General features: G+C 63.2%; 119 protein-coding genes and 1 other RNA gene (2 of these 120 cut by a window edge). 75 read left to right on the forward strand and 45 right to left on the reverse strand.

The genetic code is table 11. The features are described from left to right. From V3C85_RS13980 to folK, 5 genes are all read right to left on the reverse strand, one after another. On the reverse strand, positions 1-398 hold the 5' portion of the coding sequence (locus tag V3C85_RS13980) for a pyridoxine 5'-phosphate synthase (RefSeq protein ID WP_331796038.1). Its footprint begins 343 nt before the window's first position; only the first 398 of its 741 coding nucleotides appear in the window; its start codon is at positions 396-398; the stop codon falls past the left edge of the window. A 130-nt stretch (positions 399-528) separates the two neighbouring features. Then, positions 529-1,209 carry a DUF2062 domain-containing protein gene (locus V3C85_RS13985; RefSeq protein ID WP_331795770.1) on the reverse strand — a complete coding sequence of 227 codons (681 nt, stop codon included), beginning with the start codon at positions 1,207-1,209 and terminating at the stop codon, positions 529-531. Between the two features lie 41 nt (positions 1,210-1,250). After that, entirely contained in the window at positions 1,251-3,368 is a 2,118-nt protein-coding gene (locus tag V3C85_RS13990; protein ID WP_331795771.1) for a RelA/SpoT family protein, read from the reverse strand. Positions 3,369-3,393: 25 nt separating this feature from the next. Beyond that, complete coding sequence (rpoZ, locus tag V3C85_RS13995) at positions 3,394-3,747, reverse strand: DNA-directed RNA polymerase subunit omega (RefSeq protein ID WP_331795772.1); 354 nt, start codon at positions 3,745-3,747, stop codon at positions 3,394-3,396. 75 nt (positions 3,748-3,822) lie between these two features. Next, positions 3,823-4,401, reverse strand: a complete 579-nt coding sequence (folK, locus tag V3C85_RS14000; RefSeq protein ID WP_331795773.1) for a 2-amino-4-hydroxy-6-hydroxymethyldihydropteridine diphosphokinase — start codon at positions 4,399-4,401, stop codon at positions 3,823-3,825. Positions 4,402-4,547: 146 nt separating this feature from the next. Between folK and V3C85_RS14005 the strand changes: the two genes are divergently transcribed. The 4 genes from V3C85_RS14005 to V3C85_RS14020 all read left to right on the forward strand — a co-directional run bounded on the left by V3C85_RS14005 (position 4,548) and on the right by V3C85_RS14020 (position 7,257). Further along, positions 4,548-5,123 (forward strand): LabA-like NYN domain-containing protein, encoded by a 576-nt coding sequence (locus V3C85_RS14005; RefSeq protein WP_331795774.1) that lies wholly within the window; start codon positions 4,548-4,550, stop codon positions 5,121-5,123. 84 nt (positions 5,124-5,207) lie between these two features. Then, on the forward strand, positions 5,208-5,666 hold the full coding sequence (locus V3C85_RS14010) for a YqaA family protein (protein WP_331795775.1): 459 nt from the start codon (positions 5,208-5,210) through the stop codon (positions 5,664-5,666). Between the two features lie 62 nt (positions 5,667-5,728). Further along, positions 5,729-6,682 (forward strand): 4-hydroxy-3-methylbut-2-enyl diphosphate reductase, encoded by a 954-nt coding sequence (gene ispH / locus V3C85_RS14015; RefSeq protein ID WP_331795776.1) that lies wholly within the window; start codon positions 5,729-5,731, stop codon positions 6,680-6,682. A 116-nt stretch (positions 6,683-6,798) separates the two neighbouring features. Further along, positions 6,799-7,257, forward strand: a complete 459-nt coding sequence (locus tag V3C85_RS14020) for a DUF3429 domain-containing protein (protein WP_331795777.1) — start codon at positions 6,799-6,801, stop codon at positions 7,255-7,257. A 30-nt stretch (positions 7,258-7,287) separates the two neighbouring features. Here V3C85_RS14020 and V3C85_RS14025 read toward each other — a convergent pair whose 3' ends face one another. Then, complete coding sequence (locus V3C85_RS14025) at positions 7,288-8,460, reverse strand: MalY/PatB family protein (RefSeq protein ID WP_331795779.1); 1,173 nt, start codon at positions 8,458-8,460, stop codon at positions 7,288-7,290. 177 nt (positions 8,461-8,637) lie between these two features. Here V3C85_RS14025 and def (V3C85_RS14030) point away from each other — a divergent pair, with 177 nt between their 5' ends. The 6 genes from def (V3C85_RS14030) to V3C85_RS14055 all read left to right on the forward strand — a co-directional run bounded on the left by def (V3C85_RS14030) (position 8,638) and on the right by V3C85_RS14055 (position 11,797). Then, positions 8,638-9,159 (forward strand): peptide deformylase, encoded by a 522-nt coding sequence (gene def / locus V3C85_RS14030; protein WP_331795781.1) that lies wholly within the window; start codon positions 8,638-8,640, stop codon positions 9,157-9,159. A gap of 1 nt (position 9,160) precedes the next feature. Next, positions 9,161-9,667, forward strand: coding sequence for a peptide deformylase (gene def / locus V3C85_RS14035; protein WP_331795782.1), 507 nt, complete (start codon positions 9,161-9,163; stop codon positions 9,665-9,667). Then, on the forward strand, positions 9,664-10,167 hold the full coding sequence (def, locus tag V3C85_RS14040) for a peptide deformylase (RefSeq protein ID WP_331795784.1): 504 nt from the start codon (positions 9,664-9,666) through the stop codon (positions 10,165-10,167). Before def (V3C85_RS14035) ends, def (V3C85_RS14040) begins: the two co-directional genes overlap by 4 nt. Continuing rightward, positions 10,164-11,060 carry a methionyl-tRNA formyltransferase gene (gene fmt / locus V3C85_RS14045; protein WP_331795785.1) on the forward strand — a complete coding sequence of 299 codons (897 nt, stop codon included), beginning with the start codon at positions 10,164-10,166 and terminating at the stop codon, positions 11,058-11,060. Before def (V3C85_RS14040) ends, fmt begins: the two co-directional genes overlap by 4 nt. 85 nt (positions 11,061-11,145) lie before the next feature. After that, positions 11,146-11,514 carry a hypothetical protein gene (locus V3C85_RS14050; RefSeq protein ID WP_331795786.1) on the forward strand — a complete coding sequence of 123 codons (369 nt, stop codon included), beginning with the start codon at positions 11,146-11,148 and terminating at the stop codon, positions 11,512-11,514. A 49-nt stretch (positions 11,515-11,563) separates the two neighbouring features. Then, on the forward strand, positions 11,564-11,797 hold the full coding sequence (locus tag V3C85_RS14055; protein ID WP_331795787.1) for a GlsB/YeaQ/YmgE family stress response membrane protein: 234 nt from the start codon (positions 11,564-11,566) through the stop codon (positions 11,795-11,797). 12 nt (positions 11,798-11,809) lie between these two features. Here V3C85_RS14055 and V3C85_RS14060 read toward each other — a convergent pair whose 3' ends face one another. The 3 genes from V3C85_RS14060 to V3C85_RS14070 all read right to left on the reverse strand — a co-directional run bounded on the left by V3C85_RS14060 (position 11,810) and on the right by V3C85_RS14070 (position 13,380). Further along, on the reverse strand, positions 11,810-12,466 hold the full coding sequence (locus tag V3C85_RS14060) for a trimeric intracellular cation channel family protein (RefSeq protein WP_331795789.1): 657 nt from the start codon (positions 12,464-12,466) through the stop codon (positions 11,810-11,812). Then, on the reverse strand, positions 12,463-12,945 hold the full coding sequence (gene rnhA, locus V3C85_RS14065; protein ID WP_331795790.1) for a ribonuclease HI: 483 nt from the start codon (positions 12,943-12,945) through the stop codon (positions 12,463-12,465). The genes V3C85_RS14060 and rnhA overlap by 4 nt, the downstream gene beginning before the upstream one ends. Before the next feature lie 84 nt (positions 12,946-13,029). Then, positions 13,030-13,380, reverse strand: coding sequence for a hypothetical protein (locus tag V3C85_RS14070; RefSeq protein ID WP_331796040.1), 351 nt, complete (start codon positions 13,378-13,380; stop codon positions 13,030-13,032). A gap of 212 nt (positions 13,381-13,592) precedes the next feature. Between V3C85_RS14070 and cobD the strand changes: the two genes are divergently transcribed. From cobD to V3C85_RS14090, 4 genes are read left to right on the forward strand one after another with little or no spacing between them, the layout of a single operon-like run. After that, positions 13,593-14,561, forward strand: coding sequence for a threonine-phosphate decarboxylase CobD (cobD, locus tag V3C85_RS14075; protein WP_331795791.1), 969 nt, complete (start codon positions 13,593-13,595; stop codon positions 14,559-14,561). Then, the gene (cbiB, locus tag V3C85_RS14080) at positions 14,558-15,457 is read left to right on the forward strand and encodes an adenosylcobinamide-phosphate synthase CbiB (RefSeq protein ID WP_331795792.1); all 900 of its coding nucleotides are present in this window, start codon (positions 14,558-14,560) and stop codon (positions 15,455-15,457) included. Before cobD ends, cbiB begins: the two co-directional genes overlap by 4 nt. A gap of 10 nt (positions 15,458-15,467) precedes the next feature. Beyond that, on the forward strand, positions 15,468-16,619 hold the full coding sequence (locus V3C85_RS14085) for a lytic murein transglycosylase (RefSeq protein WP_331795793.1): 1,152 nt from the start codon (positions 15,468-15,470) through the stop codon (positions 16,617-16,619). Continuing rightward, a complete protein-coding gene (locus tag V3C85_RS14090; protein WP_331795794.1) occupies positions 16,609-17,163 on the forward strand; it encodes an MOSC domain-containing protein in 555 nt (184 codons plus the stop codon). The genes V3C85_RS14085 and V3C85_RS14090 overlap by 11 nt, the downstream gene beginning before the upstream one ends. Positions 17,164-17,248: 85 nt before the next feature. Here V3C85_RS14090 and V3C85_RS14095 read toward each other — a convergent pair whose 3' ends face one another. After that, positions 17,249-17,599, reverse strand: coding sequence for a hypothetical protein (locus V3C85_RS14095; protein ID WP_331795795.1), 351 nt, complete (start codon positions 17,597-17,599; stop codon positions 17,249-17,251). Continuing rightward, positions 17,596-21,051, reverse strand: a complete 3,456-nt coding sequence (gene smc, locus V3C85_RS14100) for a chromosome segregation protein SMC (protein WP_331795796.1) — start codon at positions 21,049-21,051, stop codon at positions 17,596-17,598. The genes V3C85_RS14095 and smc overlap by 4 nt, the downstream gene beginning before the upstream one ends. 236 nt (positions 21,052-21,287) lie before the next feature. On the opposite strand from smc, the gene V3C85_RS14105 reads away from it, so the two are divergent. Genes V3C85_RS14105 through V3C85_RS14120 form a run of 4 tightly spaced genes read left to right on the forward strand, consistent with a single transcriptional unit; the run spans position 21,288 to position 23,516 of the window. Next, positions 21,288-21,764: a GNAT family N-acetyltransferase gene (locus tag V3C85_RS14105; RefSeq protein WP_331795797.1), complete on the forward strand. Its 477-nt coding sequence runs from the start codon at positions 21,288-21,290 to the stop codon at positions 21,762-21,764. A gap of 56 nt (positions 21,765-21,820) precedes the next feature. Continuing rightward, positions 21,821-22,198 (forward strand): CidA/LrgA family protein, encoded by a 378-nt coding sequence (locus V3C85_RS14110; protein WP_331795798.1) that lies wholly within the window; start codon positions 21,821-21,823, stop codon positions 22,196-22,198. Further along, complete coding sequence (locus tag V3C85_RS14115) at positions 22,191-22,907, forward strand: LrgB family protein (protein ID WP_331795799.1); 717 nt, start codon at positions 22,191-22,193, stop codon at positions 22,905-22,907. Before V3C85_RS14110 ends, V3C85_RS14115 begins: the two co-directional genes overlap by 8 nt. Positions 22,908-22,967: 60 nt before the next feature. After that, on the forward strand, positions 22,968-23,516 hold the full coding sequence (locus V3C85_RS14120; RefSeq protein ID WP_331795800.1) for an NADPH-dependent FMN reductase: 549 nt from the start codon (positions 22,968-22,970) through the stop codon (positions 23,514-23,516). 4 nt (positions 23,517-23,520) lie between these two features. Here V3C85_RS14120 and V3C85_RS14125 read toward each other — a convergent pair whose 3' ends face one another. Then, a complete protein-coding gene (locus V3C85_RS14125) occupies positions 23,521-24,561 on the reverse strand; it encodes an NAD(P)/FAD-dependent oxidoreductase (RefSeq protein WP_331795801.1) in 1,041 nt (346 codons plus the stop codon). A 44-nt stretch (positions 24,562-24,605) separates the two neighbouring features. On the opposite strand from V3C85_RS14125, the gene mnmD reads away from it, so the two are divergent. Together mnmD and V3C85_RS14135 are read left to right on the forward strand one after the other, a co-directional pair. Then, complete coding sequence (mnmD, locus tag V3C85_RS14130) at positions 24,606-25,322, forward strand: tRNA (5-methylaminomethyl-2-thiouridine)(34)-methyltransferase MnmD (RefSeq protein WP_331796041.1); 717 nt, start codon at positions 24,606-24,608, stop codon at positions 25,320-25,322. Further along, entirely contained in the window at positions 25,312-26,187 is an 876-nt protein-coding gene (locus V3C85_RS14135) for a DMT family transporter (RefSeq protein ID WP_331795802.1), read from the forward strand. Before mnmD ends, V3C85_RS14135 begins: the two co-directional genes overlap by 11 nt. Positions 26,188-26,194: 7 nt before the next feature. On the opposite strand, the gene V3C85_RS14140 is transcribed toward V3C85_RS14135, so the two are convergent. After that, positions 26,195-28,141, reverse strand: coding sequence for a lytic transglycosylase domain-containing protein (locus tag V3C85_RS14140; RefSeq protein ID WP_331795804.1), 1,947 nt, complete (start codon positions 28,139-28,141; stop codon positions 26,195-26,197). A 171-nt stretch (positions 28,142-28,312) separates the two neighbouring features. Between V3C85_RS14140 and dapA the strand changes: the two genes are divergently transcribed. Both dapA and V3C85_RS14150 read left to right on the forward strand, forming a co-directional pair. After that, entirely contained in the window at positions 28,313-29,188 is an 876-nt protein-coding gene (gene dapA / locus V3C85_RS14145; RefSeq protein ID WP_331795806.1) for a 4-hydroxy-tetrahydrodipicolinate synthase, read from the forward strand. 139 nt (positions 29,189-29,327) lie between these two features. After that, positions 29,328-30,197 (forward strand): DMT family transporter, encoded by an 870-nt coding sequence (locus V3C85_RS14150; protein ID WP_331795808.1) that lies wholly within the window; start codon positions 29,328-29,330, stop codon positions 30,195-30,197. Here the strand turns inward: V3C85_RS14150 and V3C85_RS14155 are convergent. Further along, a complete protein-coding gene (locus V3C85_RS14155; protein WP_331795809.1) occupies positions 30,194-30,637 on the reverse strand; it encodes an ion channel in 444 nt (147 codons plus the stop codon). The two genes, V3C85_RS14150 and V3C85_RS14155, sit on opposite strands and share 4 nt — an antisense overlap. 52 nt (positions 30,638-30,689) lie before the next feature. On the opposite strand from V3C85_RS14155, the gene smpB reads away from it, so the two are divergent. The 3 genes from smpB to V3C85_RS14170 all read left to right on the forward strand — a co-directional run bounded on the left by smpB (position 30,690) and on the right by V3C85_RS14170 (position 33,312). Continuing rightward, on the forward strand, positions 30,690-31,169 hold the full coding sequence (gene smpB, locus V3C85_RS14160; protein ID WP_331795810.1) for an SsrA-binding protein SmpB: 480 nt from the start codon (positions 30,690-30,692) through the stop codon (positions 31,167-31,169). Positions 31,170-31,255: 86 nt separating this feature from the next. Next, positions 31,256-32,128, forward strand: coding sequence for a 3-mercaptopyruvate sulfurtransferase (sseA, locus tag V3C85_RS14165; RefSeq protein ID WP_331795811.1), 873 nt, complete (start codon positions 31,256-31,258; stop codon positions 32,126-32,128). A 5-nt stretch (positions 32,129-32,133) separates the two neighbouring features. Further along, a complete protein-coding gene (locus tag V3C85_RS14170; protein ID WP_331795812.1) occupies positions 32,134-33,312 on the forward strand; it encodes an amino acid aminotransferase in 1,179 nt (392 codons plus the stop codon). A 101-nt stretch (positions 33,313-33,413) separates the two neighbouring features. Here V3C85_RS14170 and gshB read toward each other — a convergent pair whose 3' ends face one another. Genes gshB through rsmI form a run of 3 tightly spaced genes read right to left on the reverse strand, consistent with a single transcriptional unit; the run spans position 33,414 to position 35,664 of the window. Further along, entirely contained in the window at positions 33,414-34,358 is a 945-nt protein-coding gene (gene gshB, locus V3C85_RS14175; protein WP_331795814.1) for a glutathione synthase, read from the reverse strand. A gap of 59 nt (positions 34,359-34,417) precedes the next feature. Next, entirely contained in the window at positions 34,418-34,771 is a 354-nt protein-coding gene (locus tag V3C85_RS14180; RefSeq protein ID WP_331795815.1) for a YraN family protein, read from the reverse strand. After that, positions 34,768-35,664, reverse strand: coding sequence for a 16S rRNA (cytidine(1402)-2'-O)-methyltransferase (rsmI, locus tag V3C85_RS14185; protein WP_331795817.1), 897 nt, complete (start codon positions 35,662-35,664; stop codon positions 34,768-34,770). Before rsmI ends, V3C85_RS14180 begins: the two co-directional genes overlap by 4 nt. Positions 35,665-35,751: 87 nt before the next feature. On the opposite strand from rsmI, the gene V3C85_RS14190 reads away from it, so the two are divergent. Genes V3C85_RS14190 through murJ form a run of 3 tightly spaced genes read left to right on the forward strand, consistent with a single transcriptional unit; the run spans position 35,752 to position 41,291 of the window. Further along, a complete protein-coding gene (locus tag V3C85_RS14190; protein WP_331795819.1) occupies positions 35,752-36,927 on the forward strand; it encodes a penicillin-binding protein activator in 1,176 nt (391 codons plus the stop codon). A 7-nt stretch (positions 36,928-36,934) separates the two neighbouring features. Then, complete coding sequence (locus tag V3C85_RS14195; protein WP_331795821.1) at positions 36,935-39,730, forward strand: [protein-PII] uridylyltransferase; 2,796 nt, start codon at positions 36,935-36,937, stop codon at positions 39,728-39,730. Between the two features lie 10 nt (positions 39,731-39,740). Further along, positions 39,741-41,291, forward strand: a complete 1,551-nt coding sequence (gene murJ / locus V3C85_RS14200) for a murein biosynthesis integral membrane protein MurJ (protein WP_331795822.1) — start codon at positions 39,741-39,743, stop codon at positions 41,289-41,291. 135 nt (positions 41,292-41,426) lie between these two features. Here the strand turns inward: murJ and V3C85_RS14205 are convergent, their stop codons facing one another. Continuing rightward, positions 41,427-42,113, reverse strand: a complete 687-nt coding sequence (locus V3C85_RS14205; protein WP_331795824.1) for a rhomboid family intramembrane serine protease — start codon at positions 42,111-42,113, stop codon at positions 41,427-41,429. A 115-nt stretch (positions 42,114-42,228) separates the two neighbouring features. Here V3C85_RS14205 and trpS point away from each other — a divergent pair, with 115 nt between their 5' ends. The 15 genes from trpS to V3C85_RS14280 all read left to right on the forward strand — a co-directional run bounded on the left by trpS (position 42,229) and on the right by V3C85_RS14280 (position 55,583). Further along, positions 42,229-43,293: a tryptophan--tRNA ligase gene (gene trpS / locus V3C85_RS14210; protein ID WP_331795826.1), complete on the forward strand. Its 1,065-nt coding sequence runs from the start codon at positions 42,229-42,231 to the stop codon at positions 43,291-43,293. Positions 43,294-43,299: 6 nt separating this feature from the next. Beyond that, positions 43,300-44,367: a hypothetical protein gene (locus tag V3C85_RS14215; RefSeq protein ID WP_331795827.1), complete on the forward strand. Its 1,068-nt coding sequence runs from the start codon at positions 43,300-43,302 to the stop codon at positions 44,365-44,367. A 248-nt stretch (positions 44,368-44,615) separates the two neighbouring features. Then, positions 44,616-45,479, forward strand: coding sequence for a branched-chain amino acid aminotransferase (locus V3C85_RS14220; protein ID WP_331795828.1), 864 nt, complete (start codon positions 44,616-44,618; stop codon positions 45,477-45,479). Positions 45,480-45,542: 63 nt separating this feature from the next. Next, entirely contained in the window at positions 45,543-45,998 is a 456-nt protein-coding gene (locus V3C85_RS14225) for a universal stress protein (protein WP_331795830.1), read from the forward strand. Between the two features lie 117 nt (positions 45,999-46,115). After that, positions 46,116-46,496, forward strand: coding sequence for a diacylglycerol kinase (locus V3C85_RS14230; protein WP_331795832.1), 381 nt, complete (start codon positions 46,116-46,118; stop codon positions 46,494-46,496). Positions 46,497-46,570: 74 nt separating this feature from the next. Further along, complete coding sequence (locus V3C85_RS14235; protein ID WP_331795834.1) at positions 46,571-47,134, forward strand: NifU family protein; 564 nt, start codon at positions 46,571-46,573, stop codon at positions 47,132-47,134. After that, positions 47,124-47,762, forward strand: a complete 639-nt coding sequence (tsaB, locus tag V3C85_RS14240; RefSeq protein ID WP_331795835.1) for a tRNA (adenosine(37)-N6)-threonylcarbamoyltransferase complex dimerization subunit type 1 TsaB — start codon at positions 47,124-47,126, stop codon at positions 47,760-47,762. Before V3C85_RS14235 ends, tsaB begins: the two co-directional genes overlap by 11 nt. Further along, positions 47,755-48,180: a ribosomal protein S18-alanine N-acetyltransferase gene (gene rimI, locus V3C85_RS14245; RefSeq protein WP_331795836.1), complete on the forward strand. Its 426-nt coding sequence runs from the start codon at positions 47,755-47,757 to the stop codon at positions 48,178-48,180. The genes tsaB and rimI overlap by 8 nt, the downstream gene beginning before the upstream one ends. A 205-nt stretch (positions 48,181-48,385) precedes the next feature. Continuing rightward, positions 48,386-49,381 (forward strand): BMP family lipoprotein, encoded by a 996-nt coding sequence (locus V3C85_RS14250; RefSeq protein ID WP_331795838.1) that lies wholly within the window; start codon positions 48,386-48,388, stop codon positions 49,379-49,381. Beyond that, positions 49,381-50,958, forward strand: coding sequence for an ABC transporter ATP-binding protein (locus V3C85_RS14255; RefSeq protein ID WP_331795840.1), 1,578 nt, complete (start codon positions 49,381-49,383; stop codon positions 50,956-50,958). Before V3C85_RS14250 ends, V3C85_RS14255 begins: the two co-directional genes overlap by 1 nt. Continuing rightward, positions 50,958-52,073, forward strand: coding sequence for an ABC transporter permease (locus V3C85_RS14260; protein ID WP_331795842.1), 1,116 nt, complete (start codon positions 50,958-50,960; stop codon positions 52,071-52,073). Before V3C85_RS14255 ends, V3C85_RS14260 begins: the two co-directional genes overlap by 1 nt. Continuing rightward, positions 52,073-53,041: an ABC transporter permease gene (locus V3C85_RS14265; protein ID WP_331795844.1), complete on the forward strand. Its 969-nt coding sequence runs from the start codon at positions 52,073-52,075 to the stop codon at positions 53,039-53,041. The genes V3C85_RS14260 and V3C85_RS14265 overlap by 1 nt, the downstream gene beginning before the upstream one ends. Continuing rightward, a complete protein-coding gene (locus tag V3C85_RS14270; protein WP_331795845.1) occupies positions 53,025-53,828 on the forward strand; it encodes a purine-nucleoside phosphorylase in 804 nt (267 codons plus the stop codon). Before V3C85_RS14265 ends, V3C85_RS14270 begins: the two co-directional genes overlap by 17 nt. 79 nt (positions 53,829-53,907) lie before the next feature. After that, positions 53,908-54,828, forward strand: coding sequence for a sulfite exporter TauE/SafE family protein (locus tag V3C85_RS14275; protein WP_331795846.1), 921 nt, complete (start codon positions 53,908-53,910; stop codon positions 54,826-54,828). Beyond that, entirely contained in the window at positions 54,825-55,583 is a 759-nt protein-coding gene (locus V3C85_RS14280) for a TIGR02186 family protein (protein WP_331795847.1), read from the forward strand. Before V3C85_RS14275 ends, V3C85_RS14280 begins: the two co-directional genes overlap by 4 nt. On the opposite strand, the gene V3C85_RS14285 is transcribed toward V3C85_RS14280, so the two are convergent. The 3 genes from V3C85_RS14285 to V3C85_RS14295 are packed head-to-tail and all read right to left on the reverse strand — an operon-like array spanning position 55,573 to position 57,820. Beyond that, complete coding sequence (locus V3C85_RS14285) at positions 55,573-56,880, reverse strand: MATE family efflux transporter (protein ID WP_331795848.1); 1,308 nt, start codon at positions 56,878-56,880, stop codon at positions 55,573-55,575. The two genes, V3C85_RS14280 and V3C85_RS14285, sit on opposite strands and share 11 nt — an antisense overlap. Beyond that, entirely contained in the window at positions 56,877-57,389 is a 513-nt protein-coding gene (locus tag V3C85_RS14290) for a PaaI family thioesterase (RefSeq protein ID WP_331795849.1), read from the reverse strand. The genes V3C85_RS14285 and V3C85_RS14290 overlap by 4 nt, the downstream gene beginning before the upstream one ends. Then, complete coding sequence (locus tag V3C85_RS14295; RefSeq protein WP_331795850.1) at positions 57,386-57,820, reverse strand: PaaI family thioesterase; 435 nt, start codon at positions 57,818-57,820, stop codon at positions 57,386-57,388. The genes V3C85_RS14290 and V3C85_RS14295 overlap by 4 nt, the downstream gene beginning before the upstream one ends. 106 nt (positions 57,821-57,926) lie before the next feature. Between V3C85_RS14295 and V3C85_RS14300 the strand changes: the two genes are divergently transcribed. The 8 genes from V3C85_RS14300 (at position 57,927) to V3C85_RS14335 (ending at position 65,758) form a co-directional block, all read left to right on the forward strand. Continuing rightward, the gene (locus V3C85_RS14300; RefSeq protein ID WP_331795851.1) at positions 57,927-58,307 is read left to right on the forward strand and encodes a MerR family transcriptional regulator; all 381 of its coding nucleotides are present in this window, start codon (positions 57,927-57,929) and stop codon (positions 58,305-58,307) included. Between the two features lie 128 nt (positions 58,308-58,435). Beyond that, complete coding sequence (locus V3C85_RS14305) at positions 58,436-58,828, forward strand: MerR family transcriptional regulator (protein ID WP_331795853.1); 393 nt, start codon at positions 58,436-58,438, stop codon at positions 58,826-58,828. Positions 58,829-58,853: 25 nt separating this feature from the next. Further along, on the forward strand, positions 58,854-60,629 hold the full coding sequence (locus tag V3C85_RS14310; RefSeq protein ID WP_331795854.1) for an acyl-CoA dehydrogenase C-terminal domain-containing protein: 1,776 nt from the start codon (positions 58,854-58,856) through the stop codon (positions 60,627-60,629). 62 nt (positions 60,630-60,691) lie between these two features. After that, complete coding sequence (locus V3C85_RS14315) at positions 60,692-60,904, forward strand: hypothetical protein (protein ID WP_331796042.1); 213 nt, start codon at positions 60,692-60,694, stop codon at positions 60,902-60,904. Between the two features lie 280 nt (positions 60,905-61,184). Continuing rightward, on the forward strand, positions 61,185-61,820 hold the full coding sequence (locus V3C85_RS14320; RefSeq protein ID WP_331795855.1) for a glutathione S-transferase family protein: 636 nt from the start codon (positions 61,185-61,187) through the stop codon (positions 61,818-61,820). An 11-nt stretch (positions 61,821-61,831) separates the two neighbouring features. After that, positions 61,832-63,043, forward strand: a complete 1,212-nt coding sequence (locus V3C85_RS14325) for an acetyl-CoA C-acetyltransferase (protein ID WP_331795856.1) — start codon at positions 61,832-61,834, stop codon at positions 63,041-63,043. A gap of 1 nt (position 63,044) precedes the next feature. After that, positions 63,045-63,524 carry a hypothetical protein gene (locus V3C85_RS14330; RefSeq protein WP_331795857.1) on the forward strand — a complete coding sequence of 160 codons (480 nt, stop codon included), beginning with the start codon at positions 63,045-63,047 and terminating at the stop codon, positions 63,522-63,524. A 35-nt stretch (positions 63,525-63,559) separates the two neighbouring features. Continuing rightward, the gene (locus V3C85_RS14335) at positions 63,560-65,758 is read left to right on the forward strand and encodes a 3-hydroxyacyl-CoA dehydrogenase NAD-binding domain-containing protein (RefSeq protein ID WP_331795859.1); all 2,199 of its coding nucleotides are present in this window, start codon (positions 63,560-63,562) and stop codon (positions 65,756-65,758) included. On the opposite strand, the gene V3C85_RS14340 is transcribed toward V3C85_RS14335, so the two are convergent. The 7 genes from V3C85_RS14340 to V3C85_RS14370 all read right to left on the reverse strand — a co-directional run bounded on the left by V3C85_RS14340 (position 65,755) and on the right by V3C85_RS14370 (position 70,332). Next, positions 65,755-66,363: a Hint domain-containing protein gene (locus V3C85_RS14340; RefSeq protein ID WP_331795860.1), complete on the reverse strand. Its 609-nt coding sequence runs from the start codon at positions 66,361-66,363 to the stop codon at positions 65,755-65,757. The genes V3C85_RS14335 and V3C85_RS14340 overlap by 4 nt on opposite strands. Positions 66,364-66,471: 108 nt before the next feature. Continuing rightward, positions 66,472-67,128 carry a sulfotransferase family 2 domain-containing protein gene (locus V3C85_RS14345; RefSeq protein WP_331795861.1) on the reverse strand — a complete coding sequence of 219 codons (657 nt, stop codon included), beginning with the start codon at positions 67,126-67,128 and terminating at the stop codon, positions 66,472-66,474. A gap of 93 nt (positions 67,129-67,221) precedes the next feature. Continuing rightward, positions 67,222-68,169 (reverse strand): 2-hydroxyacid dehydrogenase, encoded by a 948-nt coding sequence (locus tag V3C85_RS14350; RefSeq protein WP_331795862.1) that lies wholly within the window; start codon positions 68,167-68,169, stop codon positions 67,222-67,224. Next, complete coding sequence (locus V3C85_RS14355; RefSeq protein ID WP_331795863.1) at positions 68,169-68,504, reverse strand: tRNA-binding protein; 336 nt, start codon at positions 68,502-68,504, stop codon at positions 68,169-68,171. Before V3C85_RS14355 ends, V3C85_RS14350 begins: the two co-directional genes overlap by 1 nt. After that, positions 68,501-69,322, reverse strand: coding sequence for a pyrroline-5-carboxylate reductase (proC, locus tag V3C85_RS14360; RefSeq protein ID WP_331795865.1), 822 nt, complete (start codon positions 69,320-69,322; stop codon positions 68,501-68,503). The genes V3C85_RS14355 and proC overlap by 4 nt, the downstream gene beginning before the upstream one ends. A 28-nt stretch (positions 69,323-69,350) precedes the next feature. Continuing rightward, the gene (locus V3C85_RS14365; protein WP_331795867.1) at positions 69,351-69,854 is read right to left on the reverse strand and encodes a YbjN domain-containing protein; all 504 of its coding nucleotides are present in this window, start codon (positions 69,852-69,854) and stop codon (positions 69,351-69,353) included. Positions 69,855-70,077: 223 nt separating this feature from the next. Continuing rightward, entirely contained in the window at positions 70,078-70,332 is a 255-nt protein-coding gene (locus V3C85_RS14370) for an accessory factor UbiK family protein (protein ID WP_331795869.1), read from the reverse strand. Positions 70,333-70,457: 125 nt separating this feature from the next. On the opposite strand from V3C85_RS14370, the gene lgt reads away from it, so the two are divergent. The 4 genes from lgt to V3C85_RS14390 all read left to right on the forward strand — a co-directional run bounded on the left by lgt (position 70,458) and on the right by V3C85_RS14390 (position 73,566). Further along, entirely contained in the window at positions 70,458-71,333 is an 876-nt protein-coding gene (gene lgt, locus V3C85_RS14375; RefSeq protein ID WP_331795870.1) for a prolipoprotein diacylglyceryl transferase, read from the forward strand. Continuing rightward, a complete protein-coding gene (locus tag V3C85_RS14380) occupies positions 71,330-72,385 on the forward strand; it encodes a class I SAM-dependent methyltransferase (RefSeq protein WP_331795871.1) in 1,056 nt (351 codons plus the stop codon). Before lgt ends, V3C85_RS14380 begins: the two co-directional genes overlap by 4 nt. Further along, positions 72,385-73,143 carry a peptidoglycan editing factor PgeF gene (gene pgeF / locus V3C85_RS14385; RefSeq protein ID WP_331795873.1) on the forward strand — a complete coding sequence of 253 codons (759 nt, stop codon included), beginning with the start codon at positions 72,385-72,387 and terminating at the stop codon, positions 73,141-73,143. Before V3C85_RS14380 ends, pgeF begins: the two co-directional genes overlap by 1 nt. Positions 73,144-73,413: 270 nt before the next feature. Then, a complete protein-coding gene (locus V3C85_RS14390; RefSeq protein ID WP_331795874.1) occupies positions 73,414-73,566 on the forward strand; it encodes a hypothetical protein in 153 nt (50 codons plus the stop codon). Positions 73,567-73,965: 399 nt separating this feature from the next. On the opposite strand, the gene V3C85_RS14395 is transcribed toward V3C85_RS14390, so the two are convergent. Next, a complete protein-coding gene (locus V3C85_RS14395) occupies positions 73,966-74,466 on the reverse strand; it encodes an Lrp/AsnC family transcriptional regulator (protein ID WP_331795876.1) in 501 nt (166 codons plus the stop codon). 194 nt (positions 74,467-74,660) lie between these two features. Between V3C85_RS14395 and trxB the strand changes: the two genes are divergently transcribed. Then, a complete protein-coding gene (gene trxB / locus V3C85_RS14400) occupies positions 74,661-75,599 on the forward strand; it encodes a thioredoxin-disulfide reductase (RefSeq protein WP_331795878.1) in 939 nt (312 codons plus the stop codon). A 73-nt stretch (positions 75,600-75,672) separates the two neighbouring features. Here trxB and V3C85_RS14405 read toward each other — a convergent pair whose 3' ends face one another. Then, a complete protein-coding gene (locus tag V3C85_RS14405) occupies positions 75,673-75,900 on the reverse strand; it encodes a DUF1150 family protein (RefSeq protein WP_331795880.1) in 228 nt (75 codons plus the stop codon). 10 nt (positions 75,901-75,910) lie between these two features. Next, positions 75,911-76,321, reverse strand: coding sequence for an Hsp20 family protein (locus tag V3C85_RS14410; protein ID WP_331795882.1), 411 nt, complete (start codon positions 76,319-76,321; stop codon positions 75,911-75,913). A 224-nt stretch (positions 76,322-76,545) separates the two neighbouring features. On the opposite strand from V3C85_RS14410, the gene V3C85_RS14415 reads away from it, so the two are divergent. From V3C85_RS14415 to V3C85_RS14425, 3 genes are all read left to right on the forward strand, one after another. Next, a complete protein-coding gene (locus tag V3C85_RS14415) occupies positions 76,546-76,764 on the forward strand; it encodes a YdcH family protein (protein ID WP_331795884.1) in 219 nt (72 codons plus the stop codon). A gap of 69 nt (positions 76,765-76,833) precedes the next feature. Continuing rightward, complete coding sequence (purE, locus tag V3C85_RS14420; protein ID WP_331795886.1) at positions 76,834-77,319, forward strand: 5-(carboxyamino)imidazole ribonucleotide mutase; 486 nt, start codon at positions 76,834-76,836, stop codon at positions 77,317-77,319. Further along, entirely contained in the window at positions 77,312-78,388 is a 1,077-nt protein-coding gene (locus tag V3C85_RS14425) for a 5-(carboxyamino)imidazole ribonucleotide synthase (protein WP_331795887.1), read from the forward strand. Before purE ends, V3C85_RS14425 begins: the two co-directional genes overlap by 8 nt. Before the next feature lie 24 nt (positions 78,389-78,412). Here V3C85_RS14425 and V3C85_RS14430 read toward each other — a convergent pair whose 3' ends face one another. Both V3C85_RS14430 and V3C85_RS14435 read right to left on the reverse strand, forming a co-directional pair. Continuing rightward, entirely contained in the window at positions 78,413-78,808 is a 396-nt protein-coding gene (locus V3C85_RS14430; RefSeq protein WP_331795888.1) for a DUF4864 domain-containing protein, read from the reverse strand. An 87-nt stretch (positions 78,809-78,895) separates the two neighbouring features. Further along, a complete protein-coding gene (locus tag V3C85_RS14435) occupies positions 78,896-80,476 on the reverse strand; it encodes a lysine--tRNA ligase (protein ID WP_331795890.1) in 1,581 nt (526 codons plus the stop codon). 181 nt (positions 80,477-80,657) lie between these two features. Here V3C85_RS14435 and V3C85_RS14440 point away from each other — a divergent pair, with 181 nt between their 5' ends. Then, on the forward strand, positions 80,658-81,080 hold the full coding sequence (locus tag V3C85_RS14440) for a tellurite resistance TerB family protein (protein WP_331795892.1): 423 nt from the start codon (positions 80,658-80,660) through the stop codon (positions 81,078-81,080). A 72-nt stretch (positions 81,081-81,152) separates the two neighbouring features. Further along, positions 81,153-81,353: a YgaP family membrane protein gene (locus V3C85_RS14445; protein ID WP_331795894.1), complete on the forward strand. Its 201-nt coding sequence runs from the start codon at positions 81,153-81,155 to the stop codon at positions 81,351-81,353. Between the two features lie 54 nt (positions 81,354-81,407). Here V3C85_RS14445 and dacB read toward each other — a convergent pair whose 3' ends face one another. Together dacB and V3C85_RS14455 are read right to left on the reverse strand one after the other, a co-directional pair. Continuing rightward, complete coding sequence (gene dacB, locus V3C85_RS14450) at positions 81,408-82,856, reverse strand: D-alanyl-D-alanine carboxypeptidase/D-alanyl-D-alanine endopeptidase (protein ID WP_331795896.1); 1,449 nt, start codon at positions 82,854-82,856, stop codon at positions 81,408-81,410. Between the two features lie 54 nt (positions 82,857-82,910). Further along, positions 82,911-83,507, reverse strand: coding sequence for a nicotinate-nucleotide adenylyltransferase (locus tag V3C85_RS14455; protein ID WP_331795898.1), 597 nt, complete (start codon positions 83,505-83,507; stop codon positions 82,911-82,913). Between the two features lie 207 nt (positions 83,508-83,714). Between V3C85_RS14455 and ettA the strand changes: the two genes are divergently transcribed. Next, positions 83,715-85,370: an energy-dependent translational throttle protein EttA gene (gene ettA / locus V3C85_RS14460; protein WP_331795900.1), complete on the forward strand. Its 1,656-nt coding sequence runs from the start codon at positions 83,715-83,717 to the stop codon at positions 85,368-85,370. Between the two features lie 347 nt (positions 85,371-85,717). On the opposite strand, the gene V3C85_RS14465 is transcribed toward ettA, so the two are convergent. The 6 genes from V3C85_RS14465 to V3C85_RS14490 form a co-directional block, all read right to left on the reverse strand. Continuing rightward, positions 85,718-86,950, reverse strand: coding sequence for a glycosyltransferase family 4 protein (locus V3C85_RS14465; protein WP_331795901.1), 1,233 nt, complete (start codon positions 86,948-86,950; stop codon positions 85,718-85,720). Then, positions 86,947-88,551, reverse strand: a complete 1,605-nt coding sequence (locus tag V3C85_RS14470; RefSeq protein WP_331795902.1) for an ABC transporter ATP-binding protein — start codon at positions 88,549-88,551, stop codon at positions 86,947-86,949. The genes V3C85_RS14465 and V3C85_RS14470 overlap by 4 nt, the downstream gene beginning before the upstream one ends. Beyond that, the gene (locus V3C85_RS14475; protein ID WP_331795903.1) at positions 88,548-89,660 is read right to left on the reverse strand and encodes an ABC transporter permease; all 1,113 of its coding nucleotides are present in this window, start codon (positions 89,658-89,660) and stop codon (positions 88,548-88,550) included. Before V3C85_RS14475 ends, V3C85_RS14470 begins: the two co-directional genes overlap by 4 nt. Before the next feature lies 1 nt (position 89,661). Then, the gene (locus V3C85_RS14480) at positions 89,662-90,810 is read right to left on the reverse strand and encodes a microcin C ABC transporter permease YejB (RefSeq protein WP_331795905.1); all 1,149 of its coding nucleotides are present in this window, start codon (positions 90,808-90,810) and stop codon (positions 89,662-89,664) included. A 25-nt stretch (positions 90,811-90,835) separates the two neighbouring features. Next, positions 90,836-92,692 (reverse strand): extracellular solute-binding protein, encoded by a 1,857-nt coding sequence (locus tag V3C85_RS14485; RefSeq protein WP_331795907.1) that lies wholly within the window; start codon positions 92,690-92,692, stop codon positions 90,836-90,838. Positions 92,693-92,852: 160 nt separating this feature from the next. Beyond that, positions 92,853-93,377 (reverse strand): c-type cytochrome, encoded by a 525-nt coding sequence (locus tag V3C85_RS14490; RefSeq protein WP_331795909.1) that lies wholly within the window; start codon positions 93,375-93,377, stop codon positions 92,853-92,855. Between the two features lie 123 nt (positions 93,378-93,500). Between V3C85_RS14490 and V3C85_RS14495 the strand changes: the two genes are divergently transcribed. Further along, the gene (locus tag V3C85_RS14495) at positions 93,501-94,331 is read left to right on the forward strand and encodes a prephenate dehydratase (protein WP_331795910.1); all 831 of its coding nucleotides are present in this window, start codon (positions 93,501-93,503) and stop codon (positions 94,329-94,331) included. Positions 94,332-94,340: 9 nt separating this feature from the next. On the opposite strand, the gene V3C85_RS14500 is transcribed toward V3C85_RS14495, so the two are convergent. Continuing rightward, positions 94,341-94,814, reverse strand: a complete 474-nt coding sequence (locus tag V3C85_RS14500) for an SRPBCC family protein (protein ID WP_331795912.1) — start codon at positions 94,812-94,814, stop codon at positions 94,341-94,343. A 57-nt stretch (positions 94,815-94,871) separates the two neighbouring features. Then, positions 94,872-95,825 carry an NAD(+) diphosphatase gene (gene nudC / locus V3C85_RS14505; RefSeq protein ID WP_331795913.1) on the reverse strand — a complete coding sequence of 318 codons (954 nt, stop codon included), beginning with the start codon at positions 95,823-95,825 and terminating at the stop codon, positions 94,872-94,874. A gap of 130 nt (positions 95,826-95,955) precedes the next feature. On the opposite strand from nudC, the gene V3C85_RS14510 reads away from it, so the two are divergent. The 7 genes from V3C85_RS14510 to V3C85_RS14540 all read left to right on the forward strand — a co-directional run bounded on the left by V3C85_RS14510 (position 95,956) and on the right by V3C85_RS14540 (position 101,678). Further along, positions 95,956-96,591, forward strand: a complete 636-nt coding sequence (locus tag V3C85_RS14510; protein WP_331795914.1) for an HAD family hydrolase — start codon at positions 95,956-95,958, stop codon at positions 96,589-96,591. A 51-nt stretch (positions 96,592-96,642) separates the two neighbouring features. Continuing rightward, an RNA gene (ffs, locus tag V3C85_RS14515) (signal recognition particle sRNA small type) lies at positions 96,643-96,739 on the forward strand. Positions 96,740-96,995: 256 nt separating this feature from the next. Further along, complete coding sequence (locus V3C85_RS14520) at positions 96,996-97,775, forward strand: MipA/OmpV family protein (RefSeq protein WP_331795915.1); 780 nt, start codon at positions 96,996-96,998, stop codon at positions 97,773-97,775. Positions 97,776-97,875: 100 nt separating this feature from the next. Beyond that, positions 97,876-98,433 carry a paraquat-inducible protein A gene (locus tag V3C85_RS14525; RefSeq protein ID WP_331795916.1) on the forward strand — a complete coding sequence of 186 codons (558 nt, stop codon included), beginning with the start codon at positions 97,876-97,878 and terminating at the stop codon, positions 98,431-98,433. Next, a complete protein-coding gene (locus V3C85_RS14530) occupies positions 98,406-99,041 on the forward strand; it encodes a paraquat-inducible protein A (protein ID WP_331795917.1) in 636 nt (211 codons plus the stop codon). The genes V3C85_RS14525 and V3C85_RS14530 overlap by 28 nt, the downstream gene beginning before the upstream one ends. Next, positions 99,038-101,125 carry a PqiB family protein gene (locus tag V3C85_RS14535; RefSeq protein WP_331795918.1) on the forward strand — a complete coding sequence of 696 codons (2,088 nt, stop codon included), beginning with the start codon at positions 99,038-99,040 and terminating at the stop codon, positions 101,123-101,125. Before V3C85_RS14530 ends, V3C85_RS14535 begins: the two co-directional genes overlap by 4 nt. Position 101,126: 1 nt before the next feature. Next, positions 101,127-101,678 carry a PqiC family protein gene (locus V3C85_RS14540; RefSeq protein WP_331795919.1) on the forward strand — a complete coding sequence of 184 codons (552 nt, stop codon included), beginning with the start codon at positions 101,127-101,129 and terminating at the stop codon, positions 101,676-101,678. 28 nt (positions 101,679-101,706) lie between these two features. Here V3C85_RS14540 and V3C85_RS14545 read toward each other — a convergent pair whose 3' ends face one another. Beyond that, the gene (locus tag V3C85_RS14545; RefSeq protein WP_331795920.1) at positions 101,707-103,521 is read right to left on the reverse strand and encodes a cation:proton antiporter; all 1,815 of its coding nucleotides are present in this window, start codon (positions 103,519-103,521) and stop codon (positions 101,707-101,709) included. Positions 103,522-103,684: 163 nt separating this feature from the next. Between V3C85_RS14545 and gpmI the strand changes: the two genes are divergently transcribed. From gpmI to V3C85_RS14565, 4 genes are read left to right on the forward strand one after another with little or no spacing between them, the layout of a single operon-like run. Beyond that, complete coding sequence (gene gpmI / locus V3C85_RS14550) at positions 103,685-105,208, forward strand: 2,3-bisphosphoglycerate-independent phosphoglycerate mutase (protein ID WP_331795922.1); 1,524 nt, start codon at positions 103,685-103,687, stop codon at positions 105,206-105,208. After that, positions 105,205-106,317, forward strand: coding sequence for a murein hydrolase activator EnvC family protein (locus V3C85_RS14555; protein WP_331795923.1), 1,113 nt, complete (start codon positions 105,205-105,207; stop codon positions 106,315-106,317). Before gpmI ends, V3C85_RS14555 begins: the two co-directional genes overlap by 4 nt. A 9-nt stretch (positions 106,318-106,326) precedes the next feature. Further along, positions 106,327-107,673 carry a S41 family peptidase gene (locus V3C85_RS14560; RefSeq protein WP_331795924.1) on the forward strand — a complete coding sequence of 449 codons (1,347 nt, stop codon included), beginning with the start codon at positions 106,327-106,329 and terminating at the stop codon, positions 107,671-107,673. A gap of 44 nt (positions 107,674-107,717) precedes the next feature. Next, the gene (locus tag V3C85_RS14565) at positions 107,718-108,203 is read left to right on the forward strand and encodes an RNA pyrophosphohydrolase (RefSeq protein WP_331795925.1); all 486 of its coding nucleotides are present in this window, start codon (positions 107,718-107,720) and stop codon (positions 108,201-108,203) included. 102 nt (positions 108,204-108,305) lie between these two features. Here V3C85_RS14565 and V3C85_RS14570 read toward each other — a convergent pair whose 3' ends face one another. After that, positions 108,306-109,535: an FAD-dependent monooxygenase gene (locus tag V3C85_RS14570; RefSeq protein ID WP_331795926.1), complete on the reverse strand. Its 1,230-nt coding sequence runs from the start codon at positions 109,533-109,535 to the stop codon at positions 108,306-108,308. An 81-nt stretch (positions 109,536-109,616) separates the two neighbouring features. Between V3C85_RS14570 and V3C85_RS14575 the strand changes: the two genes are divergently transcribed. Beyond that, a protein-coding gene (locus tag V3C85_RS14575; protein ID WP_331796043.1) for an amidase crosses the window boundary here: on the forward strand, positions 109,617-110,256 show its 5' end (the start). 692 nt of this gene lie beyond the right edge of the window; only the first 640 of its 1,332 coding nucleotides appear in the window; the start codon lies at positions 109,617-109,619; its stop codon lies beyond the right edge, outside the window.

Genomic DNA, 110,256 nt, shown 5'->3' on the forward strand with positions numbered 1-110,256 from the left:
AACATGCTGACCCGACAGCCCGCATCGCGCAGCGGTTTCAGATATTCGGTCAGCCGGGCCTGATCGCCCGCCACATCCAGCCCGCCTTCGGTGGTGCGCTCCTCGCGGCGTTCGGGCACAAGGCAAACCGCATGGGGCCGGGTTTGCAGCGCAATGGCCTGCATTTCATCGGTGGCGGCGCATTCAAAGTTCAACGGAATGCCGATCCCGGCCCGAAGCGCCACGATATCGGCATCGCGGATATGGCGGCGGTCTTCGCGCAGATGGGCGGTGATGCCATCGGCCCCCGCCGCCTCGGCCAGAAGGGCCGCGCGCAGCGGATCAGGCCAGGCGCTGCCCCGCGCGTTGCGCAAGGTGGCCACATGGTCGATGTTGACGCCCAACCGCAGCTTGCCCATGGTCATCTCAATTCCCCCAAGTTTTCTCTTGGCCCCCAAGTTTTGCCTTGTGCCAAACTTTAGGACAAATGACGCGGCGCACCAGCCCAGATTTGTGCCCGATACAGCCCGCGCCTCGCTTTGCCCGGCCCTAGGTTTCCCCGGCCCTGTCGTCATCTGCCCTGTCATCATCAGCCGCCGCCTTGGCCCGCAGGCGTTGTGCGGCAAGGCTGCGCAGCTTTTCGGCCCGCGCCCGGCGGCGCTTTTGCCGCAGGGCCTGATAGGCCGCGATCATCGGCAGGCTGATGTAATAGCACAGCGTCGCCGCAACGATGCCGGGCAAGAGGCCGCCCACCAGATAGGGTTTGAACAGGCCATAGTAGAAATGCGCAAGATGCGACCACTTGGCGACATCGCTGGTGAAAATGGCAAGGATGTTGTTCCAGACCTCGCCCCCGGCAAAGGCAAAGGCAGACAGGATTTCGCTGGGGGGCACGGCCTCGCGCCCGGTGCCCAAAAGCAGGTGGCCCAGCTTGACCGAGCCAAAGGCGATCAGCGGAAAGGTGATCGGGTTGCCAAAGAAGGTGGCAAGGATGGCGGCCAGAAAATTCCCCCGCATGATCCAGGCCAACAGGGCCGCGCCAAAGAAATGAAAGCCGAACAAAGGGGTGAACGAGATGAAGACCCCCGCCCAGACGCCCCGCGCGATGCGGTGCGGCGGGTCTGGCAGCCGGGTCAGGCGGTGCCAAATGTAACTTCCGGCGCGGAACCAGCCGCCGCGCGGATAAAGCCATTCAAGGATCGTGCGCTTTTTGCGCCGCCTGAAGACCACTTTGGCCCCTCCCCCCGGTTCCCTGCGGTCTTGTGACCTTGTCAGGGTTTGCGTGTCATGTCGCGGTGGCGCGACACCTGCGCGACGTCGGTCTCGGCCTCAAGCGCCGTCATGACCATGTGCAGGTGTTCGACATCCCGCAGGTCAACGTCAATGTAAAGCCGATAGAAGTCAGGCTTGCGATCAACAAAGGTCAGATCCGAGATATTGGCCTTTTGTTCGCCGATCAGGGTGCAGATCCGCCCCAAGACCCCGGCATCATTGGCGATGGTCAGTTCCACCGTTACCGTATTCACCGCCGCATGTCGGCCCGCATGCCAGGACAGATCGACCCAGCGTTCGGTCTGATCCTCAAATTCGGCCAAAGCCGGGCAATCAATGGAATGGGCCACGATGCCCTTGCCGCGATAGGTGATGCCGACGATGCGTTCACCCGGCAACGGCTGGCAGCACGGGGCGCGGCGGAACACCTGATCGTCCGACAGGCCCAGAACCGGGCGGGCGCTGTCCACCTCGGGCAGGTCGGCGCGGGCAAGTTCGGGATACAGCGTCTCGACCACCCGCCGCGCCGTCAGTTCGGCAGAGCCAAGCCGGGCCAGCAGATCCATCTCGTCGTTCAGGCCCAGCATCTTGGCGGCGGTGCGAAGGGCCTTGTCGCTGGCCTTTTTGCCGATGTGGTCAAAGGCCGCGCGGGCCAGTTCATTGCCCAGCTTGATAAACCGGCCGCGATCTTCGTCGCGCAGCGATTTGCGGATGGCCGCCTTGGCGCGGCCCGTCGTTACGATGTCGATCCAGCTGGATTGCGGCAATTGGCCTTCGGCGGTGATGATCTCGATCGACTGGCCGTTTTTCAGCCGCGTCCACAGCGGCACGCGGATGCCATCCACCTTGGCCGAAACCGTGGAATTGCCGATGCGGGTGTGGATGGCATAGGCGAAATCAAGGGGTGTCGCACCGCGCGGAAGCTGGATCACATCGCCCTTGGGGGTAAAGCAAAAGACCTGATCGGAATACATCTCAAGCTTGACGTGCTCAAGAAACTCGTCGTGGTCGCCTTCGTCGAACCGTTCGGTCAGACCCGCGATCCAGCGGGCGGGATCGACGGCAAAGGGGTTTTGCGCGCGCACGCCTTCGCGATAGGACCAATGCGCCGCCACACCGGCCTCGGCCACTTCGTGCATCTGGCGGGTGCGGATCTGCACCTCGACCCGCTTGCCATCGCGGCCCGACACAGTGGTGTGAATCGACCGATAGCCGTTCGATTTGGGCTGGCTGATGTAATCCTTGAACCGGCCCGGCACAGCGCGCCAGCGTTGGTGGATCACGCCCAGAATGCGGTAACAATCGGCCACGGATTCGCAGATCACGCGAAACCCGTAAATGTCGGACAGACGCGAAAAGGCCAGATCCTTTTCCTGCATCTTGCGCCAGATCGAATAGGGCTTTTTCGCGCGGCCATAGACGGTGGCATCAATATCGACCCGATCCAGTTCAGACCGGATGTCGGCGGTGATCTTGTGCACCACATCGCCCGATTCGCGCTGCAAGGTCAGAAACCGGCGGATGATCGAATTGCGCGCATCGGCGTTCAGAACCTTGAAGGCAAGGTCTTCCAGTTCTTCGCGCATCCACTGCATACCCATGCGCCCGGCTAGCGGGGCATAGATTTCCATCGTCTCACGCGCCTTTTGCGCCTGCTTTTCCAGACGCATCGACTTGATCGTGCGCATGTTGTGCAGGCGGTCGGCCAGCTTGACCAGAATCACCCGCAGATCCTTGGACATGGCCATGAACAGCTTGCGGAAATTCTCGGCCTGCTGGCTTTCGGTGCTGGAAAGTTGCAGGTTGGTCAGCTTGGTGACGCCATCGACCAGTTCCGCCACCTCGGTGCCGAATTTATCGACAATATCGGTATAGGTGGATCGGGTGTCTTCGATCGTGTCATGCAACAGGGCGGTGATGATGGTCGCATCATCCAACCGCTGTTCTGTCAGGATCGCGGCCACGGCGACCGGATGGGTGAAATAGGGTTCACCCGATTTGCGCATCTGGCCTTCGTGCATGGCCATGCCATAGGCATAGGCCTTGCGAATCAGATCGGCATTGCTGCGCGGATTGTAGTTGTGGACAAGGGCGACCAGGTCTTCGACGTCGATCATATTCGCGCTTGGCCGACCTCTGTTCTCAGTTCTCGCCTTGCGCTTCCATCAGGGCGCGCAACAGCTTTTCTTCCGACATGTCATCCTGCATCGGGCGGTCGATCTCACCCGACATCAACAAAGCCATCTGATCGTCTTCAGGCTCATCAACCTCAATCTGGGTTTGATAGCTTTCGATCATGCGCTCGCGCAGAACCTCGGCCGATTGGGTTTCGTCGGCGATTTCGCGCAGGGCGACAACGGGGTTCTTGTCATTGTCACGTTCGATCGTCAGCGGCGAGCCGGACTGAATCTCACGCGCCCGATGGGCGGCAAGCATCACCAGTTCGAACCGGTTCGGAACCTTGTCAACGCAATCTTCAACCGTCACGCGGGCCATGATCTGCTCCAGTCGCTTTTGGGGGCATGTAAAGGGCTTTACTACGCGTGATGGCGGGGCTTGACAACCCCGCTGTCAGCGAAAAAGCCGCACATCTGCGCGATCTTGCTGCGAAAGGGCCGCCAGCATCTGCCGAACCGACAGGCCCAGCGCCGGATGCACCCAGTCGGGCGCGATATCGGCCAAGGGCACTAGAACAAAGGCACGATCTTGCAGACGGGGGTGCGGCAGGATCAGCCGGTCAGGCGCAAGACGGGCCTGATCAGCAGCGGAAAGGCCGCGCCACCGCGCCTGTTCGGCCGCGTCAGGCAGCACCAGATCCGCCATTGCCAGAAGATCGATGTCCAGGGTGCGCTGCCCCCAGCGCAAGCTGCGCACACGGCCAAAGGCGGCCTCAACCCGGTGCAGCGCGGCCAGCACATGATCGGGTGTCATGCCATCGGGAACCGACACGGCGGCGGCGGCGTTCACATAGTCAGGCCCCGCGCCCGCCGGAAAACAGGGCGTGCGGTACAGCGGGCTTTGCTGCACAACGGGCAGGCCCTCATCCGTCAGACGCAAAAGCGCCTGCTGGATCACCTGATCGGGCGACAACTCGCCCAAAGGTGTATTGGCCCCAAGGGCAACGAAACTGTGTATGGTCCGTAACGTCAACTTTATTACTCTTATGTATAGACTGGCTTGTGGCTACACTGGGCGCACCCTAAGACACGCAGGCCTGTTTGGCCGGCTTGTCGAAATAACACCACCGTTTTCGCAGGCCATCGCCTTTTGGGCAGCATTTTTGAGGGGAAATTTAGATGTTTTACAAGGACGAACGGCTTGCCCTGTTCATAGACGGATCAAACCTTTATGCGGCAGCCAAGTCGCTTGGGTTTGACATCGACTACAAACTTCTTCGGCAGGAATTCATGCGCCGCGGCAAGTTGCTGCGCGCCTTCTACTACACCGCCTTGCTGGAGAATGACGAATATTCCCCGATTCGACCTCTGGTTGATTGGCTGCACTACAACGGCTTTAACATGGTGACGAAGCCCGCCAAGGAATATACCGACAGCCAAGGCCGCCGGAAGGTGAAGGGGAACATGGACATCGAACTGACCGTCGATGCCATGGAACTTGCCCCCCGCGTCGATCACATCGTGTTGTTCTCGGGCGATGGGGATTTCCGCCCGCTGGTCGAAAGCCTGCAACGGCAGGGCGTGCGCGTTTCGGTCGTCTCGACCATCCGCAGCCAGCCGCCGATGATCGCCGATGAACTGCGCCGCCAGGCCGACAATTTCATCGAACTGGATGAATTGCGCGATGTGATCGGGCGTCCACCGCGTGATCCGCGCCCCGCCGACAGCGAAGAGCGGATGGTTGACGTAAAGTGATCAGAAAGGGGCGCCGTTGGTGCCCCTTTTCATTGCAGCACCCGTTGGGGGCAGCTATGGCCGGGCGATCAGATCGGGGTCACTATGGTTGCTGCATCGCTGTTCGGGCTGTTCATGGCGGCGTTTCTGGCCGCCACCCCCCTGCCCTTTCAATCTGAAATCGTGTTTCTGGGCCTGATGGCGGGCGGCAGCATTGCCGTCTGGCTGTTGGTGATCGTGGCCTCGGTCGGCAATACGCTGGGGTCATGCGTCACCTATGCGGCGGGCCGGGGCCTTGGCGGGGCACGGGGGGCCAGATGGTTTCCGGTGCGCCCCGATCAACTGGGCCGGGCCGAGCGGTGGTTTCAACGCTGGGGCCTGTGGGCGCTGTTGGTCAGTTGGGCACCCGGCGGGGATCTGATCGTGGCGCTGGCGGGGGTGCTGCGCGTGCCCTTTGGCCGCTTTCTGGCGCTGGTGGCCCTGGCCAAGACGCTGCGTTACATCGCCGTGGCGCTGCTGGGCGATGGGGCGGCCACCCTGCTGGCACGGCTGTGGATCTGGTAAAGCGCTTTGCCGTGGCCATCAGAATGCGCTAACTGATGCCCATCAGACGACGGAGACATGCCATGCCGCCCCGCCCCCCGCTGACCCTGTATCTGGCCGCGCCCCGTGGCTTTTGCGCAGGCGTTGACCGCGCCATCCGCATCGTGGAACTGGCGATCGAGAAATGGGGCGCGCCCGTCTACGTGCGCCATGAAATCGTGCACAACAAATTCGTGGTCGATGGTCTGCGCGCCAAAGGGGCGGTTTTTGTCGAGGAGCTGGACGATTGCCCACCAGACCGCCCGGTGGTGTTTTCGGCCCATGGCGTGCCCAAGGCCGTGCCCGCCGAGGCCGCGCGGCGCGAGATGATTGCTGTGGATGCGACCTGCCCGCTGGTCACCAAGGTGCATAACGAGGCCGCGCGGCACCATGAAAACGGCCTGCAACTGATCATGATCGGGCACGAAGGCCACCCCGAAACCGTGGGCACCATGGGCCAGCTGCCCCCCGGCGAGGTTTTGCTGGTGGAAACGGTGCAGGATGTGGCGCGGTTGCAGGTGCGCGATCCGCAAAAGCTGGCCTATATCACGCAAACCACGCTGTCGGTGGATGACACGGCAGATATTGCGGCGGCGCTGGTGGCGCGGTTCCCGGCCATTCTGGTGCCTGCACATGACGATATCTGCTATGCCACCACCAATCGGCAGATGGCGGTCAAGGCGATGGCCCCCCGGATTGACGCGCTGCTGGTGATCGGGGCGCCGAATTCGTCCAACTCGAAACGTCTGGTCGAGGTCGGGCGCACGGCCGGGTGCACTTATGCCCAGCTGATCCAACGGGCCGCCGAGATCGACTGGCGCGCGCTGGATGGCATCACCGCGATCGGCATCACGGCCGGGGCCAGCGCGCCCGAAGTGCTGGTGAATGAGGTGATCGACGCCTTTGCCCAACGATTTGACCTGCAGGTCGAGCGGGTGGAAACCGCGGTCGAGAACGTGGAATTCAAGGTGCCCCGCATCTTGCGCGAACCGGCCTAGGCACGGCCTGCACGCGGCAGGGGCGCAACACCGGCACTGATTTGCCGCTCGGCACTGGACCAAGGCTCGCCCAAGGCTAATGTCGCCCCCAGAGGCAGCAACTCGGGGGAGATGCGTTGGAACCCATTCCGAAATCGGCGCTGGCCCTTGGGTTGGCAGGGCTGATCCCGTTTGTCTGGGGCGCGCTTTCGGTGTTGTCACCGGCTTTGGCGGGCTTTGGCGCCAATCAGTTCGGCCCGCTGTTCACCGGCACTTACCTTAGCCTGACATACGGCACGGTGATCTTGTCGTTCATGTCGGGCGTGCTGTGGGGGTTTGCCACCAAGGCCGAAGACGAGGATGCCGCGATCAGCTATGTGCTGTCGGTGATCCCGGCGCTGTGGGCGTTTTTCATGGTGAACGGCGACCCCGCCGATGCCGCTGTCAACCTTGCTGCGGGCTTTGCCGGGCTGTTGCTGCTGGATTGGCATTTCTGGAAGCAGGGCACCGCCCCTAACTGGTGGCTGCGGATGCGCGCCGGGCTGACGGCGGTGGTGCTGATCTGCCTTGCCGTGCCAATCTTAACCGGGCGGTAGGAACGGGGCGCTTGACGCACCCCGATGTGCCTATTGCAGATCAGCAAAGGCCTTTTGCAACCGCGCCACGGCCTGTTCCACATTGGCGCGCGGCGTGGCGATGTTGAACCGCAGATAGCTTTCCCCGCCCGAGCCAAAGGTTTCGCCATGGTTGGCGGCGATCATCGCGCCCTGTTCAACCCGTGCCTTGAATTCCGCCGGGGCCATGCCGGTATCGGCAAAATTCACCCATGACAGATAGGTGGCCTCAAGCGGCATGGATTTCAGGCCCGGAATGGCGGCAATGCCGGCGTCAAAGATCTTGCGGTTGCCATCCAGATACTGGGTCAAATCATCAACCCAGGCCGCACCTTCGGGCGAATAGGCGGCCTCGACCATGTTCAGCCCAAAAGAGTTCGGCGAAATGCCAAGCGCCATCATCGTGGCGGCAAAGCGCGCCCGCAAGGCATCATCCGCGATGATGACATTGCCCGTGTGGCTGCCTGCGATGTTGAAGGTTTTGGTGGCTGCCGTCATCATCACCAGACGATCGGCAATATCGGGCGCAACATTGGGCATGACGTGGTGCTGATGGCCCGGCATCAGCAGATCATGGTGAATCTCATCCGACACCAGGATCAGGTCATGGCGCTTGCAGAAATCGGCCGTGGCGCGCAACTCCTCTTGTGTCCAGACCCGACCACCGGGGTTATGGGGTGAACACAGGATCAGCATCTTTTCGGCCCCGGTCATTTGGGCATCCCAAGCCGCGAAATCCATCTGATAACGCCCATCGACCAGCGCCAGGTTACATTCCACCACCCGACGGCCCGCCGCTTTGATCGTGCGGGCAAAGGCGTGATAAACAGGCGTCATCAGCACCACACCGTCACCCGGCTGGGTAAAGCTTTGCACCACAAGGCCCGTGCCGTTCACCAACCCATGGGTGGTGAAGATATGCTTGGGGTCAACCGCCCAACCGTGGCGCGTGTCCATCCACCAGCGGATCGCATCCAGATAGCTGGCATCGTCGCCGTAATAGCCGTAAACGCCATGCGCGGCCATTTTCTCGACCGCGGCCTGCACCGCATGGGGGGGGCGAAAGTCCATATCGGCCACCCACATCGCCAGCCCCTTGTCGGCGGGCACGCTGTAGAGGCGGCTCATCATGTCCCATTTTACGGAATGGGTTCCAAAACGGTCGATCTGGTCGTCAAAGCTCATGCTGGGCCCCAAGGCGGTAAGAGTTTATATTTCCAAGTTTTGCAAATTAATCGGAACAGACTTCCATTTCAACCAATTTTTACGGTATAATATTCCAAATATATCAAAAATATGCGAACAAATTTCCCAACCCGCTGCACTCTTGCGAAACCGGGGGCTGCGCCGTATTTCTGGCGCATGATCCGCCCCATCTTGATCCATCCCGACTCGCGCCTCAAGAAGCCCTGTGATCCAGTGGCCGAATTCACCCCGGATTTGGCCGAATTGGCGCAGGATATGCTGGAAACCATGTATGATGCGCCGGGCATTGGCCTTGCCGCGCCGCAGATCGGCGTGATGAAGCGCGTTCTGGTGATGGATTGCATCAAGGACGGCCCGCCGCGCCCGATGGTTCTGATCAACCCGCAGATCGTCTGGTCGTCAGAAGACCAGTCCGTCTATGAGGAAGGATGCCTGTCGATCCCCGATCAATATGCCGAGGTCAAGCGCCCCGAGACTGTGCGCGTGACATGGCAGGATGCCACCGGGGCCCCGCAGGAAGAACAGTTCGACGGCCTGTGGGCCACATGCGTGCAGCACGAGATCGACCATTTGGATGGCAAGCTGTTCATCGACTATCTGGGCCCGCTGAAGCGGCAGATGATCACCCGCAAGATGGAAAAGCTAAAGCGCGAACGGGCGCGTCAGGCCTCGGTCTGATATGGCCGTTCTGCCCCTTGTGCTGTGGCCCGACGCCCGCCTTGCCAGCGTTTGCACCGCGATCAAGGCGATTGATGCGCAGGTGCAGCAGTTGGCGCAGGATATGCTGGACACCATGTATGCCGCCCCCGGCCGTGGCCTTGCCGCGCCTCAGGTGGGGGTTTTGCGGCGCCTGTTCGTGATGGACACCACATGGAAAGAGGGCACCCGCGCACCCCTTGTCTGCATCAACCCAGACATCTTGTGGCGGTCTGATACGCTGCAACCCGGCCCCGAGGGGTGTCTTTCCATTCCCGGTGTCACCACCGAGGTGGCCCGCGCCACCGAGATCCGGCTGGGCTGGACAGGGCTGGACGGGCAGCGCCATGATCAGCATCTGACCGGCTTTGCCGCGATCTGCGCCCAACATGAATATGACCATCTTCAGGGCATCGTCACCTTTGACCGCCTGTCCCCCGCGGCGCGGCGCGTGGCCGAAGCCGTTTATGCCGATCGGACCCAAGCATGACCGCCCGCCCCTGCCTGCCCTGGCCCCATCCGGTGCTGAAAACCCCAGCCAGCGATGTTGACGCCATCACCGATGATGTGCGCGCCATCTGGGCCGATATGATCGACACAATGGAGGCGATGCCGGGCTATGGTCTGGCGGCGGTGCAGATCGGGGTGCCGCTGCGCCTTGCCGTTGTCGATTGCTCGACCCAGCGGGGGCAAGCGGTGCGCATGGCCAACCCGATTGTGCTGCATGCCAGCGGGCAATTGCGCGAACATGAGGAAGCCAGCCCCAACCTGCCCGGCGTCTCGGCCGTGATCCGGCGGCCCCGCGCCGTGACGGTGCAGTTCCTGAACGCGGCCGGAGAGGTGGAGGAGCGCGATTTTGTCGGCCTGTGGGCCACCAGCGTGCAGCATCAGATCGACCATCTGGCGGGCAAGATGTATTTTGACCATCTGTCGCCGCTGAAACGCAAGATGCTGGTGGCGCGGGCCGAAAAATACAGGAAGCGCGGATGAAAATCGTTTTCATGGGAACGCCCGAGTTTTCGGTGCCGGTGCTTGAGGCGCTGGCGGCCCAGCATGATGTGGTGGCGGTTTACACCCAGCCCCCCCGCCCCGCCGGGCGCGGCAAGGCCGACCGCCCGACTGCGGTTCATGCCCGCGCGCTGGCCTTGGGCCTGCCGGTGCGCCACCCGCAGCGGCTGACCTCGGCCCAGGATCAGGCCGACTTTGCCGCCCTGGGGGCCGATGTGGCGGTGGTGGTGGCCTATGGGCTGATCCTGCCACAGGCGGTGCTGGATGCGCCGCGCCATGGCTGCCTGAACATTCACGCCAGCCTGCTGCCGCGCTGGCGCGGGGCGGCGCCCATTCACCGCGCGATCATGGCGGGGGATGCGGAAACCGGCATCTGCATCATGCAGATGGAGGCAGGGCTGGACACTGGCCCGGTGCTGCTGCGCGCGGCCACGGCCATCGGCCCCGAGGAAACCACCGCCGATCTGCATGACCGTTTGTCGGCGATGGGGGCCGGGCTGATCGTGCAAGCGCTGGCGCAGTTGCCTGATTTGCAGCCCGTGCCCCAGCCTGATCAGGGCGTGACCTATGCCGCCAAGATCGACAAGGCCGAGGCGCGGGTCGATTTCACCCAATCTGCCGAAACGGTTGATCGGCTGATCCGGGGCCTGTCGCCCTTTCCCGGCGCATGGGTCGAGGTGCAGGGCGAACGGATCAAACTGCTGCGCTCGCGTCTGGCCAGTGGCGCGGGGCTGCCCGGCACGGTGTTGCGCGGCTTTACCATCGCCTGCGGCACAGGCGCGATCGAGGTGACCGAGGCGCAGCGGCAGGGCAAGCGCCCCATGCCCGCCGCCGAGGTGTTGAAGGGCCTGTCGCTGCCCGACTGCATCGGGTGACAAATCCCGTCATGCGGGCCCTTATGGTTGACGGTTTGCAGTTTGGGCGCGAACATCACCGGGCAATCCAGCCTTGGGAGATACCATGAAATCCTTTTTCCTGACCGCCACCCTTGCCCTGGCAACAGCTTTCCCCAGCTTTGCCGAAGATGCCGCCCCCACCGCCGCCGTTCTGGAACAGATCGTGCTCAGCGAACAGTTGATCGCCGCCGGTATCGCGCGCAAAGACCCGGTTCTGATCCTTGCCGCCATCCGCCTGCGGGCCGATCTGGGGGGCGATATGGGAACACCGGGGGGCGAGGTCACGTCGAAAGAGGCGGCTTTGGCCGCTGCGCGCGATGCCGCGGGCGATGATGCCGCCCTGCTGGCACTGGTCGAAGATGCCGCCACCGAAGGCACGCGGCGGATGCAGATCTGTTCGAACTATACCTATGGCGGCAATTACTGCTATTGAGAACCAAGCGCCGGGGGCACAGGCCCCCGGCCCAGCGAAAGGCCGTGCCATGCCGATCCTTGCTCTGATCATCATCGGGGCCGCTGCCGGGTTTCTGGCGACGCGGATCATGAAGGTGACCACCGATGTGCCCACCACGATTGCCATCGGCATCGGCGGGGCGCTGATCGGCGGCATGACGTTGCGCTTTGTGATGATGCTGACAGGCTGGGCCGCGGGTTTTATCGGGGCCGTCCTGGGGGCGATGATCCTGATCTGGCTGTGGCGCAGCTATTTCAGATAGGCCCCCGTGGCCTTATCGCTTGGGCGGATTGGTGCGCGGCGGGTGCGATTTATAGACCGGCAGCTTCCAGCCCAGGGCCAGACTGCCCGCCCGCAGACACAGCGTCACCGCCGCACAGGCCAGCAGCGCCGTGCCCCCCTGCACCCCAATCAGGGCCAGCAGCACAACAGCCAAGGCCCCGGCAAAGGCACAGGTTACATAAAGCTCTCCCTGCTTCAGCACCAGGGGCACTTCGTTGCAAACGACATCGCGCATCAGCCCGCCCATGCAACCGGTGATCATGCCCATCACCAGAATGACCGGCCAGCCCGCCCCTTGGGCCAGTGCCGCCGCCACACCGGCCGGCACCGCCACGGCCAGCGCAAAGGCATCCAGCCACAGAATGGCGCGATAGCGGCTTTCCAGCCGATGCGCCGTCAGAAACACGATCACCGCCGCCGCACTGGCCACGGCCAGCATCACCGGATCAACGATCCAGAACACCGGGCGGTCCAGCATCACATCGCGCAAGGTGCCGCCCCCCGTCGCCGTCAGGCAGGCAATGAAGATAAAGCCCACCACATCCAACTGCGCCCGACTGGCCACCAAGGCCCCCGTCAGGGCAAAGATCGCCACACTGGCATAATCCAGAAAGGGCAACAGGGCGCGCAGCCCCTCGGCGGCCGTCATGGGGCGGCCTTTGCGGGCTTGAACGGCGCCATCCCGGCGCGGGCCAGCGCATCGGCACGTTCGTTTTCCTCATGGCCGGCATGGCCCTTGATCCAGCGCCACTCCACCTTGTGGCGGGCCTGTGCCTCATCCAGCCGCTGCCACAATTCGACATTCTTGACCGGTTTCTTGTCTGCCGTGCGCCAGCCATTGCGCTTCCAGCCATGAATCCAGCCCGTCACACCGTTTTTCACATAGGCGCTGTCCGTGACCACGGTGATTTCGCTGGCGCGCGACAAGGATTCCAGCGCCGAGATCGCAGCCATCAATTCCATCCGGTTGTTGGTGGTATCGGCCTCACCGCCCGAAAGCTCACGCTCTTTCAGAACCCGGTCGCCATCCCGTGCAATCAGCAAGGCCCCCCAGCCACCCGGGCCGGGGTTTCCGGAACAGGCACCATCGGTATAGGCGAAAAGTTTGGGCGCAAGGTTTTGGGTCATTGTCTCTCCTGTCGCCTGAGGGCTTAGAAAGCGCAGACGCAAAGGTCAATCACCCCTTGGGGCCAATGGCTGGCCCGCGCCAGATCAGGCCTTGGGCAACAGGGCGATGGGCGCGTTTTCTTCACGCCAGAAATCCAGCGGGGCCTTGTCCAGGACCGCGGTCGAGCGTTTGAAGTCGCAGACCAATTCGCCGTTTTCCACCGCCGAGGCCACGATCAGGCATTCCAGCACATGGCGGCTGCCATCATAGACATCGACCAGCCCACGCAGATGCGGTGTCAGATCAGCATCAAGGGCAAGGCCATTCTGCCACAGGCGCAGCACTGGAAAAACCGCCTCGCCCACCTGGACCCGCAGGCGCGATTTGCGTTTGGCCTGGGCCTTGCGGGCCTTGTCCAGCCCCTCGCTGATTTCGCTTGGCAGAAATTCCAACATCTTCGCCTCCAGCCGCTCCCATCGTAACTCTGCGCCAGCATTGGTTAAAATCAAGTCAACCATGTAACAGCCCCTGCGGGTAGCCCGTTTCTGCACGGTTCGTGCCGAATTTGTCGCATTCAGGCCGCCGTTGGCCGGTGCGAAGGCGTTGTATCGGCCTGAAAAATCAGATCAATCGGCACCGCAAGGGGCAAAGGCACAGGGTGAGTCGCGTGGCACAGGCCAATCAGCAGCCAGATCATGGCGGGGGCGTCGATGCCGCTGCGGCGCGCTGGGGTGGCCCGCGCGCCTCGTGGATCGACCTGTCAACCGGCATCAACCCGCTGCCCTATCCGGTGCTGGCCCTGCCCGCGCAGGCCTGGGCGGCCCTGCCAGATCAGGCCGCGCAAACGGCGCTGGTGACAGCGGCCCGCCAGTTCTGGCAGGTGCCTGCGGATGCGGCGGTTCTGGCGGCGCCGGGCTGTTCGGCGCTGATCGCGCGCATTCCCGCCCTGGCCCCGGCCGCGCGGGTCAGCATTGCGGGGCCCACCTATAACGAACATGGCCGCGCCTTTGCCGCAGCCGGCTGGCAGGCGGTTTCCGGCCCGGCCAAGGTGGCAGGGGCGGCGGCCATCGAGGCGGCCGTGATCGTGCACCCCAACAATCCCGACGGGCGGTTCTTTGACGCCCCCCAAGCCGCCCTGACCGTGATCGACGAAAGCTTTTGTGATGTCGCCCCGGAGGCCAGCCTGATCAGCCATGCCACCCGCCCCGGTGTGATCGTTCTGAAAAGCTTTGGCAAATTCTGGGGCCTTGCCGGGCTGCGGCTTGGTTTTGCCATTGGCGACCCTGCCCTGATCGGCCCCTTGGCGCAGATGATGGGGCCTTGGCCCGTGTCCGGCCCCGCGCTGCACATCGGCGCACAGGCGCTGAATGACACGGCCTGGGCTGCGGCCACCCGGTCGCGGCTGGCGGCGGATGCCGCGCGGCTGGATGCGCTGATGGCCGGGGCGGGCGTGTCGCTGGTGGGCGGCACAACGCTGTTCCGCCTGTATGACACCGAAGATGCCGCACAGTGGCAAGACCGTCTGGCCCGCCACCAGATCTGGACCCGCATTTTCCCCTATTCGTCGCGTTGGCTGCGGCTGGGCCTGCCCGGCCCGCAGGCCGACTGGGCACGGCTGACGGCGGCCCTCGCATGACGCTGATCCTGGCCATGCTGCTGGACGCGCTGCTGGGGGAACCCAAGGCGCTGTGGAACCGCTGGCCGCATCCGGCGGTTCTGATGGGCCGCGCCGTGGGCTATATGGACAAGCGGTTCAACGCAGGCCCCTACCGCCGGGCCAAGGGTGCGGCGGCGATGGGGGCGCTGGGGCTGGCCGCGCTGGCCTTGGGCCAACTGATCGCGCTGGTGCCTGATTTCGGGGTGCTAGAGGTGATCGTGACAGCCATCCTGCTGGCGCAGAAATCCTTGGTGCAGCATGTGCGCGCCGTCGCCGATGCGCTGCGGCTGTCGTTGCCGGGGGGCCGGTTTGCCGTGTCGATGATCGTGGGCCGCGATACGGCGGCACTGGATCAGGCCGCCGTGTCGCGCGCCGCGATCGAAAGCGCGGCTGAAAACCTGTCAGACGGGGTGATTGCCCCCGCCTTCTGGTTTCTGATCGCGGGCCTGCCGGGGCTGATGCTGTATAAGATCACCAATACCGCCGACAGCATGATCGGCCACCGCACCCCACGGCACGAGGAGTTCGGCTGGGCCGCCGCGCGGTTTGACGATCTGTTGAACCTGATCCCGGCGCGGCTGACCGCTGCCCTGATCGCGCTGTCGCATGGTCATACCGACCCGGCCCCCATTCTGCGCGACGCCCCCCTGCACCGCAGCCCCAATGCCGGCTGGCCCGAGGCGGCCATGGCCGTGGTGCTGGATGTGGCTTTGTCCGGACCACGCGCGTATCACGGAAAAACCACGGATTTCCCATGGGTCCACCCCGAAGGCAACCGACAGCCCGGCCCCGACCAGATTGATGCGGCCTGCGCCGCACTTTGGCGGGCCTGGGCGATGATGCTGGGGATTGTGGCGATCACGGCACTTGTCTAACGTCGGGCCCATGCGCTTGATCATTCCCCTGTTGCTGCTGGCCAGCCCCGCCCTTGCCGCCCCCTGTGGTGGCCCCCTGTCTGATTTCACCGCCGCCATCACGGCCGAGGCCGTGGCCCAAGGCCTGCCCGAAGAGGCCGCCCGCAGTTACCTGCGCGGCGCGCGGATCGACGACCGGGTGTTGGCCCGCGACCGCAGCCAAGGCGTGTTTCGGATGAATTTCATCGACTTTTCGCGCCGCCTGATCAGCCAGAACCGCATCGACACGGGCCGCGCATTGGCCCAGCGTCATGCTGCGATCTTTGACCGGGCCGAGGCCGAATTTGGCGTGCCACGCGGCATTCTGCTGGCCTTTTGGGCCTTTGAGACGGATTACGGGCAGGTGCAGGGCGATTTCAACACCCGTGACGCGCTGGTCACCCTGGGCCATGATTGCCGCCGCCCCGAGTTGTTTCAGCCGCAAATTCTGGCGGCCATCGCCCTGCATGCACGCGGCGATTTTCCAACCGATACCACCGGGGCCTGGGCTGGCGAAATCGGCATGGTGCAGATGCTGCCCTATGACATTCTGGAACGCGGCGTCGATGGCGATGGTGACGGGCATGTCACGTTGAAAACCTCGGTTGCTGATGCGCTGATGTCGGGCGCGCGGTTGTTGCAGCACCACGGCTGGCAGGCCGGGCAACCCTGGCTGGCCGAAGTTACCGTTCCCGCCCGGATGGATTGGGCGCAGACCGGGCTGGATGTGCAAAAGCCGCTGTCTGACTGGCAGGCCATGGGGGTGACAGGCAAGGCAGACCTGCCACAAGGCAATGCCAGCCTGATCTTGCCGCAGGGTCGCAATGGGCCTGCCTTTCTGGCCTATCAGAATTTCCGCACGTTGTTCGACTGGAACCAAAGCTTTACCTATGTGCTGACCGGGGCCTATTTCGCCACGCGCCTGCAAGGGGCCAGCCCCTATGATGCGGGCAACCCAGACCCCGGGCTGGATGACCAGCAGATGATGCGCCTGCAAGAAAAGCTGGCAGCCCTGGGCCATGACGTTGGCAAGATCGACGGGATTTTGGGGGCCGGCACGCGGGCGGCCGTGCAAAAGGAACAGATCAGGCTGGGCCTTCCCGCTGATGCCTGGCCAACCGTGGAGTTGTTGAATGCCCTCTGATCCCGTGACCATGGCCGAACTGATGGCGGCGCTGCCACAGGTGCTGGCGGCGCCCAAGACCGATGCCCGGATTGACGGCCTGTGCTTTCGCCCGGCCTTTAATCAGCGCCAGTTTCCAGACAGCCTGACCCTGACCCGTGATCAGGGCGTGCCCGGAGAGCGGTGGCTGACCGCCCCATGGATGAAGCTGCCTGATGGCAGCCCGGACCCACGCATTCAGGTGTCGATCCTGCCGTTGCGGGTGATGGATCTGGTCTGGCGCGACCGCGAGGGGCAGCCCCATCCGGGCGATACGATCGTGGCCGATCTGGACATGTCCGAGGCCAACCTGCCTGCGGGCACGCTGTTGCAGGCCGGAACGGCGGTGGTGCGGGTGTCAGATGCCTTTAACGACGCTTGCGTGAAATGGAAGGTCCGCTACGGCAAAGATGCCAAAGACTGGGTCAAGGCCCCCGGCCATCCACCGCTTCGATTGCGCGGCGTGCTGTGTTCGGTCGAGCAAGACGGCATCGTCCGTCTGGGGGATCGCCTGCGCAAATTGTAAGCGGCCCCTGGCGATCCAAACCGGTCGATTCAAAAGGCCAGCCTCATGGGTTCCGACATCTGGGGCGCCTTGGCTGACGGGGGCTTTACATCCCTTCGCCCGGTGCGCGCTGATTGCGGCGCCAGCCGATCAGCGTGGCCACTGCGGCTTCGGCCACCGCCGCCCAGTGCTGCACCGCAGCCGCATCACCCTCTGCCAGCCACATCGAAACCCGCGTCTCGCCCTGATGCACATCCATCCGGGCCGTCGGGTTCGCAGCGTTCCATCCGTCGACCTGCGCGGCGCTGGCCCTGACCGGCCATTGCACAGCCAGCCGCCAGCCCCCCGCTTCGGGCGTTGCGGAAAATTCGACCGAAGCAGACCAGAGCCGGGCGTGGATCACTTCGCCCTCGGCCTCGACCCCAGGAAAGCCCGCCGCTTGCAACGCCGCGATCATGCCACCAGCGCCTCGGCCTTTTTCAGATCGACGCTGACCAACTGGCTGACGCCCTGTTCGGCCATGGTCACACCAAACAGCCGGTCCATCCGTGCCATGGTCACGGCATGGTGGGTGATGATCAGGAACCGCGTCTCGGTGCGGCGGGTCATTTCATCCAGCAGGTCACAAAACCGCGTCACATTGGCGTCATCCAGGGGCGCGTCCACCTCATCCAGCACGCAAATCGGGGCGGGATTGGCCAGAAACACCCCAAAGATCAGTGCCAGCGCCGTCAGCGTCTGCTCGCCCCCCGACAACAGCGACAAAACGGCCAGTTTCTTGCCCGGCGGCTGGCACATGATTTCCAGACCAGCCTCAAGCGGATCATCGCTTTCGACCAGCACCAAACGCGCTTCGCCCCCACCAAACAGGTGGGTGAACAGCGTGGCGAAATTGGCGTTCACCTGTTCAAAGGCGGTCAGCAGGCGTTCGCGCCCCTCTTTGTTCAGGCCCGAGATTCCAGCGCGCAGTTTCTTGATCGCCTCTTCCAGATCGGTCTTTTCCTGCAACAGCGTGCCATGTTCTTCGCCCACCGTTTTCAGGTCTTCCTCGGCGCGCAGGTTCACCGCCCCCAACGAGTCACGCTGGCGCTTGAGCCGTTGCACTTCGATATCCAGCGCCTCGGCATCGGGCATGGCATCGGGGTCAACGGCCAGCTTGGCCAGCAGTTCGGCGGGCTTGCACTCGGCCTCTTCGGCGATGCGCTCGGCGGCATAGGCAACGGTTTCGCGGGCTGCATCATTGCGCGCCTCGGCCCGCGCTCGCGCTTCGCGCGCCTCGCCTGACAGACGCTCGGCCTCCCGCTCGGCCAGTTGCGCATCGCGCAGGGCGGCTTCAGCCTCGGCCAGCGCATCGGCGGCCTTGCGGCGGCGCGCTTCGGCCGCGTCGATGGCCTCGCCCAGTTCTTCGCGCTTGGCGGCGATTTCTTCGGGGGCGGCGCTGGCCTCTTCCAGTTCCTCCTCTGTCTCGGCCCGACGTTCGGCCAGTTCGGCCGTGCGCTTTTCCGCCGTTTCCAGACGGTGCCGCCAACCCGACAACTCTTTTTGCGCCTCTTGGCGGCGGCGCACCCGCGCCTCGCCCTCCCGCTTCAATTCATCATGCGCAGACCGGCGGGTCAGCATGGTCAGGCGCGCTGCCTCGACCACCACTTTCGCGGCTTCAACCTTGTCGCGCGCGGCCTCCAGATCGGGCAGTTCGGCACGGCTGGCCTCGGCTTCGCGCATCCGCAACCGCGCCGACATCGCCTCTTCTTCGAACCGCGCCACGGCAAGACGGGCAGATTCCAGCTTGCCCCCGGCAATCGACATTTCCGCCTCGGCCCGGCTGCTGGCACGGTTGGCATCGGCCACCCGCTGATCAGCGGCGCGGCGCGCATCGCGGGCCATCTGATCGGCCCGGCCCAGATCGGCCAGACGGGCCTGCAAGGCCTCATGCGCGCGTTTTGCGCCTTCGGCACGGGCGGCCACCTCTTCCAGATCGCGCTTCAGCTGCACCAGCCGGTTCAACTGTTGCAAGCGGGCGGCGGCGGCGCTGGGGGCATCTTCGGCACTGGCGCGAAAACCATCCCAGCGCCACAAATCGCCCTCAAGGCTGACCAGACGCTGACCGGGGCGCAAATCCGCCTGCAAGGCAGCGCCCTGATCACGCGCCACCAGCCCGATCTGCGACAACCGCCGCGCCAAAACCGCCGGGGCGCCGACATGGCTGGCCAGGGGTGCTGCCCCCGCAGGCAGGGCGGCCGCCTGATCATAGCCGGGCAGCAAGGCCCAGCCTGAGCCTGCGTCATCGCCCACCTCTGGCGCGCGCAGATCATCCGACAGCGCCGCCCCCAGTGCCTTTTCATAGCCCGACTCGACCGTCAGGCGGTCAAGCAACTGGTTTCCGGCCTGGGATTCGCGCGCCACCAGCCGTGCCAGTGCCGCCACTTCCGCCCGCAGGGCATTGGCCTCGCCCTCGGCCTCGCCGCGCGCGGCCCGTGCCTCGGCCTCGCGGCCCTGCACCTCGGCGCGGGCCTCTTCGGCCGCCTCCAGCGCCTCTTCGGCGGCTTCGGCCAGCGCCATCGCTTCATCCTGCGCCTCGCGCGCGGCCTCATGCGCCTCGGTGGCAAGGGCCAAAGCCTCGCCCGCCGTTTCCACCGTATCGCGGGCCTTGATGGCCTCGCCTTCGGCCCGGTCCAGCACGGCGCGGGTGTCCGACAGCAAGCGCTGCGCCGATTGGTGCCGCGCCGCCAGACGCGCCGCATCCTCGGTGGCTTCGCTCAGCATCGCCTCACGGTCCGACAGCAGCGCCCCGGCCTCGCGCGCGGCCTCGGCGGCTTCGGTCAGCCGGTCCTCATGGCCGTCATGCGCGCGCTGAAGCTGTGCAATTTCCCAGTCAAGCCGACTGATGGTTTCGCCTGCATCGCGGTTCAGACCGGCCTCGCGCTCCATATCGCGGCCCAGTTGCGCGATGCGCCCCCGCAGCGTCTCGATCAACTGCATGGCGCGGGCCTCTTGATCACCCAAGGCATCACGCTGCAAGACCAGACGTTGCAGAATGGCCGAGGCCACCGCCTCTTCTTCGCGCCGCGGGGGCAGCGCGTCTTCGCGCCCCTCGCGCACCTTGGCTGCGGCGCGGGCGGCGGCATCGGCTTTGCCCGCCGCAATCAGGCGGTCGCGCAGGGAGGCCTCTGCCTCCATCCGCGCCAGTTCAGCCTCGCGCCAACGGCGAAACAGCAACATACCTTCCGACCGGCGCAACTCCTCGCCGATCTCGCGATAGCGCGCGGCCTGTCGGGCCTGCCGTGTCAGCGTTGCAAGTTGCGCGGCCAGACCTTCCAGCACATCATCAACGCGCAACAGGTTCTGCTCGGCCCCGTTCAGCTTCAACTCGGCCTCGTGCCGCCGCGCATAAAGGCCCGAGATCCCGGCCGCCTCTTCCAGAATGCGCCGCCGCGCCTTGGGCTTGGCGTTGATCAGTTCCGAAATCTGCCCCTGCCGCACCAGCGCCGGAGAGGCCGAGCCGGTCGAGGCATCGGCAAACAGCATCTGCACATCGCGGGCGCGCACATCCTTGGAATTCGCCTTGTAGGCGCTGCCCGCATCGCGGGTGATGCGCCGCGTGATCTCGATCTGATCGGCGTCGTTAAACCCGCTGGGGGCCAGCCGGTCCTGATTGTCGATGATCAGGCTGACTTCGGCGAAATGCCGCGCGCCCCGGCTGCCAGAGCCGGCAAAGATCACATCTTCCATCCCGCCGCCGCGCATCGCCGTGGGGCGGTTTTCGCCCATCACCCAGCGCATCGCCTCCAGCAGGTTCGATTTGCCGCAGCCATTCGGACCGACCACGCCTGTCAGCCCCTCATGGATCACCAGATCCGTGGGGTCGACAAAGCTTTTGAAGCCGTTCAGCCGAAGCTTGGAAAAACGCAACCTGTCCCTCATGAGTCGCAGCAAGGGCGCTATGGTCGGCAGCAAGCCGCCCCGAGTCAACCGCAGCCCCCCGCATCTGGACCAGATCGGCAGCTTATCCCCAAGATATTGACGCATCCTGCCTTTGGGCGCGGCCCGGACCAAGGCGCAAGGCCGTAGCGGGCCTATCCTGTGGGGGCTTGTTGCGGGCGGCGGGTGGGTTCAAGATCAGCGGCGGCTTTGCACGGATGGCACAAGTGACCCCAACCCCCAGCCCGATCCCCTATCAAGCGACCGAGCCGTTCGACTGGTCGGTACTGCTGCACCTGATCCAGACGGAATTCGCCTCTATGGAGGGGCGGATCGACCCGCCCTCGTCAATGCTGCGCCTGACCGCCGATGACATCGCCCGTCAGGCCGCCAGCGGCGAGGTCTGGGGGATCGGCCTGCCCCCGGACGCCTGCATGTTTCTGACGCCCAAACCCGATGCGCTGTATATCGGCAAGCTGGCGGTGGCGGCGGCCCACAGGGGCAAGGGGCTTGCGCGGCGGCTGATCGACACGGCGGCGCGCCGGGCGCAGGCCCTGGGGCTGCCGGTGCTGGAATTGCAGGTGCGCGTCGAACTGGTGGAAAATCAGCGCGCCTTTGCGGCCATGGGCTTTACCGAAACCGGACGCACCGCCCATGCGGGCTTTGACCGGCCCACCAGCATCACGATGCGCCGCACAATCTGACGGCGGCCTTTCCTTTTGCGCCCATCTGGTTAGGCTGCGCGAAAAGGACCAGATCCATGCTTCACGCCCTGTTGTTGATCCTGTCATGCCAATTGGCGGGCGAGGCGCTGGCCCGCGCCGCTGGCCTGCCCTTGCCCGGCCCCGTGCTGGGCATGATCGTGCTTTTGGGGCTGATGCTGGCCTCGGCCCGGATCACGGCGCTGGTGCGCCCTGTTGCACAAGGCATTCTGGCCCATTTGTCGCTGCTTTTCGTGCCTGCCGGGGTGGGGGTGGTGGGCCACCTTGCCACCTTGGGCAGCCAGACGCTGGCCATTCTGACCGCCATTCTGGTGTCAACCGTGCTGGCCATTGGCGTGGGCGCGCTGACCTTTGTGGCCGTGGCCCGGCTGACCGATGGCGCTGGTGCGGGCGATGCAGAGGCGCAGAATGACTGATTTTGCCGATATCTGGAGCTATCTGTCCCAAGGCCCGCTGCTGTGGCTGACCGCAACGCTGGCGGCCTATACCTTGGGCGATGCCGCCTTTCGCGCCGCCGGGCGCAAGCCTTGGGTCAATCCGGTGCTTTTGGCCGTGGCGCTGCTGGCCGTTCTGCTGCATCTGACCGCCACCCCCTATGCCACCTATTTTCAGGGCGCGCAGTTCGTGCATTTTCTGCTGGGCCCGGCCACGGTGGCGCTGGCCCTGCCGCTGCTTGATAACCTGTCGCGCCTGCGCAGGGCCGCGCTGCCGGTGCTGGCCGCGCTGCTGACCGCCTCGGTCACGGCGGCGGGGTCGGCCCTGGCCATCGCCGCAGCCTTTGGGGTTGATGGGCAGATCCTGGCCTCACTGGCACCGAAATCAGCCACGGCCCCGGTGGCAATCGGCATTTCCGAAGGGCTTGGCGGCTCGCCCACGCTGACGGCGGTTTTGGTGATCCTGACGGGCATCACCGGGGCCGTTGTGGCCACGCCCTTGCTGAACCTTTTGCGCATCCGCGACTGGCGGGCGCGGGGCTTTGCCGTGGGCGTGACCAGCCATGGCATCGGCACGGCGCGGGCCTTTCAGGTGAACCCCACCGCCGGGGCCTTTGCGGGCCTTGGCATGGCGCTGAACGCCGTTGCCACAGCCATGATCGCGCCGCTGATCCTGTCGCTGTTTCGCTGACCCACCTTGCCACCGGGCCAGTCGCCCTTACCCTTTGGGGGCAATAGTGCAGGAGAGACCATGACCGACCTTACCCTTTTGGGCCTGTGTGGCGCCTTGCGCGCGGGCTCGACCAACCGCAAGCTGATGCACGAAGCCAAGCGCCTGTTCGCCCCTGCCCGCTTTGCCGAAGGGGATCTGCGCCTGCCGCTTTATGATGGCGATCTGGAAGAGGCCGAGGGCATTCCCCCGGCGGTGCAGCAGCTGGCCGATCAGATCAAGGCGGCCGATGCAATCGTGATTTCAACGCCCGAATACAACAAGAACCTGCCCGGCGTTCTGAAAAATGCGCTGGATTGGGTCAGCCGCACCAAGGGCGGGCCTTGGGCTGACAAGCCGGTGGCCATCGTTTCCGCCGCCGCAGGCCGGGCCGGGGGCGAGAGATCGCAGTTTTCGCTGCGCCACTGCCTGACGCCGTTTCGCCCCCGCCTGATCACCGGACCCGAGGTGATGATCGCGGACAGCGCGAATGCCTTTGACGATGCGGGCCAGTTGAAAGACCCACGATCCGTCGCCGTGCTGACCGAATTGATGCAGGTGCTGCGGCACGAGGCCGAACGGCCAGGGTAAGCGCCTAAAGGCAGTCTTCCACGCGAAACCCCTGTGGAATGGTATCGCGCCCTTCCAGCACCAGATCGGCCATCACGGCGGCCACTTTGGGGGCCATGCCAAAGCCGATCTTGAAGCCACCATTGGCAATGAACTGCCCTGCCCGCCCCGGCCATGCGCCCAGCATCGGGGCGCGGCTGCGGGCGCGGGGGCGCACACCAGCCCAGCGCTCGACCACCTCGGCCCCGTGCAGCGCCGGGCAAACCTGCTCGGCCTTGGCCAGCAGTTCCTCCAGTTGCCCGTCCACCGAACGGGCGTCATCCCATTCGTTTTCAGAGGTTGAGCCGATGGCCACGGTGCCATCCTCATGCGGGACGACATGCAGGCCGGGGGCATAGATCTGCGGCTGGTCAGGCACGGCCAGACGCAGCAAAGCCGACTGGCCCTTGACACCCGACCCAACCCGCTTGCCCAAGGCCGCGTTCAGATCGACCAGACCGGCATGGCCCGTGGCCCAGATCACCGCCCCCTCGGGCGCGGCCTCGCCCAGCACCACCTCGCCCCCCCGCGCGCGGATCGCCGCCACCAGCGCCGCCGCCGCCATGCGCGGATGCAGCCGGGCGGTCAGCGTGTCTTCGATCAGAAAACCGGCGGGGCTGACCGGCTCCCATGCCGCACCTTTCAGGGGCACAACGCGCCACAGGGCCTGCCCGCGCCACAGCACGGCGGCCTCATCGGCGCGGGCCTGGGCGCGGGCCACCGCCTCGGCATCGGCCAAAACCTGCCAGCGCCCCAGCCGCGCATAGCCGGGCGAGAGGCCCGAGGCCGCCGCCACCCCCTGCCAAAAGCCCTGCGCCATCAGCAGGCTTTCCAGTTGGAACTGCTTTTTGGGGTTCCAGTTTTCCGGCACATGCGGCGCCAAGGCCCCCACCAGCCCCCCCGAAGACCCTGCACCAATCGCCACAGACTCGATCACCCGCACCCGCGCCCCGCGCCGCAACGCCTCCCATGCGCAGGCAAGGCCAAAGATCCCCGCCCCCATCACTGTCAGATCGACCCTTGCCATTTGCCTGTCCCATGCCCATGAAAGCCGCCAAGGATGTAGTGGAAATGCCGCCAGACGAACAGCCCCCCACCCCGCCCAGCGGGCTTGACTGGAAAGACGGCATCGTTCCGGTGTCTCTCCGGTTTGACGACCCGTATTTTTCGCTGGCCGATGGGCTGGCCGAAACCCGCCATGTGTTTCTGGCCGGCAACGCCCTTCCAGGTCGCCTGCAAGACGGCTTTCACATTGCCGAACTGGGCTTTGGCACCGGGCTGAACATGCTGGCCACACGGCTGGCTTGGGCGGGCACAGGTCGCCCCGGCACGATCCGTTTCACCAGCTTTGAAGCCTTCCCCCTGACCGCGCCCGAGATCGCACGCGCGCTGGACGCCTTTCCCGAGGCGCGGGCCATGGCGGATGATTTCCTGACGCAATGGGCGGCGGGCGCGCGGCAGATCGCCCTTCCGGGCCTGGATCTGACCGTGATCTGCGGCGATGCCCGCAGCACCCTGCCCGAATGGCAGGGGCAGGCCGATGCCTGGTTTCTGGATGGCTTTTCCCCCGCCAAGAACCCCGAGCTTTGGTCGCCTGACCTGATGGCCGCCGTTGGCGCCCATACGGCACCGGGCGGCACCTTTGCCACCTATACCGCCGCAGGCCATGTGCGCCGCGCGCTGGCCGAAGCGGGCTTTGCCGTCGAACGCCTGCCCGGCCATGGCCGCAAGCGCCACATGACACGCGGGCAAAAGACCCACCCCCCGGAACATCCGAATGAGCATTGAGCAAAACACCAGACTGGGCATCGGCCTGATGATCGCCGTCACCGTGGTCTTTGCCACGCAAGACGCCCTGTCGCGCCATCTGGCCAGCAGCTATAATGTCTGGATGGTCGTGATGATCCGCTATTGGTTCTTTGCGGCCTTTGTGATCGCGCTTGCCGCCCGGTCAAAGGGCGGGCTGCGCGCGGCCACACGGTCAGCCCGCCCCAAGGTGCAGATCTTTCGCAGCCTGCTGCTGGCCATGGAAATCTGCGTGATGGTCACCGGGTTTGTCTATATCGGCCTTGTCGAAAGCCATGCAGTCTTTGCCACCTATCCGCTGCTAATTGCCGCCCTGTCCGGCCCGGTGCTGGGCGAAAAGGTGGGCTGGCGGCGTTGGGCTGCCATTGGCATCGGCTTTGTCGGCGTGCTGATCATCCTGCAACCCGGCGTTGGCGTCTTTGACCCCGGCGCTTTGTTCCCACTGGCCGCGGCCACGATGTTTGCGCTCTATGGCCTGCTGACGCGCTATGTCGGGCGCTATGACACGGCATCGGTTTCGTTCTTTTACACGGGCACGATTGGCGCGGTGCTGATGACACTGGTGGGCATCTGGCATTGGCAACCGATGCTTCCCGCCGATTGGGGCTGGATGCTGGCGCTGTGCTGCTGTGCGGCGCTGTCGCACTGGCTGTTGATCCGCGCCTATGAGGTCGCCGAAGCCTCGGCCATTCAACCCTTTGCCTATCTGCAACTGGTCTTTGCCTCGGCCCTTGGCGTGCTGATCTTTGCCGAGGCTTTGCGCATCAACGTGGTGATCGGCGCGGCCATCGTGGTGGCGGCGGGCCTGTTCACCCTGTGGCGCCAACGCATCCGCGAACAGGGCTAAGCATGGCTCAGCCCTTCAACTCGCCCGTCACATTCACCGGCCCCGCCGTGCCGCGCAACTTGGCCCGGTAGATCACGATGCCTTCCACCACGCGCATCACATAGGTGCGGGTTTCGTTGAACGGAATGGATTCGACCCAATCCACCACATCCACATCGGGCTGACGCGGGTCGCCATATTCCGCGATCCAGCGCCGGGGCCGCCCCGGCCCCGCATTATAGCCCGAGGCGACAAGCGCGATCGACGGTCCGAATTCCTCGACCAGCCCTGCCAGATAGTGGCTGCCCAAAATCGCGTTATAGCGTGGGTCGGTCGTCAGGCGCGATGGTTCAAACGGCAAACCGGCTTTGGGCGCGACCAGTTTTGCCGTGCCCGGCAAAAGCTGCATCAGCCCACGCGCATCGGCATGGCTGCGCGCCGCAGGGTCAAATTCGCTTTCGCGCCGCGCAATCGCCAAGGCAAAGGCCCGGCTGACCGCCAGCCCATCGGGCACAAGGTCTGGCACCGGGAAATAGGGGCGGGTCAGAATGACCCCCCGTTCCGCCGCAGCCTTGCCGATCAGCACCGCCACATGCGGCTGGTTCAGCGCCAGCGCCATCTCGCCCATCTGCGCCAGCCCCGTGGCATCCTGGCTTTCGGCCAGATGCAGCCAGAACCGCTTGGCCTGTGTCAGATCACCCGCCTGCAACAGCACCAGCGCCGCCTGATGCACCGAAGACCGTGTCCAGCCCGCTTGCCGCCAATCGGCAGGCCGGGCGTCAGACAGCAGCGCCGGGTCCAGATCGCGCCCCAGCCGTTCCGCTGCCAGCAAACCGTAATAGGCCGTCTGGTGCTGCGCGGCCTTGGCATAGGCGGCATTGGCCGCCTCGACAGCCCCCGCGGCCTGATGCGCGCGGCCCTGCCAATAAAAGGCACGCGCCAGCGAAATCGGCGTCGAAACACCGGCCTCAAGATGCTGAAAATGGGTCAGCGCCTTGGCCGGATCCTTCAACCGCCGCAGCGCGATAAAGCCCGACAGAAATTCCAGATCGGCATAGGCCCCGCCACTGGTCAGGTGATGCTGGGACGCCACGCGATACGCCTCGGCCGGGCGGTCTTGCCGCATCAGCCAGCGCGTCAGAATGGCCCGGCGCGGCGCCCATTCTTCGGGCATGCCCAAGGCACTGGCCGAACTGCTGCGATCAAGGATCAGCGGCAGGGCACCATCGTAAAGATCACGCTTCATGCGCCAGATGAACCGGTCATAGGCCAGCCCGGCATCCCCGGCGCGCGCCGCAGGCACGGCATCAATCAGCGCGTTCACCCCCTTGGCATCGCTCTGCAACGCCAGCCGCGCCCGTGCCAGCGCCTGCCATCCGCCATCCACCCGCGGCAGCATCCGGTTCGCCTCGGCACTGCGGCCTTCCCACAGCAGACGATCCAGCCGCACCTCATGCACAAGCGCCAGACTCTCACCCGCCAGCGCCAGCAGATCGGCTTCATCCTCGGCCGAAAACGGCAGGCTGGCCCAGGCCTTCATCGCCGCATCCTCGGCCTCGGCCACCCGCCCCGCCGCCTGCAAGGCCCGCACCAGGGCCACCGCCCCCGCACCGGTTTCGGGGGCATGGGTGGTGAAATAACCTATCACCCGCTCGGGCGTGCTCGACCGCGCCACCGCGACCTCGCCCTGCTCTTTCAGATAGGGCAGGCCCGGCCAATCGGCGCGACGCTGCAAAAAGGCCTCATAATCGCCCAGCAGCCCCTCACCCGCACGCAGGCGCTGCCATTCGATGACATCGCGCGCTACGCCCGACGGGGCCACGCGCAAGGCGCCATCCCAATCCCGGCCCGCCACCAGTTGCAGCGCGGTTTTCATCGCCTGCACTTCATCAGCCTGCACTGGCGCGACGATGGTCATCGTCAGCGCAAAAGGGGCCATCAGCCCCGCCATCTTTTGCGGTCTTGTTCTGCTCATGCCGCGACTCTGCCAAATGCGCCCATGGCCGACAAGCCACGATCCTGTCATCGCAAACGCCCCCGGCAAGCCCCCGCTTGGCAATTGCCCCTGCGCGCTTTAAGGGAAAGGCCGGTTTGCAACAGGCGACTCAGCCACAGGGCTGATGCCGACGAAGAGGAGACGCGTGCCATGCTCAAGGGGTCCATGCCTGCCCTGGTGACGCCGTTCAAGAACGGCGACGTTGATATGGATGCGCTGAAAAAACTTGTCGACTGGCATATCGCCGAAGGCTCGCATGCCCTGGTGCCCGTTGGCACCACGGGCGAAAGCCCCACGCTGAGCCATGAAGAGCATGAAGCCGTGGTAGAGGCCGTGGTGAAATTCGCCGCAGGCCGGGTGCCGGTGGTGGCGGGTGCGGGTTCGAACTACACGGTCGAAGGCATCCGCCTGATCCGCCACGCCGAAAAGGTGGGGGCCGATGCCGCGCTGGTGGTGACCCCCTATTACAACAAACCCACGCAAGCGGGCCTTTTTGAACATTTCAAGGCGCTGCATGACTGCTGCACCCTGCCCATCGTGATCTACAACATCCCCGGCCGGTCGGTCGTGGATATGTCGCCCGAAACCATGGGCCGGCTGGCGCAACTGCCGCGCATCATTGGCGTCAAGGATGCCACGGGCAAGATCGAACGGGTCAGCATGCAGCGCGCCAGCTGCGGCAAGGATTTCATCCAGCTGTCGGGCGAAGACGCCACGGCGCTTGGCTTTAACGCCCATGGCGGCACCGGCTGCATCTCGGTCACCGCCAATGTCGCCCCGCGCCTGTGCGCCGAATTCCAAGAGGCCACGCTGGCCGGCGATTTCGCCAAGGCGCTGGAGTATCAGGACCGGTTGATGCCGCTGCACGAGGCGATCTTTATCGAACCGGGCCTTGTCGGGGCAAAATACGGCCTGTCGCTGTTGGGCCTGTGCACCGAAGATGTGCGCCTGCCGCTGGTCGGCCTGACCGATGGCACCAAAGACAAGATCAAGGCCGCGATGCGCCACGCAGGCATCCTGAACTGATCCTGTGCCAAATTCCAACATTGCGCCGCTGATCCCACCCGGATTGGCGGCGTTTTCTTTTGCGTTTACAATTGTGCCGCCTTGGCCTTGACCTTTCGTGGGCCGCACCGCCAGATGCGCCAAATCAAGGACCAGACCCATGCCCCTGAATGACAACTTGCGCGGCGCGGCCTTTATGGTGGCCGCCATGGCGGGCTTTGCGGTTGAAGATATGTTCCTGAAAGCCGCGGCCCGGCAAATGCCGCTGGGGCAAGTGATCCTGATCGTGGGCCTGTGCGGTATCGTGACCTTTGGCCTGATGGCCGCCCGGCGCGGCGAGGCCCCGTTGCCCCGCGCCTTTCTACACCCCGCGCTGATCATCCGCTCAGGCTTTGAGGTGGCGGGCCGGCTGTTCTATTCGCTGGCCATCGCGCTGACGCCTTTGTCCACCACCTCGGCCATCTTGCAGGCCACCCCCCTGCTGGTGGTCGCCAGTGCCGCCGTTCTTTTTGGCGAAAAGGTCGGCTGGCGGCGTTGGTCGGCGGTGATGGTGGGCTTTGCCGGTGTGCTGATCATCCTGCGCCCGGGGCTTCAGGGCTTTTCGCTGATGTCGCTTTTGGCAGTGGCCGGGATGATCGGCTTTGCCGGGCGCGATCTGGCCACCCGCGCGGCCCCCAAGGTGCTGTCGAACCGCCAGTTGGGGCTGGCGGGCTTTGCCATGCTGGCACTGGCGGGGGCCACCCTGCTGGCCATCAGCGGTGGGGCCACCCTGCCCGATCTGCGCGGTCTGGGCCTGCTGGCAGGCACCGCCACCTTTGCCATACTGGCCTATCACGCGCTGACCTCGGCGATGCGCACGGGCGAAATCTCTTTCGTCACGCCCTTTCGCTATACCCGCCTGATCTTTGCGCTGATCCTTGCCGTGCTGGTTTTTGGCGAACGCCCTGATCTGCCCACACTGCTGGGCTCGGCGCTGATCGTGGCCTCGGGCATCTACACGCTGGCGCGCAGCAACCGACGCCGCGCCTAGCGTTTCTGCCGCCGCACCTCATGCTGGCCGACGCGCACATGGCGCAACGCCTCGACCATCAGGGCGGTCAGCAGGCCAAAGTTCAAGAACCCGTTGGCCCCCGCCATACCCGACAGGATGCGCCATTCGCGTGGCAACAGCACATCGCCAAACCCAAGCGTGGTATAGGACACCAGCGAGAAATAGACGGCCTCTTCCAGCGTGGGCAGCGCCCCCACCGCCAGAAACACAAAGGCCCACAGCCAGACCCCAGCGGTGATCACCCCCAACACCCAGACCGAAACCCCGATCAGCAGCAACACCAGCTTGGGCCGGTGCGGTTCGCGCATCAACCACGGATTGGCCGCCTGAAACAGCCATTCCAGCACCAAAGCCGAGCTTGCCGCAATCACGATCGACAACAGCAACAGGCCCGAACCGATGACAATCTGAAGGATCATTCCCCACCCCGATCTGGACTTGGCGCCAAGTCTCGCCTATCTGGAGGCGATCATGGCCACAAAATCTGACCCAAATTCCAAACTGATCGCCGAAAACCGCCGGGCGCGGTTCGACTATCATATCGAATCCGATCTTGAGGCTGGCATCATCCTTCAAGGCTCAGAGGTCAAGTCCTTGCGCCAGGGCGGGGCCAATATCGGAGAAAGCTATGCCTCGGTCGAAGGCGGGGAATTGTGGCTGATCAACGGCTATATCGCCCCGTATGGTCAGGCCAAAACCTGGGGCCACGAAGAACGCCGACGCCGCAAGCTGTTGGTGTCAAAGAAAGAATTGTCACGCCTGTGGAACGCCACGGCCCGCGAAGGCATGACCATCGTGCCGATTACGATGTATTTCAATGATCGCGGCATGGTAAAGATCAAGCTGGGCGTCGCCAAGGGCAAGAAACTGGCCGACAAACGCGAAACCAGCGCCAAGCGCGACTGGGACCGCGAAAAGAGCCGCCTGCTGAAACACAGCTTCCGCGACTAAGCATCGGGCCGGGCCCTGATTGCGGCCTTGCCCTGCAATTTCAGGCGATATATCCCCGCACAGACCCGCGCAGAGGAGAATGGCCCATGACAAACCTCGTCGCACCGTCCCCCCCGGACGATCCGAAAACGCTTGTGTCGACAGACTGGCTTGCCGCCCATCTGAAAGACCCCGATCTGCGGGTTGTCGATGCCAGCTGGTATCTGCCCGATGCCGGCCGCAATGCGCGCGCCGAATATGACGCCGCCCATATCCCCGGCGCACGCTTCTTTGACATCGACGACATCAGCGACCAGCGGTCAAACCTGCCGCACATGGCCCCGCCCACCGAAAAATTCATGAGCCGCCTGCGCGCCATGGGCATTGGCGACGGCCATCAGGTGGTGGTTTACGATGGTGCGGGCCTGTTTTCGGCAGCCCGTGTCTGGTGGCTGTTCCGCCTGATGGGCAAGATGGATGTGGCCGTGCTGGACGGTGGCCTGCCCAAATGGCGGGCCGAAGGGCGCGAGACCGAGGATATGCCGCCCATCGTCAAAGACCGGCATATGACGGTCAGCCGCCAGAACCATCTGGTCAAGGACGTAACCCAAGTAGCGCACGCCGCCAAACTGGCACAGGCCGAAATCCTTGATGCCCGCGCGGCCCCGCGTTTTCGGGGCGATGTGCCCGAACCCCGGCCCGGCCTGCGCTCGGGTCATATTCCGGGGTCAAAGAACATTCCCTTTGCCACGCTGTTGGACGCCGACGGCACGATGAAACCCGCCGATCAGTTGATGCAGGTCTTTGCCGCAGCAGCGGTCGATCTGTCGAAACCGGCGATCACCTCTTGCGGCTCAGGTGTCACGGCCGCGATCATCAGCCTTGCCCTTGAACGGGTCGGGCACCGCAACCACGGGCTCTATGACGGTTCTTGGGCCGAATGGGGCATGTACGAAGACCTTGCCGTCGCCAAAGGATAAGCCAGATGCTCGAAGCCCTGAATCCCCAGCCGCAGGACAAGATCCTGCAACTGATCGCCCTGTATCGCGACGATCCGCGCGATGGAAAGATCGACCTTGGCGTCGGCGTCTATAAGGATGCCACCGGCCTGACCCCCGTCATGCGCGCCGTCAAGGCGGCCGAGAAAAAGCTGTGGGACACGGAAAAGACCAAGACCTACACGGGCCTGGCGGGCGAGCCTGCCTATAACGCCGCCATGGTCGGGATGATCTTGGGCGAAGGCTGGGCCGACCGTGCCGCCTCGGTTGCCACACCGGGGGGCACCGGCGCCATCCGTCAGGCGCTGGAACTGATCAAACTGGCCACCCCGAATGCCACCGTCTGGATTTCCGCGCCAACCTGGCCAAACCATCCGTCCATCATCAAATACCTCGGCATGAAAATGGCCGAATACCGCTATTTCGACGCTGAAACCCGCGGTGTCGATTTTGCAGGCGTGATGGAAGATCTGGCCAAGGTGGCCAAGGGGGATGTGGTTCTGCTGCACGGCTGCTGCCACAACCCGACCGGCGCCAACCTGAACACCGACCAATGGCAACAGGTGGTCACCCTCTTGGCCGCCAAGGGGGCGGTGCCGATGGTCGATCTGGCCTATCAGGGCTTTGGCGACGGGCTGGAAGAAGACGCCGCCGCCACCCGGCTGGTCGCCAACGGCTTCCCCGAGGTGCTGATCGCCGCCTCATGCTCCAAGAACTTCGGCATCTACCGTGAACGGACAGGTATCCTGATCGCGCTGACCTCGGTAGACCGCAAGGCAGTGGTGCAAGGCAACCTGAACTTCCTGAACCGCCAGAACTACAGCTTCCCCCCCGATCACGGCGCCCGGCTTGTGACGATGATCCTGGAGGATGCGGCCCTGACCGCCGACTGGAAGGCCGAACTGGAGGAGGTGCGGCAGAACATGCTGGGCCTGCGCACCCAGCTGGCCGCAGAATTGCGCAAGGCCACCAATTCCGACCGCTTCGATTTCGTGGCCGATCACCGCGGCATGTTCAGCCGCCTTGGCCTGACCGAGGATCAGGTGATCCGCCTGCGCGAAGAACATGCGATCTACATGGTGGGTGATTCGCGGATCAACATCGCCGGGCTGAACGCCCAAACCGTGCCGGTGCTGGCCGCCGCCATCGCCAAGGTCGCCGGCTGATCTGGGGCCGCCGGACCGTTCCACGGTCCGGTCAAATTTTTTCCAAAAAATTTGGCCCGCGCGTCGCCGTGCGGGCCGTCTTCATCCGAAGCACGGGGATCTTACAGACCCCGCTTTGCCTCGATCACCTGCCAGATCTTCTCAGCCGCATTGGTGCCGTCAAACCGCTCCAACTCTTGCAGACCCGTGGGCGAAGTCACGTTGATTTCGGTCAGCCAGTCACCGATGACGTCAATGCCGACGAAAACCTGCCCCTTCTCTTTCAGAACCGGACCAATGCGGCGGCAGATCTCCAGATCGCGCTCGGTCAGGCCAATCTTTTCGGGCCGCCCCCCCACATGCATGTTTGACCGGGTTTCGCCCGCTTGTGGCACGCGGTTGATCGCGCCAACCGGCGCGCCATCAACCAGAATCACCCGCTTGTCCCCTTGGGCGACGGCAGGCAAAAACTTCTGCACGATCATCGGCTCCCGGCTCATCCCGGTGAACAACTCATAAAGCGACGACAGGTTGCGATCATTCTGATCCAACCGGAACACGCCAGCCCCGCCATTCCCATACAGCGGCTTCAGAATGATATCGCCATGGCGCGCCTTGAACGCCCGAATCGTCGCCAGATCCCGCGCAATCGCCGTAGGCGGCGTCAAATCGGCAAACCGCAGGACCAGCAGCTTTTCAGGGCTGTTGCGCACCCAGAACGGGTCATTCACCACCAGGGTCTTGGGGTGGATCATCTCCAACAGATGCGTTGTCGTGATATAGCCCATGTCAAACGGCGGATCCTGCCGCAGCCAGACCACGTCGAATTCGGCCAGATCAGCCTCTGTTTCGGTGCCAAGGGTGACATGGTTGCCAATCTCGCGCCGCAGCTCGATCGGCCAGCCCCGCGCCATCACCCGCCCTTCGACAAAGGCCAGCCGATCAGGCGTGTAAAAGAACAGGCTATGACCGCGCGCCTGCGCCTCCAGCGCAATGCGGAACGTGCTGTCCGCCTCTATGTTGACCGACCCGATCGGGTCCATCTGCAAAGCAACCTTCAAAGGCATCTGTCACCCTCCTGAAACGGCCCCAAGCATTGGCCTATTCGCAGGAAAGATGCAAACAATCAGGCGGCGAAAGCGTTTTCCATGATCTCGATCCGCCCCATCGCATCCACCAACGCCAGATCAAAGCGACACTCCGTGTTCTGCCCCGCAGGCTCCCCCCCCAGAAACTCACTGGCCGAGGCACAGATGCGGGCCATCTGGCGGGCAGACAGGCTTTCTGCCGCGCGGGCATGGCTGCGGCTTTGCTTGACCTCGATGAAAATCACCTGCGCCCCGTCGCGGGCAATCAGATCAATCTCGCCAGACCGGCCCCGCCAGCGCCGCGCGCACACATCTGCGCCCAGATGGGCATAGCGTGCCGCCACCTGATCTTCCGCGACGCGCCCCGCGTGATAGGATCTCTGACCACTCATCTTGACCCCTTCCCCAGTGCCATCTGATAGACCTGCCGCCGGGGCAGGCCATAGGCTTCGGCAACGGCCGCAGCGGCATCTTTCATCGACATCGTTGCCATCGCCATCTCCAACGCAGCCTCAACCGTTTCCGCGGCCGCCTCTTGTGCCGGGGCCCTGTCGATCACCAAGACGATTTCGCCCTTCACATCCCGATCCGCGAATTCGGCGGCCAGATCTTCCAGTCGCCCACGACAGACTTCTTCAAATCGTTTGGTCAGTTCGCGGCACAGCGCCGCTTCCCTCTCTTTTCCAAAGCATGACACCATTTCCGCTAATGTTTCCCTAACGCGTTTTGGCGAGTCATACAGGATCAGGGTCGCCGAGCTGTTGGCCAGGTCTTGCAGAAAGCTTCGCCGCGCCCCTGCGGCACTGGGGACGAATCCGGCAAACAGGAACCGGTCTGATGGCAGGCCAGAGACTGTCAGGGCGCACAGCACCGCCGAAGGGCCGGGCGCTGCTGTCAACGGCAATCCGGCGGCGATCACCGCCCGGGCCAGGCCGAAACCGGGGTCTGACACCAGCGGCGTCCCGGCTTCCGAGGCATAGACCACCGACTTGCCCTCCTCCAGCGCGCGCAGCAGGCGTGGCAGGGCCTGTCCCTCGTTATGTTCATGATAGGCAATCAAGGGGCGACCGCCCAAGGACAGGCCGTGTATTTCCATCAGATGCCGCAGGCTGCGGGTATCTTCGGCGGCCAGCACATCGGCCCCCGCCAGCAGGTCCAGCGCCCGCAGGGTGATGTCGCGCGCCGCCCCGATGGGGGTCGAGACGAAATGCAGCCCCGGCGCGATGGTGCGCGCCTCTGACTGCGTATAGGAAACCGGTCCGGGCGATAGGGTGCCAGAGCTCATGGATGATACGCCTCGCAAGTTTACTTCCCCCCGCGTTGCCCGTAAGTTCGGCCAAGTGTGACCAAGGCCGTTGGGAAGGGAGTTTCCATGTTGTCGCTTTTAAACCGTGCCCGCAAGTCGATGGGCCGAGTAGCCATTGTCGTGACCACCATGGCCCTTGCTGCCTGCCAACCCACCACCGCCACCCGTGGCGGCCCGGCAGTGGACCCGTCGGCCCCGATTCCCGTCGCGCTTCTGGTGCCGTCAGGCTCGGGTCAGGCCAGCGATGAATTGCTGGCCCGGTCGTTGCAGAACGCGGCCCGTCTGGCGATTTCCGACCTTGGTTCGATCAAGATCGACCTGCGCGTTTACAACACCGCAGGGCAGCCCGGCCAGGCGCAGGCCATGGCCACCAAGGCGATTGATGACGGCGCCAAGATCATTCTTGGCCCGGTCTTTGCGCAAGAGGCGAATGCCGCCGGTGTGGCGGCAGCCTCGCGCGGTGTGAATGTGCTGGCGTTTTCCAACAACCCAGACATCGCCGGCGGCAATGTCTTCATCCTTGGCCCCACCTTTCAGAACACCGCCGTCCGGCTGGCCAGCTTTGCCGTGCGTCAGGGCAAGTCGCGGATCATGATCGTGCATGATCAGAATCAGGCAGGCCAGATCGGCCGCGCCGCGATCGAACAGGGCGTGGCCCGGGCCGGGGGCTCGGTCGTGGCCGTCGGATCTTATGCCTTTTCGCAAAACGGCGTGGTGCAGGCCGCCCCGCAAATCGCCGCCGCGGCGCGGGCCAACAATGCCCAGGCCCTGTTCATGACAGCCGACACCGCGGGTGCGTTGCCCTTGATCAGCCAGTTGCTGGCGGACAACGGCATGGGCCCTGCCGCCACCCAGTTCATCGGCCTCACCCGCTGGGATATCCCCTCGGCCACGCTGGCCCTTCCGGGTGTGCAGGGCGGTTGGTTCGCCCTGCCCGATCCCAACCTCTACCAGCAATATCAAAGCCGCTATCAAACCGCCTTTGGCGAGGCCCCGCATCCGATTTCCGGCCTTGCCTATGATGGCATCGCCGCGATTGGGGCTTTGGTCAAACAGGGCAAGGCCAACGCGCTGACCGGGGCGGCGCTGACCACGGGCGCAGGCTTTGTCGGCGTGAATGGCATCTTCCGTCTGCGCAGCGACGGGCTGAACGACCGCGGCCTCGCCGTGGCGCAAATCCGGAACAATCAGGTTGTCATCATCGATCCGGCGCCCCGCAGCTTTGGCGGCGCGGGGTTCTGATCCAGCCATGAGGGGCACCGCCACCGTTCTTGCACCGCTGTCGGACCCGACCGAAACGATCCTGCCCGCCGCATCCATCATCGACGCGGGCAGGATCTTGCAGGCCATCAGCAGCGAAATCGCCACCACCGACTCTGGCCCCGAGGCCGCCAAAGACATCCGCACCATTGCCGTGCGCCACATGGCGCAGGCGCGCAGCAGCGCCAATGCCGCCCTGGCCGAGGCCTTTTCCCGCGCCCCCCTGGCTGCCCGCGCCCTTGTCAGCGCGCAATCCTTCCTGACCGATGGCCTTGTGACCGTGGCGCTTGACGTCGCCACCCAACACCTGCACCCGCTGCCCAACCCCACCGAATCCGAACGCATCGCCGTTCTGGCCGTTGGCGGCTATGGCCGCGCCGAAATGGCCCCGGCCTCTGATGTCGATCTGCTGTTCCTGACCCCGTGGAAAACCACCCCCTGGGCCGAAAGCGTCGTCGAATCGATGCTGTATATGCTGTGGGATCTGAAACTGAAGGTCGGCCATTCCACCCGCACGGTCAAAGACTGCCTGCGTCTGGGCCGCGAAGACATCACCATCCGCACCGCCCTGCTGGAACACCGCTTTGTCACCGGACATGAACCGCTGGCCACCGAACTGGGCGACAAACTGTGGGCCGAGCTGTTCAAGAACACCGGCCCCCAATTCATCGAGGCCAAGCTGGCCGAGCGGGCCGAGCGGCACAAACGCCAAGGCGGCCAGCGCTATGTGCTGGAACCCAACGTCAAAGAGGGCAAGGGCGGTCTGCGCGACCTGCAAACCCTGTATTGGATCGGCAAATATCTGCACCGCGTCGGGGCCGCCCGCGAATTGGTGCAGGTCGGCCTGTTCCGGCCCGAAGAATATGAAACCTTCCGCCGCGCCGAAGATTTCCTCTGGGCCGTGCGCTGCCACCTGCATTACATCACCGGCCGTCCGATCGACCAGCTGACCTTTGACCTGCAAGTCGAGGTCGCCGCCCGCATGGGCTATATCGATGCCGGCGGCCGCCGGGGCGTGGAAATCTTCATGCAGGATTATTTCCGCCATGCCACCCGCGTCGGCGAACTGACCCGCATCTTCCTGACCGAGCTTGAAGCCCGCCACGCCAAGCCCGAGGCCAATCTGTTGGGCTTTTTCAAACGCCGCAAGCGGGTGAAACCGGGCTATACCGTTGTTCAGGGCCGCATCGACATCAGCGATGCCAACAGCTTTTTGCAAGACAAGCTGAACCTGCTGCGCATCTTTGAAGAGGGCCTGCGCACCGGCTATCTCTTGCATCCCAATGTGATGCGCCTGATCGCGGCCAATCTTGACCTGATCGATGATGACATGCGCACCAACCCCGAAGCCGTGCGCATCTTCCTTGATCTGTTGCTCAAACACGGCAACCCCGAACGCGCCCTGCGGCGGATGAACGAATTGGGCGTGCTGGGGGCCTTCATCCCCGAATTCGAAGCCATCGTGGCGATGATGCAATTCAACGTCTATCATCACTACACCGTCGATGAACACATCATCCAATGCGTCTCGATTCTGGCCCAGATCGAACGCGGCGAACTGGTCGAAGAACTGCCCGTCGCCAGCGGCATCCTGAAAGAAGGCGTGAACCGCAAGGTGCTCTATCTGGCCACCCTGTTGCATGACATCGGCAAGGGCCGCCCCGAAGATCACTCGATCCTTGGCGCCCAGATGACCCGCCGCATCGCCCCCCGCCTTGGCCTGACAGCCGAGGAATGTGATACCGCCGAATGGCTGGTGCGCTATCACCTCTTGATGTCCGACATGGCGCAAAAGCGCGATATCGGCGACCCGCGCACCGTGCGCGACTTTGCCAAGGCGGTGAAAACCAAGAAACGGCTTGATCTCTTGACCGTGCTGACCGTCTGCGACATCCGCGGCGTCGGCCCCGGCACCTGGAACAACTGGAAAGCCATGCTCTTGCGCAGGCTTTACGCCCTGACCGCCGAGGCGCTGGAAAACGGGCTGGAAAACGTCAACCGCGACAAGCGCGAGAATGAATCAAAGCGCGAACTGCGCGAAACTCTGTCCGACTGGCCCGCCGCCGATCTGCGCGCCGAACTGGCCCGGCACTACCCCCCCTATTGGCAGGGCCTGACCACCGAAACCCAAGCCGTCTTCGCCCGCCTTCTGCGCGGCCTTGGTGCCGATGAAATCCGCATCGACCTGCACCCCGAACCCGATCGCGACGCCACCCGCGCCGCCTTTGCGCTGGCCGATCACCCCGGCATCTTCTCGCGTCTTGCGGGGGCCTTGGCCCTTGTCGGCGCCAATGTCGTCGATGCCCGCACCTATACGTCCAAGGATGGCTATGCCACCGCCGTCTTCTGGGTGCAGGATGCCGATGGCCACCCCTATGACGAGGCCCGCCTGCCCCGCCTGCGCGCCATGATCGACAAGACGCTCAGGGGCGAAGTCGTCGCGCGTGAGGCGCTGAAAGACCGCGACAAGGTCAAGAAACGCGAACGCGAATTCCGCTTTCCCACTCATATCACCTTCGACAACGAAGGGTCCGACATCTACACGATCATCGAGGTCGATACCCGCGACCGCCCCGGCCTGCTCTATGATCTGACCCGCACCCTTGCGGCCAACAACATCTATATTGCCAGTGCCGTGATCGCCACCTATGGCGCACAGGTCGTCGATACCTTCTATGTCAAGGATATGTTCGGCCTGAAACTTCACGCCAAACCGAAACAAGAGGCGCTGGAAAAGAAACTGCGCCAAGCCGTCACCGAAGGCGCCGCGCGCGCCGCAACATGACCCATCCCCGATGACCAGTTCCAAAGGCCTGATCCGCAACGTCCTTACCCTCGGCGGCTGGACGCTCGTCTCGCGCGGCGCAGGCTTTGCCCGCGATGTGCTGATGGCCAATTACCTTGGCGCAGGCGCCGCCGCCGATGCGCTGCTGGTGGCGCAATCGCTGCCCAACATGTTCCGCCGCTTCTTTGCCGAAGGCGCCTTCAACACCGCCTTCGTCCCGCTCTATTCCAAAAAGCTCGAAGCCGGCGAAGACGCGGGCCAGTTCGCGCAAGACGCCTTCAATGTGATGGCATGGTTTCTGGTGCTGTTTTCGGTGGTCGGCACCCTTGCCATGCCCGCGCTGGTCTATGCCATGGCCTCGGGCTTTGCGGGGGATGCGCGCTTTGATCTGGCCGTGGCCTATGGTCAGGTCGGCTTTTCCTACATCCTCTTCGTCAGCCTGGTGGCGCTGATCTCGGGCGTTCTGGTCACCCGCGGCCGCTTTACCGAGGCCGGCTTCGTCCCCGTCCTGATGAACCTCGCCTTCATCGCCGCCATGCTGCTGGCGGGCCGCTTTGGCTGGGATATGGGCATGACACTGGCCTGGACCCTGCCGCTGACCGGGGTTCTGCAATTCGCCTATACCTGGTTTTCCGCTCGCCGCCTCGGGCAAACCTTCCGCCTCGGCCTGCCACGCTGGACACCCGATCTCAAACGCCTGTTTATCATCGCAGGCCCCGCCCTGCTGGCGGGCGGCGTGGTGCAGATCAACCTGATCGTCGGCCGACAGGTCGCCTCACAAACCGAAGGCGCCGTCGCCTGGCTCGCCTATGCCGACCGGCTTTACCAACTGCCCCTCGGCGTCGTCGGCATCGCCATCGGCACCGCCCTGCTGCCCGCCCTCTCCCGCGCCCTGCGCGCAGGCGACGCGCAAGATGGCCAGGATGCCTTCAACCGCGGCACCGAATTCGCCCTTGCCCTCACCATCCCCGCCGCCGTGGCCCTCGTGGTCATCGCCCTCCCGCTGTGCGAGGTGCTCTACCAACGCGGCGCCTTTGGCCCGGACGACACCGCCAATACCGCACTGGCTCTGGCCGCCTATGGCCTCGGCCTGCCCGCCTTCGTGCTGCAAAAGGTGCTGCAACCGCTGTTCTACGCCCGCGAAGACACCCGCCGCCCCTTCCACTATGCGCTGACCTCGATGGTGGTGAATGCCGCGCTGGCCATCGGCCTGATGCCGCTGATCGGCTTCACCGCCGCCGCCATCGCCACCACCGCCTCGGGCTGGATCATGGCCGCCCAACTCTGGCGCGGCAGCCGCGCCATGGGCCCCGAAGCGGCCTTCGACAGCCGCATGAAAACCCGCCTCTGGCGCATCGTTCTGGCGGCGCTGGTCATGGGCGTCGTCCTGTGGCTCGGCATGATCCTCCTCGGCCCCCTGCTCGGCGCCCCGCGCCTGCGGGTGGCGGGCCTTGCCCTCCTCATCAGCGCCGGGATCATCGCCTATTTCGGCTTCGGCACCGCCATCGGCGCCTTCAAACTGGCCGATCTGAAATCCGCCCTGCGCCGCAAGAAACCCTGACGCGCCCAACACAGCGGGCCCAAACCCCTGACCTGCGGCCGCCCCTTCATCTTGGCCAAAATACTCCGGGGGTCAGCGGGGTTCGCAGAAACCCGCGACAGGGGGCAGCGCCCCCTGCCTTTCCCCGCCCCGATCTCAGCGCTGGCGCAATTTCTGCACCACCCGGCCCCAGCCCCCGGGGCTGACCAGAAACGACAGCACAAAGCCGGTCACAAACCCCGCCACATCGGCCACCCATTCCCAGCCGCCGCCAAACAGCAGGCCAAACACCAGCTGAATGCCCAGCAAAAAGCCGATCATCGTAAAGGCGCGGTATTTGTTCGCCCCCACCGCCGCCAGATTGACCCACAGCAAAAAGGTGAACCCGCCGATCATGCCATAGACCGCCGGATAGCCCCCGATCAGGGGCTGGCTAACGCCTGGCAAGACCAGCGTATACACCAGCGCCGCCACAGCGGCCGAGCCAAAGAACACCGCCAGCACCGCCCACCAGCGAAACACCTCGCCCACCATCTTGCCCAAGGCCAGCAAGATCACGACCACGAACACCGTATGCATCACCGACAGATGCACCAGCGGATAGGTCAGCAGCCGCAGCATCCCTTCGGCCGAATAATCGCCCACTTCCATCAGATAGCGCATGTAATCGGGCGAAAAGGCAAAGCGCTCCACCGCCTGAATGCGCCAGCCAATCCCCTCTGGCCCGCCCACCAAACCCGCCGCGGCCAGCGACACCACCGCCTCCATCGCGATGATCGGCAAGGCAATCGCCCAGACCACCCACGGCAAGGGGTTCAAGGGCGGCGCGTTATGATCCTGCATCTGTGCTTCTTTCTGCTCATGCGTGGCGGGGCGCATCGCGCAGGCCTGGCCGCAATTGACGCCCCCTGCCCCTTGGATTACGCCACAGAGACAGAAATTTCCAGTGGAGCACATCATGACCGAGCCGGTCCAAACGCCTCAGTCGCCCATCACATCGCCTTTCAAGCCGCGCATCTTCTCGGGCATCCAACCCTCGGGCGGGCTGACCCTTGGCAATTACCTTGGGGCGCTCAAGCGGTTTGTCGAAAAGCAGGACGAAGGCATCGAGACGATCTACTGCCTCGTCGACATGCATGCGATCACCGTCTGGCAAGATCCGGCCAAGCTGCGCCAGCAAACCCGCGAAGGGGCCGCCGCCTTCATCGCCGCCGGCATCGACCCCGCGCGGTCGATCCTGTTCAACCAAAGCCAGGTCTCGGCCCATGCCGAACTGGCCTGGATCTTCAACTGCGTCGCCCGCATGGGCTGGATGAGTCGGATGACCCAGTGGAAAGACAAGACCGCCGGCAAGAATGCCGAGGCCGCAAGCCTTGGCCTCTTTGCCTATCCCGCGCTGATGGCCGCCGATATTCTGGCCTATCACGCCACCATGGTGCCCGTGGGCGATGATCAGAAACAGCATCTGGAACTGACACGCGACATCGCGATCAAGTTCAACAATGATTACGGCGTGAATTTCTTCCCCGTGGTCGAACCCATCATCGAAGGCGCCGCCACCCGCGTCATGAGCCTGCGCGACGGCAGCAAGAAGATGTCGAAATCCGATCCCTCCGATCAGTCGCGCATCAACCTGACCGATGATGCCGATGCCATCGCTGCGAAAATCCGCAAGGCCAAGACCGATCCCGAACCCCTGCCCGACACGCTTGACGGGCTGAAAGACCGGCCCGAGGCCCGCAATCTGGTGAACATCTATGCCGCGCTTGCGGGCCTGACCACGGCGCAGGTCATTGCCGAACATGCGGGGGCGCAATTTGGCAGCTTCAAGCCAAAGCTGGCGGAACTGGCCGTGGCGAAACTGGCCCCGATCACGACCGAGATGAACCGCCTGATGCAAGACCCGGCCGAAATCGACCGCATCCTTGGTCAGGGTGCCGACCGGGCCGAGGCGATTGCCCGCCCGATCGTCGATCAGGTCTATGACATCACCGGCATGGTCCGCTCGCGCCGCGCGGTCTAGGCGGGCATGGTCCTGCGCCTCACCCGCGCCCTGCTGACGCTGGCCCTGCTGGCGTCAGGCTTTGTCACTCTGCACGCGGGCCTTGCCATCTGGGCCGACCCCACCCTGCGCCCCCTGCGCGAGGCGACGCTTGCCGAAATCACCGCCAGTATCGACCGCCAACTGGCGGCCGAGGCCACCGCCGAGCGGTTGGCCGCGCAGATCGGGGTGCGGCTGTCGGAACAGCCCCGCAACTGGCTGGCGCTGGATGCGCTGACAGACCTGGCCGCACAGCGCGGCCTGACCCTGCCCCCCGATCTGACCCAACGCCTGACCACCGCCCGCGACGCCGATTTCAGCCCCCTGCACCTGGCCCAGAATTGCGCCGCCTGCGTGATCGACATCACCCAATGCAGCCTGACCACCGCCATGGTCTGCAAGGCCCCGATCCTGCTGACCCCGATCGAAGACATCCGCGGCATCGCGCAGGCCGGGGTTGATTATGCCAGCGGCACCCAGATCGACCAGATCGACCTGGGCCTGTCGATCATCGGCCTCTCGGCCACCGCCCTTGCCATCACGTCGGGCGGCACGTCGCTGACCGTCAAGGCCGGGGCCGCCACCGCCAAACTGGCCCGCGGCCTGCGCCTATTGTCCCCGCGCCTGACCGCCACCGCCAGCACCGCCCTGCGCAACGGCCTGGACTGGGCCGCCCTGCCCGCCGCCCGGTCAGCCGATGATCTGACGGCCCTGCTGCGCGCCGATGCGCTGGCCCCGTTGACGGCCACCCTGACCGACCTTGGCCGCATATCCGACACCATCGGCCCCAGCGCCACCCTGCATCTTTTGCCGCTGGTCGATGATGCCGCCGATGCCGCCCGCCTGTCGCGCGTCACCACCGCACTTGGCCCGCGCAGCCTTGCCGCGGCCGAGCTTTTGGGCAAATCGCGGCTGTTTCGCGCCACCCTGCGCGCCACCAACCTTGCCACCGAACTGCTGGCCGGCCTTGCCGCCTTTGGCGCCAGCCTTGCCTCTGCCCTTGCCTCGGCCCTGTCGCATCGCGGCCTGCGGGCCAGCCGCCGCCTGCTGGCCTGATCGCCGCCCCCCTCAGCCTTTCCCCCGTCACGAAACCGTTTCATCCCCCCGCCAGACTGGGCGCAGACGAATCGGGCGGGGTCTGTCCCCAACTGTTGCCCTTCCCGGCAACCCGCCCCATGCCCCCGGCCCGTTGTCCCCACGGCGCCGGGGGCCTTTTTGTCGCCCCCCTTGCCCTCTGCCGCCCCGACTGGTCTAGTCGCGCGAACTCCGACCCAGACCAACTGATCCAGACAAATGAGGCCCCCATGTCCTTTGGCACCAACATCCGCACCTGGTTTGACGGCAAATGGCACGATGGCGACATTCCCGTGATGCGCGCCGCCGATCATGGCCTGTGGCAGGGCTCGTCGGTCTTTGATGGCGCGCGCTATGCCCATGGGCTGGTCCCCGATCTTGCCCTGCATTGCGACCGGGTCAACCGCAGCGCCGAGGCGCTGATGATCACCCCCACGATGCAGGCGGGCGAGATCGAAGAGATCACGCGCGAAGGCCTGCGCGCCTATGGCCCCGATCAGGCCGTCTATATCCGCCCGATGTATTGGGCCATTGATGGCGGCGATCTGGGGGTAAACCCGAAACCCGGTTCGACCGGCTTTGCCATCTGCCTTGAACAGGTCGCCATGCCCCCGGCCGACTTTCAGACCACCGTCACCCGCACCCGCTTTCGTCGCCCGGTGCTGGAAGACAACGTCTGCAACGCCAAGGCAGGCTGTCTCTACCCCAACAACGCCCGCATGCTGGTCGAGGCACGGCAAAAAGGCTTTGGCAATGCGCTGGCCGCCGATGCCATGGGCAATCTGGCCGAAAGCGCCACGGCCAATGTGTTTCTGGTGAAAGATGGCGTCGTCTTTACCCCGATTCCGAACGGCACCTTTCTGGCCGGCATCACCCGCGCCCGCCACATCGCCAATCTGCGCGCCGATGGGGTGCAGGTGATCGAAACCGTCCTGACCTTTGACGATGTCCATGCCGCAGACGAGGTGTTTCTGTCTGGCAACTTTGCCAAGGTCACATCGGTTCGCGCCTTTGACGACACCGAATACAAGACCCGGCAGATGACAGAACGTGCCCGCAGGCTCTATTGGGATTGGGCGGCGTCGCAGGGCTAGGGCGGCCAAGGCTGGACAAGCCCGCACCACCCGCCCAATATGCCCCCGCAACGGAGACGTGACATGCGGAAATTTCTAGTCGTGCTGGATGACAGCCGCGAATGCTTGAACGCGATGCGCTTTGCCGCCCTGCGCGCGGCCCATACCGGGGCCGGGGTCACCATCTTGTCGGTCATCCCGCCAGAGGAGTTTCAAGACTGGATGGGCGTGGCCGATCTGATGCGGGCCGAGGCGCGCGAACGGATCGAGGCGCATTTCGAGGTCTTTGCCAAATGGATGCGCGACAAGCAGGGGGTGAACCCCGATCTGGTGATCCGCGAAGGTGATCCGGTGACCGAGATACTGGCACTGGTCAACGAAGACACCCGGATTGGCGTTCTGGTGCTGGGTGCGGGCACTGATAAATCGGGCCCCGGCCCGCTGGTCACCCAGATGTCGAAAAACTCGGGCAGCCTGCCCGTGCCGCTGACCATCGTGCCGGGTGACATGTCGAAAGAGCGTCTGGAAAGCATCACCTGACGGCCCCAAGGGCGTGGTGACGGCTGTATATACAGATGCACCACGCAAAAACCACGGATATCCCACGCTTAAACCACGCCACCCCAAGGGGCTGGCCCCAGCCCCGACAGGCCCCCCATGGCTTCGCTTTCCCCCAAGACAAAACCGCCGCGCAAAACCGGCATCGCCCATTTCTTCGCCGCCGCGCAGTATTCCTTCATGGGGTTTCAGCGCCTGCTGCGGGAATCCGCCTTTCGTCAGGAACTGCTCGCCCTTGCCGCCGGACTGGCCCTTTTGGCGGCCCTGAACGTGGGCCTGCCCAAGATCATCGGCTTTGCCATCTTGATGCTGGTGCTGATCGCCGTCGAATCGCTTAACACCGCGATTGAGGTTCTTGTGGATCACCTGTCGCCAGACTGGTCAGAATTTGCCAAACAAGCCAAGGACTTGGGGTCTTTTGCCGTATCGTGCCTGATCACGGCAAACGGGCTTTATCTGCTTTGGGCGCTGTTTCTCTAGCGTTTAGAACCGCTCTAAACTTGACTTGCCGGGGCCAAGGGCGCATATCCGAGAGGAACAGTCGGAGATTGCAGATGTTCATCCAGACCGAGTCTACCCCGAACCCCGCCACGCTGAAATTCCTGCCCGGCCAAACCGTGCTTGAGATCGGCACAGCCGACTTCCCCAGCGTCGAGGCCGCCGACAAATCGCCTCTGGCCAAACGCATCTTCGCCGCCGGCGGTGTGACGGGCGTGTTTTTCGGCAATGATTTCGTGACCGTCACCAAAGCCGACTCTGCCGATTGGCAACACATCAAACCGGCCATCCTTGGCGCGATCATGGAACATTACCAATCCGGCGCCCCGGTGCTGGAGGGCGAGGCAAAGGCCGCAGGGGGGCATGCCGAACATTCCGGCGAAGATGCCGAAATTGTTAATCAAATCAAAGAGTTGCTTGATACGCGCGTGCGCCCGGCCGTGGCGCAGGATGGGGGCGACATCACCTTTCACGGCTTTGATCGCGGCGTCGTCTATCTGCATATGCAGGGCGCCTGCGCCGGTTGCCCGTCCAGCACGCTGACGCTGAAGATGGGCATCGAAAACCTGCTGCGCCACTATATCCCCGAGGTGACCGAGGTTCGTCCTGTTGCGGCCTGAGACGGTTCTGGCTTTCGATACATCGGCGGCGCATTGCGCCGCCGCTTTGCTTTTGCCTGATGGCAACTGTCTGATCATGCAAGAGGAAATGGCCAAAGGCCAAGCCGAACGCCTGCTGCCCTTGGTGCAGGATCTGCTGGCAAAGGCGGGGCTTGGCTGGCCTGATCTGGCCGCCATTGGCGTCGGCACTGGCCCCGGCAATTTCACGGGCGTCCGCATCAGCGTGGCCACCGCCCGGGGCCTATCCCTCGCGCTGGGCATTCCGGCCATCGGCGTCACCGTGTTTGACGCGCTGGCCCAAGGCCTGCCCCGCCCCCTTGCCGTCGCGCAAGATGCCCGCCGGGATGAGGTGTATCTGCAACTCTTCAATGCCACCGACCACCCCGCCCAATTGCTGACCGTCGATCAGGCGCGCCAAGCCATCGGGGCATTGCCCACGGTCGGCTCTGCCACTGAAATGTTGAACAAAATCAATCCGTTGCACCCAGCCATGCCGCTGGTTCAGGCGATTGCGCAGGTGGCCCAAGCGCGGCTTGGCACCACCCATCCCCGGCCTGCGCCCTTTTATCTGCGCAGCGCCGATGCCGCCCCGCCAAGCGATCTGCCTCCGGTTATTCTTGATGCCTGACTGCGCCGCCCTGGCCCGCCTGCACGCGGCCTGCTTTATCACCCCAAGGCCCTGGAGCGCGGCTGAAATCGCATCCCTCCTCGACAGCCCGCTGACCTTTGCACTGATCGAATCAGGCGGCTTTCTGCTGGGCCGCGTCATCGCGGATGAGGCCGAGTTGCTGACCATCGCCGTTGACCCTGCCCTCCAACGGCAAGGGATTGGCACAAGGCTGCTGCACGGCTTTGTCACCACAGCCCAAGATCGCGGGGCCGCCACAGCCTTTCTGGAAGTGGCCGCCGACAATGCCGCCGCGATTGCCCTGTATGAATCGCAGGGATTCGCCCAAAACGGCCGCCGAAAGGCCTATTATCACGCGCCGCAGGGGCAACCGGTTGATGCGCTGATCTTGTCCCGCAGCCTGACCCTGCCCGACTGACGCCAGGGAACCGGTTCGATCAGCGCTTGCTTTTTGATCGAAAAGTCAAATCAGTAGCAGTCCCTTCCGAATGGCCCTTGACCCTTTGCATCTGTCCTGCCCTAAATTGGCAATCGACCAAATCCCCCGCAGGCTGCGCCCGCAGCCTTTGGATGGGTTCGGGCAAGAAAAAGCATTCGTCACAACGACAACCGGGAGACATTCGATGACCATGATCAAGCAACTGATGGGCGCAGCCGGCGCGCTGGCCCTGACCGCTGGCGTTGCCGCGGCTGAACCTGCGATCATCTTCGATCTGGGCGGCAAATTCGACAAATCCTTCAACGAGGCTGCCTTTAACGGCGCCGAGAAATGGGCCAAGGAAACCGGCGGCACCTATAAAGAGCTGGAAATGCAGAACGAGGCCCAGCGTGAGCAGGCCCTGCGTCGTCTGGCCGAGGCCGGCGCCAACCCCGTCGTCATGACCGGCTTTGCCTTTGGCGATGTGCTGAACACCGTCGCCCCGGATTTCCCCGATACGAAATTCGCCATCGTCGATATGGTCGTCGATCAGCCCAACGTGAAATCGGTGGTCTTCAACGAACATGAAGGCAGCTATCTGGTCGGCATGATGGCGGCGATGGCGTCGAAAACCGGCACAGTCGGCTTTATCGGTGGCATGGATATTCCGCTGATCCGCAAATTCGGCTGCGGCTATGCGCAGGGCGTCAAGGCCGCCAATCCCGATGCGACGATCATCCTGAACATGACCGGCACCACCCCGGCGGCATGGAACGATCCGGTCAAGGGCGCGGAACTGGCCAAGGGTCAGAAATCGCAAGGCGCTGACGTGATTTACGCGGCAGCAGGCGGCACGGGCGTGGGCATTCTGCAAGCCGCCGCGGACGAGGGCATCCTGTCGATCGGTGTCGATTCCAACCAGAACTACATGCACCCCGGCTCGGTTCTGACCTCGATGATGAAGCGCGTGGACAATGCCGTTTACGCCGCCTTTGTCGAAGGTGAGAACCTGACCCCCGGCATCAATGTGATGGGTCTGGCCAATGATGGCGTTGGCTATGCGATGGATGAAAACAACGCCGCGCTGGTCACCCCGGAAATGCAGGCCGCTGTCGATGCGGCGGCTGAAAAGATCAAGTCGGGCGAAGTCGTGGTTCACGACTACATGGCTGACAACACCTGCCCGGCTGCGACCTTCTGATGGTCGACACGGCGCAAAACACGGGGCGGCCGGCAACGGCCGCCCCCTTTGCCATCGAACTGAAAGGCATTTCCAAGGCCTTTGGTCCGGTTCAGGCCAATAAAGACATCAACATTGCCGTCCCACGCGGCACGATTCACGGCATCATCGGCGAAAACGGCGCGGGGAAATCCACGCTGATGTCGATCCTTTATGGCTTTTACAAAGCCGATGCCGGGCAGATTTACATCAGCGGCAAGCTGACCCCCATTCCCGACAGCCAGAGCGCCATTCGCGCCGGTATCGGCATGGTGTTCCAGCATTTCAAGCTGGTGCAGAATTTCACGGTGCTGGAAAACATCATCCTTGGCGCCGAAGACGGGCAATTGCTGAACACCTCGCTGACCAAGGCACGCAAGGTGCTGAAGCAACTGGCCGAAGACTACGAACTGGATGTTGATCCCGATGCGCTGATCGAGGATCTGTCGGTTGGGCATCAACAGCGGGTCGAGATCCTGAAGGCGCTGTATCGGCAGGCTGATATCCTGATTCTGGACGAACCCACCGGCGTGCTGACGCCAGATGAGGCTGACCATTTGTTCCGTATCCTGAGGGGGTTAAAGGATCAGGGCAAGACCGTGATCCTGATCACCCACAAGCTGCGCGAAATCATGGAAGCCACCGACAATGTCAGCGTGATGCGGCGCGGGACCATGGTTGCCACTGTCAAGACCGCCGAAACCAGCGCCGAGCAATTGGCCGAGTTGATGGTGGGCCGCAAAGTCCTGCTAGAGGTTGAAAAAGGCCCGGCAAAGCCGGGGGCCACAGTGCTGAAGGTTGAAAACCTGAAGGTGCGCGATGAACACGGTGTTGAACGGCTTAAGGGCATCAACCTTGAAATTCGGGCGGGCGAAATTCTGGGCATTGCCGGGGTTTCAGGCAATGGACAGACCGAGTTGCTGGAAGTCTTGGGCGGGATGATCCGTTCGACCGGGCGGGCCACCCTGAACGACACCGATCTGCCGCTGTCGGGGGCCGGGTCAGATGGCCAAAGCCGCCGCGCGGCTGGCATCGCCCATGTGCCCGAAGACCGGCACCACCACGGGCTGATCCTTGATTTCACCGCTTGGGAAAACGTGGCTTTTGGCTATTTCAACGATCCGAAATACCAAAAGTCGGCCCTGTTCATGGATAACGACGCGATCAGGGCCGATACCGAAAAGAAGATGGCCACCTTTGATGTGCGCCCGCCCATTCCCACCCTGGCGGCCAAAAGTTTCTCGGGCGGCAACCAGCAGAAAATCGTCGTCGCGCGCGAGATTGAGCGCAACCCCGATCTGCTGTTGATCGGTCAACCCACGCGCGGGGTTGATATCGGGGCGATCGAGTTCATCCACAAACAGATCATCGCGCTGCGGGATCAGGGCAAGGCAATCTTGCTGGTCAGTGTGGAGCTGGACGAGATAATGAGCCTGTCTGACCGCATCGCCGTGATGTTTGATGGCAAGATCATGGGCCTGCGTGACCCTGACCAGACCAATGAACGCGAACTTGGCCTGATGATGGCCGGGATGACCGGCAAGGGAGAGGCCGCCTGATGGACCGTTTGCCGAAATGGGCCGATGTGGCCCTTGTGCCCCTGATTTCCCTGCTGCTGGCGGCGGTGATTTCGGCGCTGGTGTTGCTGGCCATTGGGCAAAGCCCGGTCGAGGCCTTCAAGGTGATGGTCGATGGGGCGCTTGGGTCGCCCTATGGCTGGGGGTATACGCTGTATTACGCCACCAGCTTTATCTTTACCGGCCTTGCCGTCACCGTGGCCTTTCACGCCAGCCTGTTCAACATCGGCGGAGAGGGGCAAGCGCAATTGGGTGGCCTGGGCGTGGCCTTGGTCTGTCTGGCCTTTCCCTGGCCGCATTGGACGGTGGCATTGCTTGCCGCCACAGCCGGGGCGGCTGTGTTCGGGGCGGCATGGGCGGCCATTCCGGCCTATCTGCAGGCCAAACGCGGCAGCCATATCGTGATCACCACGATCATGTTCAACTATATCGCCGCCGCCCTGCTGGTCTATCTGCTGGTCGATGTGCTGCGCCCGGCGGGCCAGATGGACCCGGCCTCGGCCCGCTTTCCCGAAGGCGCCAAACTGCCCGCGCTGAACGATATTCCACTGTTCAATCTGGTCTTTACCAAGGCTGTTCCAGCGAATGTGACACTGTTCATTGCCTTGGCGATGGCGGTGGTCGTCTGGGCTTTGCTGTGGCGCACGCGGCTGGGCTATCAGATCCGCGCCTTTGGCAAATCGGAATCGGCGGCCAAATACGCTGGCATCAACCCGGTGCGCATCACCATCATCGCCATGCTGATTTCCGGCGCACTGGCCGGCATGATGAGCATCAACAACGTGATGGGCGAGGCCGAGCGGTTGCTGCAGAATTCGTCCGAAGGGGCGGGGTTCATCGGCATTGCGGTCGCGCTGATGGGCCGCAACCACCCGTTCGGGGTGGTGCTGGCCGCGCTGCTGTTTGGCTTTCTTTATCAGGGTGGGGCCGAGTTGGGCCTGTGGACCAGTATTCCGATTGAAATGCGCATCGTGGTGCAGGGGCTGGTCATTCTGTTCACCGGCGCGCTGGATATGATGGTGCGCATGCTGTTGGGCCGCATCTTTGGCCTGTTCCGGTCGGCCAAGGCGATCCGGTCCGCCGGGGGGGCCGCGTGATGGATTACGCAACATTGTTGCAGATGCTGGATACAACGCTGCGTCTGGCCACGCCCTTGCTGCTGGCCTGTCTGGCGGGGCTTTATTCCGAACGCGCGGGGATCTTTGACATCGGGCTTGAAGGCAAGATGCTGGCCGCCGCAATGGCCGCCGGGGCCGTGGCCGCGCTGACAGGGTCGGCTTGGGCCGGGCTTTTGGCGGGCATTGGCGCCTCGCTGATCTTTGCGGCGATCCACGGCATCGCCTCGATCACCTTTCGCGGCAATCAGTTGATTTCCGGTGTGGCGCTGAACTTTCTGGCCAGCGGCATGACGGTGCTGATTGCGCAGGCGCTGTTTCGCCAAGGGGGGCGCACCCCGCCACTGACGGGCGACGCCCGCTTTAATCCGGTGATCCTGCCGGGGGCCGAGGCGATGCGCGACATCCCCTTTGTGGGCCCGCTGTATTACGAGGTGATCTCGGGCCATTCGGTGCTGGTTTACATGGCGTTTCTGATTGTGCCGCTGACATGGTGGGTGCTGTTTCGCACCCGCTTTGGCCTGCGGTTGCGCGCCGTGGGGGAAAACCCGGCTGCCGTTGATACGGCTGGCGTTTCGGTGGTGGGTCTGCGCTTTGCAGCGGTGGCGATCACTGGCGTTCTGTGCGGCTTGGCGGGGGCCTATATGGCCACGGCCCTGCAAGCAGGCTTTGGGCGCGAAATGACGGCAGGGCGCGGTTACATTGCCCTTGCCGCCCTGATCTTTGCCAAGTGGCGGCCCGTGGCGGCCATGTGGGCCTGCCTGCTGTTCGGCTTTTTTCAGGCGCTGGCGCTGCGGCCGGATGTGGTTCAGGCCGTGGTGCAGGTCAAGGTGCCGGTGCCATTCCTTGACGCCCTGCCCTATATTCTGACCGTTCTGGTTCTGGCCGGTTTTGTCGGCAAGGCCATTCCACCCCGCGCCGGAGGAGAGCCCTATGTCAAGGAACGCTGAGGCGCTGGCCACCATCCGCGCAAGGGCGGGCGATGCGCCCGTGGCGCTGGGGCTGATCCTTGGCTCGGGGCTGGGCCACCTGGCCCATGCGGTTGACGGGGTGGCCATTCCCTATGCCGATCTGCCCGGCTTTCCGCATGTCAGCGTTTCAGGCCACAACCCGCATCTGCACATTGGCATGTTGCAGGGGGTGCGCGTGGCCGTCTTTGGCGCGCGGGAGCATTTTTACGAAAACGGCAATGCCGCCGCCATGCGCCCGGCGCTTGAGGTGTTGAAAGACCTTGGCGCAGGCAGTTTGCTGTTGACCAATGCCGCGGGGTCGATGCGCCCCGATATTCCGCCGGGCGATCTGATGCTGTTGTCGGATCACATCAATTACAACGGGCGTAACCCATTGATCGGTGAACCAACCGATGGCCGTTTTGTGCCGATGGCCGACGCGCATGACCCTGCCCTGCGCGCCGCCCTGCGGGCCAGCGCCAAGGCCGAGGGGATTGATCTGAAAGAGGGCGTTTACGCCTGGTATTCCGGCCCCAGCTTTGAAACCCCGGCCGAAATTCGCATGCTGAAACTGCTGGGGGCCGATGCGGTTGGCATGTCTACCGTGCCCGAGGTCATCCTTGCCCGGTTTCTGGGCCTGAAGGTTGCGGCGATCTCGACCATCACCAATATGGCGGCCGGCCTGTCGGATGAACAGATCAGCCATGACCACACCAAGGCGATGGCCCCGCTGGGTGCGACAAAACTGGAACGCATCCTTCGACATTACTTAAACACCCTCCGATGAGGGTGTTCGGCGTTTGACTTCGTGGTCAAAGCTGCGCAACGCTTTGATCTGATCGCCCCTTTGCCCTTTGGGCCTGCACATGCAACTTTATCTTCCCATCGCCGAAGTATCGGTGAACGCCTTTCTTCTTCTTGGTATCGGGGGAATCGTCGGGTTCTTGTCCGGCCTGTTTGGTGTGGGGGGCGGCTTTCTGATTACGCCCTTGCTGTTCTTCATCGGAATCCCCCCCGCCATTGCCGTGGCGACCGGGGCAAATCAGGTTGTGGCGTCGTCGATTTCGGGTGTGCTGGCACAGCTTAAGCGCAAGGCGGTGGATCTGCGCATGGGCGTGGTGCTGCTGGTCGGGGGTCTGATGGGCTCGACCGTTGGGGTCTGGGTCTTTGCAGTGCTGACGGCGCGGGGGCAGGTCGATCTGCTGGTGCAGCTGTCTTACGTCTTTTTTCTGGGCTTTATCGGCATCACCATGTTCGCCGAAAGCGCCCGCGCCATCCTGCGGTCTAAAAAGCCGGGGGCCCCGATCCGTCGGGCCCATACACATAATTGGGTGCACGGCCTGCCCTTCAAGGTCAAGTTCCGCGCCTCGGGCCTTTATATCTCGGTTCTGCCCCCTTTGGCTGTGGGGGCGCTGGTCGGGTTTCTGGCCGCCATCATGGGTGTGGGCGGCGGCTTTATCATGGTGCCGGCCATGATCTATCTGCTGGGCATGCCCACCAAGGTTGTGATCGGCACGTCGCTGTTCCAGATCATCTTTGTGACCGCCTTTACCACCATCATGCATGCGGTCACCGCGAATACGGTTGATATGATGCTGGCCATCCTGCTGATCCTTGGCGGGGTGGTCGGGGCGCAATTCGGGGCCATGCTGTCAGGGCGGCTTAAGGCCGAACAATTGCGCATTCTTTTGTCGCTGCTGGTGATCGCCGTTGCCGCCAAGATCGGGCTGGATCTGTTGCTGCGCCCGACCGAACTTTATTCCTTGGCACCGGGGGTATTGCCATGATCCGGCTGCTGGTCTTGTGGCTTTGCCTTGCGTGGCCCGCTTTGGCGAATGAACAGATCGTGGCGGGCCTAAGCCAGAACCGGGTGTCGATCACGGCTGACTTTGACGGATCGGAAATCCTGATTTATGGCGCGGTCAAGCGCGACGAGCCGGCAATCAAAACCCCGCCGCTGCATGTGATCGTCACGGTCGAGGGGCCATCAACCCCATTGATCGTGCGCAAGAAAGAGCGGCGCTTTGGTATCTGGGTGAATACCGAGGCCGTTCAGATCGGGCGGGCACCGTCGTTTTACGCGGTGGCGACCACTGGCTTTCTGGATGACGTGCTCAGCGAAACCGAAAATCTGCGCCATCAGATCACCATTCCACGCGCCATTCGCTCTGTCGGCATCAGCTCTCAGGCCAAGGATTCGCCGGGCTTTATTGATGCCTTGGTGCGCATCCGCAAAGAAGAGGGTCAATACCGCCTTGATGAGCGCAGCGTGCAACTGACCGAAGCCACGTTGTTCCGCACAGATGTGGTTTTGCCAGCCAACCTGACAGAAGGCATGTTTCGGGTGCGCATCTTTCTGACGCGCGACGGTGTGGTGGTTGACCATCTGGAACGCCAGATCAACGTCCGCAAAGAGGGGCTGGAGCGATTCCTGACCAATCTCTCACGCGAACAGCCGTTGATCTATGGCCTGCTGTCGCTGCTGATTGCGGTGGCCGCCGGATACGGTGCCTCGACCGCGTTCCGCCTGCTTAAGTCATAAGCCCCCGGCGCAGGCCCGGCCACATCAGGCCCGCCGTAATGCCCCGCATGGCATTCAGAACCATCAACGCGGCCCACAGGCCGTGATTGCCAAAGATCGGGGGCAGCAGGGCCACGGCCGCGCCATAGGCAACCACGGCAACCGCCACGCTGATCACCATGGCGCGGGTCAACGTCGCGCCAATGAAGATGCCGTCATACATCCAGCTTGCAATGCCGATGACCGGGGCAAGCGCCACCCAGATCAGCAGGCTTCGCGCCTCGGCCCTGACATCGGGGGCTGTGGTCATCAGATCAATCAAGACCGGCCCGCCCAGACCAAAGGCCAGCCCCAACAGCAGGCTGCCCGCAATGCCCCAGCGAAACGACAGCCGCGCGGCGCGCTGCAGATCGTCGCGCGCCCGCGCCCCGACCGCTTGGCCCACCAGCGTTTCCGCGGCAAAGGCAAAGCCATCCAGCGCATAGGCCGTGATCGACAGAAATTGCATCAGCACCTGATTGGCCGCCAGACTTTGGTCGCCCTGCCCCGCCGACAAGAACAGAAAGGACGTAAAGGCCCCTTGCAACAAAACGGTGCGCAGCATGATTGCGCCATTCACCGACAGCATCCGCCGCAGGGCCACCGCATTGCGCAGGGCCGCAAGGGCAGATTGCCAGATCGGGCCAAAGGCCGCACGGCACAGCCAAAGGCCAAGGCACAGGCCTGTCACCTCGGCGGTCAGGGTGGCCAGTGCCACCCCCTGCACGCCCCAGCCCAACCCCAGCACGAACCACAGGTCAAGAACCGCATTCACACCATTGATCCAGATCTGCAAGATCAGCACCGACCTTGTGCGCTCGACCGCGATCAGCCAGCCATTCACGGCATAAAGCGCGATGGTGGCAGGTGCCCCCCAGATACGGATCGAAAGGTATTCCTGCGCCAGAGACTCAATCTGATCCGAGGCCGGGGCCAGACGAAAGGCGGCCCAGAACAACCCCGCCTGCGCCACCACGATGATCAGTCCAAAGCCAAGACCGATCACCAAGGCACGATACAGGATGGCCGCCCTCTCGACCTGATCGCCGGCGCCATGGGCCTGGGCGGCAAGGCCGCTTGTCCCCATCCGCAGAAATCCGAAAATCCAGTAAACCGAGGCAAGAATCACAGCCCCCAGCCCCACCGCCCCAATCGGCGCCGCCTGTCCGATCTGGCCGACCACGGCGGTATCGACCGCCCCAAGGATCGGCACGGTGGCATTTGACAGAATGATCGGCCAGGAAATCGCCCAGATGCGGGCGTTGGTGATCGTCGTCATTCGGCAGGAGAGCCGGGTGGCGGGGGCATCAGGAAATGGCCCGTGGCTTGGGCAAACAGGCGCGCCCGGTTGTCCTGCCACGCCTCGACATGCACCGAGGCATAGCGCCGCCCCGACCGGTTGATCCGCGCCCGCGCATAGGCATCGCGCGGCAGGCCCGATCGCAGGTAATCAACCGTAAAGTCGATGGTCTTGGGAAACCGCACCAAAGCCAGCCCTTCACCCGGATCCACACGCCCGGTTTCCATATCTTCCCACAGGCCCGACCAAGCCAGTTCGATCACGGCCGCCACCTCTAGAAAGGCCGCTGTCACACCGCCATGCAGGGCAGGCAGCAAGGGATTGCCGATCAGCTTGTCGTCAAAGGGCAGGATGGCCGTCAGTTCATCCCCCCGACGTTCAAACTGAATGCCCAGATAGGCGATATAGGGCACCCCGGTGACCAGCGCCTTCAGGGCCGCATCCCGCCGCTGCTTGACCACCTGAACCGGTTCCGGACGTTTCTTCATTTGGGGGCCTCGGCCTTTGTGTTCACCGTAAAGGCCCCCGTGGCTGCGGCCACAGGGCGGCTTTCATCCTCATCCGTGGCCGTCACGCGCACAAAGGCGACCGAACGGGTAACATGATAGCATTCCGCCCGCGCCGTGATGGTCTGGCCCGGGGTCGCCGCCCGAAAGTAATCAATCCGCAAATCTAAGGTGGCTGTCGATCCGGGCGCAGCGGGGTGGCACATCACCGCCGCCCCCGACGCGGTATCCATCAGGGCCGAAACCGCACCGCCATGAATGACCCCGGTGCCGGGGTCGCCAACAAAGCGCGGATCATAGGGCATGGAAATGGCAGCCTTGCCATCCCCAAGGCTTTCAAACGTCATGCCAAGGGCCCGCGCATGGGGAATGGCTTCGATGAACTGGCGTGCAATGCGGATCAGGTCGGTCATGGGAATCCTTCCACCTCCATATTCCTGCCTTCGGCCGCAGCCGCAAGGGGGCAGACCCGTTGCACGCCAAGTCAAGCTTGCATAGGCTGGTCGTCGGAGGACCGACATGCCCGAAACCAGCCGCCTCAGCTTTAAGGAAATGTGCGTCAAATTCGATGTGACGCCGCGCACGCTGCGCTATTACGAATATATCGAACTGCTGTCGCCAGAAAAGGAAGGCCGGTCACGGTTCTACGGCTCTCGCGAGGTGGCGCGGATGACGCTGATTTTGCGCGGACGCCGGTTTGGCTTTTCGCTTGAGGAAATTCGGCAATGGCTGCTGATGTATCGCCAAAAGGGCACCCGCCCGCAGTTGCAAACCTTTCTCAGCCTTGCCGACCGTCAACTGGCCGAACTGGAAAAACAGCGCGCTGAACTGGACGGCACGATTGATGACCTGCGCGCCCTGCGTGCCACCACGGAAACCGAGCTGTCAAAACTCGACTAGGGTTCCACCACGTCACGCTTTCCCGTGACGTCACGTTACGCTGACGTAAACGTAAAGCAATCTGGTAAGACTCTCTCAAAGCACCCATGTCTAGATGCACATGATGTTTGTGCTGTGAGAGTGAGCCGATGCCGACCGATACGATGACCATTCGCCAGATGTGTGACGCCTATGATGTCACCCCGCGCACGCTGCGATTCTACGAATCGAAAGAATTGCTGTCGCCCATCCGCGAAGGATCGCGCCGCCTGTTCACCAAAAGCGACCGCGCGCGGCTTAAGCTGATCCTGCGCGGCAAGCGCTTTGGCTTCAGCCTGGAAGACATCCGGCAAGTGCTTGATCTGTATGAACGTGACGGATCGAACGCCGCACAGGCGATCCGCACCTATGAACTGGCCCAAGACCGCCTGGCCCAGATGGAGGCGCAGCGCGCCGAACTGGATGTGGCGATCAAGGAATTGAAAGCCGAACTGGCCGAGGGCGAGCGCATGATCGCCACCCTGCGTCAGGCCGCCGAATAAGACCGTTTCCGAAGGGAGAGAGACGATGCCAAGCTATACCGCCCCCGTCAAAGACATGCAGTTTCTGTTGCATGATGTGCTGATGGTTTCAGATGCCGATGTGCCGGGCTATGCCGATCTGGACCAAGGCTTCACCTCGGCCGTGCTGGAAGAAGCCGGCAAGGTGGCATCCGATGTGCTGGCCCCGCTGAACGCCGTGGGCGACCGCGAAGGCTGTGTTCTGGAAAACGGCGTGGTGCGCACCCCCAAGGGGTTTGACGCGGCCTTCAAGGCAATGAAAGAGGGCGGCTGGACCGCGCTGGATTGCGACCCCGAATATGGCGGCCAAGGCCTGCCCTATCTGATGGGCACCGCGGTGGGTGAGATCTTCGTGTCGGCCAACATGGCCTTCAACATGTATCAGGGCCTGACCCACGGCGCCTATTCCGCGATCCACACCCATGGCACGGCCGAGCAAAAGGCCAAGTATCTGCCCAAGATGGTGTCCTGCGACTGGACCGGCACGATGAACCTGACCGAGCCGCATTGCGGCACCGATCTGGGCCTGATGCGCACCAAGGCCGAACCGCAGGCAGATGGCAGCTACAAGATCACCGGCCAAAAGATCTTCATTTCGGCGGGCGAGCATGATCTGGCCGAAAACATCATCCACCTTGTGCTGGCCAAGGCACCGGGGGGGGGTGAGGGCACCAAAGGTATCTCGCTGTTCATCGTGCCGAAGTTCCTTGTGAACGACGACGGCTCGCTTGGGGCCCGCAACAGCCTGTCCTGCGGCAAGATCGAAGAAAAGATGGGCATTCACGGCAATGCCACCTGCGTCATGAACTATGACGGCGCAACGGGCTGGCTGCTGGGCGATCTGCACAAAGGCATGCGCGCCATGTTCACCATGATGAACGAAGCGCGCCTGGGTGTTGGCCTCCAAGGCTATGCCCAGGCCGAGGCCGCCTATCAGAACGCACTGGCCTATGCCAAGGACCGCCTGCAAGGCCGCGCCGTGACCGGCACCGAAAACCCGGACGGCCCCGCCGATCCGCTGATCGTGCACCCCGATATCCGCCGCAACCTGATGGATCAGAAAAGCTTTGTCGAAGGCGCGCGGGCCCTTACCTTCTGGGCGGCCCATCTGATCGACCGGTCAGTGCGTCAGGGCGATGCCGCCGCCGAAGGCCTGGTCAGCCTGATGATCCCGGTCATCAAGGGCTTCCAGACCGACAAGGGCTTTGACATGGCCGTAGCCGCCCAACAGGTTTATGGCGGACACGGATATATCGAGGAATGGGGCATGTCGCAATTCGCCCGCGACGCCCGCATCGCCATGATCTACGAAGGCGCCAACGGGGTGCAGGCCCTTGATCTGGTCGGCCGCAAACTGACACAGGATGGCGGCAAACACGTCATGGCCTTCTTCGACATGGTCAAGGCCGAGTGCAAGGCGCATGACGAAGATGCGCGTATGAAGGGCTTTACCGACGCGCTGAAAGTGGCGTCAAAGCAACTGCAACAAGCCGGCATGTTCTTCATGCAGCAGGGGATGAAAAACCCCAATGCCGCACTGTCGGGCAGCTATGACTTCATGCACCTGATGGGCCATGTCTGCCTTGGCCTGATGTGGACGCGAATGGCAAAAGCCGCCTATGCAGCCCTGGACGCAGGGGCCGGCGACAAGGACTTTTACGAGTCAAAAATCGCCACCGGCCGCTACTACATGGCCCGCCAACTGCCCGCCTGCGCCATGCATCTGGCCCGGATCGAAACCGGGTCCGAGACGGTCATGGCACTGTCGGCCGAAGCGTTCTAAGCTTTGGGCAAGAGAGGGGGCCACAGCACAAGCTGTGCCCCGACCCTGCCGGAGAAATGACCATGCCAAAACGCTTTCGCCTGACCCGTCGCTTTCCGGTCGCCATGACCGAAGACGGCTATCGCCGTCTCAAGCGGTTCGCCCAAGAGGCGGGTCTGGACGAAGGAGAGGCGCTGTCCTTTCTGTTTGAACACTTCGACAGCGTGATGAACACGGACAATCTGACCCACAGGCTCAGGCTGTTTAATTCGGAACTGGATGCACGAAAAAGGTAGCGGCGAGGCAAGACCGCACCTGCGGGCGCCTCCGGCGGGGGAGTATTTAGGGCCAAGATGAAATCAGGTCCACCCCGTCCCGACTGTCCGTTTTGGCTATCCGGGGCTTCGGAACGGGGCTTCACCTTGGGCGGTCATCGGCTCTCCAGCCTGTACCGCACTGATCAGCCTAGGATGACAGGGTTAACAAAACCTTGCTTCATCTTGGCCAAAATACTCCACGGGGGTGCGGGGGTGTGAAACCCCCGCAGCCTACGGCAGGTCTGGGAGGGCCTTTGGAATGGCGATGAAACTCTACTGCTTTGGCGAAAGCGGAAATGCTTATAAATGCGCCCTTGCTCTTGCCCTGAGCGGCATGGATTGGGAGGCCGTTTTTGTTGATTTCTTCAACGGTGGTGCCCGCAACCCAGAGTTCCGCGCGCTGAATGACATGGGTGAGGTGCCGGTTCTGGTCGATGGCGACCTGACGTTGACGCAATCGGGCGTGATCCTGACCCATATCGCTGCGGTCTCTGGCCAGTTGGGGGGGCGTGATGAGGCCGAGCAGCGTGAGATCCTGCGCTGGATCTTGTGGGACAATCACAAGCTGTCCACCCAGATCGGCACGACCCGGTTCCTGATGAACTTTCTGCCCGAAGACAAGCGCCCCGCAGGGGTCATTCCCTTTTTGCAGGGCCGCCTGAAAGCCGCCTACAAGGTTTTGGACGATCATCTTGCGGCGCATGACTGGATTGTTGGGCAGGGCCCCACGATCGCCGATCTGTCTTGCTGCGGGTATTTTTACTATCCCGAACCCTTTGGGTTCGACCGCAAGGACTGGCCCCATATCGACGCCTGGCTGAACCGCATCGCGGCCCTGCCTGGCTGGAAACATCCCTATGAGCTGATGCCCGGCAACCCCTCGGACCGGGCGTGAAGGAGACGATGATGACCGAAGCTTATATTTACGACGCCATTCGCACCCCGCGTGGCAAGGGCCGCGCCGATGGGTCTTTGCACGAAGTCACCTCGACCGCCTTGTCGGCCAAGGTTCTGAATGCGGTCAAGGAACGCAACGGGCTAGAGGGCCATGCGGTAGAGGATGTGATCTGGGGCAATGTCACCCAAGTGGGCGAACAGGGCGGCTGTCTTGCCCGGTCGGCGGTCTTGTTGTCCGACCTTGATCAGTCGATCCCTGGCCTTGCGATCAACCGCTTTTGCGCCAGTGGGATGGAGGCGGTGAACCTGGCCGCCAATCAGGTCAGGGGCGGTGCGGGCCAAGCCTATATCGCGGGCGGGGTCGAGATGATGGGCCGCGTCGCGATGGGGTCGGACGGGGCCGCCATTGCCGTTGATCCGTCGCTGGCGATGAAAACCTATTTCGTGCCGCAGGGCATTTCAGCCGATATCATTGCCACGGAATATGGCTTTACCCGCGATCAGGCTGATGCCTTGGCCGTTGAATCGCAGCGCCGTGCCGCAGCGGCCTGGGCCGACAACCGCTTTGCCAAGTCGGTCATCCCGGTTACCGATCAGAATGGTCTGACCATTCTTGACCGCGACGAATACATGCGCCCCGGCACCGATATGCAATCGTTGGGCGCGCTAAAGGCCAGCTTCAAGGATATGGGCGAAGTGATGCCCGGTTTTGACAAGATCGCCCTGATGAAATACCCGCATCTCGAGCGGATCAATCACATCCACCATGCCGGCAATTCCAGCGGTATCGTCGATGGCGCAGCGGCCGTTCTGATCGGCAGCAAGGCGTTTGGCGAGGCCCATGGCCTGAAACCCCGCGCCCGTATTCGTGCCACAGCCAAGATCGGCACCGACCCGACGATCATGCTGACCGGCCCGGTTCCGGTGACCGAGAAAATCCTGCGCGACGCAGGCATGTCGATCAAGGACATTGACCTGTTTGAGGTGAACGAGGCCTTCGCCTCGGTCGTGCTGCGCTTTATGCAGGCCTTTGATGTGGACCCTGCGCTGGTGAACCCCAATGGCGGATCTATCGCCATGGGCCACCCCTTGGGTGCGACGGGGGCGATCATCATCGGCACTTTGCTGGATGAGTTGGAGCGCACCGGCAAGAGCACCGGCCTTGCCACCTTGTGCATCGCCAGTGGCATGGGCGCGGCCACAATCATCGAGCGGGTGTGACATGCCCTCGGCCGTTGCCATTTACCAAAGCAATCTTGACCAGGTGTCAGAGGCGCTGTGGCGTGGCGACGTGCCGGGCATTCTGCATCACATTGCCCTGCCCAATTCCATGCTGACCGAAGATGCCTCTTTCATCATCAATTCGTCGGATGAGATGGTGATCGTGGCCAATGACTTTCGTGATCACATGATTTCGGTTGGGGCGGATGGCTATCGCCGCACCTGCATTTCGGCCCGCTATGTCAGCCTGCGCAAGGATCTGATTGTCGGGATGCATGAAACCCGTCTTCGGGCGGGTGACCGCCCTTTCGGCCAGCCTTTCCTGAACCGCATGACCCTGCTGCACCGGCAGGGTCGCTGGCAAGCTGTCTTGCTGGAAACCAGCATCAAGAACACTGACCTGACCATCCTGAGCCCCGATCTGGTGGAATGCCAAAAGCAAGCCCTGGCAAAACTTGGCGTTTCCCTGACCCGGCCCTGAACGACCTTCCACCGCAGATTGCGAGAGGACAAATGATGACCGATTTCACCATGACCACCGATGCCGACGGCGTCGCCACCCTCGTCTGGGATGTCAAATCCAAGTCGATGAACGTGCTTAGCCTTGAAGGCTGGGGCCAGTTGGAGGCGCTGATTGATCAAGCACTTGCCGACAGCGCCATCAAGGGCGTCATCATCACCAGCGGCAAGCCCGACAGCTTTGCCGGCGGGATGGATCTGAACGTGATTGCCCGGATGAAGGCCGAGGCGGGCGACAACCCCGCCAAGGGGCTGATGGATGGGCTGATGCGCAGCCATGCGATCCTGCGCAAGATCGAGCGCGCCGGGATGGACCCCAAGACGCTGAAGGGCGGCAAACCGATTGTCGCGGCCCTGCCGGGCACCGCCCTTGGCATTGGCCTGGAAATTCCGCTGTCCTGTCACCGCATCATTGCCGCTGACAACCCCAAGGCCAAGATCGGCTTGCCCGAGATCATGGTTGGCATTTTCCCCGGCATGGGCGGCACCACGCGCCTTGTGCGCAAGATGGGGGCCATGATGGCCGCGCCCTTCCTGCTGGAAGGCAAGCTGTCAGACCCCAAGGGGGCCAAGGCCGCGGGTCTGATCGACGAAGTGGTGGCCCCGGCCGACCTGCTGGCCCGCGCCAAGGAATGGGTGCTGTCAGCCAAGGATGCCGATCTGGTCAAGCCCTGGGATGCCAAGGGCTACAAGATGCCGGGCGGTGCGCCCTATCATCCGGCGGGCTTCATGACCTTTGTGGGCGCCAGTGCCATGGTGCATGGCAAGACCATGGGCGTTTACCCGGCGGCCAAGGCGCTGCTCTCGGCTGTTTACGAAGGTGCGCTGGTGCCCTTTGACACCGCCATCAAGATCGAGGCCCGGCACTTTACCAGCGTGCTGATGAACCCGTCATCCACCGCGATGATCCGCAGCCTGTTCATCAACAAGGAAGCTTTGGAAAAGGGCGCGAACCGCCCGACTGCACCAGACCAGACGGTGCGCAAGGTGGGCATCCTGGGCGCAGGCATGATGGGCGCAGGCATTGCCTATGTCTCGGCCCAGGCCGGGATCGAGGTGGTGCTGATCGACCAGACCCAAGCCGCCGCCGACAAGGGGCGCGGCTATTCCGAGGCCATTCTGGACAAGGGCGTGGCCCGCAAGAAAGTGACGGCGGACAAGAAAGAGCAGGTGCTGTCGCGCATCACCGCCACCACCGATCTGGCCGCGCTGAAAGGCTGCGATCTGATTGTCGAGGCGGTGTTCGAAGACCCCGCTGTCAAGGCCGAGATGACCCAAAAGGTCGAGGCGGTGATCGGTGCAGACTGCATCTTTGCCACCAACACCTCTACCTTGCCGATTTCGATGCTGGCCAAGGCCTCTAAACGGCCCGAACAGTTCATCGGCATCCATTTCTTCAGCCCCGTTGACAAGATGATGCTGGTGGAAATCATCAAGGGCAAGCAGACCGGCGATGTGGCTGTGGCCAAGGCGCTGGATTATGTGCGCCAGATCCGCAAGACGCCGATCGTGGTGAACGATGCCCGCTTCTTCTATGCCAACCGCTGCATCATCCCCTATATCAACGAAGGCATCCGCATGGTGGCCGAAGGGGTGGAACCGGCGCTGATCGAGAATGCGGCGAAACTGGTCGGCATGCCCCTGGGCCCGCTGCAACTGGTGGATGAGACGTCGATTGATCTGGGCGTCAAGATCGCCAAGGCCACCCGCGCGGCCATGGGCGATGCCTATCCCGATGGCGCAGTGGATGAGGTTCTGTTCTGGATGGCCGATCAGGGCCGGATGGGCAAGAAATCGAACGCCGGTTTCTATGCCTATGACGAGGCTGGCAAACGTCAGGGCCTGTGGCAGGGGCTGGCGGCACACTACCAGGTGCGCGACGACCAACCAGACCTGAGCGAAGTGCAACAGCGCCTGCTGATGGCTCAGACACTCGAGGCCGTGCGCGCACTGGAAGAAGGGGTGCTGATGGACATCCGTGAAGGCGATGTGGGTGCCATTCTGGGCTGGGGCTTTGCGCCGTGGTCGGGTGGCCCGTTTGGCTGGCTGGACATCATCGGCGCGGCCCGCGCGGTTGAAATCTGCGACAGCCTGACGGCCCGCTTTGGTGCGCGCTTTACCACGCCGAAAATGCTGAAAGACATGGCCGCCGCAGGCGACAGTTTTTACGGCCCCAAGGCCAGCAAAGCCGCCTAATCGCCTTGCAGGCGCTGCTGCCCGATGGCGGCGCCTGCCTCTTCGGCCATCAGGCAGGCCACCAGATGCCGCGCCTGTGACTGGCTGCAGACGGTATGCGCCGGGGCCGTCCAATCCTCGGCTTCCCATGCCTCTCCGGCACAAGACAGCAAGACGCCACGACTGGCATAAATCACCTGCGGCCGGTCAAACCGCAGTTGCACCACCTCGGCCGGGGCCGAGGGGCGAAACCGCGCAATCCCCCGCCAATGCTCAAGCGCGTCAGCCGGGATCAGCGCGAACGGATCGCCAAACAACAACTCGGCCTGATCGCTTTCGATCAGCACCTTTTGCTGCGGCAACAAGATCATTTCATCGCGGTTGTCCAAGGCCCAGACGGGCACGCGCAGCGGCCAAAGATCCGCCGGCCCTTCAAGGAACGGCGCGCGGAACAGCGCGGTGACCTGCTGCACCCCACCATCAAAGGTCAGCACGGTATCGCCCGGCACCAATTCTGCCGCGGGCAACCAACCACCAGGCGTGGCCACTGGGGTCGTGCCAAACAGACCGTCGGCAATCACCGGCGGCCCACTTGGCACAGGTCTTTGTGGCCCCATCCAGACCATGGTTGCATCCCTTTGACATGGCGCTGCGATTGCACCGCATCAGCGTTGCAGACATCTGGGGCAAGCCTGTCGCAGGGGCATGGCAGAAAAATGGCAATTGCCGTGGCTTTAGCGAAATCCGTCAAAGGTATAGCCAAAACGGTCAATATCTTCGGCACAAAGCCCGGCGATCAGATCAACATCGCGCGGCGCGAAATAGGGCCGCCAGTCCGGGTCTCGGTCCGAGGCGTTGATCTTTTCCAAGACCAGCCGAAAGCCCAGATGCGCCTCAAGCGGGGCCAGATCTTCGGCCAGCCATTCCAGCCGGATAAAGTGGCTGGCCCGCTCGACCCCATGACCGTCGCGCAGATAGGCGCCATAGGGCCACAGCCGCAGGCTGGTCTGGGTATGGGGATGGTGCAGAAAGCCCGAAAAATCATGCGCCTTGGCCAGCCCCACCGCCGGATGGGCAAAGGCCTGTCCGCGCAGCCAGTGGTAATAGCTGACCGCCCGATCCCAAGGATTGCGCACAAGGGCAAAGGTGTAGAACCGGGCGATCTCATCCTCTGTCACCAGCCCCAGAACATCACTCAGCGTCGAATGTTTCCACAATCGCCCCGCTGTTCTGACGCCATGCAGCCGCCCCTTGCGGGCGCGGGCCTTGGGCGTGTCACCGATCAGGATATCATCCTTCATCGCCCGCGCCTCCAGCGCCAGCGACAAGGCGGTGCCCCCGGTCTTGGGGATATGCACAAAGATGAACCGGCGCCCACGGGAAATGATCATGGCCAACCCCATACAGGGGGGCCGGCCGCGGGGGCATCGAGCCCCCTTGGCCGGCCCTGCCGGGGAAGATGGACAGGGCCGGTCATGCCCTTGTCAGACCGGGTTGGGCAGTGGTTTGCCCGCCGCAAAGGCCACCAGATTGTCAACCGCCATACGGCCCATATCCGCCCGCACCTCTAGCGCGGCAGTGCCCAGATGCGGCAGCAACGTGACATTCTCCATCGCCAGCAGGGCGGCAGGCACCTTGGGCTCATGCTCATAGACATCAAGGCCCGCCCCGGCGATCTGACCCGCCGACAGGGCCGCGATCAGGGCTGCCTCATCCACCACATCGCCACGGCTGATGTTGACGAAAATCGCATGCGACTGCATCTGCGACAGCGCCTGTGCATTGATCAGATGATGCGTTGCGGCCCCACCCGGCACCGCAACCACCACCACATCGGCGGCCAAAACCTCGGCCATCGAAACTTGCCGGGCCGGCACACCCGCATCGGCCACGGGCGAGCGGTTGAAGAACGTCACCTCCATCCCGAAACCGGCCTGACAGCGGCGCGCAATGGCCTTGCCAATCCGCCCCATGCCAATGATCCCCAGCCGTTTGCCCGACAGATGCATCCCCAGCATCTGCGTCGGATGCCAGCCCTGCCATGCCCCTGCGCGCACCATCCGCTCTCCCTCTCCGGCGCGGCGGGCGGTCATCAACATCAGCATCAGCGCGATGTCGGCTGTGGCATCGGTCACGGCACCGGGGGTATTGCTGACCTCCAGCCCTGCCGCACGGGCCGCCGCCACATCAATGTGGTTATAGCCCACCCCGAAATTCGCCAGCATCCGCGCACGGGGCTTGGGCACATCAGCAAAGACATCGGCCTTGTACAGATCGCCCAAGGTTGGCAACACCAGATCGTAGTCCCGCAGCGAGGCACGCAATTCATCAGGCGTCAACGGCAGCGTGCTTTCCCGCGCGGTCACATCAAAATGGTTGCGGGCCGCAGCCATGACAGTTTCCGGCAAGGGCCGGGTGATCAGCAGTTTCATCAAAACATCCTTCCGCCAAGTGGCACATCTTTATCGGGGCAAAGCAGAACAACCTCGCCCTCTGCATCTGGAACACCCAGGATCAAAACCTCGGACATCACTTTGCCAATCTGGCGCGGCGGGAAGTTGACAACCCCCATCACCAGACGGCCCGGCAATTCCTCGACACTGTAGTGCCGGGTGATCTGCGCGCTTGACCGTTTTTCCCCGATCTCTGGCCCGAAATCGACCCACAGCTTATAGGCGGGCTTGCGCGCCTCGGGGTAAGGTTCGGCCCGGGTGATCCGGCCCACGCGAATATCGACCCGCGCGAAATCATCATAGCTGATTGTCATTTCCCCAACGCGCGCCCCCGATCTGCCGCCGCCTTAACCGCGCGCCGCAACAGCGGCGGAAATCCCGTTTCCGCATCCATCAGCACCCCCAGGGCCGCCGCCGTCGTGCCCCCCGGCGAGGTGACGTTGATGCGCAATTGCGCCGCCGTCTCTGGCACCCGATGCGCCAGTTCACCAGCGCCGGTCACCGTCGCACGGGCCAGTTGCATGGCCAGATCGGCCGGCAGCCCCTCGGCCTCTCCGGCTGCGGCCATCGCCTCGATCAGATGAAACACATAGGCCGGGCCAGACCCGGAAACAGCCGTCACCGCATCCATCTGGTCTTCGCCCTGCAAACGCACCACCTGCCCCACGGCCGACAACAACTCTTCGGCCAGGGCCAGATCGCCCTGGGTGGCCGCCGCATTGCCGATGATCGCCGTGATCCCACGACCCACGGCAGCAGGCGTGTTGGGCATGGCGCGCACCAACCGCGTGTCGCTGCCAAAGACCGCTTCATAGCTGGCAATCGTCGTGCCTGCCGCAACCGTCAGCACCAGCACATCCTTGCCCGCAAATCCGGCGATCTGCGGCAGGGCCTCGCCCATCATCTGCGGCTTGACCGCGATCAGCACCACGGCAGGCGCCTCGGGCATGCCCTTGTTCACATGCAGGCCCTTGCGCGCAAGGTTCCTGACCCAATCTGACGGATGCGGGTCGATCACCCAGATCGACGTCAAGGCAAGCCCTCGGCCCAGCCAGCCTTCCAGCATGGCCGATCCCATCTTGCCGCAGCCCAGAATGACTATTCCGTTGCGGTTGATCTTGTCCAAAGTCATGGTCTTCCCCGTTTTCACGAGGCAGAGGTTAGGCCCGACCGTAGGCCTCGGCAATGGCTACCTGCATTGCAGCCTCGGGGGATTTGTCCCCCCAGCCCACCAATTGAAACGCGGGGTAAAACCGCTCGGCCGCCAGAACCGCACTGGAAATCAGCCGGTCAATCTGCTCGGGCCCGACAGGCTGCCCACCGGCCAGCACCAGACCATAGCGCCAAACCATCAGCTTCTGGTCGGCCCAATAGGTAAAAGCCCCGGTCCAGACCATGTCATTGCATCGGTTCAGCACATCATACAGCGCCGAAATCCGCCCCTCTGGTGGTTCCAGTTCAAACGTGCAAATCAGCCGCAGCGTTTCATCCTGCGCCGACCAGGCAAGGGTCAGCGAATAGGTGCGCCACTGGCCTTCGACCGCCATGGCGATCTGGTCATCCGTGACCCGGTCGAATTCCCAGGCATGATGGGCGGCCAGCGTTTCGACGATGTCGATCGGATGAGCGTCGTCGGTCGAAAAAAAGTCTTCTGCTAGTGACATTGCCCGGCCTCTTTATCATGCCCCCGCAAGCCAATGACCCACAGGATGCTGGGTGCCCGGCAAGGCGCTGCGTATGCCCGACAAAGCCCTTACTAGATATGGTGTGCCAGAAGCGAAACCCTGTAAAGCGATTTCTTGCGAAATCTCTTGTGGACAAGTCACAACCCCAAAGCAAAACGGCACCCATCGGGTGCCGCTGACAGCCAGACAGGGCTGAAATACGTTACTTCTTTTTGGCCGGGGTGGCCTCCAGCGCGGCGATGCGGGCCTCAAGGGCGGCGTTTTCCTCGCGCGCTTTCACGGCCATGGCGCGCACGGCATCAAATTCTTCGCGCGTCACGAAATCACGGTCGGCCAGCCAGCGGTCCATCAGGCTTTTCATCGCCGTCTCGGCTTCGGTCTTTGCCCCCTGCGCCACGCCCATGGCATTGGTCATCAGCTGGCTCATGTCGTCGAAAAACTTGTTGCGGGTCTGCATGGCCGTGGTCCTTTTACCGATCCTCCCTTATATGGCGCGGTCTGGCCGCGATCACAAGTCGGCGTGACAGATTGACATCCCCGCCCCCCTTGCCGACAAGGCTGAAAACCCGGTCCGAGGTGCGTATGTCCTACATCCCCTTCCCCTCTGTCTCGCCCGAGATCTTTGCGATCGAGGTCTTTGGGGTGACGCTTGCCCTGCGCTGGTATGCACTGGCCTATATCGTCGGCATCCTGCTGGCGTGGCGCATCGCGCTGGTCACGGTGCGGCGGCTTGATCTGTGGACAGGCGCGCCGCCGATGAATGCCGATCAGATCGAGCGATTTCTAACCTGGGTCATTCTGGGGGTCATCCTGGGGGGGCGGCTGGGGTTTGTGCTGTTTTACCAGCCCGGCTATTATCTGGAAAACCCCAGCCACATTCTGCGCGTCTGGGAAGGCGGCATGTCGTTTCACGGCGGCTTTCTGGGCGTCGTCACGGCGGCCTTCCTGTTTTTCCGCAGCGAGGCCATTCCCATGCGCAAAGCCGCCGATCTGATGGCGCTGGCCACCCCGCCGGGGCTGTTGCTGGGGCGGCTGGCCAATTTCATCAATGCCGAATTGTGGGGCCGCGCCACCACCATGCCCTGGGGCGTGGCCTTCCCGGGCGAAGCCGCGCAAACCTGCCCCGGTGTGGTCGGCATCTGCGCCCGCCACCCCAGCCAGCTTTACGAAGCAGCGCTAGAGGGCCTGCTGTTGGGCGGGCTGTTGCTGTGGCTGGCATGGCGGCGCGGCTGGCTGAAATATCCGGGCCGCATCGCGGGGCTGTTCTTTGCAGGCTATGGTCTGGCCCGCTTTGTGGTTGAATTCTTCCGCCAGCCCGATGCCCAGTTCGTCACCCAAGGCAACCCCCTGGGCCTTGCCTTTCATCTGAACGGTGTGGGGTTGACCATGGGGCAGGCGCTGTCGCTGCCGATGATCGCCGTGGGCCTTGTGCTGGTGCTGCGGGCCCGCCCGGCATGACGGTGCTGGCCGATCTGCTGATCCGCCAGATTGCGGCCACCGGGCCGATCACGCTGGCCGATTACATGTCGCAATGCCTGCTGCACCCCGCGCATGGCTATTATACCACCCGCCCGCCCTTTGGGGCCGAGGGCGATTTCACCACCGCACCCGAAATCAGCCAGATGTTCGGCGAACTGCTGGGGCTTGCCTTGGCCCAAAGCTGGCTTGACCAAGGCGCTCCCGCGCCCTTTACGCTGGCCGAACTTGGGCCGGGGCGGGGCACGCTGATGGCCGATGTGCTGCGCGCCACCCGCAGCGTGCCGGGCTTTCATGACGCCGCCCAGATCACCCTGGTCGAAGCCTCGCCCGCCCTGCGGGCCGCGCAGACACAACGGTTGCACCCTTGCCCGTTGCACCATCTGGATGTGGCCGATGGCTTGCCCGACCAACCCCTGTTCCTGTTGGCCAATGAATTCTTTGACGCCCTGCCCATCCACCAATTCCATTTCGATGGCCGCCACTGGCGTGAGAGGTTGGTGGGCCTGCGCGACGGCAAGCTGGCCCTGGGCCTGTCAGACCCGCTGCCCACACCACCCGCCACCCCCGCCTTTGCCGATCCCGCGCCCGGCCAAGTGGTCGAACTGTGCCTGGCCGCAGGCCCGGTGATGCAGGCCATCGCCACCCGCATCCGCCGCCACGGCGGGGTGGCGCTGATTGTCGATTACGGCGGCTGGCGATCTTCGGGCGATACGTTTCAGGCGCTGCGCCGCCACGCCTTTGCCGACCCCCTGGCCGAACCGGGCCGCGCCGATCTGACCGCCCATGTCGATTTTGAGGCCTTGGCCGATCTTGCCGCGCTGCCGATGCGCTATGACGAACAAGGCGCCGTGCTGCGGCGGCTGGGGATCGACGCCCGCGCGCAAAGACTTGCCCAAAACATGCCCGCGGATCGCCTGCAATCTCATCTGGCCGCGCATCGGCGCTTGACCGATGCGTCAGAAATGGGTTCGCTGTTCAAAGTGCTGGCGCTGCATGGCCCCGGTACCCCACCACCACCCGGATTCGTCTGATGGCCACCACACTGGAAATCATCACCTCAGACAGCCTGCCCCTGCAGCACGGGTTCTTCACCCGTAAAGGCGGGGCTTCATCGGGCATTTTTGCCGGGCTGAACTGCGGTGCCGGGTCCAGTGACCTTGCCGAAGTGGTCGAAATCAACCGCGCCCGCGTGGCCGAGGCGATGGGACTGCCTGCGACGCATTTGCTGGGCGTTCATCAGGTGCATTCGGCCGATGTGGTCACCGTGACCGACGCCACCGATGCCAGACCCCGCGCCGATGCACTGGTCACCGCCACCCCCGGTATCGCCCTGTCGATCCTGACCGCCGATTGCCAGCCAGTGCTGTTCGCCGATCCCAAGGCCGGCGTGATTGGCGCGGCCCATGCCGGTTGGCGCGGCAGCGTCGATGGTGTGCTAGAGGCAACGCTGACCGCGATGGAGACGCTGGGGGCCAGCCGTTCCGACATCACCGCCGTGATCGGCCCCTGCATCAGCCAACGCGCCTATGAGGTCGGGCCCGAATTCTTTGACACCTTCACCGCCGAAGACCCCGGATATGCCCGCTTTTTTGCCAATGGCACCGGCGACCGGCTGCTGTTCGACCTGCCCGCCTTTGGCTTGCACCGCCTGCGCAGCGCCGGTGTCGGCCATGCCGAATGGACGCGCCACTGCACCTATCACGACCCGGATCGTTTTTATTCCTACCGCCGCACCACCCATGCCCGCGAAGCCGACTATGGCAGGCTGATTTCGGCCATCCGGCTGTGAAACGGCGCAGGATTAAGGCAGGATTGGGCCAAAGGCCGCCATATTCTGCCTGAACAATCCCCCGTGTTTTTTGCTAGATCATCAACATTCGGCCCCAAAACGGCAGCCAAACCGCGTTTCCACCCGGCGCGGCCCCTGCCACAATCCGGCATCGGCTGAATTGCATTTTCCTTAATTCCTCACAATTCGGGCCAGATCGCTGCCCCAATGCCCGGTCATTCTGCACAAACGGCGCAACACAAGGTCGCCGGAATGCAAAGGAGAGGGTTCATGAAAAAAGAACGTCGCTGGCTGAAATCGGTGATCGCAGCAAGCCTGCAACCGCAACCGGCGCTTCCTTGGCAGCGCGGCGCCCGTCGCAAGCCTGTTGCCCTGAAAACACCCGTGGCCACGCCTGCCCCGCGCGCCATCGCCGCCCATTGATGGGGCAGCCCAGCGATTCGAGCGCTTTGATTCGGGCGCTTTCGCGCCATGACACGGGCCTGCGCCAGCCAATCGTTCGGCCACTGGCAACAATGATCACAGCCTAAGCCAGATCCTTCACGATCCGGTCAGCAATCGCAAAACTCTTTTGACAGGGTGCCGCAATTCAGCCATCTTTGCCACATGACGATCTTCCACCCCCGGGTGGTCTGGACACCGGTGTAAGACCCCTGACAGGGCAGCGTTATCCAGCACGATCGTTGCTTTGGCAAAGGCGGCTCCGGTGCTCCTCTGGCACGTTAACGGGGCCGCTTTTTGCATTGGGGCCATCGTTCATCGGCACGATCGTTGACAGGGCCCAGTTCAGCGCGCACAGCCGCTGACCGCCCCCCCCCCGCGTCAGGCTGACTTGGCCAGCCGATCTTCCAGCACGTCAAAAGGAACGCCCGGTTCATCCTTGGCACAGCGGATCACAAGGCTGGTCTTCACATTGGCCACATTCTCGGCTTTCAGCAGATCACCCGTCAAAAAGGCCTGAAAGCTGGACAGATCAGGCGCCACGCATTTCAGGATGAAATCGATCTCACCGTTCAGCATGTGGCATTCCCGCACCAAGGGCCAAGCCCGGCAGCGCGCCTCAAAGGCCGACAGATCCGCCTCGGCCTGACTTTGCAGCCGCACCATGGCAAAAACCTGCACCTCAAAACCCAGTTCGCGCGCATCAATATCGGCGTGATAGCCTTTGACATAGCCCGCCTCCTCCAGCGTGCGCACGCGGCGCAGGCAGGGGGGCGCAGAAATGCCGACGCGTTTGGCCAATTCCACATTGGTCATCCGCCCGTCAGCCTGCAATTCCGCCAGAATCTGGCGATCGATCGGGTCCAGCTTCGATCCGGCCATTCACGTCTCCTCAATCACGCCTGTATCTAGGGCCTCACCCGGCCTTGCGCAATTATATTTCAACAACACGGCAGAATATTTCGCCCATATTTCGTTTGGCTGCCCGTTTTCGCAACGCTTCGTCACAACCATACAGGGCCTTTTCGCCCTCGCCAGACCTGCCTATATGGGGCGGGACAAGACAAGAGGGCATCATGAGCGAGACAAGACATACACGCGTACTCATCATCGGCTCCGGGCCGGCGGGTTACACCGCGGCGGTCTATTCTGCAAGGGCCATGCTGAACCCCATTCTGGTGCAGGGCCTGCAACCGGGCGGCCAGTTGACCATCACCACCGAGGTCGAGAACTGGCCCGGTGACACCCATGTGCAGGGCCCCGATCTGATGGTGCGGATGCAAGACCACGCCGCCGCCATGGGGGCGGAAGTCATCTCGGATTACATCTCGTCGCTTGATCTGTCGCAGCGCCCCTTTGTGGCCCGCGCCGACAGCGGCACCACCTTTACCGCCGATGCCGTCATTCTGGCCACCGGTGCCCAGGCCAAATGGCTGGGCCTGCCGTCCGAGGAAAAGTTCAAGGGCTTTGGCGTATCGGCCTGCGCCACCTGCGACGGGTTCTTCTATCGCGGCAAAGAGGTTGTGGTGATCGGCGGCGGTAATACGGCTGTGGAAGAGGCCCTGTTCCTGACCAATTTCGCCACCAAGGTCACGCTGATCCACCGCCGCGACACGTTGCGCGCCGAAAAGATCATGCAAGACCGGCTGTTCAAGAACCCCAAGGTTGCGCTGTTGTGGAACCATGAAGTGACCGAGGTTCTGGGCACCGAGGCGCCCTTGGGCGTCACCGCCGTGCGTGCGCGCAATGTGGAAACGGGCGAAACCCAAGACGTGCCCTGCGCGGGCTTTTTCGTGGCCATCGGCCATGCCCCAGCCAGCGAACTGGTCAAAGACCAGCTTGAACTGCACCACGGCGGCTATGTCAAAGTCACCCCCGGCACCACCCAGACCTCAATCCCCGGCGTCTTTGCCGCTGGCGACCTGACCGATCATGTGTATCGCCAGGCCGTCACCAGCGCCGGCATGGGCTGCATGGCCGCACTGGATGCCGAACGCTGGCTTTCGGGCCACTGATCCGGCCCCCTTGCGCGCCAAAACAAAAGGCCCCGCACAGCGGGGCCTTTTTTTCATGGGTCACGCCACAGGCTCAGTGCACATTCACCGGGGCCAGGTCGTTCTGGCGCGCAAGGGCAAAGGCCAAGGCCCGGTCCTTGACCAGCGCCACCCGTTCGCCATCAGGGCGATGCACCGAATACACGGTCTCTACCCCACCAATCTGCTCTTGCAGCGCCTCGGGCAACTCGGCCACGGTGACGGGCCGGATATAGACAATCTGGCGTTCTGCCTCGGGCAGTGCGTTGAATTTCACGTTCATTCTGATCCCCTCACTTGCTGCCAATGCGAATGGTCTGCACCACGGTTTCGGGCACCGACCGCCGCAGATCAATGTGCAGCAAACCATGCTCCATGCTGGCGCCTGCAACCTCGACCCCATCGGCCAAGACAAAACTGCGCTGAAAGGCGCGGCTCGCAATGCCCCGGTGCAAGAACACACGCTCTTGCCCATCATCGCCCTGCTTGCCGCGCACCACCAACTGGCGGTCCTCGACCGTGATCGCCAGATCTTCCTCGCAAAAACCGGCAACGGCCAGCGTGATGCGATAGGCGTTTTCTGACGTGGCTTCGATGTTAAAGGGCGGATAGCCCTCGGTCGTCTTGGCGGTGCGCTCCACCAGCCGTTCCAGCTGCTCGAACCCCAAAAGGAACGGATGCGCGCCGAAGCTGAGTTTGGTCATCTTGATCCCCGTGCCCTTGATAAAAGCGACATCGTGTTCCCAGACCCCCGCAGGGCGCCCGGTTGTCATAAATATGGGGCCACCTTGCGCCAACTGCAAGGGCAGCCCCACCGGCAACTCTCTGTGACTTCTGGCAAAACAGGTGCAGATTCCTTCCCGCTGGCCCAGAAAATCGCTATATTATGATCAAACAACCAGAAACGACTCAGAGACTGAGCCCCGCCATGAACGCCCCCAGCGAACTCAATTTTGACGAAATGCTCAGCATCCGGCTTGAGGTTCTGCGGCGCGAACACCGCGATCTTGACGCAGCCATCCATGCGCTGGAAGAAACCGGTCGCCCCGACCAACTGACGCTGCGCCGGCTGAAAAAGCAGAAACTGGCCCTGAAAGACCAGATCGTGCGCATCGAAGATGACATGATCCCCGATATCATCGCCTGACCGCCCCCAACGCTTGCCCCCAAGGCGCACAAGCTGTAATCGCCCAAGGCAGCAATGCCGGAGGCACGAATGGCCGTTGACGTGGGAATCATCATGGGGTCGCAGTCTGACTGGGCCACGATGAAGGAAGCCGCCCTGATCCTGGACGAGCTGGGGATTTCGTATGAAACGAAAATCGTCAGCGCCCATCGCACGCCCGATCGGCTGTGGTCTTACGGCAAATCCGCCGTCAGCCGCGGGCTGAAGGTGATCATCGCCGGGGCGGGCGGGGCGGCCCATCTGCCGGGCATGATGGCCTCGAAAACGCGGGTGCCGGTGATCGGCGTGCCGGTGCAGACGCGGGCCCTGTCGGGCGTTGACAGCCTTTATTCCATCGTCCAGATGCCCAAGGGCTTTCCCGTTGCCACCATGGCCATCGGCGCGGCCGGTGCCGCCAATGCCGGGCTGATGGCCGCGGGCATTCTGGCGGTGTCAGACCCTGCCCTTGGCGCAAGGCTTGATGCCTGGCGCGACGCTCTGTCCGCCTCTATCCCCGAGGAGCCGCAAGATGACTGATGCCCTCTCCCCCGGCGCAACCATCGGCATTCTGGGCGGCGGCCAATTGGGGCGCATGCTTTCGGTCGCTGCCAGCCGTCTGGGCTTCAAGACGCATATCTATGAACCCGGCGCCAATCCGCCCGCAGGGCAGGTCGCCGACCGCGTGACCACCGCCCCCTACGAAGACCTCGCGGCCCTCAGCGCCTTTGCGCAAAGCGTTGATGTCATCACCTATGAATTCGAAAACGTCCCCACCGCCTCGCTTGACGCGCTTGAGGCGATCCGGCCCATACGGCCCAACCGCCGCGCGCTGGCCATCAGCCAGGACAGGATTCCCGAAAAAGACTTTCTGACCCGCCTTGGCCTGCAAACCGCGCCCTATGCCCGCGTCACCGATGCCGCCAGCCTTGAGGCAGCCATCGCCAAGATCGGCCTGCCCGCCATTCTGAAAACCACACGTCTGGGCTATGATGGCAAAGGTCAGGCCCGGATCATGACCGCCGCCGACGCGCCCGCAGCCCTTGCCGCCATGGCCGGGGCCGAGGCCGTGCTCGAAGGCTTTGTCGCCTTTCGGTTTGAAGTCAGCGTGATCGCCGCACGCGGGCTGGATGCATCCGTCGCCTGTTTCGATCCGGGCGAGAATGTGCACAGAGATGGCATCCTGCACAGCACCACAGTCCCCGCCCGCCTGTCGCCATCCCAGCGCACCGATGCCGTGCTGCTGGCCGCACGCATCCTGAATGCACTGGATTATGTTGGCGTGATGGGGGTCGAACTCTTCGTCACCGACACGGGCCTGATCGTCAACGAAATCGCCCCACGCGTGCACAATTCAGGCCATTGGACCCAACAGGGCTGCACGGTTGACCAGTTTGAACAGCACATCCGCGCCATTGCGGGCTGGCCTTTGGGCGATGGCACCCGCTTTGCCGATGTCACGATGGAAAATCTGATCGGCGACGATATGGCCCGTGTGCCCGCCCTTGCCCGCGAAAAGAACACCGCTCTGCACCTTTACGGCAAGGCCGAGGTCAAGCCCGGCCGCAAGATGGGCCATGTGAACCGTATCACCCGCGGCCTGTCCTGACCGAACCCCCGGCCGTGTTGGGCATCACGCCCCCACGCCCACATCAGGCAAAAGCTGCACCCCGTTGATCTGCCAGCCCTCTGGCGTCTCGATCATTTGGTAGTCCAGCACATGGGTGCGGCCTTGCTGATCGGTGATCATCACCTTTTGCCACAGCCGCCCATTCACCTCGCGCAGGTCCAGCATCCGCACGGTCTGCGGGCGGTGCACCATCGGATAGCCCTGCTGCACCATCTGGCCAAAGCGATCCGCTGAACCAAACAGGCCCTTGATCGTGGGCGAGGCAAAGCTGAAAGCCGTCGCAAAATCATCGGCCAGAAACGCATCAATCTGGCTTTGTATGGTGTTTCGGATCGGGCCTTCCTGTGCCGTGGCCGCCGTGGCCAGAAACAGGGCAGTGACAAAAGCAGTAACCCGCATGGCAGATTTCCTTTCGCAGACGTAGTCCCCAGCGAAAGCATAGTGCGGGCGGGCCCGGCGTCAAACGGGCCGCCCGTTGCCGATGGGTCAGGCGACCAAGGCGCCCGACAGGCCCTTGTCGATCAGGGCGACACTTTCCTTGATGCCGTAAAGTGCAACAAACCCGCCAAAGCGCGGCCCTTCGCTGGCCCCCAGCAGCACCTCATACAGCGCCTTGAACCAGTCGCGCAGCGGCTCGAACCCGTGATCCTTGCCAACGGCAAAGACCATGGATTGCAGCGCATCGGCATCTGCCCCGCCCTCCCAGGCCAGCAGACGGCTGCGCAAATCCTCGATGGCCGCGCGTTCCTTGGCATCGGGCAGGCGGAACACCCGCGTCGGCGCGATCTTGTCAGCAAAATAGCGCACGGCAAAGCCGGCGGCGGCGTCCAGATCGGGATGCGTTTCGGGCGAGGCATCGGGCGCATAGGCGCGGATATAGCCCCACAGCCCCTTGGCATCGGTCGCCCCGGCCACGCTGGCCAGGTTCAACAGCATGCTGAACGGCACCACCATCTTCGAGTCTGGCGGGTTGCCGCCGTGAATATGCCAGACCGGGTTGTTCACCTGCGCGTCAATATCCTGATCAGGATAGGCGCGCAGTTGCTGGTGATATTCATCCACAGCCCGCGGGATCACATCAAAATGCATCCGCTTGGCCGTCTTGGGCTTTTGATACATGAAATACGACAGCGATTCCGTCGCCGCATAGGTCAGCCATTCGTCGATCGTCAGGCCGTTGCCCTTGGATTTGCTGATCTTCTGACCCTGATCGTCCAGAAACAGCTCATAGGTCATGTGGTTCGGCTTGCGCCCGCCCAGAACCTCGCAGATGCCGTCATAGATCGGGGTGTTGGTGGAATGGTCCTTGCCATACATCTCGAAATCAACATCCAGCGCGGCCCAGCGTGCGCCGAAATCAGGCTTCCACTGCAATTTCACATTGCCGCCCGTCACCGGCAGCGTCCATTCGCGGCCCGTCTCGTCATCAAAGGTGATGGTGCCATCCTTGGCATTCACCTCTTTCATCGGCACATACAGCACCCGCCCCGTTTCAGGGTGAATGGGCAAAAAGGCCGAATAGGTCTGCTGACGCTCTTCGCGCAGCGATTTCAGCATGATCGCCATGATCCGGTCATAGCGTTCCGCGCAGCGCAACAGCGTCTCGTCAAAGCGGCCCGATTTGTAAAACTCGGTCGCGCTGATGAATTCATATTCAAAGCCGAATGTATCCAGAAACCGGCGCAGCATGGCGTTGTTATGCGCGCCAAAGCTGTCATATTCGCCGAACGGATCGGGCACGCTGGTCAGCGGGCGCTGCAAATGCTCGCGCAGCATCTCGGGGTTGGGCACATTGTCGGGCACCTTGCGCATGCCATCGACATCGTCGGAAAAACAGATCAACCGGGTCGGAATGTCCGAAATCACCTCGAACGCACGGCGGATCATCGTCGTGCGCGCCACCTCACCAAAGGTGCCGATATGCGGCAGACCGCTGGGGCCATAGCCGGTTTCGAACAGCACATAGCCCTTTTCCGGCGCCTTCTTCTCAAAGCGTTTCAGAATTGCGCGGGCCTCTTCGAACGGCCAGGCCTTCGATTTCATCGCGGCATCGCGCAAAGTCGTCATTGCTGTCTCCATCGCTGCCGTTTGCCCCGTGCATCCGGCCCGAACCTCCTAGAGTGCAACGCCGCAAGGGTCAACGCCTAGCATCGGCAAAGCCGCTGCCGCTTGCGGGCCTGCGACCCACCGCCCCTTGCCGCAATGCGGCGCAGCCCTTAGGTTTGACGCAATCGTCAAAGGAAAACCCATGCTGGATTCGCCCTCATCAATGTCTGCGCAAGATGCGCTGATCGCCGTCATGGTGGCAGTCTCGGCCGCCGATGAACAAATGCGCACCTCGGAACTGGTCGCCATTCAGCGCATGGTCAACCATATGCCGGTCTTTGCCGCCTATGATCTTGATCGCATCACCGGCGTCAGCCAGATCGTCTTTGACCTGTTTGAAGAAGAAGACGGGCTAGAGGCCCTGTTTGGCCTGATCCGCGATGCGCTGCCCGAACGCCTGCATGAAACAGCCTATGCGCTGGCCTGCGACATCGTCTCGGCCGATGGCAAGCTGCGCGACATGGAACTGCGCATGCTGGAGGAGGTGCGCGAAGAACTGGCGATCGACCGCCTGCATGCCGCCGCCATCGAATGGGGCGCGCGGGTGCGGCATATGAAGCCGTAACATTCACGTTCTTGAATTTATATCAGGGCCGGGTTATATCGGGCGGGTCGCTTTATGAAAAGGCCCAAGCCCATGACCCTTGATCGTTCCGTTCTTGCCTTTGCTGGCATCATGACCCTGCTCTCGGTCGCGCTGACCCTGTGGGTGTCGCCGCTGTTCATCTGGTTCACCGCCTTTATCGGCGTGAACATGCTGCAATCGGCCTTCACCGGCTTTTGCCCGGCTGCGATGATCTTCAAGAAACTGGGCATCAAGCCCGGCTGCGCATTCTGATTGCGGCCGGGGCGGGCCCTTGGCCTGCCCCGACTGGCCCCGGCTGCACCTGCCTCAGCTGAACGCCTCGGCCCAGCGAGAAATCAGTTGCGCCTGCAGCGCCCGCGCCCGCCGTGTCCAGGCCTCGCCCCCCGGCGGCACCTCGCGGTCCGCTTCGGCCAGGGCCTCACGCCGGGGCACATCGGCGGCAAAGATGGCAAACACCAGATCGCGCCCCTGCGCTGGCCGGATATGCCCCGCCAGCCCCGAGACGAAATTCAGCGTCCCGCTCTTGGCCAGCACCTTGACGGGGTGATCCTTGATCACCTTGCCCTGCGCATCCTTCATCCCGACATCGCGCAAGATCCCGGCCAGTGCCGTGCCCCGCGCCCCGCGCAGCAACCGCGCCAGATCGCCCGCCGTCACCCGGCTGGCCGCGCCAAGGCCCGAATGATCGACATGCAGATTTCCCACGCCATAGCGCGCCCGCACCCAGTCGGTCATCGCCGCCCCCGACTCTGCCAGACTGCCCGCGCCCGAGGCCCGCAACCCCACGCATTCCGCCGTGATATTGGTGGAAAACCGCAGCATATCGCGCAACACCTCGGTCAGCGGTTCGCTTTCGACCCGGGCCAGCTCTTGCCCCACCGGCTCGGCCTCCAGCCGCTCGGGCTGGCCCAGCGCGATGCCTTGGGCGCGGGCCAGCGTCTGGAACACCTCGGCCAGATAAAGACCGGGCAGCCGCACCGGCAACCAGCGGCCCCCGCCCTTGCCCAGACCGCTTTCGGCCACGGTCCAATCCTCGGCCACACCGTTCCGCGCATAGGTGAACAGCGGCGCATCGCGCCCCACCACCTTCATCCGCGCCATCGTCACCGCAGGCACAAACCGCTCGCCCCGGGCATCCATCGTCAGGCCCCACCCGGCGCCCTGCCGCTTCCATTCGAAATAGACCCGGTTGAAATTCAGGTTCAGCCCGCTCAGGCTGGCATTATATCCCACCTGCACCGGCTGATCGTCGGCAATCTGCGTCACCGTCGGCAAGGCCCCGTCCCAGATCAGAAACCGGCCCGACAGCCCGGTGATCCCGCGCTGCGCCAAGGCCGCCACCAGATCGCCCAACTGATCGGTCTGCAAGGTCGGATCTCCGCCCCCTGCCAGCACCAGATCCCCCTGCACCACACCGCCCACAACCGGCCCGGTCGCCAGCACCCGCGTGGCAAAGCGAAACTCCGGCCCCAACCGCTCCAGCGCGTAAAGCGCCGTCACCGCTTTGGCGACACTGGCGGGCGGCACCGGCTGATCTGGCGCCCGAGCCTCCAGCACCGCGCCGCTGTCGGCATCCATCACCACGAAACTGACCACCCCGGTCAGCTTGGCCGCCGCCACCAACCCATCGGCCGAGGCCATGCCCCCACGCGGCACAGGCCGGGGCGAGCGGTCGGGCGCCTCGGCCCAAGCCTGCCCCACCGGCACCATCAGCCCCGCAAGCGCCGCCTGCACAAACCCGCGTCTTGAAAACATCACCGACAAAATCCCTCAACCCGTCCGCAGCCTACGCCACGGGCCCGCCGCTTTTCAACTGCGCCATTCCCCCCGCGCCCTGATATCGCTGGACGAGGCCTTGTGCATCGGCAGGTTCAGAAAGGCCCAGACCGGGGGGGCACGAAACTCTAGCGCCTCGCCCCGCTTTAACCGCGCTTGGCCAAACACCTGCGCGGCATGGCTCAGCCGCGCCCGCAGCCCCTTGCCCGGCCGCGCCAGCACCGCCACCGGCAAGGCCCGTAGAATATCTTGCCACCGGTCCCAGCGGTGCAACTGCGCCAGATTGTCGGCCCCCATCAGCCAGACAAACGTCACCCCCGGATACATCGCCTGCAACCGCCGGATCGTGGCATAGGTATAGCGCGTGCCCAGATGCACCTCCAGATCGGTGATCCGCACCCTGGGGTGCTGCATCACCGCTCGCGCCCGCGCCATCCGCTGCGCCATCGGTGCAGGCTGGCGGGCCTTCAGCGGGTTGCCGGGCGTGACCAGCCACCAGACCTGATCCAGATGCAGCCGCTTGATCGCCTCACGCGTGATATGGGCATGCCCGTCATGCGCGGGGTCGAACGACCCGCCCAACAGGCCAATCACCTGCCCCTTTTCCGCATGGGGAAACCCCGCCCGCATCGCCGCCCTCCCGCGTGCCGTCGCCCCCGTTTCATCGGTCTGGCACGGCAAAGTCAATGCCGGCCACAGCGCAGACCCACCCGGCACCCGCCCCTTTCCCCGCTTTTTTTCCCGCCAGTCCCCCAACCGCCGCGCCCGTGCATTGCTCCTTGGCCGTGTTTCGCCTATCTGGGGGGCAATTCAGATCATCACACGGGATCACAGGCCATGGCTTCCTATCAGTATGTCTATCACATGGATGGCGTCTCCAAGACCTATCCCGGCGGCAAGAAAGTGTTCGAGAACATCCGCCTCAACTTCCTGCCCGGCGTTAAGATCGGCGTCGTCGGCGTCAACGGTGCCGGTAAATCCACCCTGCTGCGCGTCATGGCCGGCTGGGACAAGGATTTTCAGGGCGAAGCCTGGGCCGCCAAGGGCGCCAAGGTTGGCTATCTGCCGCAGGAACCCAAACTGGACGAGTCGCTGGATGTGCGCGGCAACGTCATGCTGGGCGTGGCGGAAAAGCAGGCCAAGCTTGACCGCTATAACGAACTGGCAATGAACTATTCCGACGAGACGGCCGAAGAAATGGCCCGCCTGCAAGATGAGATCGACGCCGAGAACCTGTGGGAACTCGACAATCAGGTCGATATCGCGATGGAGGCCCTGCGCTGCCCGCCCGATGATGCCAATGTCAGCACCCTGTCCGGGGGCGAACGTCGCCGCGTGGCCCTGTGCAAACTGCTGCTCGAAGCCCCAGATATGCTCTTGCTCGACGAACCGACCAACCACCTTGATGCCGAAACCATCGCGTGGCTGCAAAAGCACCTGATCGAGTATAAGGGCACCATCCTGACCGTCACCCACGACCGCTATTTTCTGGATGACATCACCACCTGGATTCTGGAACTGGAACGGGGCCGCGGTCTGCCGCACGAAGGCAACTATTCCTCGTGGCTTGACGCCAAGGCCAAGCGCCTGGCGCAAGAGGCCCGCGAAGACAAGGCCAAGCAAAAGGTTCTGGAAAAGGAACTGGAATGGATTCGCGCCGGGGCCAAGGCCCGTCAGGCCAAATCCAAGGCCCGGATCAGCGCCTATGAAAAAATGGCCGATGAATCGGTCAAGGAACTTGTTGGCCGCGCCCAGATCATCATTCCGCACGGGCCGCGGCTTGGCTCTAAGGTCATCGAATTTGAAAACGTGTCAAAGGCGATGGGTGACAAGCAGCTGATCGAAAACCTGACATTCATGCTGCCCCCCGGCGGCATCATCGGCGTGATCGGCCCGAACGGGGCCGGCAAATCGACGCTGATGAAGATGATTACCGGGCAGGAACAGCCTGACAGCGGCACCATCACCCTGGGGGAAACCGTGCAACTGTCTTATGTCGATCAGTCGCGCGACAGCCTTGATCCGAACAAGAACGTCTGGGAAGAAATCTCGGATGGGCTTGATATCGTGGTTCTGGGCGATGCCGAGGTGAACAGCCGCGCCTATTGCTCGTCGTTCAACTTCAAAGGCTCGGACCAACAGAAAAAGGTCGGCATCCTGTCGGGTGGGGAACGCAACCGCGTTCACATGGCCAAACTGCTGAAATCCGGCGGCAATGTGCTGCTGTTGGACGAACCGACCAACGATCTTGACGTCGAAACCCTGCAAGCCCTGGAAGCCGCGATCGAAGAATTCGCGGGCTGCGCCGTGATCATCTCTCACGACCGCTTCTTCCTCGACCGCCTCTGCACCCATATCCTCGCCTTCGAAGGCGATGCGCATGTGGAATTCTTCGAAGGCAATTTCGACGAATATGAAAAAGACAAGATCCGCCGCCTTGGCGCCGATTCCGTCGAACCCAAGCGCGTGAAGCACAAAAAGTTCTCGCGCTGATCCACCACAGCCCCCCGCCCCAACTCGGGCGGGGGCGCCCCCGGCCCTGTGCCCCCGGTTTTGCCAACGGGAACCCAAACCCTGCCTGCGGCGTTCTGATCGCAGTGACGGGCAAAAGGAGTTTTCCCATGAAAGGCATCTTCGCTTGGCTGATCGGCATCCCGATCCCGATCATCATCATCCTGTATCTGGTGGATGTGTTCTAAGCGGCACCCGGTGGGGTCTGTTCCCCCTCACCGGGGCCAATGCTGTCGGGCCAATTCTGAACAGGGTATGAATTCGGGTAGACAAGCCCTTGATTTTTCAGGGCCCGGCGGGCGTCTCTGCCACAGACACCCCCAAACACATCACTGCCCTTGCGGCCCCAGACTCTCGATGAATTCAACCATCTTGGGCAGGCAAACGGTTTTCAGATCGTAATTCTGCACCGCAAATTCCCGCGCCGCCACCCGCAGCGGCTGATATTTCTCGGGCTTGGCCAGCGCATCAATCAGCGTCTCAGACCAGCCCTTTACATCAAAGAAATCAACCAGCAACCCGGTCTTTTCATGGGTCAGCACTTCTTCCACCGGGGCCGTCTTCGACCCCACCACCAGACACCCCGCCGCCATCGCCTCCAGCATCGACCACGACAGAACGAACGGGTAGGTCAGATAGGCATGGGCCCGGCTGACCTGCATGACATTCACAAAGACCGGGTAAGGCACCTTCCCCATGAAGTGAACGCGGTTCAGATCGATCTTGTCGCGCACCTCACTCAGGATCAGCTCTTTCCAGCCCTTCGCCCCTTTCGGCGCCGCCCCATAGCTGACCTCATCCCCCCCCACGATGATCACCTGCGCCTGCGGCCGGGCTGCCAGAATTTCGGGCAACGCTCGCATGAAGATATGATAGCCGCGATAAGGCTCGAGGTTACGGTTCACAAAGGTCAGCACCTCATCCCCTGCCGCCACCGTCGCCCCGTTCGGCAAGCGCACCTTGGCCTCGGGGTTGGGCTGCATCACCGATGTATTGACCCCGTCATGAATGACGCGAATGCGCGGCCGGATACTGGCCGGATAGGTGCTGGCCTGCCAGACCGTCGGCGACAGCGCCGCATCGGCATGCAGCACCGCCTGCCCCAGATGCGCGGCACGCCCCCGTGCAATCAGAACCTGATCCAGCCCATAGGGCGTGAACTCGGTATCAAACCCGACATCCGCCCCCGCCCCTTTGTAATAGAACTCGGCATAGACCAGCAGCTTGGCCTCGGGCCAGATCTCATCCAGAAACAGCGTCTCGCCCCAGCCCGAATGGCCAAAGATCACATCAGGCCGATAGCCCTGTTCATCCCGCAGGCGCTGGCAGGCACGGGCCACGGTGACGCCACGGTCACTCATCGTGGTATAGTTTCGGCCCAAGCGGGTCTGCGCCGGATCAACCTTCATGCCCTCATGCTTGTAGCGGGCGGTCTTGACCGTGGACTGACGGTTGTTCACCGCATCGGTCAGCGCCATCACATCATGGCCTCGCCGGGCCAGTTCCGGTGCAAGATGTAAGAATTGACCCGGAAAATTCTGATGCAGAAAAAGGATCTTCACACAAACTCTTTCACTTTGGAGACGCCGAAAGCCGCAGCCATCAGCGCTTTGGTATATTCGGTCTGCGGTGCGTCGAAAATCAAGCGGCTTTCGCCGGATTCAACCACATCACCGGCCCGCATCACCATCACCTTATGCGCCAGCGCTCGGACCACGCGCAGGTCATGACTGATAAAGATATAGGCCAGCCCCCATTTGGCCTGCAACTTGCGCAGCAGATCGACGATCTGCACCTGCACCGTCATGTCCAGCGCGCTGGTCGGTTCGTCCAGCACCACCAGTTTGGGCCGCAAGATCATAGCGCGCGCAATCGCGATGCGTTGTCGCTGCCCGCCCGAGAATTCATGCGGATAGCGCCCCATCGTGGCCGGGTCCAGGCCGACCTCGGCCATGATCTCGGCCACCATCTGTTGCCGGTCACCCGACACGCCGCCAGCGTGGATGCCAAGCCCTTCGGCGATGATCTCGGCCACCGTCATGCGCGGGCTCAGGCTGCCATAGGGGTCTTGAAACACGATCTGCATATCGCGCCGCACCGGGCGCAATTGGGCCGTGCCAAGGCCCGAAATATCCCGCCCCAGCACCACAATCGGCCCGGTCGAGGGCACCAGCCGCAGAATAGCCAAGGCCAGAGTGGTCTTGCCCGAGCCAGACTCGCCCACCACCCCCAGCGTCTCGCCTTCGCGCACCGACAGGGTGGCGGCGTTCACGGCCTTTACATGGCCCACCGTGCGGCGCAGCAGGCCCGCCGTGATGGGAAACCACACGCGCAGACCTTGGGTGCTGACCACCTCTGTCGCGCCCGCGGGCACCGGGTCGGGCTGGCCCTTGGGTTCAGCTGCCAACAGCTTTTGCGTATAGGGGTGCTGCGGGTTGGCAAAGATTTCGGCGGTCGGGCCTTGCTCGACAATCTCGCCGGCCTGCATCACGCAAACCCTGTCGGCAATGCGCCGCACGATGCCAAGGTCATGGGTGATGAACAACAGGCTTAACCCTTCGGTCGCCTTGAGTTCGGCCAGCAGATCAAGGATCTGGGCCTGAATGGTCACATCCAGTGCCGTTGTCGGTTCATCGGCGATCAGAAGTTCGGGGCCGTTGGCCAGGGCCATGGCGATCATCACACGCTGGCGCTGCCCGCCCGAGAGTTGATGCGGATAAGACCCAAGACGGCTTTCCGCATCGCGGATGCCAACCTTGTTCAGCAGATCAAGAATACGCGCCCGCGCCGCCGCGCCTGTCAGCGCCTGATGCAGGGCCAGGCTTTCGCCCAGTTGCTTTTCAATCGTGTGCAGCGGGTTCAGGCTGGTCATCGGCTCTTGGAAGATAAAGCTGATGTCATTGCCCCGCACCCGGCGCAGATCGTTTTCGGCGGCGCCGATCATCTGGGTGCCGTTATAGGTGACCGACCCTTCAACCAGCGCGTTGTCGCCCAGCAAAGACACGGTAGAAAGCGCTGTCACCGACTTGCCCGAGCCGCTTTCGCCGACGAGTGCCACCGTTTCGCCCTTGGCCACCGAAAAGCTGACACCGCGCACGGCCTGCACCAGCCGACCGTCTTGGCGGAAGCTGATCTTCAGGTCTTTGACGTCAAGCACGGTCATTGAAAGGTCTTTCGCGGATCAAAGGCATCACGCACGCCTTCGAAGATGAAGACCAGAAGGCTGAGCATGATGGCAAAGGTGAAAAAGGCGGTAAAGCCCAGCCACGGCGCCTGCAGGTTCTGCTTGGCCTGCTGGGTCATCTCGCCCAGTGACGGCGCGCTGGCAGGCAGGCCAAAGCCCAGAAAATCAAGGCTGGTCAGGGCGCCGATGGTGCCGGTGATGATAAAGGGCAACATGGTCAGCGTGGCCACCATGGCATTGGGCAGCACATGGCGGAACATGATCACCCGGTCGGGCACGCCAAGGGCCTTGGCCGCGCGCACATATTCAAAGTTGCGTGCCCGCAGGAATTCAGCCCGCACCACGCCAATCAGGCTGGTCCAGCCAAACAACACCATCAGAAACACCAAAAGCCAGAAGTTCATGGTGAACACGGCCGACACGATGATGATCACATACAGCATCGGCATCGCGCCCCAGATTTCGATGATGCGCTGCAAGATCAGGTCGGTCAGCCCGCCGAAATAGCCCTGCACCGCCCCGGCGGCGATGCCGATGATCGATGTCAGCGCCGTCACGATCAGCGCAAAGCTGACCGACAGGCGAAACCCATAGATCACGCGGGCAAGCACGTCGCGGGCAGTATCGTCAGTGCCCAGCCAGTGACGGGAATCAGGGGCCGAAGGCGCCGCCGTGCCGATGTCATTGATGGTGGTAAAGCTGTAGGGGATCGGCGCCCAGACGATCCAGCCTTTGACGAAATCCTCGGTGCTGTCTGCAAGCGCGCCGTTTTCGGCGGCCACGATCACGCCTTCGGGGTCGTCGAAACAGGTTTCGGTCCCCCCCGCGATGATCAGGCACTGCACCTCGATATCGCGGTATTTCGCCTCGGTCCTGAAATCGCCCCCAAAGGCAGTTTCGGGATAAAAGCGCAGGAAAGGCGCGTGCAATTCGCCGCGATAAGACACCAGCAGCGGCTTGTCATTGGCCACCAGTTCCGCGCAAAGCGAGATGCCGTAAAGGATGCTGAAAATGATCAGCGACCAAAAGGCCCGGCGATTGGCCTTAAAATTCCGCCAGCGGCGTTGATTCAGCGGGGAAAGTGCCATGTCAGCCCCTCCGCTCAAAATCAATGCGGGGGTCGATCCAGACATACATCAGATCAGACAGGATACCGACCAAAAGACCCATCAGGCCAAAGAAATACAGCGTGCCAAAGATCACCGGATAGTCACGCTCGACCGCCGACCGGTAGAACAACTGCCCCAAGCCATCGAGCGAGAAGATATATTCAATCAGCAAGCTGCCGCCGAAGAACACGCTGATGAACAAGGCCGGAAAGCCCGCAATCACGATCAGCATGGCATTGCGAAAGACATGGCCATACAGCACCCGGCTTTCGGCCAGCCCCTTGGCGCGGGCGGTCATCACATATTGCTTCTTGATCTCGTCCAGAAAGCTGTTCTTGGTCAGCAGCGTCAGCGTGGCAAAGCTGGAAATCGTCGAGGCCAGCACCGGCAAGGTGATGTGCCAGAAATAATCGCCGATCTTTCCCAACAGGCTAAGGTCTTCCCAATTGTCGCTGGTCAAGCCGCGCAGCGGGAACCAGCGGAAATAGCTGCCGCCTGCGAACAGAACCAGCAACAGGATGGCAAACAGAAATCCCGGAATGGCATAGCCGACGATGATTGCGCCGCTGGTCCAGGTGTCAAAGGGCGATCCGTCGCGCACCGCCTTGCGGATGCCCAGGGGGATCGAGATCAGATAGGCGATCAGCGTGGACCAAAGGCCCAGCGTGATCGAAACCGGCATCTTTTCCAGCACCAGTTCCATCACCCCGATCGACCGAAAGTGGCTCTCGCCAAAGTCGAACTGGATGTAGTTCCACATCATGATGAAGAACCGCTCCCATGCCGGGATGGCCTCTTTCACGCATTCGGGGGTATTCAGGCCGGGCTTGCCGGTAAAGCCGGGCTCGCAGACAAAGCGGGCAAAGCCGAACTGCACCTCTAGCTCAGCCAGAAAGGCCGGATCCAGACCGCGCGCGCCCACATAGTTGCTGTCGGCGCCCTGTTGCTGGGCACCAGCATCAGCCCCGCCAGAAATCGCCTGCAAACTGTCGCCACCGCCCTCGATCCGGGACAAGACCTGCTCGATCGGCCCGCCCGGCACGAATTGCGTCAGGGCAAAGTTGATCAGCATGATCCCGAACAAGGTCGGGATGATCAGCAACACTCGCCGAAGGATATAGGCGCCCATAAGCCTGTTCTGCCCGTTCTTGTCGTTAGCGCAGCAGACCCGAGGCTTTCAGAGCCGCCGCTTTTTCTGCGTTGTACCACCAGAAGTCCAACTCGCCCAGAGCATAGGGCGGCAGTGTTTCGGGATGGTCGTAAATGTCGTAATAGGCAACCGTGTGCTTGTTCTTGAACCATTGCGGCACCCAGAACCTTTCGGCCCGCAGGGCGCGGTCCAGCGCCTTGGTGGCCACCGTCAGTTCGTCCAGCGATTGCGCGCCCATCACCACATCAATCAACCGGTCGATCCCCGGCGACTTCAGCCCCATCACGTTGAACACCGACACATCCGCCGTTTCGGATCCGTAATACTGCTTCAACTCGGACCCCGAGATGTAACCCGACCGCGCATTGCCCACGATGACGTCAAAATCATAGCTGGGGTTGCGCGTGCGGCTTTCCATCTGGGCATTGTCCACCCGGGTCAGGCGGGCATCGACGCCAAGGGTTTTCAGGTTTTCGACATAGGGGTTGATCACCCGATCAAAGCTGGGGCTGTCATTCAGGAACTCGACCACCAGCGTTTCGCCCTTGGCATTGCGGCGAATGCCGTCATTGCCCACGATCCACCCGGCCTCCTCCAGCAGGGCGCTGGCGCGGCGCAGATTGCCGCGATCCAACTGGCGATCGCCCGAAACCGGGGCCATCACAGCCTCATCCGTCAGGATGTCAGCAGGCAGCAGCCCCTGATCGACCAGCGGCTGCAGAATGGCCACTTCTTCCGGGCTGGGCACACCTTCGGCCGCCAGCCAAGAGTTTTCCCAGACCGAGTTGATGCGGGCATAGATGCCGTAGAACAGCGTGGCGTTTGACCATTCAAAGTTGAACATCAGGCCAATGGCTTCGCGCACGCGCGGATCTTGAAACTTCTCGCGCCGCAGGTTGAAGACAAAGGCTTGGCCATTTGCCTTGTTGCCATCGTCAAGCTCGGCCTTGATCACCTGACCGCCAGCCACTTCGGGAAAATCATAGCCCGTCGCCCATTTGATCGAACTGGCCTCGTTGCGGAACATGTAATTCCCGGCCTTAAAACCTTCAAAGGCGGCATCATAATCGCCATAATATTCAAGGCGAATGCTGTCGAAATTGCCGCGCCCGATGTTCAGCGGATGCGTGTTGCCCCAATAGTCTGGGTTGCGCTTGTAAGACACGGATTTGCCCACATCCACGCGGTCGGGCACATATTGGCCCGTGCCCAGAAACGGCGTCAGGCTGCTTTCCTCCAGATCCAGCGCATTGGCCTGATAATGGGCCTTGGACAGCACCGGCAAGCCGCCCATATCGGCGGGCAGATCGCGGGTGGGGAACCCCGGCTTGAAGCTGAACTTGATCTGGTGGGGGCCCAGCACTTCTACCTTTTCAACCTGCGTCGCCAGAACGGTGCGAAAATCGGTCAGGCCCTTGGACAAAAAGGTTTCATAGGAAAACAGCACATCGTCAGCCGTCATCGGCGTGCCGTCGGAAAAGGTGACATCGTCGCGCAGGTTGAAAATCACCCAAGACCGGTCGGCAGGATATTCCAGCGTGGTGCACAGCAGGCAATAGGCGGCGCCGATTTCATCCGACGTGCCCTGCAGGATCGATTCATACATGATCGACGACAGGCCCGCCGCACGGCCCTTGACCGAATAGGGGTTCATGCTGTCAAAGCCGCCAAAGGCCCACTGGCTCATCTCGCCGCCTTTGGGCGCGTCGGGGTTCACATAGGGCAGATGGGTGAAATCGGCAGGCAGGCGCAACTCGCCAAAGGTCGATATGCCATGCGAAACGGTCACCCCGTCTTGGGCATGGGCCGCAGAAACGGCGGCGATCAGTCCGGCGGCCAATCCCATCCAGTGCTTTGTCATCCGGTCTTTCCCCTGTCTGTGCCGCTTTGATGCGACTTGCATCCATTTAGGGAAGTAAAGCGCGGAATGTCGATGGCTCAAGTTGCGATTGCGTGAGCAGGGCGCAACAAATGAAAAGGCCGCCCAATCGGGCGGCCATTCCGGGGCCATCTGGCCCAGATCAGTTGACGGTCGCCAGATAGGCGATCACATCGACGCGGTCTTGTGCCTTGGGCAGACCCGCGAAAGACATCTTGGTGCCGGGCGCATAGCCCTTGGGGTTGTGCAAGAAGCCGTCCAGGTTTTCCGGCGTCCATGCCTCGGCCGACATGCCGATCAGGGTATCAGAATAGCCAAAGCCCGCGACAGAGGCCTTGGCGCGGTCAACCACGCCATCCAGATGCGGCCCGGTGCCGTTCGATCCGTCCAGCTTGTGGCAGGCTTTGCACTTGGCAAACACCTTCTCGCCCGCCGCCGCATCCGCCGACGCATACAGCGTGGCGAAATCGGGGCCTTCTTCGGCGGCGGCGGTTTCTTCACCCGCGCCGGTATCAATCACATAGGCTTGCTGGATTTCGCCGTCTTCGCCGTGGCCACCGGCATGGGTGGTATACAGCGTCTCGGCGGCCCAGCCCCCCAGCATGTAAACGAGAAGCGATCCACACAGAGCGCCCGTCACCTTGGTCATCGTCATCGTGTCGAACATGTCGCGCCTTCCCTTGGCATAGGTCTGGCGTGGCTTCTAACCGCTTCCCCCGGTCGGTTTCAAGGTGTAGGACCGCGACCAATCGCCCTTTTCGCAGGGTTTTTCGCAAGACGGAGCCTTTGGATGACCGGTCGCATCGCATTTCAGGGTGAATTGGGGGCTTATTCCCATCAGGCCTGCCAGCAATCCAGACCAGAAATGGAGGCTGTGCCCTGCCAGACATTCGAAGATGTGATCGAGATGACTCGGTCAGGCGAGGTCGATCTGGGCATGCTGGCGGTGGAAAATTCCACCTATGGCCGGGTGGCCGATGTGCACAGCCTGCTTCCCAAGGCCGGGCTGCACATCGTGGACGAGGCCTTTGTGCGCGTGCATGTCAATCTGTTGGGCGTTCCCGGCGCCAGGCTAGAGGATGTGCGCGAGGCGCATGGCCATGTGGTGATCTTGCCGCAATGCGCGGGCTTTCTGAAACGCCACGGGATTCGCGGGCGCGTCAGTTCTGACAATGCCCGCGCCGCGCGGGAAGTGGCCGAAGCCGGTGACACCACCCGCGCCGCCCTTGCCAGCGAACTGGCCGCGTCGATCTATGGCCTTGATGTGCTGGCCCGCCATATCGAAGATCACAAGAACAACACCACACGCTTTCTGGTGATGTCGCGCACCGCCGATCACAGCCGCCGGTCAGATCACATGATCACCACCTTCACCTTCCGCGTCCGCAACATTCCGGCGGCGCTGTATAAGGCGCTGGGTGGCTTTGCGACCAATGGCATCAACATGACCAAGCTGGAAAGCTATATGGTGGGCGGCAGTTTCATGGCGACCGAATTCTACGCCGATATCGAAGGCCACCCCGAGGATCAGAATGTGGCCCTTGCGCTGGAAGAACTGGCGTATTTCACCAAGAACGTCACCATCCTGGGTGTCTATCCGTCTGACAGGTTGCGCGGCTGACCGCGCGCCTTAACGCCGCCGGGTCGAGGCGTAGCGCTGTTCCAATTCCAGCGCCAAGCCCGCCATCCGTTTGTTCAGGCGGTCTTGCACCTTGCCTTTGGCCAGTTTCACCGACTGCATCACCAGCCGCGCCCCCAATGTCAGGGGGCGCATCTCCAGTTTCAGGGTCAGCCTTGTGCGGTTCGGGGCAAGGCTGACGACCTCAAGCTTGCCGTCGCCTTCAAACATCCGCCCGCCGCCGGCAAAGGCCAGCCGGGTGTCAGGCTCCAGATCCGTCAGGCGCAGGGTCAGGCTGCGGTCTTTGCCGCGAAAGCGGAAATCCAGCTTCCATGCCATGCCGGGGCCGGGCGTGCGCAGATTATCGGTGCGCGCCACATCTGCCCCACGCCGCATCGCCGCGCGCTCCCACCCTTCGAAATCGGTCAGCGCCACATAGACGTAATCCAGCGGGGCCTCGATATCGGTGCGTGAAGAAAGCTGCATAAACTGCCCGTCTGTTGCTGGTCTGGATCCGGTTTTCCGGTTGTGCGCAAGGTGGGGCTAAACCAGCCGGTCTGCAAGCCAGTTCTCGATCAGAAAATGCGCAATTGCCCCCTTGCGGGCCGGTTTTATGCGCGGATGCGCCCCGGCCATGATGGTGACCATGTCCTCACGGCTGACCCAGATCGCATCTTCCAGCTCTGCCGGATCAAGGATGATCGCATCTGTCAGCGCCTCGCCATGGCAGCCGATCATCAGGCTGGCCGGAAAGGGCCAAGGCTGGCTGGCAAGATACCGCACCGGCCCGATCTTCACCCCGGTTTCCTCGAACACCTCACGGCGCACGGCCGCTTCGACCGTCTCGCCCGGCTCGACAAATCCGGCAAGGCAGGAATACATGCCCTCGGGCCAGCCGGGACTGCGCCCGATCAGCACCGCATTGCCACGCTGCACCAACATGATCACCACCGGGTCGGTGCGCGGAAAGTGATGCGCGCCGCAGGCCGGGCAAGACCGCTGCCACCCTGCCTGAACCACAACCGATGGCTGCCCACAGGCCGCGCAAAAGCCATGCGTCTTGTGCCATTGCAGCACAGCCCGCGCCGTTGCGGCCAACTCGGCCTCCCGCGGGGTCAGACGGGTCATCACCGCGCGCAATTCGCTGAACACCTGACCTTCGGGCAGCAACGGGTGTTGCTGATCCGTCGGGTCCAGAAACAGCGGCGGCTCGGGCAGAACCACATGGGCCGGTTGCCAGTTCGAAAGATCGGCGGCGAAACAGGCGGTGCCCCCGTCCATCCCCAGAAAAATCACGGGCGCCGCCGTTTCCAGCACCGGATGGCCCGCCGCAACCCAGGCCAGGGCGCCGCCCCCGGCAATCAGCGGCTTGCCGCGCCACACCGGCAACACCTTGCCCGATGCCAGCAAGCGCGCCTGCGCCACCCCGTCGCCCCGCAACTGCGCGGCCCGGTCCAACCCCGACCCGCCAAAGACCACCGTTTCCGCATGCAGCATGTTGCCACCCCTGCCCTGTTCGCTGGCTTCATGGCACGCGGCCTTGCAAACCGCAAACCCTGACCATGCCTTCTTTCGCCCCGCGAGCAGCTTTGATAGGCAGGCCGCGCAACCGCGAAAGGGCCGCCCGATGTATGACGCCATTCTGTTTGATCTGGACGGCACGCTGCTGGATACAGAAAGCCTTGCCCTGACCACCGGGGCCGCCACGTTTGCGGCCTTTGGCCATGATGATGCCTTGGCGCGGCTGCATGATCTGGTTGGTGTCGATCAACCCACCGTGGCCCGCAAGATCCGCGAATGGTATCCGCAGGTCGATCTGCCCGCATTGCAGGCCGATTGGAACCAGCGGTTTCATGATGCAATGTCCAGCGCCGTGCCGCTGAAACCCGGTGCCACCGAATTGGTGCACAGCCTTGCCACCCGGCACCGTCTGGCGCTTGTCACGTCATCCGGGCGCGCAACGGCGATGGACAAGCTGACGCGGTCGGGCCTGCTGCCCGCTTTTCACACCGTTATCGTGCGCGAGGATGTCACCCACCCGAAACCCGCGCCCGAGCCCTATCTGCTGGCCGCCACCCAGATGCAGGCCGATCCGGCGCGTTGTCTTGTGTTCGAAGACAGCGAACCGGGTGCAGAATCGGCCCATCTGGCCGGAATGCGGGTGGTGCAGGTGCCAGATATCCACCCGCCTTCGGGCAAATTCGCACATTTCATTGCATCCAACCTGCAAGATGGCGCGGCCTGGGCGGGTTTGCTGCCCTAAGCGCCATCGCGGGGCTTGCAAATCGCTTGGCCCTCGCCTATTTCACCGCGTGAGAGGTTGGCGCGGGCAGGCACCTCGCCAACCCGGTCAGGTCCGGAAGGAAGCAGCCGTAACGAGCCCCGCTTGGGTCGTTGTCCAGCCTCTCACCCTTTACCTTACCCCCGCCACCGAAACACCGCATGGCCCGCACGTCTGGGCAGAACGGCGTGCCCTGAACGAATAGTTTCAGCATGTTTCAGCATCGGGCGCAAAGCAGCGCCCTTTGGCCGCGCGCCCTTGGTCGGGGCGGTGGTTTGGGTGGCAAAACAGCCTTCCAGTGCCGGCCCTGTCGTAATGCCGCCTTGTAAATTTGCGCCAAGTTTGACACACAGGCGTCTGGAATTTGTAATGTGATGGAGTGGCTGATGATGCTGACACCGAAACGACTGGCCGCCACCCTCGCTTGTGCCGCCTCGACTGCCTTCGTGGCGCTTCCGGCCACGGCGCAAGATGGCCTGAGTGTGACGCTGGGCTTTGGCGGAACCTACGCTCCGTCGTATTTCGGGGCCGACAGCTATGGGCTTGGCCCGACTGGCAAGCTTTCGGTCAATGGCCTGTCGTTCGGGCCCCTGCAATTCGGCTCGCCCGATCCGAACGCTGAAAAGCTGGGCTTTGGTCTGCGCGGCGCGTTTCGCGTGATCGGCGACCGCAAGGCCAAAGACAACCCGGAACTGACCGGCCTGACCGATCTGAAAACCTCGGTCGAAATCGGCTTTGGCCTTGGCTATGAGGCCACCGATTGGCGCGCCTTTGCCGATCTGCGCTATGGCGTGATCGGCCATGAAAGCATGGTTGCCGAATTGGGCGCCGACTGGAAGGCCGTTTCAACGCCTGAGTTCAAACTCAGCGTCGGCCCGCGCCTTCTGTATGGTTCCAGCCGCTATACCCGCACCTATTTCGGCGTGACCGCTGCCGAAACCCTGACCAGCGGCCTTGCCACCTATACCCCCGGTGCCGGGCTTGTTTCGGCCGGAATCGAGATTGCGGCCACCTACGACCTTGGCAATGCCTGGGCGTTGGAAGGCACGATCAACTATGACCGCCTGCAAGGTGATGCCGCCGACAGCCCGATCACGGCCCTCGGCTCACGCGATCAGGGATCGGTGTCGTTGATGCTGACCCGCCGCTTTACCTTCGGCTACTAAGCGGCGCATGAATGCCCTTGCCCCCCCTTCTCCAGACCGGCCAAAGGTTGACCCGACAGGGTTGATCGCTTGCCCGGTCTGCGATGCCCTGCATCACGAGATGTCGATTCCCATGGGGGCAAAGGCGCGCTGCATCCGGTGCCATTCGGTGCTGATGGCGCCGCGCAAAGGCGCGATGACCCAGATCGTGATGCTGGCAGCCACGTCGTCGGTGCTGATGGTGGCGGCGGTGTTCTTTCCGTTCCTTGACCTGACGGCCGCAGGCATGGCCACGCACAGCTCGCTTTATGATGCGGTGATGGCCTTTTCCAGCGGTCTGCTGTTGCCCCTGTCTTTTGCCACGGCAGCGCTGATCGTGCTGCTGCCGTTCTTGCGCTTTCTGGCCATCATCTATGCGCTTGCGCCGATGGCACTTGGCCACCACCGCGCCCGCTATGCCGTGCCTGCCTTTCGCTTTGCCCAAAACCTGAAACCCTGGGCCATGGCCGAGATTTTCATCGTTGGCGTTGCGGTGGCCCTGGTCAAGGTGGCCGGCCTTGCGACCATCACCTTTGGGCCTGCCTTTTGGGCCTTTGTGGCGCTGGTTCTGGTAAACACGCTTAAAGATACAATGATGTGCGAGTTGACGATATGGAAAACGCTCGAAGAACGGGCCTGATCCTTACCGCGCAACGCGCAGGTCTGATCGGTTGCTCTGGCTGTGGGCGGGTTCACGACCGTCCGGTTTCGCATTGCCTGCGCTGTGCGCGGCCGCTGCATGCCCGCAAACCGAACAGCCTTCAGAATGTCTGGGCCTGGCTGGTGGCGGGCTTGCTGGCCTATATTCCGGCAAACCTGTATCCGATGCTGATCACCCAGAATTTCGGCAAGGAATACCAAAGCACGATCATCGGCGGCGTGATCGAGTTGATGGGCCATGGCTCTTATGCCGTGGCGCTGATCGTGTTCTTTGCCTCGGTCGTGATCCCGATCGGCAAGTTTCTGGCCATTGCCTATCTGGCCATCTCGATCCAGTCCGCGGTGGTGATCCGCGGGCATGGCCGCCAACATCTTTACGAAGTGGTCGAATTCGTCGGCCGCTGGTCGATGATCGACGTCTTTGTTGTGGCCATTCTGGCCGCACTCGTGCAATTCGACTTCGCAGCCACCATCAATCCCGGGATTGCGGCTGTCAGCTTTGCGCTTTCGGTGGCCTTTACCATGCTGTCGGCCCAAAGCTTCGATCCGAAAATGATCTGGGACGCATATGAGGCAGACGATACATGACTTCCGCCCCTGAACCCGCAGAAATGGACATCGTCACCCCCGGTCGCTCGGGCTGGCGCAACCTGTCATTCGTCTGGCTGGTGCCGATCCTGGCGCTGATCGTATCGCTGGGTGTGGCCTGGAAAACCTATTCCGAGCGCGGGGGGCTGATCGAGATCACCTTTACCACCGCCGCCGGGGTGACACCGGGTGAAACCACGATCCGCTTTCGCGAAGTGGTGATCGGCACCGTGGAAACCGTCGGCTTTACCGATGATCTGACGCAGGTTGTCGTTCATGCCCGGATTGATCAGGAAATTCTGCCCTTTCTCGATGCCGAAGCCCAGTTCTGGGTTGTGACCCCACAGGTCACCACACGCGGCATCTCGGGCCTGTCCACCGTTCTGTCCGGCGTCTATATCGAGGCCGCATGGGATGCGACATCCACCGGGGCACTGACACGCTTTACCGGTCTGGAAACGCCACCACTGGTCCAAGCGGGCCGTGCGGGCAAGCGCATCACCCTGCGCACAACGCCGGGCGTTGGCGTCAGCGAAGGTGGCCCGGTGCTGTATCGCGGGCTTGAGGTCGGGCGACTGGAAAAGCCACGCCTTGCCGAAGATGACAAGACCGTGGTCGTCGATGCCTTTATCGAGGCCCCGCATGACGAGCGTTTGAACAGCGCCTCGCGCTTTTGGGATACATCAGGGTTTTCGGTCAGCTTTGGGGCCAGCGGCTTTGCGCTGAATGTCGACTCGATCTCATCGCTGATCGCGGGCGGGGTGGCGTTTGACAACATCTACGAAGGCGGCAACAGCGTCGAGGCGGGCTATGTCTATGACATTTTCTATGACGAGGCTGAAGCCCGTGCCAGCGTCTTTGCCCCCACCCTTGGCACCGCCATCACCGTTTCGGTTGCCTTTACCGAATCGATCAGTGGCCTGACCGCCGGGGCACCGGTGCAATTGGGCGGCCTGAACGTGGGCGAAGTGACCGCGATTGCCGCGCGCATCGTCGAAACCGCCGATGGCCCCGAAGTGCGCCTGATCGCCAATCTGGGGCTTGATCCGCAAAAGCTGGGCCTTGGGGCCGAGGCTGGCGCAGACGAGGTGTTCAATTTCCTTGACCGTCAAGTGGCCGAGGGCCTGCGGGCCCGGCTGGGCACGTCGGGCCTGTTCTCATCGTCTCTGATCGTCGAACTGGTCAATCTGCCCGACCAACCGAAACTGGCCTTCAACCGAAACGAAGAGCCCTTCCCCACGGTGCCGGCCGTCACCTCTGACCTGCCCGATTTCACCTCGACCGTCGAAGGCGTGCTGGAACGGATCAACCGCTTGCCGGTGGAAGACACGCTGAATCAGGCGATCCGCACCATGGCATCGGTTGAAACCTTGCTCAGCAATCAGGATCTGTTGGCCATGCCGGGCGAGGCAACGGGCCTGATCTCGGATGCCCGCAGCCTGATGGCGGATGAAGATATCCAGGCCCTGCCGGGCGAATTGCGCGGGGCCGTGGCCGATTTGCGCAGCGTCGTCAGCGAACTGCGCGAACAAGGCACGATTGATGCCCTCAGCGCCTCGATCAAAAAGCTGGATGATACGTTGGCCAATGTCAGCACCGCCTCGGAAGACTTCCCCAAGCTGATGCAAGACCTGCGCGATCTGGCCGCCAAGGCCAATTCGCTGGAGGCCGAGCAACTGCTGGCCTCGGCCACCAAGGTTCTGAACAGCGTTGATGGCCTGATCGGCACCGAAGAGGCCAAGAAACTGCCCCCGGCCCTGACCGGCGCGCTGGACGAAGTGCGCTTGATGCTGTCGGAACTGCGCGATGGTGGCGTGGTCGAAAACGTGAATGCCACCATGGAATCGGCCCGCAAGGCCGCCGGTGCGGTCGAAACCGCCACCGCCGACCTGCCCTCGGTCATCGACCGGCTGGATTCGGTTCTGGCCCGTGCTGACGGCCTTGTTGCGGCCTATGGGGCCCGGTCAGACTTCAACTCTGAAACCCTGTCGATGCTGCGCGAAGTGCGTGCCGCCGCCAAGATGGTGGGCCAACTGGCCCGCACCATCGAACGCAATCCAAATTCCCTTATCATGGGACGCTAAAATGAAATCTGCTGCCTTCACACTCTGCCTCGTGTCCCTGCTTGCCGCCTGCGGTGGGAATGAGGATCTTTATCTGATCGGAACCAACACCAGCGCGGGCGAAACCCGCGTCAGCACCCGCTCGATCGAGGTCAAGGAAGTCACCCTTCCGGCCTATGCCGCCGCATCCGAGATCGCGTATCAAACCCCCGAAGGCGCGCTGAAAACGGCCAAGGGTGTGCTATGGGCCGAAGAACCGCGTGCGGCCGTCACGCGGATCATCGCTGAACGGCTGGATACCGGAACCACCGCCAATGCCGCCGCCGAACCCTGGCCGCTGCTGGATGGCCCCGACACCACGGTCACTGTCCGCATCGACCGCATGGTTGCCCGCGCCGATGGGCAATTTGAGCTTTCGGGCCAGTTCGCCACCTCGTCCTTCAACGGGCGGGATCGCCTGCGCCGCTTCAGCATCTTGCAGCCTCTGGCCGACAGCAGCCCTGCCACCATCGCCACCGCAACCGGCGCGGCTCTGGCCGAGCTTTCGGGCCAGATCGCCACCGCACTGCGCTGATCGCCCACCTGAAACGGCAGGCTGGGCCTTACGCCTGGCCTGCTGCCACCTGCTCTTTGCGCCGCAGTGTGATCAGACGGCTGCCTGCCGCAAAGGTCTTGGTATCCTCATTGGGGAATGACAGAACGCCCGCGCGCGAAATCCGGGCAAAGACCTGTGCATCGGGGTTTTTCTCGCGCCACTGGTCGAACCCGAATTCCTCGGTCAGCTTGGTAATGCCAAACACCCAGCCTTCAACCATCAGCTGTTCCAGCGCAGCAAAACTGCGCCCCTGACCAATCCGCTGCGCCCCCAATTGGGTGCGGATCGCATGGCGGGCCTCTTTGTCGCGGGCACGTTCAAGCTGCCAGACATTGTCGCGGCCAAATTCCGGCGCAAGATCGGTGGTCACCAGCGTGTTATAGGCATCATTGTCCGTCATCGCGACGATCACCCGATAGGTCAGAAACTCGACCGAGTTTTCTGCCGCCTCGGCCAGAATATCCCCGTAATAGGTCGGCAAACCCGCACTGCGCGCCCGCACCAGATGCTGATGGTTAGGATCGGTGATCAGCACCGGAATTTCCGCCTTTTTCAGCACTTCGGCAAAAGCGGTCGAGGCGCGCGAGCCCCCCACCAACAAAACCCCCGGCGCATCGCCCCCGGCAAGGCCCAGCATCCGGGCAATCGGCGTCAGCGTAAAGCCGTGCAACACCACCGTCACCGCCACCAGAACAAAGGCCAGCGGCCCGACCAACGCGCCATCCTGCACGCCCAACTCCTCAAGCCGCTGCCCGAACAGCCCCGCCACCGCGACCAGCACCACCCCACGCGGCCCGGTAAAGGCAATCAGCAGCCGTTCATTGCGCGGAATAGAGGTGCCAATCAGCGACACCAGCACCGTCAGCGGGCGTGCCACCAGCACAACCAGCGCCACAAAGATCACCGCCCGCCAGGTCAACTGCCCCAAGGCGCCAAAATCCAACGAGGCCGCCAGCAGGATGAACACACCCGACACCAGCAGCACCGTGGCATGTTCCTTGAACCGGCGCAGTTCCTCATACGAGGGCAGGTCCGCATTCGCGATCACAAGGCCCATCACCGTCACGGCCAGCAACCCGCTTTCGTGCAGCACTGTATCCGACAGCGCAAAGGCCACCAACACCGCCGCAAACAGCACCGGCACTTTCATATATTCGGGAATCCGGCCCTCGCGGAACAGCTTGACCACACCGATCCCGGCCCCAAACCCCAGCAGCCCGGCAAAGCCCATCCGCCACAGCAGATCAAAGGCCCCGCCCGTTTCAAGGCCGGAATGGCCCAGCACCACATAGAACGCGGCCACTGCCGCCATGGCGCCAATCGGGTCGTTCACAATCGCTTCCCATTGCAGCAGCGCCGCGGGGCGCTTTTGCAACCGCGCCTGCCGCAGCAGGGGCGCAATCACCGTGGGCCCGGTGACGATCATGATGCCCCCGAAAACGGCGCTCGCCTCCCAGCCCAGACCTGCCCCAAAATGCAGCGCCAACGCCGACAGCAACCAGCCCAAGGGCGCGCCGATGATCACCAGCCGCCAGACCCCGGCCTTGGCATCGCCCAATTCATGCAGGTTCAGCGTCAACCCGCCCTCAAACAGAATGATCGCCACAGCCAGCCCGATCAGGGGCGACAACATCGGGCCGAACTCGGCAGCGGGCTGCAACAGGCCGAAAACCGGCCCCACCAGAATACCCGCCACCAGCATCAGCACGATGGCGGGCAGTTGCAACCGCCAGGCCAGCCATTGCGACCCCACGCCCAACAGCCCCACGGCCGCCACGGCAGGGATCAACCCGATTGTTCCTGCGGCTGTTTCCAACGCCATTTCGTCACCTGTGTTGCACGCTTCTGCCCTGCGACATACCAGCCCACACCCACGCTGGCAAACACCCCCTTTACGCAAGATCGCGCCTCCGCCGCCACAAGCCAAGGTTGCCCCGCTGCCGCCCAAAGGCTATCAACGGCGCAAAGCATGACATGAGGCTCTGATGACCCCTGTTCCCAAACCTGTCGTCCTGTGCATCCTTGACGGCTGGGGCATTGGCCCAACCGCCGATTACAACGCCCCCGCCTTGGCCCAGACCCCGAATTTCGATGCGCTGATGGCCACTTGCCCCCATGCTACCCTGACCACCTTTGGCCCCGACGTGGGCCTGCCCAAGGGCCAGATGGGCAATTCCGAGGTGGGCCACACCAATATCGGCGCAGGCCGTGTGGTGGCGATGGATCTGGGGGCCATCGATCTTGCGATCGAAGATGGCAGCTTTGCCACCAATGACGCGCTTTTAGCCTTTGTCGCTGCGGTCAAGGCCAAGGGGGGCACGGCGCATCTGATGGGCGTGATTTCCGATGGCGGGGTGCACGGGCATATCAGCCACATCATTGCCGCCTGCAAGGCGATCACGGCCCAGGGCGTTCCGGTGGCCCTGCATGCCATCACCGACGGGCGCGATGTGGCCCCGTCCTCGGCAGCCGGCTTCGTGCAGGCGCTGACCAAGGCCCTGCCCGATGGTGCCCGCGTGGCCAGCCTGATCGGCCGCTATTGGGCGATGGACCGTGACAACCGCTGGGAACGGGTCAGCCGTGCCTATGACGCCATGATCAACGCCAAGGGCGCCCGCGCCGACAGCCCCGAACAGGCTGTGGCCGACAATTACGCGGCTGGCAAAACCGACGAATTCATCGAACCCACCGTGATCGGCGGCTATGCGGGGGCGCGCGATGGTGACGGGCTGTTCTGCCTGAATTTCCGCGCCGACCGCGCGCGCGAAATCCTTGCCGCCATAGGTGCGCCCGATTTTGCCGAATTTGACACCGGCCCACGCCCCAAATGGTCGGCCCTGCTGGGTATGGTCGAATATTCCGATGCCCATAACGGCTATATGGCCACCGCCTTCCCCAAGCGCAGCATCGTCAACGGGCTGGGCGAATGGGTGGCCAAACATGGCCGCAGCCAGTTTCGTCTGGCCGAAACGGAAAAATACCCCCATGTCACCTTTTTCCTGAATGGCGGACGCGAGGTGGCCTTTGACGGCGAAGACCGCTTCATGCCGCAATCGCCCAAGGTGGCGACCTATGATCTGCAACCCGAAATGTCGGAACCCGAGGTGGCCGACCAACTGGTTCAGGCCATCGAGCGCGGCTATGATCTGATCGTGGTCAACTTTGCCAATCCCGACATGGTCGGGCATACCGGCGATCTTCAGGCCGCCATCAAGGCCTGTGAGGCTGTGGATGATGGCCTTGGCCGCGCCATCGCCGCGCTGAAACAGGCCGGGGGGGCGATGATCGTCACCGCAGACCATGGCAATTGCGAACAGATGTGGGATCCGGTGACCAACGGCCCGCACACCGCCCATACCGTCAACCCGGTGCCGGTGATCCTGTTTGGCGGCCCCCAGGGTGCAGGTCTGCGCGCGGGCGGGCGTCTGGCCGATCTTGCCCCCACCTTGCTTGATCTGATGGGCCTGCCGCAACCGGCCGAAATGACCGGGGTTTCGCTGCTGAAATGATGCGCGCCGCCGCCCTTGCCCTGTTTTGCCTTGGCCCGCTGGCGGCCCAGGCGCAAAGCGTGACAGATCAGGCCGAACAGGCCGCCGCAGATCTGCAACAGGCGGTGACCGAACTGCAAAGCGCCGAAAACGCCCGCGACCGTGTTGCGGCCCTGACGCAGACCATCCGCGCCTATGAAGACGGCCTTGCCGCCTTGCGCGAAGCCCTGCGTCAGGCCCATCTGCGCGAAGCCACGCTGGATCTGCAATTTCAGGCCAAGCGCGACAAGGTGGCCCAGCTTCTGGGCGTGCTCAGCCAACTTGAATCGCGCCCCGGCCCCTTGCTCTTGCTGCACCCTTCGGGGCCCTTGGGCACGGTGCGGTCGGCCATGATGCTGGCCGATGTCACCCCCGCCCTTCAGGCCGAGGCCAACCAGTTGCGCGCCGAACTGACCGAGCTGCAAGAGCTGCGCACCCTGCAACAGGCGGCGGGCGAAACGCTGGCCGCGGGCCTTGCCACGGCACAACAGGCACGCACCGCCCTTAGTCAGGCGATTTCCGATCGCACGCAGCTGCCCAAACGCTTTACCGAAGATCCCGAAACGCTGCGCGGCCTGCTGGAAAGCGCCGATACGCTGCAAGCCTTTGCCGCGGGCCTCACGCTGGATGATTACCAGCCGCAAGAATTTCTGGATGCCAAGGGTGCCTTGCCCCTGCCCGTGCTGGCCACCTTGCTGCGCCGCCCGGATGAGGCCGATGCCGCCGGCGTCCGCCGCCCCGGTGTCACGCTGGCCACACGGCCGCGGGCCCTTGTCACCACCCCCTGGCCCGCCACCCTGCGCTATCTTGGCCCGCTGCTTGACTACGGAAATGTGATCGTGCTTGAACCCGGCGGGGGCTATCTTCTGATCCTCGCAGGGCTAGACATTGTCTATGGCGAAGTGGGCGAAGTGCTGGCAGCCGGGGCACCACTGGGGCTGATGGGCGGCGGCGAACCCGGCGTGGCCGACTTTCTGGCCAGTGCGCAAGAAGGTGGTGGCGTGACGGGCACAGAAACGCTTTATATGGAACTCAGAAAGGGTGCAGACCCGGTTGACCCAACCGAATGGTTCGCAGACCTCAGGGAATAGGACGACGGAATGAAGAAAGTCGCAATGGCCGTCTTGGGCGGCACCATAGCAGGCGCTTTGCTGACCACACAGGTCGCAGGCCCGCTGATCGCGCAAGAAAACGCCCGCAACGCCAATGTCTATGAACAGCTTGACCTGTTCGGCGACATTTTTGAACGCGTCCGCGCCCAATATGTCGAGGAAGTGGACAGCGAAAAGCTGATCGAAGCCGCGATCAACGGCATGCTCACCTCGCTTGACCCGCATTCGAATTACCTGGCCGCAGATGATTTCAGCGACATGCGCGTGCAGACGCGGGGCGAATTCGGCGGCCTTGGCATCGAGGTGACGCAGGAAGAGGGCTTTATCAAGGTCGTCTCGCCCATGGATGACACCCCGGCAGATGAGGCCGGGATCGAAGCCGGCGATTTCATCACCCATGTCGATGGCGAATCCGTCCTTGGCCTGACGCTGGACGCCGCTGTGGACAAGATGCGTGGCCCCGTCGGTTCAGAAATCATCATCACCGTGGTGCGCGAAGGCGTCGCCGATCCGTTTGACGTGTCGATCATCCGCGACACGATCAAGCTGACGGCAGTGCGCTCTCGGGCCGTGGGCAAGACCGTGGTGCTGCGGATCACCACTTTCAACGACCAGACCTACAGCGGGCTGGAAGAAAACCTGAAGAAAGAGGTCGAGGCGCTTGGCGGTATCGACAATGTCGATGGCTTTGTCGTCGATCTGCGCAACAACCCCGGCGGGCTGCTGACGCAGGCGATCAAGGTGTCGGATGCTTTCCTTGAAACCGGCGAGATCGTTTCAACGCGGGGCCGCGGCGCCAATGACGGCGAACGCACCAATGCCACGCCGGGCGACCTGACCCAGGGCAAACCGATCGTGGTGCTGGTCAATGGCGGCTCGGCCTCGGCCTCGGAAATCGTGTCGGGCGCGCTGCAAGACCATCGCCGGGCCATCGTTGTCGGCACCAAGACCTTTGGCAAAGGCTCGGTCCAGACCATCATCCCGCTGCGCGGCGATGGCGCCATGCGCCTGACCACCGCGCGCTATTACACCCCTTCGGGCCGGTCGATTCAGGCCCTTGGCGTGATGCCCGATATCGTGGTGAACCAACCGCCGCGCGACCCCAATGCCGAAGCCAAGCCCGAGGATGAAACCAGCGCCGCGCGCCGCCAGACCTCGGAAGCCGATCTGCGCGGGGTGCTGTCGAACGACTCGATGACCGAGGATGAGCGCAAGCTTCTGGAAGAAGAACGCGCCCGCGCCGAGGAAACCGCCAAGCTGCGCGACGAGGATTACCAACTCGCCTATGCGGTTGATATCATTCACGGCCTTGCGGTCGTGGCCGTGAAACCCTGATCAGGACAGGGGCCGGGCGCAAGCCCGGCCCTACCACCTTAGCCATGACCATCGACCCCAACACCCTGCCCTACCGCCCCTGCGTCGGCGTGATGCTGATCAATGCCACCGGCCAGATCTGGGCCGGTCAACGCATCGACAGCCCCAGCCCAGCCTGGCAGATGCCGCAAGGCGGCATTGACGACGGTGAAAAACCACGCGACGCCGCCTATCGCGAATTGTGGGAAGAAACCGGCGTCACCCGCGATCTGGTAGAGTTCATCGGCAAGACCCATGGCTGGGTCACCTATGATCTGCCGCCCGATCTGCTGGGCAAGGTCTGGAAGGGCAAATATCGCGGGCAAAGGCAGAAATGGTTTCTGTTCCGCTATCTGGGCCGCGATGACCAGATCATCATTCAACGCGAACACCCCGAATTTTCCGCGTGGAAATGGATTGGCCGCGAGGAGATGATCGCCTCGATCGTGCCTTTCAAACGCGCGGTCTATGAAGAGGTGGTCACCGCCTTTCGCGCCCATCTGGCACCGTAAGGCGCAGCCCAACCCAAGGTCAGGGGGCGCTGCCCCCTGTCGCGGGTTTCTGCGAAACCCGCTGACCCCCGGAGTATTTTGGCCAAGATGAAGGGCAAGCCGTCAGATCGGTTGCCCCCGCAGCAGTTTGGGCAGATCCCCGCTGAGGCCCGCCGCCTGGCGCATGAAGCCGCGCCGCAGGCCCGGAAGGGAAGAGACGAGGCCCATGCCCAGATCTCGCCCCAGCCGTAGCAGGGGATTATCGTTCGAGAACAGGCGGTTGACCGTATCCATGCCCAGCGCAAGTGCGGTGGCATCAAACCGGCGCCAGCGTTGATAGCGTTCCAGCACATCGATCGCCCCGAGATCTTCACCCCGCCGCATCGCCTCGATCAGCACTTCGGCCAGCGCGCCGACATCGCGCAGGCCGAGGTTCAGCCCCTGCCCCGCAATCGGATGCACCCCATGCGCGGCATCGCCCACCAAAGCCACCCGCGGGGCCACGAAACGCTCGGCCAGGGACAGGCTGAGCGGATAGGTGAACCTTATGCCCGCAAGCTTGATCTGGCCCAGAAAATCCCCAAAGCGCGGGCGCAGCGCGGCCAGATAGGCCGCATCGTCCAGCGCCTGAATGGCCGTGGCCGCAGCGGTGCTTTCGCTCCAGACGATCGAGGAATGATGGCCGCCCGGCAGCGGCAGAATGGCCAGCGGGCCCGAGGGCATGAAGAATTGCTGCGCCGTGCCCTCGTGATCTTTTTCATGCCAGACCGCCGTGACCAAAGCGGTTTGGTCATAGCCCCAGCCCTGCCGACGGATGCCCGCGCGGGCCGCCACGCCCGAGCCGCGGCCGTCGCAGCCGACCAGCAGCCCCGCCGTCAGCACCCGGCCCGAGGCCAGCGTGACGCTGACGCCTGTTGGCGCCGGCTGTTGGGCCACCACAGTCTCGCCCGAGATCAGCGTAATGCCGGGTGTCGTCTGCATCGCCTGCAGGAAGGCACGGTAGAGATGCCGGTCTTCCAGCATGAACCCCATCGGGCCTTCTTCGATCTCGGCGCTGTCGAAATGCAGAAACAGCGGCGAGGCCCCCTGCCCGGCATGGCCGTCGCTGGCCTTGATCTGGCGCATCGGCTGCACCTTGTCGGCCAGGCTGTCCCAAAGGCCGATCATCGTCAGCAGCCGTTTCGACGCCAGCGCCAGCGCATAGGCGCGGCCATCAAAGCCCGCTTCGGCCCGCGCCGGGGCGGGGCGGGCATCGACCACGATCACCCGCAGCCCCCCTTGCGCCAGGGCCAGGGCCAAGGCGGGGCCGTTCAACCCCCCGCCTGCGATCAGAATATCTGCATCATGTTCCATGGCGCCGAATATGGCGCAACGGGCGGGATTGTCCATGCGCTGCGGTGCCGCTACCGTTGCCCGAACCACGGAGAGCATGGCATGTCAAAAACCTGGGCGAACATGACGGCAGCGCAATTGGGGGCCGAGATCGGCGCCGGGCGGATCAACCCGGTCACCTTGTGCGAAATGCAGCTGGATGCGATTGACAGCCACCCGCTGCGCGACCGCATCTATGCCCGCGTCATGCCCAACCGCAGCCGGGCCGAGGCGATGGCCGCCGCCGCGCGCGCCAAGGCGGGCCTGCGCCGCAGCCCGCTGGATGGGGTGCCGATCAGCTGGAAGGACAATATCGACACCGCCGGTCGGCAGACCGAGGCCGGGTCAGCCCTGTTGCAGGGGCGCATTCCCACGGCAGATGCGGCGGTGCTGCGGCAGGCCACGTTGCAAGGCACTGTCTGCCTTGGCAAGACGCATATGTCGGAACTGGCGTTTTCCGGGTTGGGGCTGAACCCCGTGACGGCCACGCCGCCCTGTATCAATGATGATGATGCGGTGGCGGGCGGATCATCTTCGGGGGCGGCGGCGTCGGTTGCGCATGGATTGGCCCCGGCCGCCATTGGCACCGATACCGGCGGGTCGATCCGCATTCCGGCCGCATGGAACGATCTGGTCGGCCTGAAGCCTGCGCTGAACCGTCTGCCCACCACCGGCATCGTGCCGCTGTGCGAGATGTTCGATT

Origin of the sequence: Pseudotabrizicola sp. L79 (genome assembly GCF_036553525.1) — a bacterium.
In the GTDB taxonomy this organism is placed as follows: Bacteria; Pseudomonadota; Alphaproteobacteria; order Rhodobacterales; family Rhodobacteraceae; genus Pseudotabrizicola.

Excerpts from the sequence above, each read along its gene's own strand:
- V3C85_RS14070 (WP_331796040.1), bottom strand. The coding sequence starts at position 13,380 with ATGTTGGAATTTCTGCCAAGCGAAATCAGCGAGGGGCTGGACAAGGCC.
- V3C85_RS14055 (WP_331795787.1), top strand. The coding sequence starts at position 11,564 with ATGCCGATCCTTGCTCTGATCATCATCGGGGCCGCTGCCGGGTTTCTG.
- V3C85_RS14150 (WP_331795808.1), top strand. The coding sequence starts at position 29,328 with ATGCCCCTGAATGACAACTTGCGCGGCGCGGCCTTTATGGTGGCCGCC.
- V3C85_RS14195 (WP_331795821.1), top strand. The coding sequence starts at position 36,935 with ATGAGGGGCACCGCCACCGTTCTTGCACCGCTGTCGGACCCGACCGAA.
- dacB (WP_331795896.1), bottom strand. The coding sequence starts at position 82,856 with ATGTTTTCAAGACGCGGGTTTGTGCAGGCGGCGCTTGCGGGGCTGATG.
- V3C85_RS14095 (WP_331795795.1), bottom strand. The coding sequence starts at position 17,599 with ATGATCGCGGCGTTGCAAGCGGCGGGCTTTCCTGGGGTCGAGGCCGAG.
- V3C85_RS14410 (WP_331795882.1), bottom strand. The coding sequence starts at position 76,321 with ATGACCAAACTCAGCTTCGGCGCGCATCCGTTCCTTTTGGGGTTCGAG.
- V3C85_RS14520 (WP_331795915.1), top strand. The coding sequence starts at position 96,996 with ATGATGCTGACACCGAAACGACTGGCCGCCACCCTCGCTTGTGCCGCC.
- V3C85_RS14190 (WP_331795819.1), top strand. The coding sequence starts at position 35,752 with ATGTTGTCGCTTTTAAACCGTGCCCGCAAGTCGATGGGCCGAGTAGCC.
- V3C85_RS14415 (WP_331795884.1), top strand. The coding sequence starts at position 76,546 with ATGAACGCCCCCAGCGAACTCAATTTTGACGAAATGCTCAGCATCCGG.
- V3C85_RS14435 (WP_331795890.1), bottom strand. The coding sequence starts at position 80,476 with ATGACGACTTTGCGCGATGCCGCGATGAAATCGAAGGCCTGGCCGTTC.
- V3C85_RS14510 (WP_331795914.1), top strand. The coding sequence starts at position 95,956 with ATGTATGACGCCATTCTGTTTGATCTGGACGGCACGCTGCTGGATACA.
- V3C85_RS14275 (WP_331795846.1), top strand. The coding sequence starts at position 53,908 with ATGCAACTTTATCTTCCCATCGCCGAAGTATCGGTGAACGCCTTTCTT.
- V3C85_RS14365 (WP_331795867.1), bottom strand. The coding sequence starts at position 69,854 with ATGTCACTAGCAGAAGACTTTTTTTCGACCGACGACGCTCATCCGATC.
- V3C85_RS14480 (WP_331795905.1), bottom strand. The coding sequence starts at position 90,810 with ATGGGCGCCTATATCCTTCGGCGAGTGTTGCTGATCATCCCGACCTTG.
- V3C85_RS14545 (WP_331795920.1), bottom strand. The coding sequence starts at position 103,521 with ATGGCGTTGGAAACAGCCGCAGGAACAATCGGGTTGATCCCTGCCGTG.
- def (WP_331795782.1), top strand. The coding sequence starts at position 9,161 with ATGGCCGTTCTGCCCCTTGTGCTGTGGCCCGACGCCCGCCTTGCCAGC.
- V3C85_RS14390 (WP_331795874.1), top strand. The coding sequence starts at position 73,414 with ATGAAAAAAGAACGTCGCTGGCTGAAATCGGTGATCGCAGCAAGCCTG.
- lgt (WP_331795870.1), top strand. The coding sequence starts at position 70,458 with ATGTCCTACATCCCCTTCCCCTCTGTCTCGCCCGAGATCTTTGCGATC.
- V3C85_RS14255 (WP_331795840.1), top strand. The coding sequence starts at position 49,381 with ATGGTCGACACGGCGCAAAACACGGGGCGGCCGGCAACGGCCGCCCCC.
- V3C85_RS14325 (WP_331795856.1), top strand. The coding sequence starts at position 61,832 with ATGACCGAAGCTTATATTTACGACGCCATTCGCACCCCGCGTGGCAAG.
- V3C85_RS14525 (WP_331795916.1), top strand. The coding sequence starts at position 97,876 with ATGTCGATTCCCATGGGGGCAAAGGCGCGCTGCATCCGGTGCCATTCG.
- fmt (WP_331795785.1), top strand. The coding sequence starts at position 10,164 with ATGAAAATCGTTTTCATGGGAACGCCCGAGTTTTCGGTGCCGGTGCTT.
- V3C85_RS14310 (WP_331795854.1), top strand. The coding sequence starts at position 58,854 with ATGCCAAGCTATACCGCCCCCGTCAAAGACATGCAGTTTCTGTTGCAT.
- proC (WP_331795865.1), bottom strand. The coding sequence starts at position 69,322 with ATGACTTTGGACAAGATCAACCGCAACGGAATAGTCATTCTGGGCTGC.
- V3C85_RS14180 (WP_331795815.1), bottom strand. The coding sequence starts at position 34,771 with ATGAGTGGTCAGAGATCCTATCACGCGGGGCGCGTCGCGGAAGATCAG.
- V3C85_RS14135 (WP_331795802.1), top strand. The coding sequence starts at position 25,312 with ATGAGCATTGAGCAAAACACCAGACTGGGCATCGGCCTGATGATCGCC.
- V3C85_RS14300 (WP_331795851.1), top strand. The coding sequence starts at position 57,927 with ATGCCCGAAACCAGCCGCCTCAGCTTTAAGGAAATGTGCGTCAAATTC.
- V3C85_RS14315 (WP_331796042.1), top strand. The coding sequence starts at position 60,692 with ATGCCAAAACGCTTTCGCCTGACCCGTCGCTTTCCGGTCGCCATGACC.
- cbiB (WP_331795792.1), top strand. The coding sequence starts at position 14,558 with ATGACGCTGATCCTGGCCATGCTGCTGGACGCGCTGCTGGGGGAACCC.
- V3C85_RS14250 (WP_331795838.1), top strand. The coding sequence starts at position 48,386 with ATGACCATGATCAAGCAACTGATGGGCGCAGCCGGCGCGCTGGCCCTG.
- rimI (WP_331795836.1), top strand. The coding sequence starts at position 47,755 with ATGCCTGACTGCGCCGCCCTGGCCCGCCTGCACGCGGCCTGCTTTATC.
- V3C85_RS14530 (WP_331795917.1), top strand. The coding sequence starts at position 98,406 with ATGGAAAACGCTCGAAGAACGGGCCTGATCCTTACCGCGCAACGCGCA.
- V3C85_RS14010 (WP_331795775.1), top strand. The coding sequence starts at position 5,208 with ATGGTTGCTGCATCGCTGTTCGGGCTGTTCATGGCGGCGTTTCTGGCC.
- rpoZ (WP_331795772.1), bottom strand. The coding sequence starts at position 3,747 with ATGGCCCGCGTGACGGTTGAAGATTGCGTTGACAAGGTTCCGAACCGG.
- V3C85_RS14425 (WP_331795887.1), top strand. The coding sequence starts at position 77,312 with ATGACTGATGCCCTCTCCCCCGGCGCAACCATCGGCATTCTGGGCGGC.
- V3C85_RS14570 (WP_331795926.1), bottom strand. The coding sequence starts at position 109,535 with ATGGAACATGATGCAGATATTCTGATCGCAGGCGGGGGGTTGAACGGC.
- V3C85_RS14380 (WP_331795871.1), top strand. The coding sequence starts at position 71,330 with ATGACGGTGCTGGCCGATCTGCTGATCCGCCAGATTGCGGCCACCGGG.
- V3C85_RS14350 (WP_331795862.1), bottom strand. The coding sequence starts at position 68,169 with ATGAAACTGCTGATCACCCGGCCCTTGCCGGAAACTGTCATGGCTGCG.
- V3C85_RS14125 (WP_331795801.1), bottom strand. The coding sequence starts at position 24,561 with ATGGCAAGGGTCGATCTGACAGTGATGGGGGCGGGGATCTTTGGCCTT.
- V3C85_RS14500 (WP_331795912.1), bottom strand. The coding sequence starts at position 94,814 with ATGCAGCTTTCTTCACGCACCGATATCGAGGCCCCGCTGGATTACGTC.
- V3C85_RS14270 (WP_331795845.1), top strand. The coding sequence starts at position 53,025 with ATGTCAAGGAACGCTGAGGCGCTGGCCACCATCCGCGCAAGGGCGGGC.
- smpB (WP_331795810.1), top strand. The coding sequence starts at position 30,690 with ATGGCCACAAAATCTGACCCAAATTCCAAACTGATCGCCGAAAACCGC.
- V3C85_RS14345 (WP_331795861.1), bottom strand. The coding sequence starts at position 67,128 with ATGATCATTTCCCGTGGGCGCCGGTTCATCTTTGTGCATATCCCCAAG.
- V3C85_RS14565 (WP_331795925.1), top strand. The coding sequence starts at position 107,718 with ATGACCATCGACCCCAACACCCTGCCCTACCGCCCCTGCGTCGGCGTG.
- V3C85_RS14285 (WP_331795848.1), bottom strand. The coding sequence starts at position 56,880 with ATGACGACGATCACCAACGCCCGCATCTGGGCGATTTCCTGGCCGATC.
- V3C85_RS14335 (WP_331795859.1), top strand. The coding sequence starts at position 63,560 with ATGACCGATTTCACCATGACCACCGATGCCGACGGCGTCGCCACCCTC.
- V3C85_RS14085 (WP_331795793.1), top strand. The coding sequence starts at position 15,468 with ATGCGCTTGATCATTCCCCTGTTGCTGCTGGCCAGCCCCGCCCTTGCC.
- V3C85_RS14290 (WP_331795849.1), bottom strand. The coding sequence starts at position 57,389 with ATGAAGAAACGTCCGGAACCGGTTCAGGTGGTCAAGCAGCGGCGGGAT.
- V3C85_RS14440 (WP_331795892.1), top strand. The coding sequence starts at position 80,658 with ATGCTGGATTCGCCCTCATCAATGTCTGCGCAAGATGCGCTGATCGCC.
- V3C85_RS14455 (WP_331795898.1), bottom strand. The coding sequence starts at position 83,507 with ATGCGGGCGGGGTTTCCCCATGCGGAAAAGGGGCAGGTGATTGGCCTG.
- ettA (WP_331795900.1), top strand. The coding sequence starts at position 83,715 with ATGGCTTCCTATCAGTATGTCTATCACATGGATGGCGTCTCCAAGACC.
- V3C85_RS14220 (WP_331795828.1), top strand. The coding sequence starts at position 44,616 with ATGTCCTTTGGCACCAACATCCGCACCTGGTTTGACGGCAAATGGCAC.
- V3C85_RS14355 (WP_331795863.1), bottom strand. The coding sequence starts at position 68,504 with ATGACAATCAGCTATGATGATTTCGCGCGGGTCGATATTCGCGTGGGC.
- V3C85_RS14430 (WP_331795888.1), bottom strand. The coding sequence starts at position 78,808 with ATGCGGGTTACTGCTTTTGTCACTGCCCTGTTTCTGGCCACGGCGGCC.
- V3C85_RS14295 (WP_331795850.1), bottom strand. The coding sequence starts at position 57,820 with ATGACCGACCTGATCCGCATTGCACGCCAGTTCATCGAAGCCATTCCC.
- V3C85_RS14395 (WP_331795876.1), bottom strand. The coding sequence starts at position 74,466 with ATGGCCGGATCGAAGCTGGACCCGATCGATCGCCAGATTCTGGCGGAA.
- V3C85_RS14115 (WP_331795799.1), top strand. The coding sequence starts at position 22,191 with ATGACTGATTTTGCCGATATCTGGAGCTATCTGTCCCAAGGCCCGCTG.
- V3C85_RS14260 (WP_331795842.1), top strand. The coding sequence starts at position 50,958 with ATGGACCGTTTGCCGAAATGGGCCGATGTGGCCCTTGTGCCCCTGATT.
- V3C85_RS14110 (WP_331795798.1), top strand. The coding sequence starts at position 21,821 with ATGCTTCACGCCCTGTTGTTGATCCTGTCATGCCAATTGGCGGGCGAG.
- gpmI (WP_331795922.1), top strand. The coding sequence starts at position 103,685 with ATGACCCCTGTTCCCAAACCTGTCGTCCTGTGCATCCTTGACGGCTGG.
- murJ (WP_331795822.1), top strand. The coding sequence starts at position 39,741 with ATGACCAGTTCCAAAGGCCTGATCCGCAACGTCCTTACCCTCGGCGGC.
- V3C85_RS14280 (WP_331795847.1), top strand. The coding sequence starts at position 54,825 with ATGATCCGGCTGCTGGTCTTGTGGCTTTGCCTTGCGTGGCCCGCTTTG.
- V3C85_RS14205 (WP_331795824.1), bottom strand. The coding sequence starts at position 42,113 with ATGCAGGATCATAACGCGCCGCCCTTGAACCCCTTGCCGTGGGTGGTC.
- V3C85_RS14495 (WP_331795910.1), top strand. The coding sequence starts at position 93,501 with ATGACCGGTCGCATCGCATTTCAGGGTGAATTGGGGGCTTATTCCCAT.
- sseA (WP_331795811.1), top strand. The coding sequence starts at position 31,256 with ATGACAAACCTCGTCGCACCGTCCCCCCCGGACGATCCGAAAACGCTT.
- trpS (WP_331795826.1), top strand. The coding sequence starts at position 42,229 with ATGACCGAGCCGGTCCAAACGCCTCAGTCGCCCATCACATCGCCTTTC.
- V3C85_RS14470 (WP_331795902.1), bottom strand. The coding sequence starts at position 88,551 with ATGACCGTGCTTGACGTCAAAGACCTGAAGATCAGCTTCCGCCAAGAC.
- V3C85_RS14330 (WP_331795857.1), top strand. The coding sequence starts at position 63,045 with ATGCCCTCGGCCGTTGCCATTTACCAAAGCAATCTTGACCAGGTGTCA.
- V3C85_RS14005 (WP_331795774.1), top strand. The coding sequence starts at position 4,548 with ATGTTTTACAAGGACGAACGGCTTGCCCTGTTCATAGACGGATCAAAC.
- V3C85_RS14535 (WP_331795918.1), top strand. The coding sequence starts at position 99,038 with ATGACTTCCGCCCCTGAACCCGCAGAAATGGACATCGTCACCCCCGGT.
- V3C85_RS14230 (WP_331795832.1), top strand. The coding sequence starts at position 46,116 with ATGGCTTCGCTTTCCCCCAAGACAAAACCGCCGCGCAAAACCGGCATC.
- V3C85_RS14540 (WP_331795919.1), top strand. The coding sequence starts at position 101,127 with ATGAAATCTGCTGCCTTCACACTCTGCCTCGTGTCCCTGCTTGCCGCC.
- def (WP_331795784.1), top strand. The coding sequence starts at position 9,664 with ATGACCGCCCGCCCCTGCCTGCCCTGGCCCCATCCGGTGCTGAAAACC.
- pgeF (WP_331795873.1), top strand. The coding sequence starts at position 72,385 with ATGGCCACCACACTGGAAATCATCACCTCAGACAGCCTGCCCCTGCAG.
- rnhA (WP_331795790.1), bottom strand. The coding sequence starts at position 12,945 with ATGACCCAAAACCTTGCGCCCAAACTTTTCGCCTATACCGATGGTGCC.
- V3C85_RS14090 (WP_331795794.1), top strand. The coding sequence starts at position 16,609 with ATGCCCTCTGATCCCGTGACCATGGCCGAACTGATGGCGGCGCTGCCA.
- nudC (WP_331795913.1), bottom strand. The coding sequence starts at position 95,825 with ATGCTGCATGCGGAAACGGTGGTCTTTGGCGGGTCGGGGTTGGACCGG.
- V3C85_RS14485 (WP_331795907.1), bottom strand. The coding sequence starts at position 92,692 with ATGACAAAGCACTGGATGGGATTGGCCGCCGGACTGATCGCCGCCGTT.
- mnmD (WP_331796041.1), top strand. The coding sequence starts at position 24,606 with ATGCCGCCAGACGAACAGCCCCCCACCCCGCCCAGCGGGCTTGACTGG.
- V3C85_RS14560 (WP_331795924.1), top strand. The coding sequence starts at position 106,327 with ATGAAGAAAGTCGCAATGGCCGTCTTGGGCGGCACCATAGCAGGCGCT.
- V3C85_RS14215 (WP_331795827.1), top strand. The coding sequence starts at position 43,300 with ATGGTCCTGCGCCTCACCCGCGCCCTGCTGACGCTGGCCCTGCTGGCG.
- V3C85_RS14120 (WP_331795800.1), top strand. The coding sequence starts at position 22,968 with ATGACCGACCTTACCCTTTTGGGCCTGTGTGGCGCCTTGCGCGCGGGC.
- V3C85_RS14555 (WP_331795923.1), top strand. The coding sequence starts at position 105,205 with ATGATGCGCGCCGCCGCCCTTGCCCTGTTTTGCCTTGGCCCGCTGGCG.
- V3C85_RS14370 (WP_331795869.1), bottom strand. The coding sequence starts at position 70,332 with ATGCAGACCCGCAACAAGTTTTTCGACGACATGAGCCAGCTGATGACC.
- V3C85_RS14340 (WP_331795860.1), bottom strand. The coding sequence starts at position 66,363 with ATGGTCTGGATGGGGCCACAAAGACCTGTGCCAAGTGGGCCGCCGGTG.
- trxB (WP_331795878.1), top strand. The coding sequence starts at position 74,661 with ATGAGCGAGACAAGACATACACGCGTACTCATCATCGGCTCCGGGCCG.
- gshB (WP_331795814.1), bottom strand. The coding sequence starts at position 34,358 with ATGCCTTTGAAGGTTGCTTTGCAGATGGACCCGATCGGGTCGGTCAAC.
- V3C85_RS14235 (WP_331795834.1), top strand. The coding sequence starts at position 46,571 with ATGTTCATCCAGACCGAGTCTACCCCGAACCCCGCCACGCTGAAATTC.
- V3C85_RS14025 (WP_331795779.1), bottom strand. The coding sequence starts at position 8,460 with ATGAGCTTTGACGACCAGATCGACCGTTTTGGAACCCATTCCGTAAAA.
- V3C85_RS14305 (WP_331795853.1), top strand. The coding sequence starts at position 58,436 with ATGCCGACCGATACGATGACCATTCGCCAGATGTGTGACGCCTATGAT.
- ispH (WP_331795776.1), top strand. The coding sequence starts at position 5,729 with ATGCCGCCCCGCCCCCCGCTGACCCTGTATCTGGCCGCGCCCCGTGGC.
- V3C85_RS14050 (WP_331795786.1), top strand. The coding sequence starts at position 11,146 with ATGAAATCCTTTTTCCTGACCGCCACCCTTGCCCTGGCAACAGCTTTC.
- rsmI (WP_331795817.1), bottom strand. The coding sequence starts at position 35,664 with ATGAGCTCTGGCACCCTATCGCCCGGACCGGTTTCCTATACGCAGTCA.
- def (WP_331795781.1), top strand. The coding sequence starts at position 8,638 with ATGATCCGCCCCATCTTGATCCATCCCGACTCGCGCCTCAAGAAGCCC.
- dapA (WP_331795806.1), top strand. The coding sequence starts at position 28,313 with ATGCTCAAGGGGTCCATGCCTGCCCTGGTGACGCCGTTCAAGAACGGC.
- V3C85_RS14060 (WP_331795789.1), bottom strand. The coding sequence starts at position 12,466 with ATGACGGCCGCCGAGGGGCTGCGCGCCCTGTTGCCCTTTCTGGATTAT.
- V3C85_RS14170 (WP_331795812.1), top strand. The coding sequence starts at position 32,134 with ATGCTCGAAGCCCTGAATCCCCAGCCGCAGGACAAGATCCTGCAACTG.
- V3C85_RS14490 (WP_331795909.1), bottom strand. The coding sequence starts at position 93,377 with ATGTTCGACACGATGACGATGACCAAGGTGACGGGCGCTCTGTGTGGA.
- V3C85_RS14445 (WP_331795894.1), top strand. The coding sequence starts at position 81,153 with ATGACCCTTGATCGTTCCGTTCTTGCCTTTGCTGGCATCATGACCCTG.
- V3C85_RS14155 (WP_331795809.1), bottom strand. The coding sequence starts at position 30,637 with ATGATCCTTCAGATTGTCATCGGTTCGGGCCTGTTGCTGTTGTCGATC.
- V3C85_RS14265 (WP_331795844.1), top strand. The coding sequence starts at position 52,073 with ATGGATTACGCAACATTGTTGCAGATGCTGGATACAACGCTGCGTCTG.
- V3C85_RS14320 (WP_331795855.1), top strand. The coding sequence starts at position 61,185 with ATGGCGATGAAACTCTACTGCTTTGGCGAAAGCGGAAATGCTTATAAA.
- V3C85_RS14225 (WP_331795830.1), top strand. The coding sequence starts at position 45,543 with ATGCGGAAATTTCTAGTCGTGCTGGATGACAGCCGCGAATGCTTGAAC.
- V3C85_RS13990 (WP_331795771.1), bottom strand. The coding sequence starts at position 3,368 with ATGATCGACGTCGAAGACCTGGTCGCCCTTGTCCACAACTACAATCCG.
- V3C85_RS14475 (WP_331795903.1), bottom strand. The coding sequence starts at position 89,660 with ATGGCACTTTCCCCGCTGAATCAACGCCGCTGGCGGAATTTTAAGGCC.
- V3C85_RS14405 (WP_331795880.1), bottom strand. The coding sequence starts at position 75,900 with ATGAACGTGAAATTCAACGCACTGCCCGAGGCAGAACGCCAGATTGTC.
- purE (WP_331795886.1), top strand. The coding sequence starts at position 76,834 with ATGGCCGTTGACGTGGGAATCATCATGGGGTCGCAGTCTGACTGGGCC.
- V3C85_RS14140 (WP_331795804.1), bottom strand. The coding sequence starts at position 28,141 with ATGAGCAGAACAAGACCGCAAAAGATGGCGGGGCTGATGGCCCCTTTT.